This is a genomic window from Psychrobacter sp. NG254 (assembly GCF_015277735.1).
Lineage (GTDB): Bacteria > Pseudomonadota > Gammaproteobacteria > Pseudomonadales > Moraxellaceae > Psychrobacter.
Genome location: NZ_JADHDA010000006.1, coordinates 1 through 115,343, shown reverse-complemented (window position 1 = coordinate 115,343; position 115,343 = coordinate 1). Strand labels below are relative to the sequence as shown.

The window sequence follows — 115,343 nt, the reverse complement described above, 5'->3', positions numbered from 1 at the left end:
ATCAAAACTGCCGAAGAAGTTCAGCAATATCATCAGGACTATAAAACCTTGCAAGACATGAAAAAACAAGAGCGTAAGCTACAAGTTGAGCACCAGCGCCTATTGATTGAGCAGCAGACTTTTAGTGCCACCCCGCAAATCGCCAGTCGTGCGGTTTCTGAATTGGGTATGTATTCGCCAACACTCAAAGACAAGTTGATTATTCAGCCTGGTGTGGCGACCGCTTTAGTGCCCGTGGTTTCTGAGGACTCTGATGAGGATGCCTCTGAGGTCATCGGACCACGCGCCTCTACTGACATCTCTCCTGAGGAGCCTGCCACTGACACAGCGGCAGTGGAGGCAGGACAATGAGTGATAAAAAACCCAAATCCACCGCAAAAAATACCAATAAAAAACCCGCTAGTGGCAAGGTAACTAAGCCTCTGCGCCGTGCCAGTGCTGCCAAATCTGGGCAAACGAGCGATAAACCTAACAAAGCCGCTAGTGATCGCAAAGCCAAACTGTTTGGTCGTATTAAAAAAACCGATGTCCAAGGCGCTTACACCAGTGTAAAAAACCGAAAAAGTAAAATGGTTTTTTCTAGTAAGGCCTCAGGCGCTTCTACTCTTGGTGGGTTTGAGCAAGACAAAAACCGTTTTCGTATGGTTTGGGGACTGGCACTGGTTGTATTGGCGCTGTTGATTGGCCGTGCTTATTATATTCAAGTGGCCAACGCGCAGTTTTATCAAGACAAAGGTAATGAGCTCATTACCAGCGAGCGCACGCAAAAATCCTATCGCGGTATGATTACCGATCGCAATAATTTGCCACTCGCGGTCAGTGCCCCGCTTGCGACTGTATCCTTTAGTCCGCACGACTACTCGCGTGAATACTACGAGCTAAAACGCATTATCCTGACCAATCCTAGCAGTCCGCAGTTACAAGCGCGTATGCAAAAACGCTTAGATAATATGGATCTGACGACGCTTGCGGCTGCGGCTAATATCTCAGTCGATGAGTTAAAAAAAGTCACCGCCATCGATGACAGTATTGATGTGACGGATGAAAAGGCGGTTAAAGCCGCGCTACCATCTGGTGCAGGATCGCATTATCTGCCCCTGCTAAATAAAGTGACTCCCGAGATTGCTCAGAGCGTCAGCTCGCTTGATTTTCCTGGTGTCAATGAAAAAAACTTCTTTCAGCGCTACTATCCGCAGCCACAGTCCAACGCACAGTTGCTAGGGTTTATGGGTCAAAACTCCAAAGATCCTGAAGGTAACTATGAGGGACGTGCGGGCATTGAACGTCAGTATGAAAAAGAGCTGGCAGGTGAGGATGGTAAGGTACTCGTTCTAAAAGATGCCAAGCAAAACAGTCTAAAAGAAATCAAGCAGATTAAGCCTGAAATACCTGGCAAAGATGTGGCCCTAACGATTGATTCGCGCTTGCAGTATCTGCTGTATAAAGAGCTGGAAAAAGCAGGCCGCTTACAAAAAGCACGCTGGTCAACGGGTATGATCGTTGATGTACAAACGGGTGAAGTTCTTGCGCTATCGACGTGGCCGGCATTTAATTCAAACAACCTCAATGAGATGACCGGTGAAAACCAACGTAACCGTGCATTGTTGGATGTTTTTGAACCGGGTTCAGTGATGAAGCCATTTACCGTTGCTGCCGCCTTAGACTCTGGTAAGTATACGCCGACGACTCTCATTGATACCAATCCTGGCTCCATTCGTGTGCGCGGCTATACCATTCGAGATCATAATAATCTGGGTATGATTAATCTGGCCACGCTATTACAGAAATCGAGTAACGTTGCCTCTACTAAGATTGCGCTATCACTGCCAGCTGATGCTATTAGTAATATGCAAAGGCAGTTTGGTTTTGGCTCAAAAACCCCTTTGCAGTTCCCAGGTGAAGGCAGCGGCCTAATCGTCACACCAAAAGAAAAAGAAACCTCACGCCGTGCCACAGTCAGTTATGGCTATGGTCTACAAGTAACGCTCGCGCAAGTGGCTCAGGCGTATTCAGCACTAGCAGCAGGCGGTGTGATGCATCCGTTGACCTTAATTAAGGGTGACAAATCGCAGCCAAGCAAACGTATCATGGCGCACGAAAAAGCCATGTCTATCGTACAGATGCTCGAGAGCGTCACGGAGCCTGGCGGTACGGCAAAAGATGCCGCTATTGATGGTTATCGCGTGGCAGGTAAGACAGGTACATCGCGCCGTATCAACCCAAAAGGTGGCTACTATACCGATCAGTATCGCAATGTTTTTGCTGGTATGGCACCGGCGTCCAATCCGAAACTGGTAGGTGTGATGCTTATTGAAGATCCGCGTGGTCAGATTTATGCTGGTCTCACGGTCGCACCAGTATTCCATAATGTGATGAAAGAAGCATTGCGATTGTACAATGTGCCTTTGGATAAGCCATTAGAGACCAAACCGCAATAGGTGTGTGATTACTTTTGACTTCGAGTTTTGGCTCTTTGAGAGCCAAATTGTTTTAACTGTTTAGGACTTGCCCATGACCATGCCGACCTCATTGCCAGACAATACCACTGTCACTTTACAGCAGCTGATAAATCTCAGCGCTGACCGTCACAGTAGGCTAGTACAGCAACTCACAGCGATGATGGCAGAGACGGTTCAGGCAGATCCAAATCAAACAACCGCTATTGCCGATATTCCTTTTCAGCAGTTTCGATTAGACAGCCGTCAATTATCAGCCAATGATGTGTTTGTCCTTCTAAAAAGCCAAACCTCAGATGCTCAAAAAAGTCGTGATTATCTATTACAAGCGGCTAAACATGCGGCCTTTATCCTCTCAGAAGTAGCTCCTAGCTCGTTATTTAGCACAGCAATTGAGCCGTCATCACCTACGCAGGCGACCGATAATAAGTCCGTCGATCTGCCGTGTCCTGTCCTGTACGTTCCCAATGTGCGTGATTTTTTGGGCAGCTTGGTTCAAGCGCGGCTTCAGTATCAGCAGCCAGTCACCTTGCCAGCGGTCATAGCGGTGACAGGTACTAATGGCAAAACCACCATCAGTCAATTAGTCGCACAGTTGACCCAACTGACAGGCTTAAGTAGTGCGGTGATGGGTACGGCTGGTAACGGTCGGCTCGGTGCGTTAGTTCAGGCGAGTCATACCACTGGAGATGCCTTAGCTGTACAGCAGTTCTTGTATCAAATGGGTACAGAAAGTGCGGAAGTACTGGCACTAGAAGCTAGCTCGCATGGGTTAGACCAGCAGCGACTACAAGGCATGCCAGTCACCGTCGCGGTATATACCAATCTGAGCCGCGACCATTTAGACTACCATGCTGATATGGCAGAATATGCGGCTGCCAAAGCCAAGCTATTTGATAAAGCACATTTTCCAGATTTGACTCATGCCATTATCAATATCGATGATGAGCATGCTCAGGTTATGCTGGATACGGCAAATGCTAGCGGTTTAACGGTTTGGACTTATACCCTAGATCCTGCAAAACTTGCCACTTTTGGCGCAGTGAACATCATGCCAAGCTTACAAGGTGTCAAAATCACGCTACGTACTGACTTTGGTGATGGACAGACTGACACCGTTGATATTGTCAGCCCACTGTTAGGACGCTTTAACGTTGCCAATCTGCTTGCGGCTATCGCTGCGGCAGTAGCGCTTGATGCCAATACCAATGATATCGATATGGCGCAGATTATGCGCGCTGTCCCGCACCTACAAGGTGCGGTCGGGCGTATGCAGCGTGTACCATCCAATGATGGCTGTTTCATCGTTGATTATGCCCATACCCCAGATGCTCTCAGTCAAGTACTGGCGAGCCTAAAAACCCATTGTGATGGTCAGCTGTGGGCAGTGTTCGGTTGCGGTGGTGATCGCGATACAGGCAAACGCCCATTAATGGCGCAAGCAGGGCTAGCAGGTGCTGATCAAGTTATTCTAACAGCTGACAACCCACGTACTGAAGACCCCAATGTGATATTGCAAGACATGCAGGCTGGAATGAGTAAAGAGCAATATCAACGCACTCATATCGAGCCTGCCCGCCAAAAAGCGATTGAGTATGCAGTGGCTCATGCCAGTCCGAATGATATCGTCGTGATCGCAGGTAAGGGTCACGAGACCTATCAAGAGATCAATCACGTTCGTTATGATTTTGATGACAGTGTTGTTTTAGAGCAGGCATTAGCGCAAGTGGGCCGTATATAAATATCATTCGCAGGCTTTTGCTGTGCGTATAATCAAAAAAATCGTTAACTATAAAAATTAAGTCATCATATAAGGTAATCATTATGACAGCCGACAACGATAATTCTATCCAGTCGCAAGGGCTCTATGTCTGGCAAATAGACAATCTGCTTGCAGCGACCGCGTCGCTCGATGGTCATTGGCAGCTACCGCAGACAGAGACTGCATTTGCGGATGATGCGCTAAGCAGCAAACGTATTGCCACTGATACTCGCACTATTAAGCCAGGTGACATATTTTTGGCATTAACGGGTGATAATTTTGACGGTCACGATTATATCGCGACTGCTATAGATAAAGGTGCTGTCGCTGCAATCGTCTCTCGTCCTATTTCCACAGCGGAGGCAAATGATATTGCGCAGCTGGTGGTTAGTGACACTCGTCTGGCGTTAGGTCAATTGGCGTCTTATCGTCGTCAGCAGCATAAAGACTTGACTGTGATTGCCATTACTGGCTCTAGCGGCAAGACGACCTGCAAAGAAATGCTAGGTAGTATTTTTGGTAGACTGGCACCAACACTAATTACTCGTGGCAACCTAAACAACGATTTGGGTGTGCCAATGATGTTGCTTGAGTTGTCCGATCATCATCGCTATGCCATCTTAGAGTTGGGTGCCAACCATATTGGCGAGATTGCTTATACGACTGAGATTGTCCGACCTGATGTGGCCTGTATCTTAAATATCGGTACCGCGCATCTAGGTGAGTTTGGTAGTCGTGAGGGCATTTGTCAGACCAAGGCTGAGATTTATCATACTTTGACTGACGCCCAATGTGCGATCGTGCCTGATAAGGATGATTTTACCAATGAGCTACGCCGCATTGCCGAACAGCATACCTCACATGTGATTGGATTTGGTAGCACTGATGTGAGTGCCAGCCACTTAGATGTCGAGCCTGAGCGTAGCGAGTTTAAGCTGCATATTGGCAATCAGGTTCATGATATCAGCCTGCCATTAGCGGGCGAGCACAATGTCAATAATGCTCTGGCCGCTGCTGCCTGTGCATTTGCGCTAGATATTGCTGTGAGCGACATTGTCATTGGACTTGAAAACGCACGTCCAGCCAAAGGTCGTTTGAATAGCCAAATACTAGGTATGCATCGACTCATTGACGATACTTATAATGCCAACCCACATTCAGTACGCGCTGCCGCCAAAGTCTTGGCGGCGCAAACGGGTACGCAAGTCATGGTACTAGGTGATATCTTTGAGCTAGGAGAAGCGGCCGTCAGTGAGCATCAGAGCTTGGGCCGCGCTATCGCGACTACTGGTGTCAATGTACTGCTCTGTGTGGGTGAATTTGCCCCTTATACCGTGGCAGGCGCAAAAGAGATTTCTGGTATCAGCGCTCATGCCTTCGCAGATAAAGACAGCCTGTTAGCGTACTTGCAGTCATATTTGCAAGTGCAACAAGCCAAGCCTTGTACGGTATTGTTCAAAGGCTCTCGTTCCATGGAAATGGAAACACTTATTCATGCGCTAGTAAAGGAGTAGGCGGTGTTAGTTTGGTTGTTCGGCTGGCTTGGCCAGTATTACTCGCCGTTTTCTGCGGTTTCTTCGTTGACGCTACGAGCACTGCTCGCGGTTGTTACAGCCCTTGCATTTAGTATGGCTTTGGGTGGACCTGTCATTCGACATCTGCGTTCGCTCAAGTACGGTCAAGCGATTCGTAATGATGGGCCACAGTCACATTTGGCCAAAACGGGCACACCAACCATGGGCGGTGTGCTGATTCTCAGTGCCATTGGGATATCGACGCTATTGTGGGCCCGTCTGAACAATCCTTATGTCTGGATTTTACTTGTTGTCATGGTTATTTTTGGGGCAGTAGGCTGGGCTGATGATTGGCTAAAGATTAAATATAAGGACCCAAAAGGCCTGATTGCGCGCAAAAAGTATTTTTGGCTATCGATGGGTGCGTTGTTCGTTGGGGTGTCTCTGTATTACATTGCCACGTTACAGCCAGACGTCAACACCACGCGTGAGATGCAAGATCTGTTACTACCGATATTTAAAGACTGGATGATTCCGTTTTCGGCAGTACCATTTGGCATTGGGTTTATTATTTTTACATATTTTGTGATTAACGGTGCGTCTAACGCGGTCAATTTGACCGATGGTCTGGACGGTTTGGCGATACTGCCCGTGGTCTTAGTGGCCGCAGGTTTAGGTGCGATGGCTTACGTCTCAGGTGACGTACGTTTCGCAGACTATTTGCATGTGCCTTATATCGCCTATAACTCTGAAGTCATTATCGTCTGTGGCTCGATGGTCGGCGCCGGTCTTGGTTTCTTGTGGTTCAATGCGCATCCTGCTCAAGTATTTATGGGTGATGTAGGCGCCTTAGCACTGGGTGCAATGTTAGGAACGATTGCCGTGATGACACGCCAAGAGATTGCTTTTGCGATTATGGGCGGCTTGTTTGTCGCTGAAGCATTGTCGGTGATGTTGCAAGTAGGCTCATACAAATTGCGTAAAAAACGCGTTTTTCGTATGGCGCCATTACATCATCATTTCGAAGAGATTGGCTGGAAAGAAACACAAGTGGTGGCAAGATTTTGGATTATTGCCATCATTCTCGTTATTCTTGGACTGATGACTCTAAAGCTACGTTAATCGAACTCTCGGATAAATCAACACTGAATAGTTGCCTATAGTAATCAGAAATGTGATCAAAAAAGCCACCTCAATCATCATTGAGGTGGCTTTTTGTCGCTTAAGGCCTGCGAACTTTGTTAAAATGCGACTCATATTGCTATGAATTTGAGATGCCTGTGTCGTTATTTATATGTCCACTTTGCCAGTCACCACTACAGCCTGCCACTGATACATGGCGCTGTGATGGCAGCTTGCATCCTAAGCAAACCTCACACCCCTTTGATGTTGCCCGTCAAGGTTATGTCAATCTATTACCCGTCCAACAAAAAAAATCAAAAGCGCCGGGCGACAGCCAAGCGTCTATTAGCGCGCGCAAACGGTTTTTAAATAACGGTCATTATGCGCCGCTACAGCATCTCATTAGCCAAAAAATGGTGGCGTTACTGTCGCCAAGTGAGCAAGTCGCTGAGCCAATTATTAAGAAAAATATTAAGCCTGTCAATTGGCTCGATATCGGCTGCGGAGAGGGCTACTACACGCAGGCAATGGCGCAATTGGGGTCAGAGGTGATAGACACGCTCATCGCCGCTGACATCAGTAAACCTGCACTGGTGGAGCTTGCCAAAGTGAGCAAAGCGTCAGAACGCCTTTGGTATCAAAAAGATGCTACTACCAAGACCACGATGATTTATCCTTTAGTCACTAGTGCCGCCAATTTACCGCTACGCGCCCATAGTGTCACGGGTATCAGCAGTATCTTTAGTCCTATTTTGCCCAAAGCCTTTGCTGATGTACTAGCTGCTGACGGGTATTTAATCATTGCCAAGCCAGATGTGGGACATTTAGCCACCTTACGTGACGCATTGTTTGATAGCGTGCGCGAGCATGATTCTGATAAGTTTTTGCAAGAGTTATCACCCTACTTTACACTAATAGATACTCATCGTGTCAATACGAATATGACATTGGCAGCTGACGATTTGGCTGATTTGATGACGATGACGCCCTATGCTTACCGAGCGCGTAGCGAAAAAAGACAGGCACTACTAGCAGCGGTAGATAACGAGGCATTTACTACGGAGGCAAAATTTGTGGTGTATGTTTTGCAAAAAACGGCTGATAAATAAAGTATCGTTTTTGACGGAAAACCTTTGGGGTATACCACTGTAACAATAGAAACCTTTCTTCAAGTTTCATAAATCTACTTAATACTAGAATCAGTTATCATTTTCTTTGTCGATACAGCGATACTTTATCGCGATATTTTATTTGATACTTCATGAGGTATCTTTAAGCATAATTCATCAACATGAATTAAATCGGGAAAAAAATAATGAAAAAGATAATAGTAAGTTCGATTTTAGCCGCTACTGCTTGTTTTTCAATGATTGGTCAAGCCAGTGCTGCACCCAGTTATGATCAACATCACAAAGCTCAAGTACAGCACCAAAAGCATAATGCTCAAGCAGAAAGCAAGCACAAAAATGCCAAAAACAAGGCGAAAGTGTCGCATCAAAAAGCAAAAATAGTGGCTGCTAAGCACAAAGCGAAAGAAAAGCAACACGATAAATATCAGGGTAAGTATCAAGGTAAAAAGTACAGTAAAAACGATCATGAGCATCGCTCTTAGAAGCAATACTTGATTGTCTAGAAATGGTGCCTTAAATGGGCGTCATTTTTTTGCGTTATATTTTTAGATAGTACATATCCTAAAAAATATAATTTGCAGACGGCAGTAAACAACAAAGCTGTTTTTTATGCTTTACTGTTAAAAAGTGCTTAGAGTATTTTAGAGAGGGTAGAGCCAGATAGAAAAACTGAGAGGTTTTGTTGGACTTAATAAGATTGGCGGTGAAGGAGGGATTCGAACCCTCGATACGCTATTAACGCATACACACTTTCCAGGCGTGCGGTTTCAGCCACTCACCCACTTCACCGTTTTTTTGACTGGCTCAGTATAGCCGATACTATTTAAAATGTCACCACTTACACCTTATCTTTCTTTATTTGCAAGCGCCTGCTAGGATAGCAAATATATAATGACGAGAATATATGGTTGAAAGTTGCATGATAAGTTTGGGTAGTCTTAAAAGCAGTATTGTAATGACCGTGGTAACGGTTGCAGTCAGTATAACCTCAGCACACGCTGACGATTTCACCCAGTGTAGCGGATCTTTTTATGGGGGTGTTTATCCTGAATTTACCAATACTAAGCTCAGTGATAACACGCAAGCACTGTGCATGGATGGCTTTGCTGTCATGTATTCAGGGGTATCGCGGACACCGCTGTGGTCGGCAGAGTATTTAGATCGTAAACGCTTGCAACAAGCGAAAGAGATTGATCGTGAAGACAGCTTTCATGAAGAGAGTAAATTGCCAACATCCGCGCGCGCCTCACTATCTGATTATTCAGGCTCTGGTTATGATCGCGGACATTTAGCACCCAATGCAGACATGGCCAATCGCAGCCAACAGTATGACAGTTTTAGCCTAGCCAATATCGCGCCGCAGTCCCCCCGTAATAACCGTTATATTTGGCGAAATATCGAATCAGCAACTCGATATTTGACTCAGCAATACGGTGAGGTCTATACCATTACAGGGGTGGCATTTAAGGACAAAAAAACCAAACAGCTTGCTGGTCGTGTGCTGGTGCCGAGCCACTTTTTTAAGGCGGTATACATTCCTGCAACCAATCAGGCAGGGGTATATTACGCACCCAATGATGAGTCTGAGCGCATCGATATCATTAGTATTGACCAGTTAGCCGCTGAGACGGGTATTGATGTGTTACCCATGCTAGATACTCAGACTAAAAAACAAGCATTCGATTTGCCACTAAAGGCAGGCGAGCGCTTGGATACACCTGATGCACCAGTTGAAGAGCCTGCTTGGATGCTGTTTGTATGGGCTATTTTAGAATGGCTAGTGACACAATTACAGGCATAAACTGGCAGTAAAATGCAAAAAGAGCATTATTTTGAAAAATATAAAATGTCACTGATAATAAGGATAATCAAATGATTGAGCCATTCGCTAACGACCATCAAAGCATGCAAATTGGTGACATTGTGATTGAAAACCAAAAAGACAAGATTACTATCTACGGCGATATCGATTTGGCTTTAGACGCATCAGGATATGCACAAGCCCAGCAGCTGCATGAGTTGACGGGCAAAATCATAGCAGCATTTGAAGACAAGAGTCTTTATAGTAATAGTGAGGATAAGTCAAAAGAAAATGATGACCAATCCGGCAAATATATCGACAACCCTTTTATATAAGTCTTTGATATGGTTTTATTTTTTTAGAAATAATAAAGTCTAAAAAAATTACTAGGCAAAGTCTAAAAATTGCTTATAATGAGGTAAGACATCGCTTATGTCGCTCAGGTCTCTTAAGAATTACGAGTAGTTGTAGTCGTCGACTTTTCAAAAGTAGGAAACGGCAACAGTCGTGATAAAAGAGGTCAGCAAAGGATAAGCATAGGACATCAGAAACATAATGTTTCGAGCAATCATTGTATGAAGGGAGTCAATCTATGAAGTTATTTACAAGAACCGCTTTAGCAGTTGCTGGTATCAGCATGGCAACTATGGCATTTGCCGCTGATCCATTACACAATACCACTTGGCAGACCTTTGATGAAGGCCAACCAAAAGGTGTCGTAAAAATAACTGAGTCTAATGGTGTATTAACGGGTAAATTAATCAGTGCTAATACATCTGCTGGTAAACAGTATGTTGGTAATACTATTATCAGAAACCTAAAGGCAGATGGCGGTGGTAAATATAGTGGTGGTACGATTACTGATCCTGCTAAAGGCAAAGACTATCGTATGACTGCAAATCTAAGTGGCAGCACATTGAAACTAAAAGGATATATTGGTCCGTTTTCACGTAGCCAAGAATGGAAAAAGAAATAATCCGATAGGTTGTTTTAAGTATTTGCTTGATACATAAAAATCCCGCATTACCGAAAGGTTTTGCGGGATTTTTTATTAGATTGGATATCGTAGGGTCAGTCCAATATGAAAAGGACACAGTGAAACAGGAATGGCTTTTTCGCAGTCCCTGTTTGCACAGGTACAGCAAGCTAGAAAATGTTAGACCAGTTCCGCGTTATCAAATAACATAGCCGTTTTAAAACTAATAGAGGTATCAATGCGCCAATTAATGATACATCCTAGTATCAACTATATCTTTGAAGTCGTTCGATATTAATACGAGGGATCAAGTAGAGCAGTATTGCTTGCTGAGTCTTAAAAAAGAGGAGGTTGTGCGCACTTAGATTATAACCAGTAAAACGAAAAACGCTGAAACTACAGTTGGTAGTATCAGCGCCATGAACATCAATGTTTAGCTTATTTACATACAGCTTATCTAATAAACTCAGGGTAGGCTTCCATACCACACTCTGCAATATCACCACCTTCGTATTCATCTTCTTCAGAGATACGGATACCGATAACTAATTTGATGATAGACCAAACCACTAGGCTCGCAATGAATACCCAAGCAAAGATAGTCGCAGCACCCACAATCTGACCGATAAAGGTAGAGGCTGGGTTAGTGATTGGCACAATTAACAAACCAAATAGACCAACCACACCGTGAACGGAGATGGCACCAACCGGATCATCAATTTTGATTTTGTCTAGAGCTAAGATTGATAGCACTACGATGATACCTGCGATGAAACCAAAGAGAGTCGCTTGTAGCGCAGAAGGGGTTGATGGCTCTGCTGTAATGGCCACAAGGCCTGCTAGCGCACCGTTTAAAAGCATGGTTAGATCGGCTTTGCCAAAGATAATACGTGCAAGTAGCAATGCACCAATTGCACCACCAGCCGCTGCTGCGTTGGTATTCAAGAAGACCATTGCGACAGAGTTGGCACTGGCGATATCACCTAACTTGAGCACTGAGCCGCCGTTAAAGCCAAACCAGCCCATCCATAAAATTAGTGTGCCAAGCGCCGCGAGAGGTAAATTGGCACCAGGAATCGCACGTATCTCACCATTTGGTCCGTACTTGCCTTTACGTGAGCCTAAGAGTAGCACGCCAGCTAGGGCTGCAGCAGCACCTGCCATATGTACAATACCAGAGCCTGCAAAGTCAGAGAAGCCCATGTCACCTAGGTTATATAGGCCAAACACATCGTTGCCGCCCCATGTCCAACTGCCTTCTAATGGATAGATGACACCAGTCATAACCACTGCAAATAGTAAGAAAGCCCACAATTTCATACGCTCAGCAACAGCACCTGAGACAATAGACATACAGGTCGCTACAAATACCACTTGGAAGAAAAAGTCTGATGCAGCAGAATAAACAGAGTCACCGCCAAAGCCATTTTCAGCAGAAGCTGCCAATGCATCTTCGACCAAGGTATCACCGCCTGCGATGCCGCTCAAAAATAGGTCACCACCATACATAATGGCGTAGCCGCATATCATATACATAATACTAGCAGTGGCGAATAGCGCAATGTTTTTGGTTAAGATTTCGACCGTGTTTTTTGATCTGACCAGTCCAGCTTCTAACATAGTGAAGCCAGCTGCCATCCACATGACCAATGCACCACATATTAAAAAGTAAAACGTATCGAGCGCATATTGGAGCTCAAAGATTTGACTTTCCATGTAAATTCCCCCTTGAATTTATAATATAGATATCGGTATGACCGATAGATAAAATGCTGTAAGCGTCTACACCTGTAAGTCTATGCTCATAGGTGTGTTTTCAAATTTAGATAGCGTCAGGTCCTGTTTCACCTGTACGAATACGAATGACTTGCTCAAGTGCTGTCACAAATATTTTACCGTCGCCAATTTTACCAGTGCTAGCGATACGCGTAATGGCTTCGATAGCAGGTTCAACCATCTCATCAATAACAGCCACTTCGACTTTTACTTTTGGTAAAAAGTCCACCACGTACTCTGCGCCGCGATAGAGCTCTGTATGGCCTTTTTGACGACCGAAACCTTTAACTTCAGTGACCGTAACACCTTTGACGCCAATGTCAGAAAGTGCTTCGCGTACATCGTCGAGCTTAAACGGTTTTAAGATCGCAGTGATTAGCTTCATAAAAAATTCCTTATTTGTGTGATGCTGCAGCTTGATAGAAGCACTATGGTGCATCATCGTCTCTCTGCCTTGCTTACCATAAGTCATTCAAGAACTGTGCCAACCTACTCAAGGGGGAGAGGTAGAGTTGGACTTGCGAGTTCAAAAGTAACCGCAGTAATGACAGAAAATATAAGCTGTGATGACGCGATGGGAGTCATCGTTACCAACATAGTGAGAGTGCATCAATCTGTAGCGTTTGGTTATTGAAAACTTTATTATAACCAACTTTTTGAGTGCTTGGGGAGGCGATATCTTTATTTCATGTGATGATTTGCTAACCCAGTTTAGGTAACTAGTAGCAAGGCATCATAAAGGCGGAGGAGCTTGGTAAACGTGTATCGATGGAAGATATCGTGAAATTACTAAAAGGAAGCAGAGACTCAGATCGAGACTATAATTATAATCTAATCACAATATAATCATGAAACTAACTGGTACTCTGCGTTTGAGGAGATCAGGGTACTGAGCCTTTGATAGAGCTTGCTTACGCTTTGGGAAAAAGCAAATATGGTGTCTTGGTACTGACCAATAATTTTTTGGTGTCACTGCCCTGTAGTAACTCACGCAGACGAGACTGGCCAAACGCCCCTGTCATGAGCAAACCAATATCGTGCTGGTTTTGATAATAGTTCAAGGCAGCAGCGACATCACGGCAGTCCAACAATGTCTTTTTAGATTTGATACCGGCTTGTTTGAGCCTTGCGTAAGCTTCGCGCAGCGCATCACAATTATCAGAAGTTTCCTTGCCAACCATCACAATATGTACGGTTAGTGCGCGTACAAGCGACGTTTTGCACAGCCAGTTTAGTAATTTATGGCACGTTGGACTGTTGTCAAAAGCGAATAGCGCCGTTGTAGGGGGCAAAAATGGTGCATGTGTCACCAAAATGGGGCAGTGGCTGACCCTGATGAGTTGACTCAAGGTCGATTTGCACGTGACATGATGGCCAATAACAATCAATTGTGCTTCATCATCGACATAATCGATGCTTTGATTCAGGTGTTCATGCCGATGCAATGTATAGGTTTTGAGCTTGCTGCGTTGTTGTTCACAATAAGCAGTCGCTTGGTGCAATAGCAATCTACCTTGCGCTTTTAACTCACAGTTACTCAAATGCTCTTTGGTTGTGAATTGCTCAAGCAAGGCATTTTCATCGTTAACATTGAGACAGCCAGAATAATTAACAGCGGATTTTTGCTGTAAGCTTGGGGAGGCATGCAATAGTCCAACAGGTGCCTGCAAACGAGTAGAGGCCCACATGCTAGCTTCCAACACGGCCTGAACATGATCAGGACAGTCCAAGCAAGCAATCACACTATCTGGTTTTAAATTACTCATAAAACGACCACGTCATATTGATAATAAAAAGTAACCATGCCAGTTAGAGAGTGAGCATCAATGTCATACTCACTCTCTACTGGCTATGCAGCCATCTATTCATCTTTGGATTCATAAACCGTCAATTAGAGCATGCCTTGGCATCAGTTTGATACGGTAGGCACAAACAGTCTTAATCCAAGAGTCCGATATCTCGGCGATCATGGATAGAGAAGCGGTCAATCAACGTTCGGCTCGCATTATTCAGTCCTACCACTTTGACATCAATACCCTCACGTTGCAAGCGCATGACCAGTTTGTCTAATGTGTCAACGGCACTGATGTCCCAAAAATGCGCTTGGCTTACATCGATCTGAATACTATCTAAGGCTTCTTTACTGTCAAAACTGCTCAAGAATTGCGTGGTAGAAGCAAAGAACACTTGGCCTTGGACATAATAATAACGGGTATTGGTGCTGTCATCATACTCGCTAAATATGCTTAGGAATTGACCAATCTTATTGGCAAATGCTAAGGCAGATAGCAGGACACCGACACCAACGCCGTAAGCCAAATTATGTGTAAAGACGGTGGTTAAAACAGTCGCCAACATCACGATGTTAAATGACAGGGGGTGTGTTTTGAACTCCCGAATAGACTGCCAGTTGAACGTACCAATCGATACCATAATCATCACAGCGACCAGTGCGGCCATCGGAATCTGACTGACCCATTCGCTCAAGAATACCACCATAATGAGCAGCACAACGCCTGCCATCAATGTAGATAGACGTGTGCGTCCACCAGATTTGACGTTGATCATCGACTGACCAATCATCGCACAGCCCGCCATACCACCGAAAAACCCTGAAACTACGTTGGCAATACCTTGACCGCGGCATTCTTTGTTTTTATCACTTGGCGTATCGGTCAACTCATCCACGATCGTTGCTGTCATCATCGATTCGAGTAGACCCACGATGGCTAGAGCAATAGAATAAGGCGCGATAATGAGTAATGTCGTTAAGTTCAACGGTATATCAGGCAGCAAAAACATCGGTAGCGAATCTGGTAAATCACCCATGCTACCGACATTACGAATATCAAGATTCATGTACATCGCCACCGCCGTCAAGCCAACGATACAAATCAATGGCGATGGAATGATGCGACCGATTTTAGGAATCAGGGGAAACAGATAGATAATCCCCAGACCCACTGCCGTCATGATATAAACCGTCATACCGACACGCTCAGTCATGGGGTTTAGCTCTGGTAGCTGGGCCATAAATATCAAAATTGCCAGCGCATTCACAAAACCGATGACCACTGAGCGAGAGACAAAGCGCATCAAGTTGCCGAGCTTTAGGATGCCCATGACAACCTGAATAGCACCGCATAACAGAGTCGCGGCAAGCAGATATTGCAGGCCATGATCAGCGACCAAATCAACCATTACCAGTGCCATTGCCCCAGTTGCCGCCGAAATCATACCTGGACGACCACCGACAAAACTGATCACGACGGCAATACAAAACGAGGCATATAAGCCAACTTTTGGATCCACACCTGCGATAATAGAAAAGGCAATGGCCTCTGGAATAAGCGCTAGGGCGACGACCAAGCCCGACAAAACGTCACCGCGAACGTTGGAAAACCACTCGTCACGCAAGTTATCAATAAAAGATGTCATAAGTAAACTACATAGGGTTAGAGGCAAAAAAGTAATCATTACTCATTTATAAAATGATCGCGTTGCTAATAATAGCCATTCATTTTTCTTTTACAGCAACATGCACTCAGTCATGTTGTTGTGTTGGATTATTGAAGATCATCAATAAAAGTATCTACGACGTTTTTTGGTATCAAAAATACGCTCATCCATAGTCAATACGATGATGAGGGCAATAAGGCTGCCTAAAAACAGTGTTTAAAAACAAGGTTGAACAATAGGGTGCTTAAAGTAGGCTATTGGATAAATATACCTAACATAAGGCATAGAATCAGCAATCACTTGCTGTAGTAAGAACGTAATAACCAATCTGACAAACAACCACTATCGTCTGACAAACCATTATCACTGCACGAATTGTCGCCAAAGAGACGTGACAAAAGCGTGATAAATGTGACACCATGCTAAACTGATATGCTTGGGTGATTCGCCCTGCCACATACCAATTAAAGTCGCCATTATAGCACTAGCCACTCAATATAAAAACAGGCGCATAATAGCACACAGTCATAAAAAATCAGTATCGAAATCTGAACGATACCGTTATGATGCTTCTCATTTTTACAGTAGCGTTTGCTGCCTTTTTACAATCGGTTTGCTTGATGCCGCTTTGCTTATCTTATCGCTTATATAATAGCTTATCTAATAAAAGGAATAGACATGACCGCCAACCTCGCAACAGAAACTTTACTTCATAGGGGCAACGGTCTACAGGTCGTGGTCGGATTGGGACAGTCTGGTCTATCGGTCGCGCGCTACCTTGCCAAACAAGGATATCAAGTCGCCGTGACAGATGCTCAAGTGATGCCTGCATTGGCTGATCAACTGCCCGCTGATATTGAGATTCGCCAATTTGGTGGCATTGATGCAGAGCTATTGCAGCAAGCGGCACGTATCATTATCAGTCCAGGTATTTCTTTGAATACCGATGCAGTGGCGGCCGCCCGTCAAGCCAATATTCCAGTGGTCAGTGATATCCAATTATTCTGTGAAGCTTGTACTGTACCGATAGTAGCGATTACCGGCTCTAATGCCAAAAGCACAGTGACCACATTGGTTGGACAAATGGCAGTAGATGCAGGAATCAACGTCGGCGTTGGTGGCAATATTGGCGTGCCAGCGCTCACGTTACTAGAAAATACTGATATGGAGCTGGCAGTGCTGGAGTTGTCTAGCTTTCAACTAGAGACGGTCACCAACCTTAATGCAAAAATCGCGACCGTCCTTAATATGTCGCCTGATCATTTAGATCGTCATGGCGATATGCTCGGCTATCATCAAGCCAAACACCGTATCTTTCAAGGTGCCAAGTCAGTGGTGATCAATCGTGAAGATGCGCTTACTCGTCCATTAGTTGCAGACAACTTACCAAGGGTTAGCACAGGTATTCATGCGCCTGATAAAGGTCAATACGGTCTGATCATCGATACTGAAGGCCAGACTTATATTGCTCGCGGTACAGAAAGATTACTGTCGGCAGATAAACTGTTGATTAAAGGTCGTCATAATCTACTCAATGCCCAAGCAGCATTGGCACTTGGTGAGCTGGCAGGATTGCCTCTTGATAGTATGCTAGATACGTTGCAGCAGTTCACAGGTCTTGATCACCGCTGCCAGTATGTGGCAAATGTGGATGGAATCGACTATTTCAATGACTCTAAAGGCACCAATATTGGCTCGACCATGGCCGCTATTGAAGGGCTAGGGGCAGTCTATGCGCCAAAAGATGGTAAGTTGTTGTTGATCTTAGGTGGACAAGGTAAAGGGCAAGCGTTTGGTGAACTGACACCTTTTATCAATCGATACGTGAGTCAGTTGTTGTTGATTGGTGAAGACGCTCAGCAGATTGAACAGCATCTGCGCACTGCGAAGCTGAGTGGTGATGTCGCGCTGCACCAATGTCAGACATTAGAGGCAGCGTTTGATACTATTCAGCAAGTGACAGTCAGCAGTCTATCGCAAGTACAAGCGGTGCTCTTGTCACCGGCCTGTGCCAGCTTCGACCAATATAGCGGCTATGCGGCACGCGGTGAGCACTTTTCTCAGTTGGTGAACCAGCTAGGTACAATCTAGTTAGACAATATAATCAGAAAGTGTAACCAAACAGTGGATTATCAGCCTATGATTTTAACAAGCCAGACTGCCCAGTAAGCCTGCACATGAGCATTATTGGGCAGTAGACAGTATTTTGTGTATAAATGATTGTTTTGATTATATATTGCTGTTACTGTCAGTCATAATGGCTCTAATCCACTATTTGGCACAATTTAATTGATAATTTTTTAAACGGTGGCGTTTCATAGACGCCGTGTTTTTTCGTTTGTTAGTGTATATAAAATTATGGCGCTCCCTTCTTTTTTTCGTTCCTCGCCCAAAGCAAAGCAAGCCTCTGGTTCAGATGGCGTTCTTTCCATGCCGTCAGCGCGCGCAGTTTTATTATCGAGCGTCGGCTGTATGATGGTGCTCAGTTTGCTGATGGTGGCATCTGCTTCTATTCCTTTTGCACTCAGTCGCGGTATGACAGAGTTGTATTTTTTCAATAACCAATTGCTGTATATGACGATCGGCTTGATTGCGGCGATTATTCCTTACTATGGTGTCTCTCTCAAGAGACTATACAAGACAGAGACTCAGTTTGCCTTGTTAGGGGTGACAGGTCTGCTGCTTGTGGCCACACTGTTTAGTACGCCTATTAATGGATCTAAACGCTGGCTCATGCTAGGGAGTTTTAACTTTCAGGTTGCAGAATTGGCCAAGCTGGTCATGATTGTATTTGTGTCAGACTTTGTGGTGCGCCGCTCTTTTGAGGTACGCAATGGCTTAGATGGCTTTTTACGAATCATGCTAGTGGTGGCGCTCATAACGATACTATTATTGTCGCAGCCAGACTTTGGCTCTTTTGTCGTTATTTTAGGGACCCTCTTTGCTATCTTTTATATCGCAGGGGCGCCTTACAAGCATTTCTTGGCTTTGGCTGCTGCTGCCATCGGCGGGGCAGTATTGATGGTCACGACGGCCGAGTACCGGCTGATACGGGTGATGTCGTTTATGGATCCTTTTGATGATGTACAGGATACTGACTATCAGCTGGCACGCAGTTTGATCGCTTTTGGTCGTGGGCAGTTCACAGGGGTGGGTTACGGTGAGAGTGTCCAAAAACTATCGCATCTGCCTGAAGCGCACACCGATTTTTTATTGGCCATTACTGGGGAAGAGTTGGGGTTTGTGGGTGTCAGTATGGTACTGATATTAGAGGCCATGATCATTGGTAGTGCGATGCGCATTAGCTACAATGCACTCAAGCGTCGTCAGATGCGGATGAGCTATACCGCCTTTGGTATCGGTGTGGTATTTATTGCGCAAACGATTATTAATGCGGCGATGAACATGGGTGCGATTCCGACCAAGGGTTTGACCATGCCATTCTTTAGCTATGGTGGCTCATCCATGTTGATTAGCCTAGTGATGGTTGCGCTATTGTTAAAAATATATAAAGAAAGCCCTGAGATAGAAAAAAGCCAATGCCGTTATTATTAACAGATTTGATATAAGTCTCAGTATAGATAAATGAGCATTGCCTAGGGTATGTTCTAGCATTGTTTAACCAAAAGCGTCACTAGCAGTGGCGCTTTTTGCTATCTGGGTATGGCTCATTATGTTTTAATATCTATGAGTACCTGTTCTAATCTGGCAAGTTTAGCTGCTGTTTACCTTGTAGCGGCTCATTACTCCATTGAGCAATAGCTTGTTTGAGCATATTCTCTGGCGTGTCCATATCGACGACTGCTTGCTGTAGTAGCGTCAATGCCTCAGCGATGAGCTGGCTTGGGTCAGTGGTGTCAATTGGCTGTGCAAGATTCTGCTTAGAAAGCTTTTGACCGTCCGCATTATTGATGAGCGGTAGATGATACCAGTGATCGATAGTGGGTAGACCCGCGGCTTGCATAATGCTGATTTGTGCCGTTGTCATGGGCAAAATATCCAACCCACGCATAATATGAGTCACGTTTTGCAAACCGTCATCCAGACTGGCTGCCAGTATATAGTTGATCATGCCGTCTTGACGACGCACCACCATATCCCCTAGCGTCTGCTGAGGATTGTCCCATTGCATCCCTTGAATACCATCATTGAAGCCAATCTGATAATCTGGCAACTGTATGCGCAGTTTGTGCTGCTGTCTATCATGGTTGGCTGCGACACATCGGCGCGGATAACGCTGTCTGTTCGGTAGTATTTGATTGGTGCTCTGTACTGAATTGACATCTTTATGAGTACTATTTTGTGCCCAATACTGCTCTAAGTTTTTGCGTGAGCACAGACAGCCATAAGTCAGCGGATATAATGAGGATGATAAATAGTCATTGTAGATATCAAGACGTTCAGACTGATAAATGGCATCACCGTCCCAGTGCAAACCAAGCATTTCTAAGTCTATTAAAATCTGCTCAGTGAATTGTCTATCACAGCGCTCAGTATCAGTATCTTCGATACGTAGCAGCCACTTACCACCAAGCGATTTGATATGGCAAAAGCTAGCAAGTGCTGTCGTCAAAGAGCCAAGATGTAGCTCACCAGTTGGCGAAGGCGCAAAGCGGCCGACAGGAGGTAGCGCTGAGGTTTGAGTGGGCATATGAGTAGACATAGTTTTCAAAATAGGTGAGTATCGATAGGAATAATACAGACAGAATAATAAAGATACGTGTCAAAAGATATCGCTTAAATGAGATTGTTTTGTTAGTAGCGATAAACACTGGGTCATAATGTGTTTGAGTTGAATGGCACAACACAGATTAAGAAATTGACCACCTATAATGCAACAAGCGACCCATCAGAGGGTCGCTTGCTTTTTAATATAAATTTTTTCTACCGAGCAGAGAGGTAGGAGCGTGCTGAATTAAGCGCCTTGGTTTTGACGCTCTTTGATTTCAGACAAGGTTTTACAGTCGATACACTGAGTCGCTGTTGGGCGAGCCTCTAGACGACGCAAACCAATCTCTACACCGCAAGTTTCACAGAACCCATAGTCATCGTTTTCGATTTCTAACATGGATTTGTCAATTTTGCGAATGAGTTTGCGCTCGCGGTCACGCGTACGCAGTGCCAATGCAAACTCTTCTTCTTGAGTGGCACGGTCATTGATGTCTGGCATGGCGCTTGATTCATCTTGGATGTAGTTTTTGGTACGATCCGCTTCGCCAATCAATTGGCCTTTCCAGTCTAACAAAATGGCTTTAAAGTGCTCTAACTGCGCATCAGACATATATTCTTCGTCTTTGGCCGGCACATAAGGAGTGAACTTAACTTCACTCGGATTCGTGGTCGCGGTGCTCATATGGGTATCCTACTTTTCAAATTAATTCAATAAAACGACGTATCAAAAGACAAGACATTATCACTATTACAAACGCTATGATCTGTCCCTTTATCAAACGTTTTACCACTTGGTAATATAAGTAACACAGCGCATCAAATAATATGATTACCTTGATATGTCAATCTCAATACATCAAAGGTTGAGTATATTGTAATGCAAATTTTCATCTAAATGGTACTGTCCAAACGATGCCTAAAACCACTAACTGTGAAAAACTGGCTTAAAATGATAGACCGTTTTAGCCATTATGCGATTGCAGAACATCAGATATTGGGCCGTCCTCACATCATTTCACAAGTTGTATCATTGTTTCTATTAATAATGAAGTTATTTTTTATATTGGCGGTATATTTTCTTCGCTAATTATTTTGTGCCTCAATAAAAAATATCATCTAAAGCTATGATATCTAAAGGATAGATTGTAATATTTGCTATAAATACGGGCATCAAGTATCCAGTCTTTCTACCCAGCTTGCAACCTCTCCATTGTTGGCTAATTGCAACCAACGGTAACCAGGTAGTCCGCTTTCGTCGTAAGCGAATTCCTGCACATTGGGCTTGAACTGATAACAAGTAGATGGCGTACTATAAACGGTGACACCTTGGCGATAACGCACCTGTTCTTGGTGAGTATGGCCGCTGATGATAACTTGCAGATGTTCAAACGGTACCATATTCTGCCAAAAACTTTCGGTATTCTGTGCCATATGGGTGTCAATCCACGCAGAGTCTATCGATATAATATGATGATGTAGCGCAATCAGCGCAGGCTTGGAGCAGTCAGTTAGTCTCTGACGCAACCACTCAATATCGATGGCTCGTATCTCTCCTTCGACCTTGCCTGTGATAGAGGAGTCTATGAAAAGCAACTGCCAATGCTCAGACTCAATGGCATGACGGTTCAGCAAACGTCGATCAGCAGGCCGAGCAACCAACTCTCGCTGAAAAAATGGTAAGTCCATACCGTTTTCATCAGTCACATCATGATTGCCTGCGATACAGGCAAAAGGAATCTGGGTAGACTGCAACACCTCAAAGATGTGATCGTAGATATGAGTATCTACTCTATTGACCAAGTCGCCAGTCACAATAATCAAATCGCAGCGTATATCTTCATTCAGCGCTTGCTGAAGCACGTTTTCAAAGCTGTGCTGACAAAAAGCCGAAGCGTTATTATCATGACTGTCATTGACGACAGGAGTAGACAAGTGCAAATCTGTGATCTGTAAAATATTGAGCTGTGCATCTGGGGTACTTATTTGATTCGTAGGATAGCTTTGCATTGGGTCAGTCCCTTATCGAAACACAACAATGAATATTGTTAGCATGATTACGGATAAATGGGCCACTACTTTTAACGATACATTTATAAAGTATGACAGCTATTGGGATTAACTAACACAAATACATATAGTTAGTGAATGCCAATAGCGCTAAAGCACGTTTATAACATAAAGTGAATCAAAGCTCTAGTAATATTGGTGAAATAAAGTTTAATAAAAAGTTAACAAAGAACCGCTTTTGTCTAGATGGTTAAGGCAAAACTAACGGTTGGCTGACCGAAACGATATATTTGTGAGCTTTGATAATATCAACGCAACGAAAAATAAAACCGCTAATATTAAGACGATAGAAAGACCTGTTTGAATATCCAACCAAATACTGCCCCACACACCAAGTGTGACACCAAGTTGGGCGATGATTAGTGCCACAATGACCATTTGTTTGGGTGAAGTGACCCACAAGCGTGCGGTTAGTGCTGGCAATACTAATAATCCACTGATTAAAAGACTACCGACGGCTTGAAGCGCAACGGCACAAAATCCTGCCAATATCCCCATAAAAAACAACCGCTGGCGTGTTGGGTTGATGCCCTGTATACGCGCCAATGCTTCATGAGTTGCCAGTTTGATTTGCGCCGGCCATATATAGCGAAGTAGACCTAGGCCCACCAGTACACTACCGCCTAATAGTGGCAAATCACTCCAATCAAGCTCTAGTAAATTTCCGAATAAAAATCCCAGTACATTGGCTTGCTGGTCTGTCAGCTGCGTCAACGTCAATAAGCCTAAACACAATAACGACACCGCAACGACTGCCAGCACCGCATCAGCAGGTAAGCGCTCATCATCAATCAGTACCAGCCCTAATACTACCGTGATGCTGACTAACAGAACACCAATACCCATGGGCAATTGCCACCAAGCGGCTAGGGCGACACCAAGGAGTGTACCATGTGCTAAAGCATCAGCAAAAAAGGCCATGCGTCGCCATAAGACCAAGCAGCCCAAGGGAGCTGATAGTAGCGCTAAAATACTGCCAGCAATCCAAGCAGGCGCAATGATGGCTAACCAAGTGGTCATAATAGATATCCGTGAAAGTTTTATAAAAGCACAAAACGGTATTGATCAGTGTCAAAACACTGCGATCAACACCGTTGTCATGTATTTGGTGTTATAGGCTATTGTTCAAGCTCGTTTGGGGTATGGTGCTGGCAAACATGTGGCTGATGCACATATGGCTGCTCGTAATAATGACCAAATAACTTTTTAAATTCGGTGCTAATGGCAAGCTCACTGGGTTGTCCTTCACAGCAAATATGCTTATTGAGACAAATAACGCGGCGGCTGCCTTTCATTACCCAATGCAAATCATGTGATATGACCAGCATGGCACAACGCAAGAAGTCCGGTAGCTTATCAATAAACTGATAAAGCCAAACCTCAGTATCAGGGTCAAGCCCTTGCATGGGTTCATCTAAAATGAGTAAATTGGGTTTGTCCAACAATGCTCGAGCCAATAAAACTCGCTGCGTCTCACCACCTGATAAATGCAGCATTTGCCGTGATAGCAAGTGCGTCAATGATAAATTATCGAATATAAATTGGCGCTGCTCATGGGTTAAACGGTTTTTGTTGGCTTGCCCCAATAAGTCGCTGACTCGTAACGGCAATATTGGCGGTACCGAAAACCGCTGCGGCACATAACCAAGTTGCAGTGGTTGATGAGCAATAATGTTGCCTTTAGTTGGATCAATCAAACCCAAAATGAGTTTGACCAGCGTTGACTTGCCAGCACCGTTAGGCCCCACAAGACTCACTGTCTCATTGATAGCAAGGTCAATATCAATGTTTGAGAGAATACGTTGCTGGCCAACATAGTAGCTGATATTGCTTAAGCTCAGCAGCGGGCAAATATCGCTCGCAGTAGCATTGTCTGCAATAGAAGGCAGTGGCTGATTACGGGATAGAGTAGAGAGGCTCATAAGATGACAACTAATAGATAAAAGGGTAGTACGGACGAACCATCAGTAACAGTGAGCATATCTTTATCGGTGCTTAATTTACTCATGGCCGGTATATGTGTGTTACTTGCAAACTTGGCAACGCCCACTCAATTCAATAACACTGCGTGCCACCGTAAAGCCTACGTCTTGCTCAGCAAAATTCATCATCTCTTGTACAGGTAAGCTGCTGCACTCTTGCACCCGCTTGCATTGCTCACAGATTAAAAAGGCCGCCGTATGGTGCGCTCTTGGATGGCAGCAAGCGACATACGCATTGATTGAAGTCAACTGATGAATCAGGCCTTCTGCCAACAAAAACTCCAAACTGCGGTAGACCGTTGGCGGTGCGACGTTTTTTTGCACCGAGTCACTGGTGTCATTGTCTGTGGTGGTTGAGCGTGTCTGCTGCAACAAAGTAATCAAGTCATAAGCGCCAATCGGCTTATTGGCTTCTAAAACCAGTTGATATATCTGCTGACGCAAGGATGTAAAGCGTGATCCGTTTAGACGGCATTGCTCTTTGGCCTCGGCCAAACGTTCTATTACATCGTGCGGCGTAAAGTCCTGCGCATCATGTAAATGTTCACAAACTGATGAGTGGCTAGACATGGTGCAGACTCCTAAAAATAAAATGGCTGTTCTATTATATTTTTTATTGTTATAGTATAACATACTAAAACGAAAAGCAGATAAGCTGTCTTGAGCTATCTGGTATCTATTCTGTTTTTATCCAATATGATGTTTCAACACTATGATGACCATCACGCCACCACTTACTTTTCATCACCTATATAGCAAAGATACCAACTATGAACTCAGCTTTTAATCATTTACTATGTCCAGTTATGAAACTAAAACGCCTACTTATTGCTAGCGCTGTGCTAGGGGTTTTGACGCTAAACGCTCAAGCCGCAACTGTGAGTGTGAGCAATTACCCAATGTTTTTACTCAGTGAGGCTGTCACTGAGGGGACGCCCTCAGCCAATAGAATTCTGCAAGCAGGTGATGTAGGACATCATGGTAGCATCAGCCCAAGCGATATGAAGGCCATTAAAGACAGTAAATTTGTTGTTTGGTTTGGACCTTTATTAGAAAACAGCCTAGCGGGTAGTTTAGAGACGGCACCTAATGCTATCTCCCTGTTTGATTTTAAGGCCTTTAACCGCTATCCACTTCGTGATGTGAAAGGTGCAGCAATTGCAGGCACTCTTGATCCACATATTTGGTTAGATCCTGAAAACGCCAAAGCCATTACCCGTGCATTGGCGGTCATTCATAGCCACGCCAATCCGGAGTATACAAGCACTTATCAAGCCAATGTCAAAAAGTTTGCAGCACGTATGGATAAAGAAGTTGCTGACATCCAAAAGCAAGCGGCACAAAAAAATCGTCCTTATTGGGCCTATCATGATGCTTACCAGTATATTGAAAAAGCAACGAATATCACATTGGCAGGCAGTCTGAGTCCAGACCATCATATCTCGCCAAAAGCCAGTCAGTTACGGTGGTTGAATGAGCATCGTCCTTCTACACGAATGTGTATGATCAATCAGAGCGTTGCCTCTAAAGGACTGCTTGCCAAGTTGCAACCACTTGAGACAACGGTTCAAGTCGAAGACATGAGTGCCAGTAAAGACTTCGTCGATGGCTGGCGCATGATGGCTCAACAAATATCTCAATGTATCTCATAAGTCGCTGATCCAATCGCCACGCTTCTAGGATTATTCATCATCAGATTATTGCTTTGTCTTAAGGGTGTATGAAAGACCAAGTGACACAATAATCCTAGTCAGACGCTTTAGGTGACTGATAAAAGGCATATTTTACTTGCTTAATATCCGCGGTCTACTTATAATAAGTGGCGTTTTATTTTGGTTAAAAGGTAATACCTGTAGAGTAAAAAGTCATTTACGGATAAAAGCATCTTAAGTATGTTATATTATCCCAATGCTGCAAGGCTATAGGAATACCGATGACCAAGCCTGCCAAACGCACGCAAAAAGATAAAATCGCCATTTATATAAAGCGTCAAGCATGGATATTATTTATCCTTATTATTATTGCTTGGATCGTTGATAATATTTGGCTTAGTGGTGAGCTTGTTACTGCGAAAAGCGCCGCCATTGGTGCGCTACTGAGTTTTGTTACTCAAGCAGTGTTTGCCTTTTTTATCTTTTGGTATACTGGATATCGCGCGCGCCAACATATCGTTAGCCAGCTTTATCGAGGTCAAATGGCAAAATGGCTATTGACCGTGTTTGGTTTCGCACTAATTTTTATTACCGTACAACCCCTATCTGCGCCTGCGCTATTTATCGGTTTTATGGTAATGCAAATTAGTCACAGTTGGATGTTGTGGCATATACGCTAGTGTTAATAAAAATCGCTATATGATTGGTTAGATATTTTGTTAATAGCACTGGCAAGTCACCCTGCCGTCCAACTTCTCTATGACTGATTCGAAAAGTCGAAGTACAATAACTGTCTAAAAACAGTAATAGTGACTATAAAGATTGCTTAATGAGCTTTGATGTTCAGCATATACTAATCTGGTGATAGGGCATGGCAGATCTAGCCGCCTATATCATAGACAATGAATTTGTCTTCACCTAATGGTATGTGCAGAGTTAGACATCCTGATGTTGCAATGTTACTGAGCAGTTAACTTATTCATACAATGGATAAAAAAAACACAATTGACTTTACACGAATACAACGCTGCATTAGTATAGGCAGCTAAATATTTTGCTTATGGGCACCACATTGAGTGCTTGCCATCAAGAAATGGCAAATAAGCAGACACATATATAATAATTTTGCGTATAAAAATGCAAGGGCTATTACTGAATTATCATAAGCCCTTTTTTGATAGCTAAAATTTATCTTAAGCTATCAATTCTTGCATATTAGTAATAGAACTATGGGTTGGATGTTGTTGGTTACATGAGTGTTTTGACACTGTTTGATTGCTGACCTAAAAGGGAGGCCATTGAATAGATCAAACCTCATCAGATGACAACCATATTTTTGGTAGTTGATTAAATCGTTGATTAATAAGAAGCTTACATTATGGCATCCGAGCAAACATCATCAGAATATATCTCTCACCACTTAACGAATTGGACGTACGGCTATTTGCCGGGCGAAGGCTGGAAAGTCGCCTATAATGCTGAAGAAGCAGGATTGATGGGCTTTAAAGCCATTCATCTTGACTCTATGCTATGGTCAGTTGGTCTGGGTATTTTATTTTGTACCATCTTTTGGATGGTTGCAAAAAAAGTCACTTCAGGTGTGCCAGGCAAATTGCAGGCAGCGGTTGAGATGATCGTTGAGTTTGTTGATAACAACGTTCGTGATTCGTACAGTGGTACATCAAAGCTGATTGCACCATTGGCGTTAACCATTTTTGTTTGGATTTTCCTGATGAACTTGATGGATTTGATACCCGTCGACTTTATTCCAGGAATTGCTGGCCAAGTTGGCGCTGCCATGGGTCACGATCCGCATCATGTTTTCTTTAAGATTGTTCCAACCACTGATCCCAATATCACGCTTGGCATGTCTTTCTCTGTCTTTGCGTTGATTATCTTTTATAGCATTAAAGAAAAAGGTTTGGGTGGCTTTATTGGTGAACTAACCCTTCATCCATTTGGTGCCAAAAACCCAATCGTACAAGCGATTTTAATCCCCATCAATTTTGTTTTAGAAGCAGTTACTCTAATAGCGAAGCCTGTATCACTTGGCCTACGTCTATTTGGTAACATGTATGCTGGGGAATTGATTTTCATACTGATTGCTCTAATGCCGTTTTGGATTCAATGGGCGTTATCGGTACCGTGGGCTATCTTCCACATCTTAGTTATTACACTTCAAGCGTTCGTATTCATGATGCTGACGATAGTTTATATGTCGCTTGCATCATCAACTGAACATTAATTAGACATTCAATAGGTAAATGAGGATACATCAATGGATCCAGTATTAGGTGGTTACACAGTTATCGCAGTAGCGCTACTTATCGGTCTTGGCGCACTTGGCACAGGTATTGGTTTTGCTATTCTAGGTGGCAAGTTCTTAGAAGGTGTTGCACGTCAACCAGAGCTTGGTTCGCAATTGCAAACTCGTATGTTCATCGTAGCAGGTCTTCTTGATGCTATTCCGATGATCGGTGTTGGTATTGCTATGCTATTGTTGTTCGCTAACCCTCTAGCAGGTTAATCCGAAAGCTCAGTTCTAAATGTTTGGTATTCGGAGATTCTCTATCAAATATAGTCAAAATTTGACTACCAAACATGATCAATGAAACTGATTTTTCATTAACAAAGAGGTGATCACGTGAATATCAATTTTACCCTCGTCGGTCAAGCCATTGCTTTTGCAATATTTGTGATTTTTTGCATGAAATTCGTGTGGCCACCACTTATCGGTGCCATCAATGAGCGTCAGCGTAAAATCGCTGAAGGCTTAAATGCAGCAGAAAAAGCAAAAGCAGATTTGGCGACCGCGGAGCAAAATGTACAGCAGGAACTTGATCTTGCAAAGACCAAGGCTGCCGCTCTAATCGAGCAAGCGAATAAAAGTGCCAATCAGCTCGTCGAAGATGCAAAATCACAAGCCCAAGCGGAAGGTGAACGCATTCGTCAACAAGCGCAAGCGTCTATCGACCAAGAGATCAACCAAGCACGTGAATCATTGCGCGCCCAAGTTGCTGAACTGGCTGTACTTGGTGCAGAGAAGATTTTGCAAGACGAAGTCGATGTGCAAAAACATGCCAGTATGCTAGATCAACTGGCGGCGAAGCTGTAATTGTGAGGATATCATGGCTGACTTATCAACCTTAGCACGACCGTACGCTAAAGCCGCGTTTGACTATGCCAACGAAAACGGCGCAGTAACCGAGTGGGAGAACTTCCTGCTTGTTGCTAGCACTGTTGTCAATGACAAGTCGTTCAGTACTTGGTTAGACAATCCAGCTGTTTCTGCTGAGCATAAGTCAGCTGCTTTGGTCGATCTTTATGATACGCAAGTAGCTAGCGCTAATGATTCTGCTTTTAAGCAGTTATTAGGTGGGGCTCAAGAGGTAAATCTTGACAGCAACACCAGCTATCCAAAAGTATCAGTAGCACTTAGTAACTTCGTTAAACAGTTATCAGAACAAGAGCGTCTGGCGCTGCTTCCTGAAGTTTATGAGCATTATCGCCGTCACAAGGCAATAAGCTTAAAGCAGCTTGACGCATATGTGACTTCTGCTTATCCATTAACGGATGACCAACGTCAAATGATTAAAACACGTCTCGCCGCCTCGCTTAATGCCAGTGTGGTGATTCACGAATCAGTTGATCCAAGTCTATTGGCAGGCGCGACAATCAAAGTCGGTGACAAAGTTATTGATGATTCGATGCGCGGCAAGTTACAACAGTTAAAAACACAGCTAACTGCCTAATGCCATTCATCAACGCAGTCATATAAAGTCTGCGTGATAGTAAGAGCATTTAAGTCAGTAGGCGAGTTATCATAAATTAAAGGAAACAAGGCAATGCAACAATTGAATCCAGCGGAAATCAGTAACCTGATTAAGCAGCGTATTCAAGACCTTGATGCGGGTGCAACTGCAAAGAATGAAGGCACGATTGTCAAAGTATCTGACGGTATCGTGCAGATTCATGGTCTTGAAGATGCCATGTACGGCGAAATGATTGAGTTTGAAGGCGAAGTCTACGGAATGGCTCTAAACTTAGAGCGCGATTCTGTTGGCGCGGTAGTACTTGGTGATTACCTAAAGCTGCAAGAAGGCCAAAAAGCCTATTGTACTGGTCGTATCCTTGAAGTACCAGTAGGTCCTGAGCTGCTAGGCCGTGTTGTTGACGCCTTGGGTAACCCTATTGATGGCAAAGGTCCTATCAATGCCAAAATGACTGATAAAGTCGAAAAAATTGCGCCAGGCGTTATTGATCGTCAGTCAGTTGATCAGCCAGTAATGACGGGTTACAAAGCCGTTGATACTATGATTCCAATTGGTCGTGGTCAGCGTGAGCTTATCATTGGTGACCGTCAGACTGGTAAAACAGCGATGGCTATCGATGCGATCATCGCACAGAAAGCCTCTGGCATTAAGTGTGTATACGTGGCTATCGGTCAGAAACGCTCGACCATTGCTAACGTTGTACGTAAGCTTGAGCAAACTGGTGCCCTAGAATATACCACGGTTGTGGTTGCATCAGCGTCAGAGCCAGCAGCACTACAATACATCGCACCGTACTCAGGTTGTACGATGGGCGAATACTTCCGTGACCGCGGCGAAGATGCATTGATTGTATTTGATGACTTATCAAAACAGGCTGTTGCTTATCGTCAAATCTCACTATTGCTACGTCGTCCGCCAGGTCGTGAAGCATATCCTGGTGATGTATTCTATTTACATTCACGTTTACTTGAGCGTGCATCACGCGTAAACGCGGCTTATGTAGAAAAGTTCACTAATGGTGAAGTGGTTGGCAAAACAGGTTCTCTAACTGCACTGCCAATTATTGAAACCCAAGCTGGTGACGTTTCTGCATTCGTACCGACCAACGTGATTTCAATCACTGATGGTCAGATTTTCTTAGAATCTAGCCTATTCAACTCAGGTATCCGTCCAGCAGTAAACGCTGGTATCTCGGTATCTCGTGTGGGCGGCGCAGCTCAGACTAAGATCATTAAGAAATTGTCTGGTGGTATTCGTACTGCGCTAGCTCAGTACCGTGAACTGGCAGCATTTGCTCAGTTTGCATCAGATCTTGATGACGCGACTCGCGAACAGCTTGATCATGGTGAGCGCGTAACTGAATTGATGAAGCAGAAGCAGTATCAGCCGATGTCAATCTCTGAGCAAGCCGCTGTTATCTATGCATCAAACGAAGGGTTTTTGTCTGACGTTCCTGTCGAAAAAATCGGTTCTTTTGAAGAAGCATACTTGCGCTATATGCATGATGAGCAAAGTGAATTGATGCGTGAGATCGATGACACTGCGAACTATAATGATGATATCGCAGGTCGTTTAAAGTCAGCTCTTGAGACCTTTAAACAAAATCACAGTTATTAATTTAACGGGTTAAGCCGTAGTGGTTATGGCTGCTATTGATAGCCAATAAAGTGGCGCGTTGTCTGAACAGATTTTGCCAAAACAAAGCGTCACTATTTTAACCATTACCGGTATTAGATCGCGTCATGCGAAAGATATAAAATGTTATTCTACTAGATTGATGTTTATATTCACTGATTGTCGCATGCGCCAATGCTTTTTAACCCTCTTATATTGGAATCATTATGGCAAGCTTAAAAGAGATACGTGCCAAAGTCACCAGTATTAAAAGCACCCAGAAAATCACTCGTGCAATGCAGATGGTAGCGGCAAGTAAAATGCGCCGTGCCCAAGAGCGCATGGAAGTGGGTCGCCCGTATGCTGATAGTATGCGCCGGGTTATTTCACATTTGGTGCATGCTTCATCAGACTACAAGCATCCGTATATGGTATCGCGTCCAGTCAATAAGGTTGGCTATATCGTCATTACCTCTGACCGTGGCCTAGCGGGTGGTTTGAATATTAACCTATTCAAAGCCCTATCTAAAAGTATTCAAGAGTATCAAGATCAGTCTGTACAAGCCGAGTTTGCAGTTATTGGTGCCAAAGGCGTCAGTTTCTTCAAAAACTTTGGCGGTAAAGTCACATCGGCTGTGACGGATTATGGCGACAAACCGACATTCGAGCAGTTGAATGCCCCTGTTCAAGCCATGCTTGAAGATTATAGTAACGGTAATATTGACCGTATCTATGTGGTATACAACCGATTTGTCAATGCCATGACTCAGAAGCCAACCGTCACTCAGTTGGTTCCTCTACCAGAGGGATCATTTGATGATGAAGACAGTGGCATACAGACAGAACTTAGCTGGGATTATATCTACGAGCCTGATATCAAAACATTGATTGATGAGTTGCTTGGTCGTTATATCGAGTCGATTGTTTATCAAGCGGTAATGGAAAACATTGCCTCTGAGCAGTCTTCACGTATGGTTGCGATGAAAGCCGCTACAGATAATGCCGGTGACCTTATTAACGATTTACAGTTGGTTTATAACAAGCTGCGTCAAGCGGCGATTACTCGAGAAATCTCGGAAATCGTTGGCGGTGCTGCTGCTGTTTCATAATTGACTACACCTATATATAGAAGTTCAAGGAGAACGCAATGAGTAGCGGTCGTATTGTACAGATTATTGGCGCGGTTCTTGACGTTGAGTTCAACCGTAACGAAGTTCCTCAGATTTATGATGCTTTGCAAGTAGACGGTACTGAAACCACCCTAGAAGTACAGCAACAGCTAGGTGATGGCATCGTACGTACTATTGCCATGGGTTCAACCGAAGGCCTAAAGCGTAACCTACCTGTTACGAATACTGGTGCACCAATTGCTGTGCCTGTTGGTATCGGCACACTAGGTCGCATCATGGATGTTCTTGGTCGTCCTATCGATGAAGAAGGTCCTGTAGAAGCTGACGAAAAATGGTCTATCCACCGTGAAGCGCCAAGCTACGCGGATCAGTCAAACAGCACTGAGCTGTTAGAAACTGGTATTAAAGTTATCGATCTACTTTGCCCGTTTGCAAAAGGTGGTAAAGTTGGTCTGTTTGGTGGTGCTGGTGTTGGTAAAACCGTTAACATGATGGAGCTGATCAATAACATCGCTCTAAAACATGAAGGTTTGTCAGTATTTGCTGGTGTTGGTGAGCGTACGCGTGAAGGTAACGATTTCTATCACGAAATGCAAGAAGCTGGCGTTGTAAACACTGAAGACTTTAGCAAATCTAAAGTTGCGATGGTATACGGTCAGATGAATGAGCCACCGGGTAACCGTTTGCGTGTTGCACTGTCTGGTTTGACCATGGCTGAATATTTCCGTGATACCAAAGATCCTGCTACTGGCAAAGGTCGTGACGTATTGCTGTTTGTTGATAACATCTACCGCTATACACTAGCCGGTACTGAAGTATCGGCATTGCTTGGTCGTATGCCATCAGCGGTTGGTTATCAGCCAACACTTGCTGAAGAGATGGGTATGCTACAAGAGCGTATTACGTCAACTCAGTCAGGTTCTATTACTTCAGTTCAAGCTGTTTATGTACCTGCGGATGATTTAACGGATCCATCACCAGCAACAACGTTTGCTCACTTGGATGCAACTGTTGTATTGAGCCGTGATATTGCCTCACAAGGTATCTATCCTGCGGTTGATCCACTAGATTCAACGTCACGCCAGCTAGATCCACTAGTTATCGGCGAAGAGCATTATAACGTTGCTCGTGGCGTGCAAGAAATCTTGCAGCGCTATCGTGAGTTGAAAGACATCATCGCTATCTTGGGTATGGATGAGTTATCAGAAGAAGATAAACTGGTTGTTTATCGTTCGCGTAAGATTCAGCGCTTCTTATCACAGCCATTCCACGTAGCTGAAGTCTTTACTGGTGCACCTGGTAAATACGTACCACTACGCGATACCATTGCTAGCTTTAAAGCAATCATCGCTGGCGAATACGATGATCTACCAGAGCAAGCGTTCTACATGGCTGGTGGCATCGATGAAGTTGTTGCTAAAGCAGAGAAAATGAAATCTACTGCAGCGTAAGTTGTATTAGTATTTGCTAAAGGGCAAATAGCCTATAATAAGGCTGTTTGTCACTAAGTAACGCATCGCAGTTTTGATTGTGTTTTGATCGTGAGGAGTTAAGTATGGCAACGTTACAATGTCGCGTCGTAAGTGCTCGTGAAGAGTTGTATTCAGGCGAAATTAGCATGTTAATAGCGACGGGTACCGAAGGCGAGATTGGTGTATTGCCAGGTCACACACCGCTTATTACTTTGTTAAAACCGGGTGCGATGCGAGTGCAAACGCCAGACGGTGAAGAAGAAGTGATTTATGTCTCAGGTGGCGTGCTAGAAGTACAGCCTAAGATGGTTACCGTATTGGCTGATACAGCAATGCGTGCACATAACTTGGACGAAAGCAAAATCGTTGAAGCGCGTAGAAAAGCGGAGCAGATGCTGGTTAACCAGTCTGATACTTTGCAAACCAATGCAGCTTTGGCCTCACTTGCTGAGTCAGTAGCACAACTGCAAACTATCCGTAAGTACAAAAACCGCGTATAGTCTGCTATCAGTAGTCTTTGCTATAAGTCATCAAAAAAACAGCCCACTATGGGCTGTTTTTTTTTGCCTATGTTTTGCTTTATTTCAATAGATGCTATAAGAAGATATAGTTGATTCAGTTTAAAAGAGAGTCTAGGCAGCCGAGTACAGATGTACATGTAATACTTTAAGCGAGGATGACGATGTAGCGGATTTATATAGACTTGACTATAGTCAGAAGTAATCGGTGGATAACATATGATACCAGCAATTTTTTAAGGGTTTGTCATCTGTTATCTATGAGTCAACCAGTGCGATAGTATTTATCAAAAGTCACTGGTAACCATAATAATATATGGTTATATTAGACATGACGTACCACCTATATTAGACAGTTATGTAAGTACGATAACAGCACTTTAATCATTTATTTGAGTGATTTATAGGTATTTGTATATTAAGTCGTGAAAGAAAAAAGTCAGCTGGTTATCGTGACGTCAAATGACATGATTTTTGGACGTAAACTAAAGTTTTAATCGAGGTAGTTTATAGGTTTTGTTACTGGTTATCAGCTATAGTATAGGAAGCTAACGGTTTAATAGTATACTATGCTACCAAGTTTGTAACAGCTATACGAACATCAATTGTGCCACTTTATGGTGCTATTAATTTTACCGCTCTTACTTTTACTGCTTTTAAATTAGATGTATTAGAGGATATAACAATGACAACGAATGAAGAAGACAACACCCCCCGAATCTTGATTGTTGAAGATGATGAGCGCCTGGCTATGTTGACCCAAGATTACTTGGTCAAAAATGGTCTAGAAGTGGCAATTGAAACTGATGGTAATCGCGCTATTCGTCGCATCGTCAATGAACAACCAGATTTGGTTGTGCTTGATGTGATGCTTCCTGGTAGTGATGGTTTGACAGTTTGCCGTGAGGTTCGCCCGCACTATCAGAATCCTATCCTGATGTTGACTGCTCGTACTGAAGACATGGATCAGGTACTCGGTCTTGAGATGGGTGCTGATGACTATGTCGCCAAACCTGCTCAGCCACGCGTACTACTTGCTCGTATCCGTGCTCTATTGCGTCGTTCAGAGAATGCACCATCAGAAGATGTGCCACAGCGTTTAGAGTTTGGTGAGTTGGTGATTGATAACGGTGGTCGTTCAGTAAATTTGGGTGATGAACTGGTTGATTTCACCAGTGCTGAATACGATTTGCTATGGCTGCTTGCTTCGAATGCAGGTCGTATCCTCTCTCGTGAAGATATTTTTGAGCGTCTACGCGGTATTGAATATGATGGTCAAGATCGCTCAATTGACGTACGTATTTCGCGTATTCGTCCAAAAATCGGTGATGATCCAGAAAATCCAAAACGTATCAAAACCGTACGTAGTAAAGGTTATCTATTTGTGAAGGAAGGCAACTAAAACGGCCTTGTCTGTATAATGAGTGATTACTAATCGCTATTTAAGAAAAACCAGCATTATTGCTGGTTTTTTTGTGGGTATATTTTAATTTTTGAACTTAATTAAGGCGTTATGTGGTTTAATTAACTCATTATTATGGCCTGATTATACATATTGTGATTTGTCTGAATCATCAAATGATGATGGCACAACAGATAAAACGTATGAATCAGGGTTTGTCTTTATTCAACAATGCTCGATATCATTGATAGCGCATCACCCATATGCCCATGATATCAGTCGTTATTATTTATTAAGTTGGTCACGGCACGTATGTCATTAGTCTCTTCTTTAAAACACAGTATCTTTGTCCGTATTTACGCCGGACTGCTTATCGTCTGTTTGTGTGTGGCACTATTTGCTCAACTGTTGATGGATACGATCAATAAAGAGCGGGTACAGTCTTACCGGGAAAATATGGCAATGGGGGCATTTCATTTGGTGAGCGAAGGTATCTCTCATCAAGAAAATGAAGAGCAAAAAGCGTATTGGTTATCTGATGCTAGTAGTCTGTTTGGGGCGACTTTTAAAGTCGTGCCTATCGATGACGTAGAGTTTAATGCCAGCGAGTTGCGACGATTTAAAAACGACAATACGGTTGTGCGTTATACCAGCCAACCGGTATATGCCGATGTGTATTACCGCTTACCAGACAAAAAAAATGTATTAACAGCTAGGATATCGCAAGTTACTGAGCAGCAAGTGCGCGCGATTGCCGTATTTTTGCTAGATGATTTGTCTTATCATATGACATTGTCCGATAAGCGAGCACGTTTGTCTGAGCTGGAAAAGAAATTCTCTTTTCCTTTAGAGTTTAAAGCGGTCAATACATTGGATTTGGATTCAGATCAGTTATCGCGCCTGCGCCGCGACGAAGTGGTTATCTCATTGCAAGATACCAACAGTAGTACGAGTAACTCGGCCATCAGAATTGTCGTGCCATCAGAGATCAATGATATGGCGATTTTGATTGGTCCTGTGCCCTTGTTCAATTGGTTTCCACTGAACTTAATTGTTAGTATGATTTTGATCAGTATGTTTTTGATCAGCCTAGGCGTATATGCACTGATTTTCCCGCTAGAGCGTAAGCTTCAGCTGATTCAGGTCGGTGTCAGTGAGGTGAGTAAAGGCAATCTTGATATTCAAGTACAGGTAATCGGACAAGACGAGATCGCGCGGTTGTCTGCGACTTTTAATGCAATGACGTCACACATTAAGCGTTTGATTGAGTCGCAGCGAGAGTTGACACGTGCTGTATCACATGAGCTTCGTACACCCGTCGCCCGTATTCGATTTGCCGTTGATATGCTCGCAGACACAGATGATGAAGACTCACGCTTCATGCAACGCGATTATATTGATGAAGATATTGAATCGCTTAATGGGTTGATCGACGAGATGTTGACCTACGCCAAGCTCGAAGAAGGCTCACCAAAACTGGATTTAGAGCCAGTCAATCTTAAAGAGTTATTGGAGCAAATCGAGCGTGAGACCAATGCGCTTGGCAAGCCCATTAAAATTGTGGCCAATTTACCCAATGCAAAAGTAACGGCAGTTGCTGACCGTCGCTATTTACATCGAGTGATCCAAAACCTTGCGGGTAATGCATTACGCTATGCTGAAACGACGATTATCATTAGTGCTGGTATCAAAAAAGGCAATGCCTTTGTCAGCGTTGAAGATGATGGTCATGGTATCCCTGAAGCTGATCGCGAAAAAGTCTTTATACCATTTTCGCGCTTAGATGATAGCCGTACACGTGCCTCAGGTGGCTACGGTTTGGGACTGTCCATTGTATCGCGTATTGCTTTTTGGTTTAATGGTAGTATGAAAGTAGATGAAAGCCGAACACTTGGCGGTGCCAGATTCGTGATGACATGGCCGATTAAGCCGTTGACTCAGATTCTTGCTGCGGATGAATTGACGCAAGAAAAAAGCGAGCGTGATTTCGATACCAAATAACAGGCTGTATCGGTCGCACTCACTAATTTTTAGATGGATTTGAAGGATAGGAGAATAAAGGATGCCATACTTATTTGGCAGTTTGGTACTGTTAAATGCGGTTACGCTAGGATACTATCTATTTCTGCAGCAGCCTTCAACGACCCAAACAGTGAGGGCAGCCCAGCAAGAAATCACTCAGCCATTGGTGTTTACCAATAGTGCTGAGTATCTTCCGCCTATTATTGGTACTAGAGACTAGTGTATTGTTAAATGATATAGATACTGAGTTTGCTATCCAAAATATTTATAAATTCTAGGGTGTGTCTTCAATTTAAAAATGGTGATAAAAATGAGATAAATTGCCGACAAACAAGGAAAATAGCGCAGATAATATCGGGATATTAACCAGCTATTTGACGATGTTTGGCAAGATTTAGCCATTTTTAGCCCATTGAGATGACTATCGAGTGAATTGAAGACACGCCCTAGTCTTATTAGTCTTTTTATTAGCCGCCTGATCACTTATCTGTGTCAGGTGCTACAGAGTCTATGGCTACAGAGCTTATTCCGGTCGTCTCGTCTGTGTCCGCCGCCGCCGTTTCATCACCAGCTACTTTAGACAATAGAGGGATACGGACGCATACTTGTAGTCCGCCCTCAGGGTGGTTAACGGCTTCAACCGTACCATGATGTAACCGTGCAATACGGTCGACAATCGCTAGACCCAGTCCGCTACCTTGAGTGGTACGTGCAGTCTCTCCGCGCTCAAACGGTTGCATGATACGCTCCAATTGATCCTCTGCCACGCCGTCACCACAATCACGCACACAAATGACCAGCTGTTCCTGTGCTTCGCTATTTGCAGCACACTCACTGACCACGTCACTATCTTCCTCTTTAACTGTCTCTGGAAACGTTGGTATGACGGTAGCGGACAAATAAATGGGTGGTTTGCCATAACGATTGGCATTATTTATTAGATTAATGACCAGACGCTTGATAGACAGTGGGCGTACTGGTACAACTTTGCGACATTCTGACTCGTACACAAACTGCATTGGTGCAAACTGCACTATGATTTCATTAAATATCGTGTCCAAATTGGTTAGGCTTACGGGCTCATCTGAGCCATCTTTCATAAATGAGATGAACTGCTCTAAAATCGCATCCATGTCTTCAACATCATAAATCAGCCCTTCACGGAAAAAATCATCTGGCAGCATCTCAGCAGTCAAGCGCATACGAGTTAGCGGTGTCCGCAAGTCATGCGAAATACCGGCAAGCATGATAGTGCGCTCTTTTTGTGCTTGATTGAGCGTCGTAAATAACCGATTAAAAGCCATGTTAACTTGACGTATTTCAGTCGGGCCTTTTTGGGTGGGTAATGTTGTGGCATGACCCAGACGAATATAGTTGGTCGCTGCGCGCTGCAAATATCGCAATGGACGGTTTAACTGTCGCGCCAGTAAGACAATAGTCAGTAGCGATAAGATAGGCAGACCAATTAAAAACAATATCAACAATGTGGGGCTGTATTGTGAGTAGTAAACCACGGGCTCTCGAATCCAAAAACTTTTATCGCGGCTGTCTTGAACCCATAACTGCGGTGTCGGTTTGAATTTGAAATACACTTCTACAGGTCGACCAAGCTGTGCGGTAATCTGGGTCTGTAATACATCCGTAAAGACACTCACAAAGGCTTTGTCTGCAACTTCAGGAAACTCACTTGGGTTATTAACCACTACCACATGAGAATGTTGATAAATCCATTGACGCACATCAGGACGTCCTTGCCAGTCTTTATTGACGCTATTGATCAGTTGTAGCTCACTGGTCAAATAACGTGCATGGTTCTTAAGCTCCGGCAAATAGAGACTGCGCCAAAAAAATAGAATCGACAAACTCACACTGATAAAGACGATAAAAACGACCATCAATGTGGTGAGCCACGTGTTGGAGTAGGAGCGCGGTAGCCAGTTTTTACGACGTGGTTTCGGGTTTAAAGTGGTCATATGAATCCATCAAGTTAAGAGTGCTGTTGTTTCATGCAGGTTACTGCGCCAGCAGTCGTACCAAAGCAAAATAAATAGTGAGGATAGAATGCGAGATTGGCACATCATAGAATAGCATAATCTAAAGCGAGTCCTCATTTTGAGAATGGTGACAACAGTAAGATGAATCGTAGTAGGGCAAGTAAAGCAAGACGGGGAATATTGAGCTACTATCAACTGCGTCGACACAGCTTGGCAAAAATCCAACCATATCTTGGCAATTCTATGTGCTGATGAGTCGCTCTATAAGTGGAATAATGAACGATTATTAATAATGTTGTTTTACATAGCCCGACATTTAAGCTATTGTTAATAAATAATTAAATATGCACAGTTTATGTTTTCAACAAATAAAGACTGTGATATAATTATGCCCTTTTTGGTATACCTGCGAAAGAGAGAATTCACATGGTTGTTATTCGTTTAGCACGGGGCGGTGCCAAGAAACGCCCATTTTATCAAGTAGTTGTTGCTGATCAACGCCGCGCGCGTGACGGTCGCTACATTGAAAACATCGGCTTTTTTAACCCACTCGCTAAAGAGTCTGAAGAAGCAGTACGTTTGAACATGGAAGCGTACAATGCGTGGATCGCTAAAGGTGCACAACCTTCAGATCGCGTTGCTTCATTAGCAAAAACTTACAACAAGTCTGTAGCTCAAACTGAAGCAACTGCTTAAGTTTAGGTTATTACTGAGACGTTTATAGTCTAACTATGATCTCACTCAGTAGACTTTAGAATACATAGCGTAACTGGTCTGACCAGGGTGCGCCATTAACTGTTTATCGCTTTTGACACAATTGTTTTTGCAATTGCTGTTTTAATCATTGTTAGGTTAGCTGCTATGTCATCTGTTCCAAACGCTAGTGCCCTTATGAAAATTGGTCAGCTCAAAAAGCCTTACGGCATCAAAGGTTGGCTTTGGGTATTCAGTGAAACGGATGATCGCACAGCGATATTCGATATGAAGCCGTGGTGGATGAAAACTGCCACTGGCATGAAACCTTTGACTGTAAAGGCATGGCGTGAGCAAGGAACAGGAATTGTGGCTCAGTTTGAGCAGGTTCCTGATCGTAATGTTGCTGAGACCATGAACGGTGTTACCGTTTGGGTCGAGCAAAACATTCTGCCTGAAACAGCTGAAGACGAATATTATTGGTCGGATTTAATCAGTCTGCGCGTGATGAACGAGCAGGGTGAATATTTAGGCAATATCACTGAAATGTTTGAAACTGGTGCTCACGCTATCATGCGTGTAGCGGCAAATTCAGACAGTTTAGATAATGAAGAGCGCCTGATTCCATGGCACAAGCAAACTGTTGTAGAGGTCAATATGGCCGAAAAAACAGTGCTGGTTACATGGCAAAGTGATTATTAATATAATATCTGGCTTTTTTGCCAAGTGTTATTGGTAGTCATACCGATTGTTTTAGCCACAATGCAAGTAGACATCAGATGTATTTTGCCGTAATTAGTATTTTCCCTGAAATGTTTGCCACCATCCGTGAGTTTGGAATCACGGGGCGGGCAGTCACTCAGGCACAAGTTACGATTGAATGCATTAATCCACGTGATTACACCACTGATAACTATCGCCGTATTGATGAGCGCCCTTATGGTGGTGGTCCGGGCATGGTGATGATGGCTGAGCCATTATCGAAAGCCATCGAGGATGCGCGCCTAAGGGCCAGTCAGCACGGCTGCCGTGTCGACAGCGAGCACTGTCCGGTGATATATATGTCACCACAAGGACAGACGCTTAATGAGAGTGGCGTGGTCGATATGACCCATTACGATGGCATGATTTTATTGTGCGGTCGTTATGAAGGTATCGATGAGCGTTTACTGTCACAGTATGTCGATAGGGAAGTGTCGCTGGGTGATTATGTATTGACTGGTGGCGAATTACCAGCAATGGTGCTGATGGATAGTGTGATACGTCGTCTGCCTGATATTATGGGTGATGACAAGTCAGCGGAGCAAGACTCGTTTGTCGATGGCTTGCTTGACTGCCCACACTATACTAAGCCCCATGAGTTTGCAGGTATGGCGGTTCCTGACGTATTACTCTCAGGTCACCATGCCAATATCGCCAAGTGGCGTTTTAGTCAGCAAGTCAGTCGTACGCAAACGCGTCGTCCAGACTTGTGGCAAGCGTTCACACCGACGGTAGAGCAGGCGAAGTGGTTAAAGGCATTGGCAAAAGCAGAGAAAAAATAAATTATTAAATTTGATTTTTGATCAACAAGTTTGATAGACAGTTAAAAAACAGAATTTTGAGCAATAATAAAACGAGTCATCACATAGTGGCCGTTGGTTATAACCCATTTATGTTGTGTCTCACTATAAAGAGATACGATTAATTATTACAAACAGGTGATATGCGTTAAGCCTCTATTATCTAATGTGAGGAGATAACTCTCATGAGCAACAAGCACCCATTGGTTCAGGTCATCGAAAACGCTCAATTGCTTGAGCGTCCAAGCTTTGCACCCGGCGATACCGTTGTAGTTCAAGTAAAAGTACGTGAAGGTGAGCGTGAGCGTTTACAGGCTTTTGAAGGCGTTGTAATTGCTAAGCGTAACCGCGGTCTAAACTCAGCGTTTACCGTACGTAAAATTTCAAGTGGCGTTGGTGTTGAGCGTGCATTCCAGTTGCATTCTCCAATCATCGATAGCATTGAAGTGAAACGTCGTGGTGCTGTTCGCCGTGCGAAACTATACTACTTACGTGAGCGTTCTGGTAAATCAGCACGTATCCGCGAAAAACTTGCTCCGCGTGCAGCTGTTCCAAAGAAAACTGACGCTGGCGTACCTAATGCAGTTGATACTGCACCTGGTATCTAAGTACAAGTTTGCCGTCTTGAGTCAATCGTATCATTTTAGGGTTGATTCAAGATAAGGTAATAGTAGATACAAGCCCTTATTCATAGGTTTATCATATAAATAAGCGGGCCATACCAAAAAAGACAAAACCCCAATCTATGCGAATGCTGGATTGGGGTTTTTGTATGTATAGCATTAATAATTTGAGTTTTATCAGCTCTAATAGTGCCAGTTATAAGCTAAAGCTTATTGAGCATCAAAGGTATCGATGCGGTTAACTTGCTCCTTGGACTTACTGTACTTACGCAGTCTAATATATAGCGTCTTAGTGACGGTAGCGATGAGTTTCTGTTGATCGTCGACGATATCGACTTTATATTCGCGAAATACGGCTTCACCGTCTTTTGCTAACTCCTGAATAGTAATCACTTCAGCGCTAGGTATTTTCATTCGCGCTATGACTTTGCTATTTCCAGGCGCCACAAAATCAATGTGTGAGCTTTTGTCCCATACCACATAATTGCTTCCCAATTGATGCATCAACATGAGCATGTAAAAAGGGTCAACCATCGAATACAGACTCCCTCCAAATTGAGTACCAACGATATTTTTGTTGAGCGTGTTAAGTCCCATGCTCACCACGCACAAACCTTGATCGAGACTGATGTGGTCGATTTTGATGCCAGCACCGATATATGGTGCGTAAGTATTGAGCCGTAGTTTTAACAAGTGCGGTGTCAATAATGGTATCAGGCTCTGTTTGGCCCGACGTTTCAAGGTCTCAAGGTTGATAGGGAGTACGCTCATAAACTTATCCTGTTGCTTTTTCTTTATTTTCTAATGGTATCGATAGTACAGTCTTTGACTAGAAACTGTTGAAGTTAATGAATAAAAAACATTTATCATAGTTAAAAACCACTCAGCTCGCTAGCTTTAAAGCGTAACTGAAATAACATTTTAATGATGATTGGAAAGTAGCATTCGCTATTTATTACAACTATCTTCATTATTCAGCCATGTGATAGAAAATACCCAGATATCAATGACTATTAAAAAAAAGGTCATTTACGCTAATTCAAAGTCGATATTAGAGCAGTTTTTTCCTTATGGTTTTCTATTAAGTTCAAAATCGTCTCAAATAGAAACTTTAATTTATATATTATAACGATACTCACAGTATCTTTAAATGGTTTTAGATTCGCATTTCACTACCTCATGACATACAATAGTTCGCAGTTTGTGACGGCCGTCTTGGTTTTTACAGAATAGAAAAGATCAAATCAAAATTTGATCCATCAAAGACTTAACAAACACAAGGAAATGTGATGAGTAATATTCAGACCCCTTCTTCTGGGTCTACGCCGCCGCCATCCAACCTATCTGATCCTGAACAAGAATTACAAGGTAGCTATGCAGATTTGCATAAGCCCAGCGCGAGCTTTTCTAGCCGTGATGATTATCTCAATCATGAATTACAAATCATGCAGCCCAAACGCTGGCGCCCTAATTTACCGTTTCATGATTATCGTTTTGAATACGAAGACACCATTCCAGCAATGGCCGCAACCATTGGTAAAGTGGTTATGGTGGGGGCCATTGCAGCAACCTTTGCAGGGCCACTTGGTTTAGGCGATGCATTTGTTTTAGAAAACGTGCGCTATGAGCTATTGATCGTCTCCTTCTTTATTATTTTATTCTCAGGCTTTCTACTGCCGACTGCCAACCTTGCCGGTACTCATGGCCCACTAATCCCTTTGATTCCTATTGTGGTCGCTGCTGGCGGGCATCCGATGGCCTTTGGTTTGCTTATCGGTGCTTTTGGTCTAATCCTCGCGATTAGTAAAGGAGGGAGTCTGCTCGCGAACTTGACCAGTAAAGGTGTGTGCGGTGGCCTCTTGATTTACTTGGGCTTTATCGGAACCACCTCACAGGTCAAAAACCTTTTTGCTTGGGCAGAAGGGATTGGCATGTCGCACATTGCTTTCTTTATCATTCTCGCCACTATCCTGCTATATGCATTGCTTGAACACTGGCAAAAACGCTGGCTGGCTGTGCCGCTAAGCTGTTTGTTAGGTGGCGGACTTGCATTTGCATTGGGTGCTCCCTTTGAGTTCAAAACTGCACCAGGCTTGCCGAATATGAACCCGATGTATTGGTGGGGCGAAAATACCGGTTGGATGCTAGGATTACCGACGGTTGAGAGCTTCATTGTGGTACTGCCGTTTGCTATTTTGGCCGTTGCTATGTGGTCACCAGATTTCTTGGGTCATCAGGTATTCCAAAAAATCAGCTATCCCAAACGTACTGAAAAAGTGCTTATGGATATCGATGACACCATGACTAGCGCATCGTTTCGTCAGGTCGTCGGCTCTGTATTGGGCGGTGCTAACTTTGCGTCATCGTGGGGCACGTACATTGTTCCAGCAGCGATTGCCAAACGCCCGATTCCTGCCGGTGCCTTATTGACAGCACTGTTTTGTATTATCGCAGGGGTTTGGGGCTATCCAATGGATTTGGCCATCTGGCAGCCAGTGATGTGTGTGGCCTTGATCGTTGGTGTGTTTATTCCGCTGCTTGAAGCGGGCATGGAGATGACGCGAGAAGGTAAAACCACACAGTCTGCTGCGATTGTGGTGTTTGCCTCTGCATTGGTGAATCCTGCCTTTGGTTGGTCACTAACGCTATTACTGGATAATCTAGGCTTGATTGGTTCGAAAGAACGCAGTGCCAATTTGACTAAAATGAGCCGCTGGATCATACCAGGTATTATGTTTGTGGTATTGACTGGTGTGATGGCCATCGTTGGTATGCTGCCGGGTATCCCAGCTTTGATGGTTAACTTCCGTCATTAGTAGTATGTTGCTGAATAAACGATCATAGAACAAACTAAGTCAGCGAAAGCTGGCTTTTTTATGGGTGATGCTATGATAATAATTGGCTTGTAAAACAATGACTACCGCCCCATAACTAGCAGTATTATAAGACTTTTAAGAGCAATGAATTCTATGGTTAATGTCTCAGAATCGAGTCCTATCGATGATAAAAAAGCCCGTCTTAAGCATCTGATCAAACGCCTGCCTAATTTGCCGGGAGTGTATAAAATGCTGGGGAAAAATGGCGATATCTTATACGTTGGTAAGGCTAAATCACTTAAAAGTCGCGTCAATAGCTATTTTGCAAAGACGATTGATCATCCAAAGACGCGGGCATTGGTGGCGCGAATTCATGATATTGAGACCATTATCACTCGTAGTGAGACCGAAGCACTACTGCTTGAGCAGAACCTGATTAAAGAATATCGTCCGCCTTATAATGTGCTACTACGTGATGATAAGTCTTACCTTTATGTGTTTATCTCAGCCGACAAGCCTTATCCGAGATTGGCATATGGGCGCGGCAAAGGCAATCATCAAAAAGGTCGATTCTTTGGGCCATTTCCCTCTGCACATGCCGCAAAAGAGACACTGGTACTGATGCAGAAAATGTTTCAAATGCGCCAGTGTACCAATACCTTTTTTAAGCAGCGTCAGCGCCCTTGCCTTGAGTACCAGATTAAACGTTGCCGTGCGCCTTGCGTGGGTCTGGTATCTCCAGAAGAATATAGTGAGGATGTCAGTAATACCATTCGATTTTTGAAAGGCGACTCAGGTGACATTCATAGTACGCTGATTGAAAAGATGGAAAGCGCCGCTGAAGAGCTAGACTTTGAAAAAGCAGTACTCTACCGAGACCAATTGTCGATGCTGCGCGAAGTACAGGCCAAGCAAGCGGTCTATACCGTACAAGGTGAGGCCGATGTGATTGCAATTGCTAGTCAGGCTGGCATGACGTGTGTGAATGTGCTGACTGTGCGTGGCGGGCGCGTTTTGGGTGGTAAAAACTATTTCCCTGATGTGGATAGTAGTGAGCCTTTGGCTGACAATTTATCCGCTTTTATTACCTCATTTTATTTTCAAGTGACAGATGATCTGCCAGCAGAGATGATCTTGAGTCACGAGTTGCCAGATCAGCTGGCAATCAGTGAAGCGTTGGCCACACACTTTGGTAATAAAGTAGCCATCAAAACAAGCGTGCGTGAGCATCGCTCAGAATGGCTAGACTTGGCAACGCTCAATACCAGTAATGCATTGAAAACCAAGTTGGGCGATTATTTGGAGCTGCATGCACGTTTTGGCGCGTTAAAAGAAGTACTGGCGACTGTCACTGAGCGCACCATCGATCGTATCGAGTGCTTTGATATCTCGCATACGATGGGTGAGGCGACCATTGGTAGTTGTGTGGTGTTTGACCAAGGTGGCTCGCGTCGCCGTGATTATCGTCAGTATGCTATCCATGACATCGTCGGCGGTGATGACTATGCGGCGATGAAACAAGTGCTGACACGGCGTTATAAAAAGCAACCATTACCTGATTTACTATTGATTGATGGTGGTAAAGGTCAGCTTGGCATCGCCAAAGAAGTATTAACTGAGTTGGGTATTCTTGGTGATACTTTGCTTATCAGTGTGGCAAAAGGGGAGGGGCGCAAGGCTGGGCTTGAGGTATTGCACTTTATTGACCATGAGCCATTGGATCTACCGATGGACAGTAAAGCGCTGCATTTACTGATGCATATCCGTGATGAGGCGCATCGTTTTGCGATTACGGCGCACCGTAAAAAACGTGATAAGCGCCGTTCGTCGTCGGTGCTAGAAGTCATACCGGGACTGGGTGAAAAGCGTCGTCGCGATTTGCTCAATCACTTTGGTGGTATGCAGCAGCTATTAGGCGCTTCGCAGCAGGAGCTGGCAGGCGTGCAAGGAATCGGACCAGTACTCGCAAAAACGGTGTATAAAGTATTGCATGAATAGCTTTTGAGATATTAGCTTCCATCGGTCTTTATATGGCTAGTTAGCTATAGACAACGTTGTACATAAGCACAATAAAAAGTGGGCTGTTTCGGGTAAATAAAATTACCTGAAACAGCCCACTTTTTTAATAAATAAGCGTCTACTATTCAGCAGTATTTATTTTATAAGTCGTAAATTTAAAGCTTAAGTCGCTCTTCTTATCATGCATTTTCTCAGACTCATCTGTGACGACATAGCGAGCTGGTAACTCAGGATAAAAGGCATCACCATCGGTAATGTCGGTGTCTACATGGGTCAGCTCAATACGGTCGGTATACATTAAGGCATCGCTGAAGACGCGCTCGCCACCAATCACCCAAATAGTATCCAGATGTGCGCCATGCGCCAGACTGGCCGCTTGTGTGAGTGCATCATCTAAGTTATGCGTGACATAAGCATTGGTCTTACCGACCAGGCCTTTTTGTTCAGCATAATCCATCTGTGTCGTGACAATGAAGCTCACACGATTTGGCAATGGCTTGCTGCCCATCGACTCAAACGTCTTACGCCCCATAATCACGATACCTTGAATTCCGCTATCTTTTTCTTTGGTCGTCATGCTCTTAAAGTGCTGCAAATCTGCCGAGATATGCCATGGTAGCTCGTTGTTTTTGCCGATACAGCGATTGCTACTGATAGCAGCGATTTGTGCAACTTCGGTATGGGCATAGCTCATAAGATATCCTTTTTACTGTCTCTTCAGTGTGTAATTATAGAAATTTTAAACGGCAACTTTCGCTTTGATAGCAGGGTGAGACTCATAACCCTCAACGCTAATGTCTTTGTAATTGAAGGCAAAAATATCATTAACATCAGGGTTAAGCATCAACATTGGCAGTGTATATAGCGAACGCGTCAACTGTAACTCAACTTGCTCACGGTGGTTTTGATAAATGTGGCAATCACCACCTGTCCAGATGAATTCACCTACTTTTAGACCACAAATTTGCGCGACCATATGGGTAAGTAGGGCATAGCTGGCAATGTTAAATGGCACACCTAGGAATAAATCTGCTGAGCGCTGATAGAGCTGGCATGACAGTTTGTTGTCCGCGACAAAGAATTGAAACATGGTATGACAAGGCGGTAAGGCAACTTGATCTGCTTCGCCAGGGTTCCAACCAGACACGATTAAGCGGCGTGAGTTAGGATTGGTCTTTATCTGTTCGATGACTTGGGTGATTTGATCGACACCATCAGCATGGTAATTGCCGTCTTCATCTTTGGTTGCGCCATAATTACGCCATTGATGACCATAGACAGGGCCCAAATCACCAGCAGGACGATTAAAGCGCGCTGTCTGCTTTGCAGTAGCCCATTCATTCCAAATGCGTACGCCATTGGCTTGCAAATAATCGACGTGAGTACTACCACTTAAAAACCAAAATAACTCATAGGCGATGGATTTAAAATGGACTTTTTTGGTGGTCAATAGCGGAAAGCCAGACGCTAAGTCAAAACGTAGCTGCGCGCCAAAGTGGCTGAGCGTACCAGTGCCAGTACGATCGCCTTTTTCAGTACCTGTGGTTAAAACGTGTTTGAGCAAGTCTAAATAGCCCTGCTCGTTATTGCTGTTAATCATAAAAATGCTCGTCGGTATTGTTTGATATAGCGCTTAATAAGCAGCTTGCTTACCCCAGTCATAGATGCCGCGTTTATAGGCATAGATTAATAGGATAAAGCCAATAATTATCATCGGGGCGCTTAGCATTTGCCCTTTGGTCATCCAACCTAACAGAATAAATCCTTGGTCGACGTCTGGCTGACGGAAGAACTCGATGATGAAACGGCTAATGCCATAACCCAACATAAAAATACCAGTCGCTGCCATACGAGGACGTGGTTTTGATGAATACCACCATAAGAATAAGAATAGCAATAGACCTTCAGCAAGCGCTTCATACAACTGTGAAGGATGGCGAGGCAGCAGATACTGACCATTAACTTCAGTCATTAGCTCTTGAAGTTCGGGATTGGTCTGTAATTGTTGCATATCAGCAGCAGCTGCTTGCGGGAAGTACGTCAACCAATTATAACCACCGTCAGAGACACGGCCCCACAGCTCACCATTAATGTAGTTACCAATGCGGCCAAACAACAAACCTGTTGGTACACATGGCACGACAAAATCTAGTACTTGGAATGGTGTCTTTTTATACTTGCGAGCGAAATATAGCATGCCAAGCATGACGCCGATCAAGCCGCCATGGAACGACATACCGCCTTCCCAGACTTTGAAAAGATAGGCAGGGTTTTGTAGCAATTCACCGAACTGATAAAACAAGACGTAGCCAACACGGCCGCCTAAAATGACGCCAAGCGCACCAAAGAATACCAAGTCGGACACCATGTCGGTGGTCCAGTTATCACGTTTGGTGCTGCGATACCAAGCTAGGCCATAAGCGGCGGCGAATGCCAACAAATACATCAGCCCATACCAATGGACTTCAACAGGCCCAATGGCTAACGCTACAGGATCGTACTGAGGATGAATCATCATAAGGGCATCATAATATTGGTAATAAAGTGCTGACTATAATAGCAAATTTCATTCGTCGAGCATACACAATTGCTATGATGCCAATAAGTTAGCATCGAGAAGTTGAACGGTCGATACAGTGCAGAATACATAGGGTAGGAAGCAGGTAAGATGCTGAATGAAGCAGGACAAATAGCTGTAATCGTGAAAAGGTTTCGTAACGGTATGCAGTCTTGGTAGCTAGCAGCTTGAGATAAAAATGCCATTTTTAGTGATATTAAGCGGTCACTACCAAGTGCTTATAAATAAAAGCAGTTAAGTAAATGCAGCTAGATAGCGACCAGATCTTGTACTTTGTTTTCGACCATCGTATCGCCTGCGCCTTGTGATACTACTTTGCCACGTGATAGCACCGTGTAATTGTCAGCCAGCTCTTCGGCAAACTCATAGAACTGCTCAACCAGCACAATGGCCATGTCACCTTTGTCAGCCAAGTCACGTAGAACTCGGCCAATATCTTTGATGATAGAAGGCTGAATACCTTCAGTCGGTTCATCTAAAATCAACACGGTCGGCTCAGAGGCTAAGGCGCGTGCAATGGCAAGTTGCTGCTGCTGACCACCAGATAAATCACCACCACGACGATGTTTCATCTCATCGAGTACGGGAAAAATATCGTATAAATGTTTGGGTACGCGTTTTGCTTTACTACGTGAAAACTTAGCCATACCAATCAAGATATTTTCTTCTACCGTCAGTGTCGAAAAGATATCACGACCTTGTGGTACATAAGCCAAACCTGCTCGTACCCGCTGCTCGGATGACATCTTACTGATGTCTTTATCATTGAGCAGGATTTGCCCTGATTTAATCGGTAATATGCCCATCAGGCACTTAAGTAGGGTAGTCTTCCCCACGCCATTACGACCAAGTACCACACTGCATTCGCCGATGGGCGCTGTGAGCGAGACGTCTCGTAAAATATGGCTGCCACCATAGTATTGATTGATATCGTTAACTTGTAACATGGCTGTCTCCTAACATTCGAATCGTTTCCTAATTTCTAAATGGGATAGCAGTTTGTCAATATTATTATTTCAGCTATCGACCTAAATAGGACTCAATCACAGCTTCATTGGCTTGCACTTCTGCTAACGTACCTTCGGCCAAAATCGCTCCTTGTGCCAATACCGTGACTTTTTCACTAATGGCATCAATAAAGGTCATGTCGTGCTCGACCACGACCAAAGTATGGTTTTTTTTGAGCCGTAGACACAGCTCGGCGGTATGTTCAGTTTCGGCATCGGTCATACCGGCTACCGGCTCATCAAGCAAAATTAGCTTGGGACTCTGCATTAACAGCATGCCAATCTCTAACCATTGTTTTTGCCCATGTGAGAGCAAACCAGCTGGCTTGTTGATTTTATCGGTCAGGCGAATTTGCTGTAGGGTAGCGTCGAGGGTATCGCGAGTATCGGCATTGAGTTTGTTGAATAAGCTTTTGACCACACGCTTGTCTTTCGGCGCAGCAAGTAACAGATTGTCCATCACCGTAAAGTTCTCAAAGACAGTAGGTTTTTGAAATTTACGTCCGATGCCAGCTTCGGCGATTTCTTCAGTGGATAAATTAGCAAGGTTGTGGGTTTGACCAAAGAACACGCTGCCTTCGGTAGGGCGGGTTTTTCCTGTAATGACATCCATTAATGTGGTTTTGCCAGCACCATTGGGGCCAATAATACAGCGTAGCTCACCTTCCTCAATATATAGCGACAGATTGTTGAGTGCTCGAAATGAATCAAACCAAACACTTAAGTCTTCTAAATATAATGCAATGCCATGGCTAAAATCGACGCCTGATGGCTTTGGGTGACTGCGGCCAGTGCCGCCATGATTACGTCCATACTCGTTAATAATTTGCTCAGTCGTTGACGGTTTATCATTTAGCATTACTGTTTCTCCTTTTTGAAGCGATCGAACAAGCCCATAATGCCATTGGGTAAAAACAACGTCACGACGACGAACAGTCCACCTAATATCAATAGCCAAAATTCAGGGTAGGCGACGGTAAAGTAGGTTTTTACAGCATTGACCACACCAGTACCTAAGATCGCGCCAATTAAGCTTCCTCTACCACCAGTTGCTACCCAGACGGCTATCTCAATTGAGTTCACTGGGTTCATTTCACTCGGATTGATAATACCTACCTGCGGCACATATAGCGCACCTGCGATACCAGCAATGACAGCTGACAACACCCAAGCGGATAGCTTGTACCATAACGTACGGTAGCCTAAATACTGCAAGCGGTTTTCGCTGTCACGAATCGCACCGAGTACTCGACCATAAGGCTGATTCATTAAATGACGCAAACCCATATAAGAGACTAACAATGCTACGGCAGTGACAAAGCACAACATAGAGCGGGTAGAGGCAGCGGTAATGTCATAGCCTAAAAGGGTAGTAAAACCAGTAAAACCGTTGTTACCGCCAAAGCCTGTCTCATTACGGAAAAATAGCAAGGCTGCTGCATAGACCATGGCTTGAGTGATGATAGAAAAGTACACCCCTTTGATTTTTGAGCGAAAGGCAAAGAAACCAAAGATAAAAGCAACTAAGCCAGGCACTAATACAACCAGTGCGACTGCCCACCAAAAGTGCTGCGTGCCAGCCCAGTACCATGGCATCTCGGTCCAGCTCAAAAATCGCATAAAATCAGGAAGCGCGTCGCCTGCTGTCTCGCGTGTTAGGTACATGCCAAATGCATAACCACCCAAGGCAAAGTACAGGCCATGTCCTAAGCTCAAAATACCGGCATAGCCCCAGACGAGATCTAGCGCCAGAGCGACCATCGCTAGTGCCATGATCTTGCCAATCAGGGTAATCCAGTAGGCTGAAAGGTGAAAAGCTGAAGTCTCCGGCATAAGATGTAGCCAAGGCAGTATCAGTAGTACGGCAAAACATAAGCCAATTAAAACAGCACTACGCGGGGTATCAGAAAGTAATTTGGTCAGTATCATAGGATTCTCCTTATTCGACAAAGCGGCCTTTGAGTGCAAATAAACCTTGTGGCCGTTTCTGAATAAACAGAATCACAAGAACCAATAATACAATCTTAGCCAGTACCGCACCGATACCAATCTCAAGTACCGTACCACTCACACCAAGTCCTAAGGCGGCCAATACTGCGCCCCAGACTTGTCCGACGCCGCCAACGACGACGACCAAAAACGTATCAATGATATAGGTTTGACCCAGATCAGGACCTACGTTGCCGACTTGGGCAAGGGCACAGCCTGCCATACCAGCCAGCCCAGAGCCCAAACCAAACGCCATCATATCGATACGTGCAGAAGGGATGCCGACAGCACGTGCCATTTGGCGATTTTGAGTGACAGCTCGTATAAACAGTCCAAAGCGGGTCTTATTGAGTAAGTACACCAGTAGCGCTACGACGATGACCGTGAATACGATAATGGCAATACGGTTATAAGGTAGTACAAGGCTTGATGACACTTGATACGCGCCGCTGAGCCATGCCACGTTACTGACTTCAACGTTTTGCGCACCAAAAATCATCCGCACCAGTTGCATCAATATTAAGCTCACGCCAAAGGTCGCTAGTAAAGTCTCTAGCTCACGACCATATAGTGGGCGAATCACAATGCGTTCAATAATCATACCGATGACAGCGCTGACTAAAAAAGCGGCTGGAATAGCGGCAAGCAAATACCAACCTGCCATATCTGGCATATAAGCTTGAAAGAAGTTTTGCACCATATAAGTGGTATACGCGCCAATCATAATTAGCTCGCCGTGCGCCATATTAATTACGCCAAGCAGACCAAAGGTAATGGCAAGACCAAGAGCGGCCAGCAGTAAAATACTGGCCGTACTCATACCTGTGAAAATATGACCCGTCCATGTGCTGATTTCGATGCGGCGTGACACGCTAGATTCAGCATCGATAAGTGCAGCTTTGAGCGAGGCATCTAAGCCATCAGCCGCGAGAGCAGATTCAATATCGACCAATACTTGCGGATTATCACTATCAGCGAGTAGGTGTACAGCTGCAATCTGAGTGGGTAGGTCGCCGTTTTTGAAATCTATACGAGCCTGTAATGCGGTTAGTGCTTTTTTAACTTTAGCGCTGTCTTCATTTTCCGCTGCTGTTGTAATAATGGCTGGATCTACTTGGTCAATATTGTTGGCCAAAATATCGACGGCTTGTAGTCGCTGTGCAGGTTTGTCAGAAGCTAGCTTGACCTTAGCTTGTCCAAAGATGAGTGCTGAGCGTAGCGCATTGGTCAAGGTGATTTGTGATAAGTCACTAGGCCAATTTGCTGTCTCTTTTTTATCAGGATAAGTAAATAGCTGATCATCTTTATTCAGTAAATACGTTTGACCACCGTTGCCTTGATATAGCTCATCATTGGCAATGAATTCAACCAAGCTATCTAAACTTTCAACCGATCCTGGCCAATCACTTAACATGGTTTGACGCTGGCTAAAATCACCCGCCACAAATTGTTGAATGGCATCGTCTGAACTTGTAATTGTTGTTGAAGTATCTGAGATATCTGAGGTGCTGGCTTGAGGAGAAGTGGCTACGTTGACAGGTGTGACCAAAGATTGCTCACTATGAACGGTATTCGTATCGTGGTCATGTACCTGACCATCATGATCCGCATACGCTGTGGTGGTGAAAGTTGTTATGCATAATGCCATCAATGCAAGTAACCGCAGAGGCACATAAATTGAAAAATGAGCCGCCTGCTGCATGACTTCACTGACTGATGTTTTTGGACTATTACCAGGTTCGGATGATGTTCGCCCTGCAAATGGGCGTAAAGTATGGCGCTGCATGTGCGGCTCCCTGTTTTTACAGACAACAAACCCTTAGCTTCTACTACCTAGCGGACTAAGCAGTAGAAGTGTTGATAAGGTTTGGAGGTATTTAAAAGTTGAGAATAAGTGTTAAAAATAAATGTGGAGAGTAGGCGATGGGTCGTTTATTTATATCGTTTATCCAGCTGGCTACTCTCCATGCGCTTTTCAGTACCACTTTACTTAGGAGATGTTCTATTTAGGAATGTATTCGCTCCAAGGCTGCGCTTGAATGACTTCTGGCGTTTTAAAAATCGTATCAAACTGACCATCGGCACGGATTTGACCAATCATCACAGGCTTCCATAGATGATGATTTTTATCATCCATTTTCAATGTGTAGCCAGAAGGTGCATCAAACGTCTGACCAGCCATGCTGATACGTACCTTATCGACATCGGTAGTACCCGCTTTTTCAACGGCTTGTTTCCACATGTTGATACCCACATAGGTAGCTTCCATTGGATCATTGGTCACGACTTTTTCAGCATTCGGTAATTTTTGGTCTAATGCATATTGCTTATAGCGTTTGGTAAATGCGCTGTTGGTTGGGTTTTTGATCGACATAAAGTAGTTCCATGCCGCCAAATGACCTTGTAGCAGGCTGGTATCGATACCGCGTAGCTCTTCTTCGCCGACTGAGAATGCCATGACTGGAATGTCTGATGCTTTGATGCCTTGGTTGGCAAGCTCACGATAGAACGGAACGTTTGAATCACCATTGATGGTAGAAATTACGGCGGTCTTTTTGCCCGTTGAGAATTTTTTGACGTTAGATACGATGGTTTGATAATTGCTGAAACCAAATGGGGTGTACTCTTCCATGATGTCTGCATCAGCCACGCCTTTCGATTTTAAAAAAGCCTTTAAAATCTGGTTGGTGGTGCGTGGATAGACATAATCAGTACCTAGCAATACGAAGCGCTCTGCACCGCCGCCTTCTTCACTCATTAAGTACTCTACCGCCGGAATGGCTTGCTGGTTTGGTGCAGCACCCGTGTAAAAAATATTTTCTGATTGCTCTTGTCCTTCGTACTGCACTGGATAGAACATCAGTCCATTTAACTCTTCAACCACTGGCAGTACTGATTTGCGTGATACCGATGTCCAACCACCAAAGATGACATCTACTTTGTCTTGAGTGAGCAGCTGACGGGCTTTTTCGGCAAACAACGGCCAATCAGAAGCAGGGTCGACGACTACTGGTTCTAGTTGCTTACCGAGTACACCGCCATTGGCATTGATCTCATCAATGGTCATGAGTGCCGTGTCTTTTAGAGAAGTTTCAGAGATGGCCATGGTGCCAGATAGCGAATGTAAGATGCCCACTTTGATCGTGTCGCCATCAGCGGCAGGGGTAGTCGTTGTCTCTGTATTTGTTTCGGCTGTTGTCTCTGTGGCTGTCGCGGTTTCGGCAGGCTTTTGACAGCCAGCGAGACTCAAGCTACCAACGACAGCAATCGCTAATAATGAGAAGCGTGATTTGATTTTGCCGTGCAGATGAGTCTCAACAAATTGAGGATTGGCTAAAGTTGGTAACGAAAACATGGACATCTCCTAAATAAACACAAAAGATAAAATATGGCTCCTGAACACTTATTAAGAGTTCAAGTTCCGTGCCAAGTAAAAAAAGCCAATAATCGTGTAATAATTGAGCAATAATTAAGTATTGTTTAAGATATTCATTAATTTAGTGCACGATTACTAATAAATTGCACCATAACAGGGAAATGGATAAAAGTTTGGTGCAGTGTAAAATAGATGAATGATTGATAGGCAGTCCGTTATTGCTAAAATGCTATAAAACGGCTACGGTATTGTTGGGAAGAGAAGTACTATTAGCCCCTAAATAATGTTTTTAAGCAATATTGGCCTGATGCTATATATTGCCGCTTTTTTATTCACCAGCAGATTCTTGCGCTGATGCCATGATGGATTTTTATTTCTAAGGAATGATGTATGAACGCACGATTAGCACAGTGTTCTATCTCTATGGATAATGCCAGCTTACGAAAGCTGAGCAAACAGATGACTAAAACTGCGGCAATGCCACTTATTTTTTTGAGCACTGCTGCCTTTGGATTGTCTAGCGCCCAAGCTGCGGTGAGCATTGTGGAGAACGTGACTATTTATCAAGGGCTTGCCAGCGTGACACGGGCGCTGCCGATTACAGGTAGCGGTGAGCAAACCGTTGTATTTTCGTGCTTGTCACCGCAAATGGACAAAGAGAGTCTGAGCGTACAGGCGGTGGGTAACGTCAACGTCGGTGAAATCAGTATTGAGGAGCTAACAGGAGAGCAAGCAGCCCAGTGCCAATATCAAGGGGATGCCAAGGTACAAACGCAGCAAAACACCTTAGCCAATATCAATGCTGAATTAGAAGCGGCCCGCTTAGCGAAAGCCTACTTGCAGAATTTGACCAAAGCCACGCAAGTCAATACGGACAGTACGATTGCTAATAACGCGCGTGATATAGAGTCTCAAGCGACCAGTATTAACCAAAGAATTTTAGAGATTCAACAGCGGCAAGCGCGTGCGCAAGACGCACTGAATCAGCTGATGGCAGGTAGTGCGACATCAACCTTTAATAATGTGACACAGGTGAGTGTGCGCACGGCCAGTCGCACGCCAAGTACCCTTAAATTGCACTACCAAGTGCGCGGTGCAGGTTGGGAGCCTGCGTATCAAGCGCGTCTAAATACGAATAGCGAGCAGTTAAGTATCACGGCCTCTGCGATTATCGCGCAGCAAACGGGCGAGAATTGGACCAATGTACCTTTGACCCTCAGTACCGTGAACCCCAACCAGAGTACGACAGGGCAACTGCCGTATGTGCAGCGTCTGTCATTATATGAAGAGAATCAAGATGCTCAGGTTAGACGTGAGTCACCTATGATGGATGCTGCTCCTGTTATGATGGCAGAAGCGGCTTATACCAAAGGAGTAGCAGCGCCTATGGCACCGCTACCGAATTTCAGCGTTAGTAGTCAAAATAAAAATGGCATCATTGAGTATCGCTTACCGCAGCTGGTCAGTATTCCAAGTGATGGCAGACGGGTACGTACAGTGATTGGAGAGCAATCTGGTAGCAGTAAGCTATGGATTCGCAGCACACCAAGCGTCGAGACAGCCGCCTACTGGTATGCATCAGCACCATTCCTAACCCCAGAATGGGTCGATGGTTCGCTACAGCTGTACCGTGATGACAATTATGTGGGTCAGTCACGTTACAATTATCAGATGCTAAAAGAGCAAGGGATAGGTTTTGGTAGCGATTCAAATATGATGGTCAAAGAGCTGACCAATGAAGACAAGCAAGGTGAAAAAGGTGTGCTAAACCGCATGCAAACACTGACGACTACTAAGTCCTACCAGTTTACCAATCAGCATAATCGCGGTGTGCGCTTACAAGTATTGGGCAGTGAGCCTATCAGCCGTGATGACAGCTTAAAAGTTGCAGTCACTCATACGCCGCTTGTGACCGAGCGAGATTGGAATAACAATCAAGGCATAGTGGCATGGGAGTTTGACTTACCAAGTAAGCAGTCACAAGTGATACGCTCGACGTCTCAAATCAGCTATCCTGCCAATAAACTATTGAGTGGCAACTGATAAGCAATGCCTAATGAGAGTGTGTTCTCGTTTTAAAAACGATGATAAAAATGAGCACACGTCTTGGCAAATAAGGTCACGACCGTAACCTGATTTGCTAAAAGTATTGGTATAACAGAAGATTATTATAAAAGGAATGCTATGTGTATTGTCGCCATTGCTTGGCAGTTATTTGATGAGTTGCCATTGGTATTATTGTCCAATCGTGATGAGTTTTTTGAGCGTCCAACGGATCGGCTGCACCAGTGGTCTGACCAGCCTATTTATGCCGGACGTGATCAGCAAAGCGGCGGCACTTGGCTAGGGATTCATCGGCAGCCAGTAGCAATAGAAAATATGGAGCATCACGAGCAAAACGGACGCTGGGCAGCAGTTTTAAATTTTCGTGATGGTGTGCAGGCAGGGACAGATGAGCGTTCGCGCGGGGCGTTAGTGACTGATTTTTTGACAAGTACGCTTAGCCCAATGGATTTTGCTCGTCAACTTAATTTACAAGCGTATGCAGGCTTTAATCTGATTGTTGGCGATACGTCACAAGCCGTCATTGTCAATAATCGCGGTCATGCGCCAACGCCATTGTATGCAGGTTTGCATGTGCTCTCTAATGGTCAGCCAGAGGACAGTTGGTTTAAGACGGAAAAACTGCGAGGAAGACTGCGCCAAGAGGTGTTACCGCTCATTGCCGAGGACAGCAGCGACGATTACTGGCAAGAGGCCGCCTTTGACGTATTATCTGATAGTACACCCGCACCAGCAGAGGATTTGCCAAATACTGGCGTAGCAATTGATATCGAGCAAATGCTGTCTTCTATTTATATTGCTCCTGTTGCGTTTGCGGATAGGCAAGCCAACCAGCCCACTTATGGAACACGGACGCAAAGCATTCTGACGTTGCGCAAAGCCGAGAATAAAGACAGAGATATGCCTTCAACACTGGTGGCCCAAATAGTCAGTCGTGAATGCAACTCTGGGTCAAAGTAAAGGTATCACTATGAAAGAAAATAGATGTTGTTAAACTACAGCCAAAAAAATACCCAGGGTAATCACTAATTCTGCTAGCGATTATCGTGGGTATCTGTATTAATGATGGTAGGTGGTTTACATCAACAAATGATTGTCCTGTTCAGGGATAATCAGTTCTTGCTTTAAGGGAAGCTCGCGTACCAGTTCTTGCAAGGCACGGCGATAAACGCCTCGTTTAAAATGAATCACTTGTCCAAGTGGATACCAGTAGCTGACCCATTGCCAATGGTCAAATTCTGGCTTCCCTTCATCGAAGCGGATATGTTGTGTGTTTGGCTCATCTAAGCGCAGCAAAAACCATTTTTGTTTTTGCCCAATACATAAGGGTTGCTGACCGTGTCGCACGTAGCGTTTAGGCAGTCGATAACGCAACCAATCTTGCGTCACTGCCAATAATTCCACATGACGCGGATGTAAGCCGACCTCTTCCCAGAGCTCGCGATACATTGCATCCATCGGCGTCTCTCCGCGATCGATACCACCCTGCGGAAACTGCCAAGCGTTGTGACCAATACGTTTTGCCCACAGAACCTGCCCTTGTGTATTTGCCAAGATGATGCCGACGTTGGCGCGAAAGCCGTCTGCATCTATCATGACTAAACCCTTTTAATGTGTTTAAAAATAGCTTGTCTTGTACTTATGTTTTGACAGTAATCGTAGTTATTATAAGGTGATTGTTATCAATATAAGCTCAAAACGAGACTCATTACCGTCATTAAACCAAGAAACAAGCAAAATGTGTAACAGTATTTTGCTATAAAATGTTTCGTAAGTTTTACCTTTTAAAATCAAGTATTTATAAATAGACTTTTGTGGGTTTTAAACGAGTTATATGGATAAGGTATAGCCGTAGATTAAATAGTAGAGAAATGCTCTATAACGGATTCTACTTAAAATCGACACCCACATATCTGAATGTCGCTATGAATACGGCTTATGTACTACCCGTAAGAATGATAAAGACAGTACAAATGATAGTAATCGCACGGTAGTTGATTCCAAAGTGGGCCGACTACAAAACATTAGCGCCATAAAATCTTGCTTTGGCCTGTGCTACACTAGCCTATCTATATAGATTTAAACGATGATCACTCTAAAAATAACAGTAGTATAATCGCACTTAAAATGTCAGTTTATAGGCTTGAGTGTCTCTCACACATTGAATCAACGATATAATAAACACATAATATACCTATCAGAATAAGGACAAAACAACCATGTCAGAATCAAAAGCAAGTGTCGTATGGCAAGAAAACAAAGCCTTTATGGGCGTGTCACCATCAGGACATAATGTTCAGATCGATGCAGACAAAGAAAAAGGCGCCAGTCCGATGGAGCTTATTCTATTAGGGCTTGGCGGCTGTGCCAGCTATGATGTGATCTCGATTTTAGAGAAGTCTCGTCAAGAAGTGACCGATGTACGTTGTGAATTGACAGCCCAGCGTGCTGAGACAATCCCAGCGGTCTATACCGATATTCATATGCATTTTGTCGTGACAGGTCAGGATATCAAAGACAAGCAGGTTGAAAAAGCCATCCATTTATCAGCAGAAAAATACTGCTCAGCCAGTCGTATGTTAGTAGCAGGTGGCGTTAACATTACTCATGATTTTGAAATCATAGCAGGCTAAGGGCTCATATAATAATGAATGCATTTTTTGAGTTGGTGTCTAATACGTCAGCGTCCGCTATCTGGGCGATGGTGGCAGCAAGCTTACTACCATGGCTAGTATCCATCGTGGCAAAAGCATCTGGCGGTTTTAAAGTCAGAAATAATGCACATCCTCGCGATTTTTTTCAAAATGCGACAGGCGTGGCGGCACGCGCTAATGCCGCACAGCAAAACAGCTATGAAACCTTACCGATATTTTTGGCCGCCGTATTAACAGCTATGCTGTTCTTCGTACCGCAGTCAATCATCAATATATTGGCATGGCTGTACGTGCTGATTCGGATTGGTTTTTGCGTGGCTTATATCACCAACTTATCGATGTTTCGCTCTATCCTTTGGGCGTTATCGATGGCTTGCTGTTTGATGCTGTTCTATTTAGCGATTCGAGTGAGTGTATAACGCTTGAGCGTTAACTTTATACGCCCTAGATCAATCAACTATAAGCAGGTGATTATTGTTGTATGCTAGATTGTAGCGCACTGATAATCACCGCTTTATTTTTTTCTCGTTTGATACTGTCCCATAAAACTTTTGCTTCGCTATAGCCTTTGATGAGCATCGCGAGCCATTGCTTGTAACGACCCACCAATATCACCTCAGTTTTAGCCCGACCTTCCAAAAATTTTATCTGATGGCTGACCATTGCTTCCCACGATAACGTTGCCGCATTCAGCATGGCATCATCTGAACCGCAATCCACACGAGCAACCAAATCTGGACGGGTAACCGCACCGCGACCTAACATTAAATGTTCTGTACCTGCTTGCGCCATACAGTTCTGTGCATGTTCTGCGTTCCATATTTCACCATTGGCGATGACTGGAATATCGAGCGCATTGAAACTTTGAACTTTGTCCCAGTAGGCGGGTGGCTTATAGCCTTGGGTTTTGGTTCGTGCATGAATGGTCAGCCAATCAGTACCACTGTCATTAATCGCGCCACGAATATCATCCATTCTACTGGTGTCGGTATAGCCTAAACGTATCTTGGCCGAGACTGGAATGTCGGCAGGTACTGCTTGACGCACCGCGCTGATAATCTGATACATGGTTTCGGGTTCATCCAGTAATACTGAACCACCACGATGGCTGTTTACCGTTTTAGCAGGGCAACCAAAATTGATATCAATGGCAGGTGCACCAAGCTCAGCAGCATAAGCAGCATTGTCTGCCATGAGTTGCGCTTCGCTGCCTAAAAGTTGCAAATGAATCGGTGTGCCACAGGCAGTCTTGGCATCATGACGCAATTCTGGTACGTATTTATAAAATACATGCGCGGGCAAAACATGCTGGGTCACGCGAATAAACTCGCTCACCGACCAATCATAGGGACGGCCTAAGTCTGCCGCAATCTGCGTTAGAATTTGTCGCATCAATGGATCGGTCAATCCTTCCATTGGCGCAAGTAAACGGACGGGGTTGGCAAATAGCTGGCTGATGGTGTTTTGACGTGCTTGAAGTTGCTGATTATTATTCATGCTTGTTGTTCACTGCTAAAAGGTTACTATAACGAAAGATAGAATGAAACTTGAGATTGGCAGAGATGGAGGATAATTAAGTCTTACCAAAAATAACTTTCTTGCCTGTCTGCAATCCTGATATCAAGTCTTTAATATTATGAATGTCCAAATTGCTCTGGGCACGAGTGCAAGCGACATATAGTAAGCGCAACTCTTCTGGACTTATCTTGACCGCATTGGTGGTGACATCATAATAAAAGTCATCGTCCAACTGCACCTTTCCCCATTCAAGCCCTTTGGCTTTGTGAGCAGTTGAGATGACATAGTCAGCGTTTTCAATGCTGGTCAGACTATTGACCGCTTGACTCAAGACATTGGTACCGTGGTCATCGACTAGTTTGACCAGAGTTTTGAGATCGCTGCCTTCATTGGTTTCGGCGTATTCTTGCACATCGCCCCAATTATAAAAGTATGCCAGCTCAGGTACACCATAAGCAGACTTGCCATTTTTTAAATTTTCAGCTGCTTGACAGAATTTTAGCATGCGATCGGTATCGGCTTGCAGCGCCACTCTATGACCGAGTTTGAGTCCAGTCAATAATTGCGACATCGCAGCGGCATTGGTGCGACATAGAATAGCGTCTTTTTTACTGTGCACCATGCCTTTGTCAGTAGAGGACTGTTTATTAGGATTACCCTTAAGCGGCACATCTTCTTGCAATGCCTTGAGCAGTGTATTGGCAACTTCTGCAATTGGCTCACCAAAGCGAAAAGACTGCGTCAATAAGGTTTGCGGCAGTGGCAGTTTTTTCATGGCATTGACCGCACCGCGCCACTCGTAAATCTGCTGATGCGCATCGCCTACATAGATGACCTGTCTCGGTTGTTGAGTCAAAATCCCCATCATCAATGGATCTGCATCTTGCGCTTCATCAAACAAAATAAAATCCGCTGGAATGCTTGGCTTAGACAATGCCCAAAGCTTCAGATAGATATCATGCCCGATGCCAGCAGGATGACGCGCATCAATCGACTGTAACCAACGATGCTCTACGGCAGGGTAGAGCATCTCACGCAATTGCTCTGCATCTGACTCATCGAGCCAACTTGGAAACAATATATGCCTAGGTGCAGGGTAGCTGGCATGCGTACTACAAAAATTGCTCACTGCATCACTGACAAACCGCGACAATCGCGCTGGCGTAAGTGTGATGTATTTATTAACCCCATCCATTTGCCGACGTACTTGGACAGGTTGCAAGCCCAAATCGTCACCCAGACGCTTAGGTGAAAAGCGCGGTAAGGAGAGTTTTGCGGTAATGTCACGCGCGACATGACGATAGGCAAGCGAATGAAAGGTGCGACACTCTACATGTGGTGGAAACTTTGAGCGAGCATCATTGGCAATCGTTTTGTTAAAAGCTAAATATAAGCCGCGTCCACGCAGGCGCTCACCGATTAGCTTTAATGTCGTGGTTTTACCAGCACCCGCATAAGCCACCACTTTGAATGACTTGTGATCCATCGCCATATTGAGCGCATTCAATTGCTCATCAGTGGGATCGCTCATATAAGCTGGCATCGATGCGGACATAATAAAACTACCTAATACAAAAAATGATTAAAAACAAAGGGGGCAAAAAAAGCCACTGGATAAACAATGGCTTTTAAATAATAGCTTATAAAGGATGGTACTAAAACGTACTAACTAAAATATGATAATAAGCATGTGGCTTATTTGTGGGATAAGAGTCAAACAATACAAGAACCAGATTAAACCATGGACTTATGCAGGCCTAATCTTAGTAAGATACGCACCAGTCAGTGGTGCTATTTTAATACAAATCATCGTGTTAAGGGCTTTATTTTTTATCGCTCAATACGGATGCTAGAGCAGGGCTAGGTGCTTCTTTGATCAGAATCTTCGATAAAAACAAACCAAGCTCAAACAATAACCACATCGGAATGGCTAGCATCAGCATCGACACGCCATCGGGCGGTGTGACGACTGCTGCCACGGCAAAACAGCCCACAATGATATAGCGGCGTTTGTCTTCTAGACTCTGAATGGAGACAATGCCAGTCAATATCAATAGCAAAGTGACGACCGGAATCTCAAAAGTTAAGCCAAATACCATAAACAGTTTTAGCGCAAAGCTTAGATAGCTGTCGATATCTGTCATCGGTAGGACGTTTTGCGGGGCGAACATAATAAAGAATTTCAGAACACCTTTGAGCACAACAAAATACGAAAAAGCCACCCCTGCATAAAACAGAAAGATAGAGGATAGTAGTACTGGAATCGCGATTTTCTTTTCTTTTTTATATAGACCAGGCGCTACAAACGACCAGATTTGATACAAAATATAAGGCATAGCAAAGAATGCAGCGACAAAGACCGTCAGGCGTATCGGCGCCATAAAGTTAGAGGTAATATCAGTGGCAATCATCGTCGAGTTGGCAGGCAGCTGTGCGACTAAAGGATCTGATAGTAGATTATAAAGCTCGCGCGAATAACCGACTAAAGCTAAAAATATCACCAATATCGCCACACATATTTTGATCAAATGCCGACGTAACTCAATCAAATGCTCAGTGATAGGCATGTCACCCAGTGAGCTTAAGACATCAGTAGAGGCTGTCTTTTCAGTAGTTTCGGTATCGTTGATAGGCTCACCGTTTCCCAAAGTCTGCCCATTTTCGACCGTATCCGTACTAGTCAGTTTTTCTTGGCGGCTTTTTGTGCGTTTGAATAATCCCATCAGTTAGTCTCCTGATCATTGACAGAAGACGGTGTGCTTACTGGACTGTTTAATAAGGTATCGGCTTTATAATTCGGCAGATAAGGTGGCATAGGTAGCCTGCGTGCTTTGTCATAAGCACCGAGTCTAAACCACATGTTTTCCCAAGGACGTGTGACAATCGTTAGAGTGGCAGTCTTTGGAATGTCAGTGACTGGAGCGCCCGATACTTTACTATGCTCATCGATCATGTTTGCATCATCGTTGATATCGGATGCTACCGTATCAGCCTCTAGGGTTTGATGACTGTCTGACATCTGACTATTTTGCTCATCAGTCGCGTAGGCGTAGTCAAATGCTTTTGGTTTGGCTGCTTGATGTGGATGCCGGGTACCATCACTGTCATGAGACTGCGAGTCATGTGATGTCTTTAGAGAATGGCTTTGTGAGTTTTCAAAGGCTTTCATATTGCCACGCATTTCAGCCATCTCACGCTTCATGTCGGCCTCAGTTTGGCGAATTTTGGCAAGCTCTTTTTGCATCTGTTGGCGTGTCTCTGCCAAGTCGAGCTCAGCCTCTATTTCAGACTGCAAAGTAGACACCGTACGTCTAATTTTGGCATACCACTGCCCAGCAGTACGCGCGGCTTGCGGTAGCTTTTCGGGGCCTAATACAATCAAGGCAATCACCCCAAAAAGGAGTAGTTCAGAAAACCCAATATCAAACATAATGTTCCGGTATCACTGTCTAGATGCTATACATTGTGCTTATCATCAACCTTAGTGGTTGCTGGGCGCTCTTCGGTATGTGCCGTGCCATCATGGTCGAGAACCACCTGTTTTTTGGCATGCTCAGTATTTTCGTCTTTGACCGCTTCTTTAAAGCCTTTGACAGCACCGCCCAAATCTTTGCCAGCATTTCTGAGTTTTGAGGTGCCAAATACGACAACCACAACGACCAATAGTATCAGCCAATGTGTAATAGAAAAACTACCCATAATGGTATCCTTGTGACTTGGTTTTCAGTCTTTATACGAGTGACGTTGGTTCCATATAAGGATTATGAATGAAACAAACAGCATCAGCATATAATGCGAGATAAATCAGAGCTATATTATAACCTGCACTTATTACAAATTGGTGAAACCAACAACAATCAAATACGATAGGCAGTTATTTTATCTCTCAAATGCTATCTGGATGCTTTTTCATCGATGCCTGATAACCCAAACCGTCTTCCTAGCTCATTTAGGACAGCATCTGATTCGATATCAAACCATGCCAATCCAACCAAGGTATGGAACCAGACATCAGCCACTTCATAGATCAGCTCATGACGGGCAGCATCATAATGCGCTTTGTTTTGCGCCTCATCACAATTGGCCAAATCTTTGGCAGCGATGATACTCTCTGTGCTTTCTTCACCCACTTTCTCGAGTATTTTATTCAAGCCCTTCGCATATAGGCTGGCCACATAAGAGCTGTCAGCGTCAGCGTGTTTCCGTTCTGCCAATACGTTATCGAGTTGCTGAAGCACAGAACCTTTATGCGCGTGTGCTTGACGGTCATCAGCACCAGAGTTCGTCACAGTATGTTCGATATCAGACTGGGTGCTGGCAGGTTTAGGGGTGTCATAAATATCAGCAGGGTCTTTTAGTACCTTATCCACTGTGTGCCACTCAGGTGTCTCGCCAGAAAGATCCAAACTCTGATAAAAACAGGATTCACGGCCAGTATGGCAGGCAATGCCACCTGCTTGGGTCACACTCAGTACGATCACATCGGCATCACAGTCTAAGCGAATATCATGTACCGTCTGCGTATGACCTGATGACTCGCCTTTGTGCCATAGTTTGGCACGCGAGCGCGAAAAATAAACCGCGGTTTGGGTTTGTGCGGTGAGCGCTAGCGCTTCTGCATTCATCCACGCCATCATCAAAATGCGACCTGATTGGTAATCTTGTGCAATTGCAGGAATCAAACCATCAGTGTTGAAATTTACGGCAGTCAGCCAAGCAGGTAAAGTCATAATGTATCAATCATCTTATAAGTAGGAAGTAGAAAAGGGTAATGAGTGGTGCAGCAAATGGATATATGATTTTGATAAATATAGGGTATGAGCGAGACGGTTGTGTGGATAAGACAATGATAAAATCCATAGTGCTACTAGAGCTGAATGATTAGTAGAGCAAACCTTCAAACATATCAGCAAGTATTTTAAATCCTAAATAAATGCGGATACAGTGCTTCTTTGGTCGCATTATCAATGATAGTCACTTTGTTGAGATGAAAATCATAATTGACGAAGTGTTGTTTGGCTTTTGCGACCGTCTCGCCCGTGTGCATGCGAGTGACTTTCATCACTATATTGCCGCCATTATCATACAACGGCTCAACGCCGACCTCAAACAAAAGCGCTTCACGCACTCGTATGCGTGCAGTAATTTCTAACTGTAATGTATCAACGATCAGGCCTTGGTGATCTGCATTGACTTCTTTAATACCTTTGGCATATAAGAATCGCAGCCGCGCCTCAGACAGCAAAGCGGTGAGTGATTCGATAGTGACATATTGATTCATGTCCGTTTCGGTATGACGCACACGCATTACTGCTTCGAAAACAAATAGATCATCATTAAACACCAGCGCCTGTTTTGACACATTGCCTCCTAGGTTAATGGTCGGAAGACATACTCTGCTTCACATAATGTGTGCTGGTCGTATTAAACTGATTACGAGGTTGTTGCCAAACTTAATAGTCATCAAACTTAATAAAAGCTAAGCCCAATCACGGTAATTAAGCGCTTGGTTTTATCGGCACCCAAACCGTCTTATCGCTTAGTATCTACTTAATCACAGCTTAAGCATACATTCAATCTATTTGGTGGATTTTTGGCAAAAATGTCTTCATTTATGCAAAATCTGATCAGATAGGATAGGGCGGTATTGCGCGTGCTTATTTGCCTTTGTTACCTAATGGCGTTGCACCGAAACTTTCCTTGGCAAAACAGCGTACTATCTGCTAAAATACGGCCTCCCACCTCGAGGCAAATAGAGGTTTAGTGCTTGTTTTTACAGCCACTATTCGTTATGTACTATTTGACGACCAGGTTCTATCAAAGACAAAGAGGCAAATCATCATGAAAGTTAAGATGAAAACCAGAAGCGGTGCAGCTAAACGCTTCAAAAAAACAGCAAACGGCTTCAAGCGTAAGCAAGCAAACAAAAGCCATATCTTGACCAAGAAATCAGCTAAGCGTATTCGCCAGTTGCGCGGTCTTAAGATGGTGGACAAGTCTGACGAAGCAGCAGTTCGTCGTATGTGCCCATACATCTAGTAGCCTGTCGTCATATGCATTTAATCAAGCGCTATTTAATGAATAGTTACTGAGTTAAAAGTATTTGACTTTGCAATCTGATAACGATGTCTACTATTCGATGACATCGTGATTCGTTTAATAATGATTAAAAATATCTTGGAGTAATTTATGGCCCGTGTAAAACGTGGTGTACAGGCGAATCGTCGTCACAAAAAAATCCTAAAACGCGCAAAAGGCTACTACGGTGCCCGTTCACGTGTTTACCGTGTAGCGGTACAAGCAGTGACCAAAGCTGGTCAATATGCTTATCGTGACCGTCGCAACAAAAAACGTACTTTCCGTCGTCTTTGGATTGCACGTATCAATGCTGGTGCACGCTTAAACGGTTTGAGCTACAGCCGTTTTATCAATGGCATGAAATTGGCTAACATCACTGTCGATCGTCGCGTACTTGCTGACATCGCTATGCATGATGCAGCGACTTTCACAGCGTTGGTTGAAAAAGCAAAAGCGGCATTAGCATAAATATTAGCCTATCTACATGAATAGAACTAATATTGATTAATAGTACGATATTAATAAAAGCTACCGCTGGTCGGTGGCTTTTTTTATATTAAATTATTTTAGAACTGACTTTATCTGATCTATCCGCACTATCTGAATTCAGAAAAATCTTGTTTGCTGTAAAGGTAACTTTCTCATTGTCTAAATATTCAAGCCATTCATATTATTAGCCTTTATTTTAAAATCAAAGGGTAAATGGTTTGCAATATTTGGTCAAACCCCTACAATTACCAATCACTATTATTAATAGTCCGTTTAAATCAGGAATAATGCGTCTTATGACTACCCCTGCTGCTATCAACGATTTGTCGGCGCTACCGACCTTATCCTCAGAGCTCAGTGAGCTGAATGAAGCTCAACTGACTGAGTTTGCGAGTGCTGCTGAAGCATTGGTTTTACAGATTACTGATGCGCGTGAATTGCAAGATTTGCGTGTGCAATTGACAGGTAAAAAGAGCCCATTAACTGGCTGGTCAAAGCAAATGGGTAAACTCAGTGCTGATGACAAAAAGACCTACGGTGGCTGGTTACATCAAGTCCGTAGCCGTATTCAGCAAGCATTGACTGATCAGCAACAACAATTGGAAGTGGCCGCATTAAATGCCAAGCTTGAAGCAGAAAGTATCGATATTACGCTGCCTGCTCGTGGTGGTCAAAAAGGTCATTTGCATCCAGTAACGATGATTACTCAGCGCATGCAGCAGTATTTTATTCAAGCAGGCTTCAATGTCGCAACCGGCCCTGAAGTCGAGAGCGATTACTATAATTTTGAAGCACTCAATATTCCGTCGCACCATCCAGCACGTGCAATGCATGATACATTCTATTTTGATGCGCATTACTTACTGCGTACGCATACCAGTCCCGTGCAGATTCGCACGATGGAAAAGAATGAACCACCGATCCGCATTATTTGCCCAGGTCGCGTCTATCGCAATGATTCAGATCAAACCCACTCGCCGATGTTTCATCAGTTAGAGGGGCTTATGGTTACTGAGTCGAGCACTTTTGCTGAGCTAAAGGGCTTGATTAGTGAGTTTTTAGAAGCATTCTTTGCCAAAGAACTGACCGTTCGTTTCCGCCCATCATTTTTCCCGTTTACTGAGCCTTCTGCAGAAGTAGATATCTTAGATGACAATGGCAAATGGCTTGAGGTCATGGGCTGCGGTATGGTACATCCACAAGTACTAACCAACTGCGGCATTGATAGCGACAAATACACTGGCTTTGCATTTGGCATGGGTATCGAGCGCTTTGCGATGCTGTATTACGGTATTAACGATTTACGTCTATTTTTCCAAAATGACGTACGCTTCTTAAAGCAATTTGGCTAGAGTTTTCCTTATGCTTATATAGTCAGTTCAAAATAATTTAGATACAAGGAAGGTGAGTGAAAGTGCTACAAATTGTAGACTGAGCGAGCCTGATGCTGTATCTAGTTTATATAGGATTGACTATAGCAAGTGAATTCGCCAAGCGTTACTCCAACACTTTATTATAAAATTCTGATCCGAGATATTTATGAAAATTAGCGAACAGTGGCTACGTCAATGGGTGAACCCCACGAATACCAGCGAACAGTTGGCCGAACAGTTGACCATGGCAGGACTAGAGATTGATGATCGCTATGCGGTTGCTCGTGCTTTTAGTGGTGTGGTCATCGGTGAAGTCGTCAGCGTTGAGCAACATCCAGACGCGGATAAACTGCGAGTCACACAGGTAAACATCGGTGAAGCTGAGCTGCTACAAATCGTATGCGGCGCACCTAATGTCACCGTTGGTATGAGAGTACCTGTCGCCACCGTTGGGGCAGTGCTGCCAAGCGATGACAAGAAAGGCTTTAAAATTAAAAACGGTAACCTACGCGGCGTGGCCTCTAACGGTATGCTTTGCGGTGCTTCTGAGATTGACTTAGTTGACGACATCGATGGTTTGCTTGAATTACCTGAAGATGCACCGATCGGTGCAAATATCCGTGAATATCTAGGCTTAGACAATCAGATACTAGATATCTCTATCACGCCAAACCGTGGTGATTGCTTTAGTGTACGTGGTATTGCACGTGAAATATCAGTCATCAATGACTTGCCAATGCAAATGCCAACCATCGCTGAAAACATCACCATTACTGAAAATGGTGCAACGCCAGCCGTCACGGTAAGTGCCGTTGAAGCCTGTCCACGCTACTTATTACAATCGATTAGCAATATTGATCGTGGTATTGAGACACCAAAGTGGATGCAAGATGCGCTTGTTCAATCAGGATTACGCTCACATAACTTCTTGGTTGATGTGACCAACTATGTATTGATGGAGCTGGGTCAGCCGCTACATGCGTTTGATGCTGATAAGATTGAGGGCAATATCGTTGTACGTTTGGCAGAGCCTGCTGAGACTATTACTTTACTCAATGAGCAAACCATTACTCTAACGGGTGATGAGCTCGTGATTGCTGATGACAAAGGCGCACTGGCACTGGCTGGTATCATGGGCGGTCAGCGTAGTAGTGTGACTGATAGTACGACCAATATCGTTGTAGAAAGTGCTTTCTTTGGTCAACTTGCTATCGCCGCTCGTGCACGCCGCTTTGGTTTACATACTGATGCATCGCAACGTTTTGAGCGTGGAGTAGATTTTGAGTTACCAGAAATCGCATTGGCACGTGCTTGTGATTTGATCACCAGTATCACTGGTGGCCAAGCCGGACCGATAGTGTCGGCTGAGAGTGTTGAGCATCTGCCAGCACGTACGCCAATTACCTTGCCAATCGCTAAAGTACGTGATGTCATTGGTATTGAAATTGAGCCAGCAGTCATGGTGCGTATCTTAACCCAGTTGGGTTTTGACGTAGAGCAGCAGAGCGGTGCATTAGTTTGCAAGCCGCCCTCTTATCGCTTTGATATGAGTATCAAAGAGGATCTTATCGAAGAGATTGCTCGCATCTATGGCTATGACAATATTCCAAGCGTGTTGCCGCACTTGCAAGTCAGCATGGATTATGATGACACCGCAGATTTGACTCATGAGATGAAGCTAGCATTAGTCGATAACGGCTATATGGAAGCGATTAGCTTTAGCTTTAGTGATGCAAAACTAGAAGCATTGCTTGATGATGAAGCACTGGGTGAGGTCTTGGCACTGGCCAATCCTATCTCTAGCGATTTGGCAGTGATGCGCCGCACTTTGCTATCGAGCTTATTGCCATGTGTGCAATACAATCTCAATCGTCAGCAGCCACGTGTGCGTTTCTTTGAAACAGGTCTTAGCTTCGTTGGCCAGAGTATCAGCGAATTAGTACAGACTCCAAGCATTGCTTTGGTTGCTGTTGGTGACGTATGGGATGAGCAAGCTTATCAAAATCGTGCTTTAGATTTTTACGATCTAAAACACGACATCGAGCAGCTGTTACCAGCACAGATCGAGAGCACCCGTATTCGCTATGAACGTAGTGCCTTGAGTTTTTTGCATCCAGGACAAAGCGCTAAACTATACATTGATGAGGTGTATGTGGGTTGGCTCGGTCAGCTGCATCCAAAGACGGCAAAACAATTAGATTTGCCAACGACATGGGTGGCGCAGCTGTCACTTGCACCATTATTAGATGTTGCTCGTGAGCAGCACGCCATCACTACGCCAAGTAAGTTTCCGCAAGTACGCCGTGATATTGCTATCTTGGTAGACAGTGATATCAGTGCTCAAACATTAGAGTCAACGATACGAGCCGCCGCTGGTCAGCTACTCACTGACTTATGGCTGTTCGATGTCTATCAAGGCGACAAAGTACCTACCGGTCAGCGTTCATTGGCATTTGCACTTATTTGGCAAGACAAAGCACAAACGCTGTCTGATGATGCTGTAAAAATTGCGACGGATAAAGTAGTACAAGCATTAGCAGATAAGCATTTAGCACAGCTACGCGATAGCTAATACTGTACATCTGTAATACCCAATGCTCTGCAGTTTTCTTGTTTGGAGGACTGCAGAGCATTACTATTCGTAGAAATTATTATTCATAGAAATATGTTAAGTGGTTATTAATAAAGGATTTTAATGTAGATTGTGCTAAAAGACAGTCAAAAAACCTTTATAATAGCCAGTCTTAATCCTCATACCGCTAAACCATGATATTCGACCATCACGACATAGCATAGGAGTCGTACTGTGAGCACCTTAACCAAATCTGACATGATTGAGCATTTAATGAGTCACCTAAACCTAACGCGCCAAGAAGGTCGCTGTCTGGTAGAGAACTTTTTCGATGAATTGTCAGAGAGTTTGATTGACGGCAAAGAGGTCAAGCTTTCAGGCTTTGGCAACTTTGAGCTTAAAGACAAAAATAGCCGTCCTGGCCGTAACCCAAAGACGGGCGAACCAGTGGCAGTATCTGCACGTAGAGTAGTGACTTTTAAAACGGGACAGAAGTTCCGTCAAAAGGTAGATGAGCGTCTGTTCGAGGCTTAATTGATGCTGGCATAGTGATAAGATGAATGTCTTATGGGTTTTTACATACAACTCATAAGATATCTAGTACACGTCTACATATCGATATTTTCTAGCTTATGGCTGTCTGCATAAGATAACGTAAAGTTAATCTCAGCAGTTATCTCAAATGACACAAATTTTAGGCATAAAAAAAGAGAGCATAAGCTCTCTTTTTTACTATAGTAGATCTATTGTATAAACAATAGAATTACTTAGCTTCTTCAACTACAACTTCGTCAGATGCTTCAACAGCAGCTGTATCAGTTTCGCTAGCTACGTCTACGCTAGTAGTAGTACCGTCTACAGGAACTTCAGCGTCCATTTCGTCAGTAGCAGTTGCAGCTTGTGCATCAGCGATATCAGCTTCAGCGCCGGCAACAGCAGCATCAGCGTCAGCAGTCATTTCGCCTTCAGCAGCAGCATCGTCAAGTTCTGCAGATGCGTCTTGCACTTCTTCTTGTGCGTCAGATAAATCTTCAGCAGCGTTTTCTTTGTTGCTGTCACAGGCAGTTAGGCCCATAGTTGCAGTCATGATACCAGCTAGAGCAAGTAATTTAAGTTTCATAAGGTTTTCTCCGGAAAAATGAAATGAGCAGTAGCAGCAACGACAAATTGAACTTCGAGATTTCTCAAAATTCAACTAGGATTAGTCACAGCTACTCAGCTTCCACGCATTCTATAGGTTTTCTATGTAAATAGAAATAGGCTGTACAATTAAGTAACAATAATATTTAAAATAATATTTTACTTTGTCTGTTTGATAGTATTTTTAATACAAAAAACGCAATTAATCGACGTATAATCAATGACATCGGTACATATGAGATCAATTATATAGGTATCCTTACGACGTGTTATTTGGCTATTTTTGATACTCCTATAGACAGAATCAGAGGTAAGTAGTCCAATTAATGGTAAGTGAGTGAGTCAAAATATTAAGAGCTATTTTAAATATTCTAAAATAGCTTGCTTTTTCGATATTAGACCAATGTATCAAAACGAAAAGCTGCGTTAAATACTTTATTAAGAAGCGTGTTACATTAAAAAGAGCATTCAATCAAAAAAAGCTCGACACAATATGGATATCACATAAAATCAATTAGGATCAATACGAATAGCAGACTATCGTATGTTTGAGGAATACAGTTATGAAATGGCAAGGCAGACAGGGCAGCTCTAACGTCCGCTCGAGTAAAGGTGGCGGTAAAGTATTGGGTGGGGGTATTGGCGGTATTATCATCGCAGGTATTTTATGGTTGGTATTTGGGGTCAACCCAATGACGGCGTTACAGACAGGACAAGCGGTCACAGGTGGCGGTAATAGTGGGACATCTACTGAACCTGCGACCAGTACCGATCGAGACACGCAGTTTGTAAAAGTCGTATTGGCTGACACGGAGGCGGTCTGGCATCAAATATTTAATGAAGCAGGCAGCACTTATCAAGAGCCGTCATTGATTCTGTTTAATGGACAAGTCAGCTCGGCTTGTGGCAGTGCGAGTGCTGCAACAGGTCCTTTTTATTGTCCAGGGGATCAGACTGTTTATCTAGATACGTCCTTTTTTGTAGAAATGCGTCAGAAACTTGGGATTTCAGGCGATCAGCAAGGTTCTGGTGACCAAGAGAACCAAGGTAAAGCAGGTGATTTTGCGCAAGCTTATGTCATCGCGCATGAGGTTGGTCACCATGTACAGACGCTATTGGGTATCTCTCAACAGGTTAGTGAGGCCAGTAGACAAGTCTCGCGTTCAGAAGCCAATAAGCTGTCAGTATTGCAAGAATTACAGGCGGATTGTTTTGCTGGCGTATGGGCACAGCGCAATCAAGAACGTGTACAGTTCTTGGAAGCAGGTGATATCGATGAAGCCGTAAATGCAGCGGGTCAAATCGGTGATGATCGCTTAGCAAAAGCAGGCGGCGGGGCAGTCGTACCTGACAACTTTACCCATGGTACCAGCCAACAGCGTGTCGAATGGTTCACGCGTGGTTTAGAGAGTGGTAATGTGCAGTCTTGTGATACCTTTAGCGGTGCGTTATAAGTATATTGTGGTGACTTGTAATAAGAATATTTACTTTTAGCCAACGAGCCAAAACAAAAAAGCCTGCAATCAATTGCAGGCTTTTTTGTTTTGGCTAATATTTTATCAAGGTAAAAGTAAACCTTGATAAAATCAATTAGCGAGTTTGGTCAAGAATATAAGCACCAGCACCACCTACAGCAGCACCACCAAGTGCACCACGAGCGATATCTTTACTATCGCCATTACTTTTAAGAACTGCACCAGCAGCTGCGCCGACAGCAGCACCTTTAGCAGTGTTGCTCAAACCACTGTTATAGCCATTAGTTGCACAGCCGCCCATGATAAGAGCAGAACTAGTGATTGCCGTCATTGCGATTGTTTTAGCAAATTTCATATGATTACCTATAGATTCATCAAGTTTAAAATATTAGACCCTTAAAGTAAGGCATCTAGATTATTTTCAAGTGTATTCCTACCACCTATCATCATAATCGTTTACTGACTACAGGGTCGTAGTAAAAACGCTAATCTTTGCAAACAAGGTGTAAGCGATGTTGCCACACTGTGTCATCGGTAGTACTTGTGGCTTATACTGAATAATAAATTTTTTGATCATTAGACAATGAATATTTCACTCTCATCAATATAAAGACCACCTATTGGTGGTCTTTATATTGAATCAAAGCTAAATACGTCTGACAAGCTAATCGAAAATTAGTTTTGTGATTTACGCTTCATTTGTTCAAAGAATTCATCATTGGTTTTCGCTTCTTTTAAGCGATCCAACAAGAACTCAGTGGCTTGCACACCATCCATCGGCTGAAGGAGTTTGCGTAAAATCCATACTTTACGCAGTTTATCTTCATCAAGCAGACGCTCCTCGCGGCGAGTGCCAGATTTTTTGATGTTGATTGCAGGGAAGACACGTTTTTCAGCCAAATCACGCTCAAGCGTAATCTCTTGGTTACCCGTTCCCTTGAACTCTTCAAAGATAACGCTGTCCATTTTACTACCAGTATCGATAAGCGCACTGGCAATAATGGTCAAGCTACCACCTTCTTCGACGTTACGAGCAGCACCGAAGAAGCGTTTTGGACGCTCAAGCGCATTGGCATCCAAACCACCTGTTAAGACTTTGCCTGACGAGGGTATGACCGTGTTATAAGCACGTGCTAGACGAGTGATGGAGTCAAGTAAGATGACCACGTCTTGCTTGTGTTCAACCAAGCGCTTGGCTTTTTCGATGACCATCTCAGCCACTTGTACGTGACGCTGCGGCGGCTCATCAAAGGTAGAGGCAACCACTTCACCGCGTACGGTACGGACCATCTCGGTCACTTCTTCTGGGCGCTCATCGATCAATAGTACGATGAGATAACACTCAGGATTGTTACGGGTAATTGACTGGGCGATGGTCTGTAGCAGCATCGTTTTACCCGCTTTTGGCGGTGCGACGATAATAGAGCGTTGACCTTTACCAATCGGAGCAATCAGATCGATGATACGGCCGGTCAAGTCTTCGGTGGTGCCATTGCCCAGCTCAAGTTTTAAATGCTCAGTTGGGAATAGGGGGGTCAAGTTCTCAAAGATAAGCTTATGACGTGAGCGATCTGGCGTATCAAAGTTAATTTCACCGACTTTTAATAACGCAAAATAACGCTCAGAATCTTTTGGCGGACGAATCGTACCAGCGATACTGTCACCCGTTTTGAGGCTAAAGCGGCGAATTTGGCTAGGGCTGACGTAAATGTCATCAGGGCCTGCCAAATAAGAGCCTTCTGATGAACGCAAAAAGCCAAATCCATCCGGTAGAACCTCAAGAACGCCGTCACCATAGATGGCTTCACCGTTACGGGCATGGGTTTTTAGAATAGCAAAGATGATGTCTTGCTTACGGCTACGCGCCATATTATCAAGACCCATTTCTTTGGCGATAGCCAATAGCTCAGCGATTGATTTTTTCTTTAATTCAGTAAGATTCATAGATAGGTCATTAGCAATTGATCAGATGATAGATGCCATTAGCAGCACAAGTCAGGACAGTGATTAAAATAACGGTAATAGAATGATAGATGAGGTAGACAGCACTGGAGTTTATGTAGTTTTGGTCTTGCACGTTTGCTTATGTACGCGTTGCCATCATGCGAGGCAATGTCATAAGAAATAGAGATAAAAAAGGCTACATAAGGGTCTGCGTCAAAAACTCAATATCAGTAATTGCGTTCAGTCATTTTGTTCAGCAATGGTGTTTATAATGACGGTTGTGTTTTTGTTGATAAACACGAGGAGAATAGCGACAAGATACTTAGAAAAACAGTTGGTTTTCTCTTGTCAGCAGACTATACGGTCTTCACAATAGCGTTGTCAATAAATTTTGCCAAAAAAGTCATAGAATCAAGCTTTTTGCACAAAAAACAAGCAAAAAAGCCACTATCTTCATTAGATAATGGCTTTTTGATGGATGCTACTTTACACGCAGAATAGTCTGTCGCGAAAAGAAGACTTATACATGCTTGTCCAATACTTTGGCCAATTCAGCTTTTGGCTGAAGACCCATGACTGAGTCAACTTTTTCGCCATCTTTAAAGACAAATAGCGTTGGGATGTTACGGATACCAAAACGGCTGGCCGCTTGTGGGTTGCTATCCACATCAACTTTGACAATTTTAACTTTGCCTTGGTACTCAGAGGCAAGATCTTCTAAAATAGGAGCAATGGCTTTACAAGGGCCACACCATGCTGCCCAAAAATCTACCAATACAGGCACATCTGACTCTAGTACGTCTTTGTCAAAGTCGGCATCGGTGGTATGTAAAATAAGGTCTGACATAATGTTATCTCTCTTGTTTTATTATTTCTATCACCGCATAGCAACCTAAATATTGGTCTAATAATAAGCTGATATGTGATTAAAGAATTATTTGGAAGTGGTGAAAATGTGCCATTATATTAACATGTTTGTTCAATCTTGACAGATGCAGGCTGGTTAAATTGTTTAACAATTGCCATGAGTACAATAAATCAAAGCACTATATAGTCGATTCAATTTAAAAGTAGTACAAGGCAACCGAGTGTAGATGTATATTTGATACTTCAAGCGAGGTTAACGCTGTAATACTTTTATAGTGGAATGGTTATAATACCGCGGTCAAAACCCTCACATCACACCCAATTTATATAAGTAGTTAATGTTATGTCTTTCACTGATGAAGCAGTCAATGCTCTGAATACCCAAGAAAATGCTTACCCCATTGAGTTTTTTAGGGAGTTTGCCCAAGCGATCACGGTCTACGAAGATGACGACATTTGGGTGGTTGATAAGCCTGCGGGACTATTGAGTGTCGATGGAAAAACGCTAAAGGTGAGTTTGCTTTCGCGCCTTGAGCGCGCCAATCCAGCCGTCAAACTGATTCATCGCCTAGATATGGATACCTCAGGACTGCTTATTTTTGCAAAAAATGCCGCCGCACAGACTCATATTAGTAAGCAGTTCATTGAGCGTTTACCGCAAAAAAAATATCAAGCGCGTGTCTTTGGCCAGTGGGAGCAGGTTGGTGCAACTGGCAAAATATCAGTGCCAGTGCGCTATGAACCTGCGACCAAGCCTCGTCACATCGTCGATCACGATTGGTCAAAGCATGCACTGACGCTGTATGAAGTACTGGCCCATGAAACCTGTGAGGGTCATACAGTCACAAGAGTGATGCTAAAACCCGTCACAGGCCGTAGCCATCAGCTGCGTGTCCATATGGTACATGTCGATCATGTGATGATTGGTGATCCGATCTATGCTGAAGGTGCGGCATTAGAGATAGCATCAAGGCTCAATCTACATGCACAGCAATTACGTCTCAAGCATCCGGTACTGGGTGCTTGGATGGACTGGGAAAGCCCGTGTCCGTTCTAATACCTTGCCAGTTTTAAAACGTGGCATCCCTGATGTATGCAATGTTGACTCAAGGGTTGTAAATAGTAGTGGCAAAGTGATGACCAATTACTGACTATAAGCATTGGATAAAGCGTGTAATGGATAGCAACTATCCGCCGCACATTTTACGAAAAACATGTTCGCTATGTAGCACCAGTCATGCAAACACAAGGATGAAAGTATGCTTGATATCACAACCACCAAACAGGCCATGAGAAATCGTTTTAGACGTAAAAGCCAAAAGTCGACCGCGCCAGCTGATTATGAAGTAATGATTATCGGTGCGGGCATCGCGGGTATTGGCATGGCGTGCCGTTTACAGCAGCAACAGCATAAAGACTTATTCGGTCATAAAAGCTCAAAACATCAAAAAAAGAAAAAATTGACCCATCAGCAAAAGAATCCTCAGCGCTTTGCCATATTCGAAAAACGTGCTGATTTGGGCGGAACCTGGGATTTATTCACATACCCTGGTATTCGATCTGACTCTGATGCTTTGACTTTTGGCTACAATTTTCGACCGTGGTTAGATTACAGAATGTTGGCAAAAGGCAGTGATATCAAACGCTATATTGCAGACACGGCACGTGAATTCAAAGTGACTGAGCACATTCGCTACCAGCATGAGGTGCAGCAGCTCTCATGGTCGAGTGACGATCAGCAGTGGTCAGCGACCATCAAAGACCATGCTAGCGGTGACATATTTATTAAAACCGCTAAGTTTGTGGTAGGTGCGACCGGCTATTATGACTATGAACAAGGGTATCGACCAACGTTTGATGCAGAAGAGGATTTTAAAGGTCGTATCGTCCATCCGCAGCATTGGGATAATCTAGAGTACCAAGACAAAAAAGTTGTCATCATTGGCAGCGGTGCCACTGCGATGACGTTGCTACCTGCGCTAGTAGATGAAGACGCAGAACAATGCGCGCGGCATGTCACCATGCTCCAGCGTACGCCCACTTATGTAGCGAGCGTGCCGGGCGATGACTATGCGATTGACTGGTTATCAGGTAAGTTTTCCCCTTTATCAAAAGCGCAGGCTTATACCGTACTGCGTACACGCAACGTCTTAATACAACAAGGGCTGTATAAAGTTGCCATTTATGCCCCAAAAGTGATGAAAGCCGTACTAAAGGGAGGGGTGAAAAAAGAGCTGAAAGGTAGCGGGATTGATATTAAGCACTTTTTGCCAGATTATAATCCGTGGGATCAACGCGTCTGCGCAGTACCAGACAGTGATATGTTTAAAGCCTTTCAGGGAAAACGTGCAGCGGTGGTGACAGATCAGATCAATCACTTTACTAAGACGGGTATCCTACTAAAATCTGGCCAGCATCTTGATGCAGATATCATTGTGACGGCGACAGGGCTAAAACTACAGATGTTAGGCGGCGCTGCTGTCTATATCGATGGTCAAGCGGTCGATATCGGGACTCGTATGACGTATAAAGCCGTCATGGTTGAAAATGTGCCCAACATGGCAGTGCTGTTCGGTTATACCAATGCCTCATGGACGCTAAAAATCGATTTGGCGTGCCAGTATGTGCTCAGGCTACTTAGCTACATGCACCAGCATCGCTACCAAGTAGTACTACCACAAGCACAAACGGCGAACGATAAAGCACATGCACAGGAAGATACTGTCATGGGCTCGCTGTCATCAGGATATGTCAATCGTGCCAAAGATGCGCTGCCAAAGCAAGGCGATCGCTACCCTTGGCACGTGACCAATAACTACCTAAGTGACCGTATCATGCTGAAATATCGCAAAATAAAAGACGATTGGCTACATTTTAGTCGTTAGTAGCTTGTTGATTATTAAAAGCCACTATCAATGGTGATTGTCAATAAAGTCAGCAACTTGCTTGCTTAGCATCACCCACAGAGTCTCTTGCGCGCTTTTGCTGCCCCAAGCGTTGTGCGGACTAAAGATGACGCGAGGGTGATTAGACATCGTCAATAAAGGGTCGTCGGCTGCGATGGGCTCTTGTTCAAACACATCGCTGGCATAGCCTATGATTTGCTCATTATTAATCGCGTCAGTTAATGCCTGGCTATCGACGATACCGCCGCGCGCGACGTTGACGATGAGTGGTTGTTTCGTCATTTTTGCCAAGGTGTCTTTATTAATCAAATGCTCGGTTTGTTCGGTCAAAGGACAATGCAGACTGAGCACATCAGCTTGTGCCAGCACGTCATCAAACGCAGTATAGTCATCGCTGCGCGGCGCACGACCTTGATGCTCTGCCCATAATACTGTCATGCCAAAGGCGCGGGCGATTTCGGTCACGCGTTTGCCAATCGTGCCGATACCAATGATGCCCAGTGTTTTGTCTTCCAAATCTATCAGCGGAATATCAAGCAGACAAAAATTACCGTTTGCCAGCCATGAGCCATCAGCAACTTTTTGATGGTAATGGATGCCTGCACGCATTGAGTTTAGCATGAGCATAAAGGTATGTTCGGGCACGCTTTTGACCGCATAGCCTGCGACATTGTAGAGCGCAACACCGTGCTCATGACAAGCATCTTGATCGACATTGTTCATGCCAGTAGCCGTCAGTTGGATAAGCTTGAGCTTGGGTAGTTGGCTAATCACATCTGCACTGATTTGAACTTTATTAGTAATGATGATATCCGCGTCACGGCAGCGCTTAATAATGACAGCGGTGTCTTTAGGGGTATCGTTATAAGTAATGTAATTGCTCACACCCTCTGGTGCTGGCAAGTCAATACCCTCAGAGAATGTACCTTTATCTAAAAAAACAGCCTGCATGATTGCTCCTTATTTATTGTTGTCATATCGATGATGGTCTGACGAATAGTTGTCTTATGAATGAGTATCGGCTTAATGTAGCACGTTGGTCTTTTTAAGCAAAAAGTAATCCACTGAATGTGTGAAAGGGTGATGCCAGCCACAGACCTATCTCAACACATTGATCCTAGCTTGAACTTGAATAGATTATATTCACCCGCAGCACCTCTCTAAAATACAGTGCCAAGTAAATACTGCCTAAATTCATATCACAAGCCTCCCAATCTATCAAAATTGACCACTTGAAAAGTCAACTTAACGCACTCATCTAGCCGCTAACGTTATATAATGGCTGCGCGTGGCGATTGGTTTTTCTAAGAGTGCTTTTAAGTTCGTTGATAATCTGCATTCATAGTCCCCTAATCGCTATCATAAGCCACTATTGGTATCTAATTTTTTATTATCTGAGTACAAAAGACATCGCCTTATGACTATCTCTATTGCTTCATTGCACAGTACTGAATTCGCCGTTGGCCAACGTTATTTATCTGATACGGAGTCTGAGCTTGGCTTGGGTGTGGTCATCGATGTCGATGATCGATGTGTGCATATTTTATTTCCGCAAAGTGAAGAGACGCGCGTCTATGCCAAGAACTCTGCGCCGCTATCGCGCGTGGTGTTCAAGGTGGGTGACAGCATTTATGATCAAGATGGCAAAAGCTATGTCGTCAATGCCGTCGATGAAGTGATGGGTGTGCTCAAATATGGCGTCGATGAGCACGAGCGCGGTATCATGGAGACACGCCTTGCCGCTAATATCACGCTTGCCAAGCCGCTTGAGCGCCTGCTGGCTGGTCGTATTGAGCGCGGTGATTGGTATGAGCTGCGTCAAGATATCTTGCGTATGCAGGCTGCGCTAGCAGGTCATCCACTAAAAGGCATGATGGGTGCGCGTGTCGATATCATCGAGCATCAGCTATATATCGCACATGAAGTCGGCAAACGTATCGCGCCGCGCGTATTACTCGCTGACGAAGTGGGGTTGGGTAAAACCATCGAAGCGGGCATGATTATCCATCAGCAGCTATTGACCGGTAAAGCTGAGCGCGTTCTCATTCTGGTGCCAGATAGTTTGCAATACCAGTGGATGATTGAGCTGCGTCGTCGTTTTAACCTGAACTTTGCGCTGTTTGATTTGGTGCGTACGGCTGCTATCAAAGAACATGATCCTGAGCAAAATGTCTTTGCCACTGAGCAATGTATCATCGCTGGTATGGATTTATTAATTGATCATCCAGATTTGTACGATCAAGCGATGGATGCAGGGTTTGATCTATTGGTCGTTGATGAAGCGCATCATCTGCATTGGGATGAGGCACAAGGTGGCAACGACAAATATGACCTAATCGCAGATTTCGCTGAAGAAACCCCTGGCGTGATGCTATTGACGGCGACACCTGAACAATTGGGCGCTCAAAGTCACTTTGCGCGTTTGCGCTTGCTTGATCCAGATCGTTTTGATGATTTAGATGAGTTTATCGACGGACAAGCAGCATTTGCTGAAACCGCTGCTGTCGCTGGTGTGCTGATAGAAGACAAGCCAGTCAGTGAAGGGAAAATCGCTGCTTTGAGTAGCTTGCTAGATATCAGTATTGATGAGTTAGCAGCCATTAACGATGACGAAAAACTGCGAACGCATGCACTCAATGAACTATTAGACCGTCATGGTACGGGCCGTATTTTGTTCCGTAACACGCGTGAGAGTGTCAAAGGCTTCCATGGTCGTAGCAGTCAGCCGTATCCATTGCCATTACCTGAGGCATGGGTAGGCAGCTATCAGACCACTGGTAAACTGCGTGAGCAGCTATGGGGCGAAGAGAATCAACCTGATGGCGGCTGGTTAGAAGATGATCCTCGTGTCTCTTGGTTGATTGATATCTTACGCGGTGAGCTCAAGCATAAAAAAGTACTACTGATTGCCCGTAGTGGTGCGACGGTTGAGAGCTTAGAAGCCGTATTGCGTCTGCATGCTGGTATCAAGACGGCTATCTTTACTGAGCAAATGACTTTGCTTGAGCGTGACCAAGCAGCGGCATTCTTTGCTGATAGCGAAGGCGCGCAGATATTGTTATGCTCAGAGATTGGTTCAGAAGGTCGTAACTTCCAGTTTGCAAGCCAGTTGATATTGTGGGATCTGCCTGCCAACCCAGATACGCTAGAGCAGCGTATTGGTCGTCTAGATCGTATCGGTCAGACGCAGCAGATCATGCTGCATGTGCCTTATGTACAAGGCACGGCGCAAGAGCGTCTGTATCAGTGGTATCACAATGCGCTGAATATGTTCAATCAGATTTCTCCAACAGCGCAGAGCGTACAAGAGCAGTATATTCAAGACCTAAAGCCAATGCTAGAAGGTGCGGACACAGCGGACAATCGCAGTATCTTGCAAGGTATCATCGATGAAGCACTACAAACGCGATTGGGACTAGAGGCTCAGCTACAAGCGGGCCGTGATCGTCTGCTAGAGTACAACTCATGCCGTCCGCGTGTCGCTGGCCGTATCGCTGATGCTATGCGTGACTTTGATGGCAATAATTTACTGCCGCATTTCATTGAGCGCTTCTTTGCTTCTGCCAATATCGATCACAATATCCAGCGCGATGGCTCGTGGGTTATCGCACCGATTGACAGCACTGAAATTAGTGATTATATCGATGGCTTGCCACTGGGTGACGAAGATGGCATGACGTTGACCTTTGAGCGTGACCAAGCGCTACAACGTGAAGACATTGAATTTATCACGCACGAGCATCCATTGATGCGTGCTATCTACGAGCTGGCAAGTACCAGCACCTTTGGTAATACCACAGTTGCTATGCTTAAGAGTGCTGCCGTCCCGCAAGGCATGGTACTGCTAGAGGTGAACTTCCGCGTAGAGGCGATCGCACCAAGATTGCTCAACCTGCCAGCGACATTGACCACACAAAACATTCGGGTGTTTATCAGTGAGCAGGGCAGTGATTTGTCTGCTCGTATCAGCGCTGAGATGATCATGCCGCACATTGAGCGCTTGGACAAAAACAGAGCTCGCCAAGTGATTAAAGTGCGCGGCGATGTGATTGAGCAGCGTTATTATGAAGCTGAAAACATCGCACGTCAGCAGATCGCTGAGATTGGTGAGCAAGCAAGCGCACGTTTTAGTCAGCAGTGGTCACGCGAAATCAAACGCCTAAAACATCTACAAACCATCAATCCAAACGTACGCCCCGAAGAGATTGAGCGCTTAGAGCAATTAAAAGCGCAAGGCGAGCAAGCGCTTGGCAACTTATCACTCGTACCGGACTCTATCCGTGTACTGGTAGCAGTCAAGCCTTAAGCATCATGCTATAGTCAGAGAACGACTAAACTGCTACGGTGTTAGTCTTCCTATTTGTACAATCTGCAGTCGACTGCCTTATAGCAATTTTAAATTTCTTTGACTATATAAGTATTCAGATGAATATAGAAACGAGATGTTATTAGACATCTCGTTTTTTTGTGATTGAGACCACGTTTGCCCACTGATTGCTCATCGCTTGTTGAGCGGAAATTGCAAAGCAATACTTATGAGTAGGTGTGCAGTAGCTAGTCAAAGCCATCGATATTGGGTAAGATGTTTACCTTTTATATTGATAATAAATATTTCTAGTCAGAGAACTACTAAACGGCTACGGCGTTAGCCTCCCTAGATGTACTGTTTGTACAATCTGCAGTCGGCGGCCTTGTACCCGTTTTAGACTTCTTTGACCATAGCGCGATAGCGCTGCTCTCTAGAGGGCTTGTCATCGCTTAGGTGATGCGGCTTACAAACAGTCTCTCTTGTATATTTTAGCAAGTGATCTCACATTATTTTAGATTCAAACACATCAGCTATCTGGCATTGATAATTATAGGTGCCAAGCGTTTTTGATAAAAATAAGGAAACATATCGTCATGTCCAATAATTCGCAACTGATCGATGAGCTGCTGGCTACTATCGCACTTATTGAGGTTACCCCCGATGTCTTTGAGGGTAAAAGCCATGACTATGTGGGCAGTCGGATATTTGGTGGGCAAGTGCTGGCACAAGCGATTATGGCAGCGGCGCATACATTAGATAAAGACAAGCCTTGTCACTCACTGCATGGGTATTTTTTGCGCGGCGGCGATATCAACCAGCCTGTCATATACCAAGTGCGTCGATTGCGCGATGGTCGTAGTCTGTCTGCACGTGAAGTGACCGCGATTCAGTACAAAGAAGTGCGTGGTAAGCCACCTGTTGAGCAAGTGATATTTTCGATGATTGCCTCATTTTCACCGATGGAGGAGGGGCTTGAGTATCAAGAAGACATGCCGGTCTATCCACCACCAGAGGATCTACTGACTGAACAAGATTTAAAAGAAGAAAATGTGGGCAAAGTACCAGAAGCATTAAAGTCAAGGTTTATGCGTCGCCGTCATGTGGAGATCAAACCGGTCAAACCGCGTAACCCTATCAGCCCAGAACCTATGAAACCCAAGCAGGCAAACTGGCTACGTATCCGCGAGTTGGGCAATCAACCGGTGGCGATTCAGCAGGCACTGCTAGCGTTCTCTTCTGATTTTTACTTAGTAGGTACAGGACTGATGTCACATGGTGTTAGCTTTATGACCAGTGGTCTACAAGCGGCGAGCATCGATCACTCAATGCACTTTCACCGTGATTTTGATTTGAACGAATGGATGTTGTACGACATGTGGAGTGACACGACATCCAATGCGAAAGGGCTAAACCACGGACAGTTTTGGCAAGATGGTAAGCTGGTCGCCACGGTACAACAAGAAGGCCTGATGCGCTTGCGTGTGCCAAAGTCTTAGCCTGCTATATCTGAGTTATAATCATAAAAAGCGACTCACTATTGATAGTGAGTCGCTTTTTTTATGGCAGACGAGGTTAGCTTTAAGCAATTGGTCTGACCATGATTGGTGTGGAGGCATCGATTGTATGATTATTCTAAAATTTTAACCATCGCTCGTGGCAATCCAAGTTTTGCTTGAGCATCGTCAGCATTTAACCAGTTAATATTAATATCGGCAGCCTGCAGTGCTTTGGTGATTTCGGCAGTTTGCTTGGTATTTAACGTCACTGATTGCGGGGTCAAATACCAATGAAAATGCGTCAGAGAGTGCTTAATAGGTGCTTCATCGAGCAAAGTCTTGCTGATAGGCGCTGTTACTAATTTATTTTTTGTCAGCCACTCATTGATGATTTGCTCAGCGGTGGTAAATTCTGCCTCATATACTTTTTCATTACTACGTACGTCATTTGTCATATCTGACGGTCTATCATCGTTAGCGTCTGTTTTTTTCGCAGTGCTGCCAACAGCTTTACCCTCAATTTTCTCTACGAACTGCAATGGTAAGCTCCATAGTCCACCCCAAATACCATTATCAGGACGCTGTAGCCATAGAATGTTGCCACTAGCATCTTTAACCAATAACGCATTACTAAACTTACTGGGTTTGGGCTGCTTTTTTGCTTTGACTGGATAATCAGTCTCGCGTCCTTGCGCATGCGCTAGGCAATCTTCTTTCAATGGGCATAATAGGCAGGCAGGTTTGCTACGGGTACATAAAGTTGCGCCCATATCCATCATGGCTTGCGCAAATAGTCCTGAGTTTTCTGTCGGTGTTAATCGTTCCGCCAGTGCCCACAGATCTTTAGTCGTAGCAGACTTGGTAATGTCACCGTCAATTGCCGCCCAACGGGTGATAACTCGTTTGACGTTACCATCGCAGATGACGCCATAATGGTGCAAGCCCATTGCCATAATAGCGCCAGCGGTCGATGGCCCGACCCCTGAAATCGCTTCCCATCCTGCGAGTGTCTGCGGAAACTCGCCCGTTTCATCGATGACTTCAACCAACTGCTTGGCACCTTTATGCAGATTACGCGCGCGTGCATAATAGCCCAGTCCTGCCCAATGCTCCGCTACAGTATCCCAATCTGCTGCTGCCAAATCCTGCACTGTCGGAAACGATGCCATAAACCGTGCAAAGTAGGGCAGCACAGTGGTCACTTGCGTTTGCTGTAGCATGACTTCGGACAACCAAACGATATAAGGATTGGGTGTGTCGGTCTGGTGCTGTTGCCATGGCAAATCATGGCGACCGTTTTCAGCAAACCAATCGAGAAGGCGTGGGGCGAAGGAGTCAAGAGCAGTAGGTGATTGAGAAAATTGAGTAGGCAAGTGTATTCCTTGTAAATTAAACAGGGATATAAAGTTTGAAGTTATGGTTATTTATGGGGTGTAATGTGATTGATACAAGATGCAGATAGGTGAGCTTTGTTGTAGATATTATTGGATAAAATGGCAATTGACTCTGTTGTTTGCCAAGTAAATCTAAGCATGTTTTTAGGTGTGTGAGAGGTGTTTAAGAAAAATACAACAGGTGCGCTAGGCGCACCCTACGAAATATCTTAGTGAACGTTTTACTTACGATTCTTCCGCGTTTTCAAACGACGTAAGCGTTTCTCTTCTTCTTTGGCCTTTTTCTTTTCTTCAGCTGTGACACGCTGTTTGGCGACCACGATTTCTTCAGCTTCCGTCATGGCTGGTGTCTCAAGCGTAATACGTCCGATTTTAGCGCTACGCAGCTCATTAACTAGAATCTCAGACATGCGGTATGTATCGACTTGATTGCCCGAACGTACACAGCCGCGATTACGTCCAGCCACTTCAAAAAACTGCCAATCGGTCTTTGGTAATTCTTCAATTTTATAACGGTTTTTTAGCAGCTCAGGATAAGCATGCATTAAGTACTCAGCGGTGTAACTGGCTACATCCGCGAAGTCAAAAGCCGTATCACGAATACCGCCAGTCGCTGCGAGACGATAGCCAGAGTTTTCGTTTTCAACTTTTGGCCATAGCATACCAGGCGTGTCATAGAGCATGATGTCATCGTCCAGCTTGATCAGCTGCTGCGATTTGGTCACGGCAGGTTCATCACCTGTTCTTGCGACAGCGCGCCCTGCTAAGGTGTTAATCAATGTTGATTTACCAACGTTTGGAATACCCATAATCATGGCTTTGATTTGACGACCCGTACCGACTTTATTAGGAACGAGTTGTTTGCAGATGGCGATGATGCGTTTTACATCGTTGGCCTTCTCAGTATCGCAAGCAATGGCTCTGACACCGCTTTGTTGCTCGAGATAATCCATCCATATTTGGGTCAACTCTGGATCGGCAAGATCAGCTTTGTTCAGGATTTTGATGACAGGTTTTTCGCCACGCAATGCCGCGACCATTGGGTTTTCACTACTATAAGGAATGCGCGCATCGATGACCTCGATGACCAAATCCATCTGTGGCATGATTTCTTTGATTTCGTTACGGGCTTTGTTCATATGCCCAGGGAACCACTGAATACTTGCTCTCTTATCCATCTGCTTTCATAACCTTTTATAAAAAATGCTAAAAGTAAAACAATCAACGTTTACTTTCTAATGGTGCTCAGTTTACTACAGAACCACATTGCTCACGCCACAATTTCACTTAACCATCATGTGAGGTCGTGGTCAGGTCATGATTAGGTCTTATCCGTTATTTCATCGTGCGAGGGTGGTAGTGGTGCCAAATAACCAATGAGCAGAATCAAACTACCTGCGCCAAGGAAAGATATGACTCGCCAAATCGCTTCAGTCTGTGACAAATCGACTAACACCAGTTTAAGGACGACGACGCCTAACAGCCCAATACCCATAAACCAAAGAGCGCGCTGCCAGTAGCGGCTAGCGATGATAGTGGCGACCAAGGCAAGGAGCGTCCACAACATGGTCAGTCCAGTCTGCACTTGCTCGCTTTGCCATGCGCCGCCCTGAGCACTGTTCCATAATGGTGTGTCAATAAAGGCATGGAGCGTTCTGATAAGTATGCTGGATATCAGCCAAAAGCTAATAAGACCTAAAATAATCAATAAATTATTAGTAGTGAAAATTTTCTGGATATTCTTTTTAATTACTGTGCTTTCTTGGCTTGGCTGCTCGTTATGATACTGCTGATTCAGGTAATAAATACTAAAGCCAACCAATAGCGCTAACCCTGAGGTCATGTCATATAAATTCAGTATTGGGAAATATGACATGTCCCAAATTACACCATCGTAAGACCAATTAGTAAGAACAACCCACACTAAAGCAATCGGTGCAAAGATAGTGGTGCAGCTTAATAATGCCTGTTGCCAATCAAACCAGTACAGCAATCCATGCGCTGAAGTTTCACTGATTGATGTGTCTGTCTGACGATAGTTGCCATAACGATAACCACACCACAATCCTGCTAGTATTAAAATGGTTGGACTCAAAATAGCCATCACGCCAGCAGAGGCGGGCAGACCATAATGTGCCACCGCCGCAATGACTAAAATGCCAGCGCCCAGCCAACTCGTACCATCATAGCGCGATAGATTGGCATCGTCGTGCCAGACCTTTAACCACAGTTGTCCAACCGTGAGCCAACCAATGAGTAAACTGGCAAACACCAGCCATTCTGCTGATGACCATAATAGATTCAGCTCAAACTTCTGTGGTAATTGTAGTACTAGCATCAGATAAAACAATAATAGCAACCCATGACTTAGCTGTTTGGTTTCTGCCCATGGCTGATAGCGGTTGATACTCCAATAGATAGCAAGACTCACCAGTGCAGCCAATGCAATCGTCATCGTATCGAGCTGCCAAATCTCAAACCAGTGACTCAAATCAAGTACTAGGACTTGCAGCATCCATACCACAGCCGTCAAGGTCAGACACCATATCAATCTAGGGCTGCGCCAAACGAGGCCAAACACTTTGCTTTGGCTATTGACCGAAGTCAGCCACTGCTGCGCGGCTTGGTCACTGATACCCAATGCACTGGCGTATGTCGTGATTGAGTCTGATGTGGTGTTTTTTTCTTTAGCATGTGCTAAATGACTGTCTGAGTTTGCATTTAAGTCGGCATCCAATTGGTCGTTCAACATCGCTGGCGAGTTGCTAGCGCGCAAGATAAATACGGTGGCTAGATAAGCAATGGCTGAAATACTCAAGGCTAAAATTGGATAGTCATTGCTAGAGAATACGATGGTAGCCATCAACATGACGACACTGATGAGCTGCAATAACACACCGAAAAATACCGACCACGCGCGCAGTGAGCGTCGTCCAAACCATGCTAAGGCCAATCCTTGTACCGACCAGCCAAAGGCAATCCACTCTGCATCGAGTGCCAACGGAATCACTAAAGCCAAAAATCCAAACCCTAACGCCAACATGCCCTCATTGATTAAGGCATATCGCTGGCTACGTTGGATAAATAGCCAGCCTAGCCCAAGATAAATCGCGCCTAAAACCGCACTAACGATAGTCAAGGCATGAGGAATATCCTCTAATAGAGCAGAAAATAAGCCGAAAGCCAGTAGGGGTACTGAAAATAGTAAGCCAGTATCAATGGGAAATAGATACGTGCTATTGCCCACATGGACTTCGTTTAAATGCTCTATGTCATTTGCGCTATCGGTATGGCTGAGGTCTTTTTCATTGAGCGTGTTATAGGCAATGATTTGTTGTGCATAGCGAATCACGACAAAGAGATACAACATTAAATGTAAAGCAACGAGCAACACCAATGACCAACGCTGTGTCTCAATGATGGCGGTTAAATTCTCACTGATGCCCCAGTAGTAGGCCAAGCCAAAGGTTACCGTCACACCGAATAAATTCAATATTTTCCATGGGCGGTAATGACCAATAATGGCAATGGTGACGTTTAGTAATAGATAATAGCTGAACAAAGCGACCAAGCTGCCAGTGTCTTCACTGGTCAAGATCGGCGCAAAGAAACCGCCGGATAATGACAGTAAGGCTAAAGGGAAAGCGTTCTGACGGACGGCGAGCGCAATGGTAATAGCGGACAATAACCCAAGCCCGATAAAGCTCGGTAAACTCGGAATGATTTCATAAATGCTGTATGCAAAAAAGGTGCTCAAGTACGCAATAGCTAGACCTGCGCCTTGTAAAGTAATCCCATAGGAGAAACGTTTTGCGGTCAGCTTTAATCCAAGCGCTGCCAATGCTAACCCTGTGATACCGACCGCTATGAGTTTTGATGCAATCGAAATCTCGATATATTCACTGAGTAAGCGCAGCAGTAATACCACGCCGACTAGCAGTACCAACACGCCGACTCGCACCACTAAATTTCCACCGAAAAACCAGTTTTTAACAGAGTGGAATAGCGAGGTGACGATAGGTAGCGAGCGCTCATCCGGTTGAATAGATGTGATGGGCGTTTTATTTTTGATTAAATTTGAATTGTCTAAAGTTTTATTATCTAAAGATGTGTTATCAGCAGTGTTGGATACAGGCGTTTCTGTCAAGTTTGCTGTTAGGTCTGAGGTAGAAGGAACCGTTGGCGGTAATGGTGGCCACGTAGCGGTTGCTGACTCTTCTGTATTGAAAGCTGCATTATTAGTGATACGCTTTTCAGTAGCCTCATCACTAGTATCAAGGCTCTTGTTAGCCAAGTGACGGTTACTATCTTTTTGCTGCTCAAGTTTGGTCTGTAGGTCGGTCACATCGCGGCGCAGTTGCCAAATTTTCCGATTGATCCGAGTGTATAGTCCGACTACAACGATTAACAAAATCGTAAAAGCCAGCCAACCCAATTGGGTTACCAATAGATATAACATCACCGTTACTCAATCCAGCATATAATAAAATGATAATGACGCGATTTACTCAGAAGTACAAGACTATCCTTGCGACTCTTATAAAAAGCCATTGATACTTATCTTGTAGCACAGAAAAGCCAGACAAAATAAAAGGGCCGCTTAAATACTAAGCAGCCCTTTTATTTTCTTTCATTTATTATCTTGCTTTGAGTCCGTACAGAAAGTCTTCGAGATTCTCTGTTATGGTAACTTATGCCAAGTTTACTTTCATAAACTCAAGCATGTTTTCCCAGCTTTGTTTGGCAGCGGCTTCATTGTAGCCAAGATCGACTTCATTTTTGGCAGCACGCTCATCAGCATGTGGGTTGGTAAAGCCATGTTTGGCGTGGTCATAGACATCGATAGTGTAATCCACATCGGCGGCATCTAGCTCTGATTTTAGACCTTCGATAGCATCCATTGAGACCATCGAGTCATCACGACCATGGGCGACCAATACTTTGGCCGTGAAGTTTTTGTCTGCTGGTTGTTTTGGTGATGGATTACCATGGAACGTAGCAACTGCTTTTAATGGCATGCCTTCACGTGCCATATCTAGGACGATTTTACCGCCGAAGCAATAACCAATCGCTGCTAAATTGTCACCATCCACAGCTAGTTGATCACTGAAGTCATTGAGAATCAAACGGCAACGTGCCATCAGCATATCTTGATCAGCAAGCACTTGCTCCATCCACATGTTGGCTTGCGCGGCATCGGTGGTCAATTTACCTTCACCATAGACATCCATCGCAACGGCAGCATAACCTGCTTCTGCCAAACGCTCAACGACTGATTTTGGATGATCGACCACGCCCCACCATTCTGGAGCCACTAAAATGCCTGGCACTGGCGTCTCATCTGATGCATTTTCTGGTAGCGCTACGTAGCTGATAAGCTGAACGTTATTTTCGGTAGTACTGATTAATTCAAAAGTCTTAATTGACATATTATTGTCCTTTTTTATGTTGTAAGTTTTATTTATTCATCGTTGTGAGGGTTCGTTTTTCTGACTGTTACTACCTTAACGCCCATATCAAGCAAAAACAGCTATAATACTGTAACGCTCTTTATCAAAATGCTACTGTGACGCTATGACTATAAATTTGTTAAACAAAAGTGATGATCAATCAGGCTTGTATTCGGCTCATGATTCTGATGCGAAGTCGTCGTCATCACTATCAGCATCAGTATCTTTGTTTCCTGACAGTACTGATGCCAGTGCTAGTGCTAGTGCCAGCAACAGCACGGCTGATGTCGAGACACTACGCCCGCAGTTTTGGTCGCGATTTGCATTGGCAGAATTGAATCATAATGAATGGGAAGCGTTGTGCGATGGCTGCGGTAGTTGCTGCTTGATTAAATACATCGACGAAGATGAGAATGGCGATGTGGATGAAGAGCTGGTCGAATATACGGATGTGACTTGCCAGCTAATGGACTGTGCGACAGGATATTGTAGCCAATATGCAACGCGCCAAGAGCACGTGCCAGATTGTATTCAACTGACGATGGACAACTTGCCCAACATGATGTGGCTACCATCGCACTGCGCTTATAAGCGTTTGTATAAAGGACAAAACTTGCCAAGTTGGCATCTGTTGCTAACTCAAGATACAGTGGTCACGCAGCAACAAATGCGTGCGGTCAATGTAGGCGTCGCAGGGCGCTGCGTTTCTGAAATTGGCATGTCTGATGAAGCGATGGAAGATCGTGTGGTTAATTGGGTTAAGCCTTAGCCAACCTGCATCAATTCTGTGTAGCCGATAGATGATTCTCAGTAGTTGCTAAATGATGCTTAGTCAGAGGTCAGAGGTCAGAGGCATGAGCCATAGACTTAGCATTAGCTTCCGCGCTATCTTGAGAGTCAGCCAATAGCGGTATCGGAATGCCTTGACGAATCTGCTGCGAGAATTCACGGCTATTGAGAGTGGCAGATTGATGTGCTTGATTGTCAAAACCTTTGGATTTTGGATTGATATGAGTGCGCTCGTACCATGTATCCATCGACCAAGGCTGATGGTCTTTTTCTGGCGCGGCATCCAACATACCGACATCGTATAGATAGTTTGGTAGCCAACCAGAGACCCAGATTCGATAATCCCACGGCAACCGATCGCCACTGACGATACGTGCCATATAAAAGATGATATTGGTACAGTTGCTCGTTAACGTATTGTACCAAGCAGGTTTGTCATTTAGATCATCGGCTGCAGTCAGGTAAGATTCAAACAACGTTCTCACTTCATTCTGCTGTAAATTACTGATTGGGAAGAGATAAACTTGCTCGCCGCGCGCGTTGCTACGAGTATAAATAATATCGCGCTCTTCTGCGGCAATCAGGCTCAGCTCATAACGTCTAAAGAATCCAGCAAGCGCTGAGAACGATTCGCCATTTTCTTTACGAATCTCAAATGAGAAGGCAAGTGGTCTGTCATCTTCAAATCGAAAACTGACCAACGTATGAGCAATCAATGGCCCCATCCAATAAGAATTGGTCACATCGATGCCTGAAAGTTTGGACAAATCAATCGTACGCGTATTCCAGTGCTCGGTTGCCTCTTCGTCGGTCTGCCAATCAAAATCACGGACATTGGTCAAGGTAATCAAATCAGGGTTGGTCGCATCGCGTTCATAAGAGACTCGCTGATCGACCTCAGGCATCCAATCACGCTGTTGTTTGGGTTCGATAGAAAAGAACGACCCCACACCCAACAGCCAAATAGCTGCATATAAGCCAATGAGCCGTTTGGTTGCGACCTCCTTATGAGCAATCTGTTTGTTAGATGTCGATTGAGTAAGCAGTATTTTTTTGAGCGCGTTCCAACACCGCGTACTCACCAGCGCCGCCAATATCCCAATAATTGCGATGGTGGCCAGCCAAGTTACCGCCGAACGTATGCCATACTGGTACCAAATGGCCAACAGCAACCATATTGCTGATAGCACTAGCGTGACGGCGATAAAGAGTTGCAAAAGATGATGTCGCCACGTGGGTTCTGGCTGTTTGCTATCTGATGTTGTGTTCTCTACGTCATGGCTTGGTAGACTGCTATTTGGGACACGGCTGTGTTCAAGACGGCTGCGTGAGCGCGACGATAGTAAGCGAGAAAACAGAGAACGTAGCGACATAAGATTTGTTTTGATAAATAAAGGCTTTGACCATAGCAAAGTTTATAACACACTGACAATACAATTTGAGTGAATTTATCGTTGAATGTCGGGGAGCCTTGCGATAAAGTGAAGCTAATTTATACTGGCTTGTTGATTGCTTATTGACTATGTGACAGTCCCTGAATGAGGTTTTTCCTGTTTTATTTGGTATGTTTATCCCCATCTATATGCCAGTCGTTTGTTTAAACGTTATTTTAATTGCCATTCACTAAAGAGGTTAAATCACACCACATGTCTGACGACACTCCCAGCCCGAGTAGTTGGTCGATGCGCGGCTTAAAACGCTGGCTATCGACCGCCCCCGAAACCCGTGACGAATTGATTCGTCTGGTACAAGACTCGCGCCAGTTCCTAGAGCCTGATACGGTTGATATGCTAGAAGGCGTACTCGATCTACCAGCAACCCAAGTGCGCGAAATCATGACGCCACGCCCGCAAGTGATTGGTATCCATGAAAGTACTAGCCTTGCTGAAGTGATGGACATCATTCTTGAGACCACGCACTCACGCTACCCTGTTTTTGACAGTCAAGATGATGATGCCGTTATTGGCATATTATTGGCCAAAGACCTGATTCCTATCTTGGTTCATATGGTGCGTAACCAAGAAGACAGAATCGACAGTCAACGTCTAAAAGACTTGGTGCGTCAGCCACTCTATATCAGTGAGACTGCACGCTCTGATACCTTGCTGCGTTCATTACAGCGGACGCAAGTGCACATGGCCATTGTTGTTGATGAATTTGGTAATTTCGGCGGTGTGGTCACCATGGAAGATTTGTTAGAAGAAATCGTCGGTGACATCGTCGATGAGCATGATGATTTTGATGAAGACAGTGACATCAATAATATCGTTGCGGATCCTGATAAGCCCAATACATGGCGTGTTCAAGCCTCTACTGTGATTGAAGACTGTAATGACGAGCTTGGCAGTCGTTTCGACGACACCGATGTCGATACGATGGGCGGTTTGGTCATGCAAGCGCTCGGCTACGTAGGCGATCTAGAAGGCGAGAGCGTTTTAATAGACGACTGGCAAATCACTATCACTGATGTCGAAGGTCGATTCATTCAGAACCTAGAGCTGACCAAGACCAATGCTGATAAACAGATATTGATAGGCAGTCATTGAGTTGCTTATAGCAATGCACGCGTCTTTTGGTCAATAAGCAGACCCTATATTAAGCAAACATACTCGTAAGCTTTACAAAAAAACGCGACACTCAGTCGTGTTTTTTGCGCTTTATGGTCTGCTATTTTGTATGAGGTTTTGGCAACGCAAATTTACCCACTGATAAGCTTTGACTGGTATCATGGGTTGGTTTTGTTTGCGGTGCTGCATACAGCGTTGTGCAGTCAGGTTTCGTTTGAGTGTTGCCTCAATGCGAATCCGTGAACATATAAAACTATAAACCTATGAAATTTTAAAAAATATCGTTTTGGATTATTGCTATGCGTCTGTCTACTGTGGATTTACAAAAACGTCTGAACCCCGAAAAGCCTAAGGGTTTGCCCATGGGATTGACGGTACTGATTGCGTTGCTGGCAGGAGCTGCCTTTATATGGGCGCTCGCGCCCTATGGGTTTTGGCCCGTTGCCCTGATTTCTCCTGCTATTTTATATGCGTTGTTGATGCCTGATATGACAGGTCGGCGCGCTTTTATCATTGGACAGGCTTATGGTACAGGGCTTTGGTGCGTCGGTGCATTTTGGTTGTATACCTCCATCCATGTCTATGGCGATACGCCTGTATGGCTGGCGCTGCTTATGATTGCGTTGATGGGCCTTGGCATGGGTTTGTTCCATGGGTTTTTGGCTTTGATTTTTAATCGCATGGTTGGCCGTCAGCCGTTGTCTTTTGCTGCCCTATGGATACTCCAAGAGTGGATGAAAACGTGGCTATTCACGGGCTTTCCTTGGTTGTTCGTCGGTTATGCTTTTACTGAGCAGTATTGGCTGTCATCATTGGCACCGGTGGCGGGCGTTTTTGCAGTTTCCTTTGTGGCGGTATTATTAGCAGCAAGCGTGGTCGAGCTACTGCGTCGTCGCGGTGGTTACATGATTCCAGCAATGGCCTTTCTCGTTATCAGTAGTGCATTGTGGCTGATCAATCCGCAATGGACTAAGCCAAAAGGCACGCCTGATCTGTCGGTGTCTTTGATTCAAGGCAATATCCCACAAGATCTAAAATGGCTCACTGAGTATCAGATAGAGACTTTGAAAATTTATGCCACGCTAACCCGTACTGAGTGGGGGCGCGATATTGTGCTGTGGCCTGAGTCATCGATTCCTATGTTTCAGACAGAAGCGGTCGGCTTTATCAATGAAATGGTAAAAATGGCCAAAGAGACTGACACGACATGGGTGACAGGTATTCCCTATAAGGACGAGGCGGCTTTTGATGCCAGTACGGATAAGTATGCACCATTTTATAATAGTGTGGTGGCACTAGGCGCACAGGCGGATGGCTTGTACAAAAAGCAGCGTCTGGTACCCTTTGGCGAGTATATCCCGTTTGAGGGCATGCTCGATATTTTGCCTAACCTAGCAGGTAGCCAAGATATCATGAGCTATAGCCGCGGCAGTGATCAGCAGTCACCACTGCGTGTCCGCGGACACAATTTGGGTGCCGCTATTTGTTATGAGGTCGCCTATCCAGACACCACGCGCAAAAATGCGATTGGGACGGACTTTTTATTGACTATCTCAAACGATGCTTGGTTTGGCACCTCAGCAGGCCCATTACAACACTTGCAAATGGTACAGATGCGCGCGTTAGAGAATGGTCGCTGGTTTATGCGTGCGACCAATACGGGTGTGACGGCTATCATTGACCATAAAGGTCATATCGTAGCGCGGGCGCCGCAGTTCGAGCGTACGGTATTGCGCGGTAATATACAGGCACGTGTCGGCAACACGCCATTCATGCGCTTTGGTAATTATCCTATCCTATTTATTATGGCGCTGCTGCTGGTATTAAGTTATCTGGGCAAGCGTCCAACCCCTCTGGTACGCAGTGGCAAATAATACGAATATTCTGCAGATATACAGAGCCAGTAAATGCAGATAGCCCATGATAGCGAGGTGATTTTAAAAACCATCGCCATCCAGACTAAAAGTAGTTGGTAAAGTTTGTCGATAATAAACCCTTTAAATACTTAAGGGTTTTCACAAATCAGTACAAATTACGATATAATAGTTCGATATTTCAAATATTTTGCGCAAGGTGGATAAGGTATGTCAGAAGGTATCGTCAATAATAATCCAAAAAAAGAGCTGTTGTTTACTTTAGGTGGCATTGCCTTGTTTTTAGGTATTGTCTTACTTATTGGTGTTTCTGCATTTTTACGTCCAGCAGGACAGCATATTGTGGTTCAGACTCCCGAAGAATTAGCCGCTGCTGATGAAGCAGCAGTCGCAGCAGCAGAAACTGCTCCAGCTGATGCAGAAGTGGCAACGGCAGAGACGGATGCTGCTGCACCTGATACAGCTGCCGATGCAACCGTCACACCAGCGGCAGATGCGGACAGTGCAGTCGTTACTGCAGAAGCCGGCACAGCCACCGCTTCTGGTACAGTGAGCCAAGCGGCCGTTGCTGATGCTGATTTGACCGTTGAGCAAGCAGATGGTGATTTGGACGCTGGCACTGCTGCTGATGACACAGCTGCCGCACAGTAATCTATCATGTAGCCATTTAGACAGTCATGCAGTAGCGCGTTATTATTAGATCATGACTATTATAAAGTCTCTATCAACAGTGCTATAAGTAAAGCAGTAGTGCTGCTGAGACGAAAAAGAAAAGCCCATTCTCAACTTTTGAGAATGGGCTTTTTTGTGGGTATTTGTGTAATTTTTGACCAATTTTTTCTTTACTTGATTATACCCAAGTGAAACAATGTTCCGCCTATATGACCGCCCGTCTGAATAAATGAGGGCTTGGTCATTACCAAAATAATCTTTAAAGGAATAAAGCTGTGAGTACACAATCAAAATCAGAAGCTAGTGCAGCTGAACTGCAAGCACTAGACAATGGCTTTATGGGACATCCTGCGCCATTACGCTCTTTGTTTTTCACCGAGATGTGGGAGCGATTTTCTTATTACAGTATCCGCCCGCTACTGGTGCTATTTATGGTGGCGACAGTAAGCAGTGGCGGTTTTGGGTTTGATGAAGTCACAGCATCTGCTATCTATGGTATCTTTGCTGGTTCGTTGTATTTAGCAGCAGTACCAGGAGGCTGGCTGGCAGATAACTGGCTAGGTCAAGAGCGTGCACTGTGGTGGGGCAGTATAATCATTGCGCTTGGTCACTTATGTATCGCGCTCTCTGCTATGTTTGGCATGACGCTGTTCTTTGTTGGTTTGATCTGTATTGTCTTGGGTTCAGGGTTGTTCAAAACCTGTATCTCAGTGATGGTCGGTGCGTTGTATCCTAAAGGCGACTCTCGCCGTGATGGTGGCTTTACCTTGTTCTATATGGGTATCAATATCGGCGCGCTATTGGCAGCACTGATCGTGGGTATATTCAAAGAAAAAGGCATGTGGCACGTGGGCTTTGGCGTTGGCGGCTTGGGCATGCTGGTGTCGCTACTTATCTATCGCTTTGTGGCACAAAAGAATTTGACAAAATATGCGCGTGCTAAGGGCATCGTCGCGGATTGGGAAAATGCCAACGATCGCTACAAAAACATCGGTCGCTGGGTCATTGCATTTGTTGCTACTTTGGTCGCTATAGTCATTTTAGTAGCGACAGGCATTGTGCCATTTGCACCTGAGATGGTTGCAGAGTATATGACATATCTGATTGCCGCTGTGGTCATACTATATTTTGCCGTGATGTTTATTTCACCGAGCCTAGATAAGACCGATAAATTGCGTCTATTAATCTGCTTTATCCTAATTATTGGCTCGACACTGTTTTGGTCAAGTTTTGAGCAGCAACCAACGTCTTTTAACTTATTTGCTGATCGTTATACTGATCTGAATGTTTTAGGCTTTGATGTACCAAGTATTTGGTTCCAGTCATTGAACCCTTTATTCATTTTGATATTAGCGCCTATCATTAGTATCGTTTGGGTCAAGCTTGGTAACCGAGGACTTGAGCCGAGCAGTATGGCGAAGTTTGCACTGGGTATGTTACTAGCTGCTGCAGGCTTTGCATTGATGATTTTTGCCTCAAAGAGCATTCTAGCGCCTGGTGCTGGCTTGGCATCGCCACTATGGTTGGTGGGCAGTTTATTATTATTAACCTTGGGTGAATTGGCACTTAGCCCAGTCGGTTTATCTGCTATGACCAAGCTTGCACCAGAGGGTATGCAAGGCCAAATGATGGGGCTTTTCTTTGCCTCTATCGCCATGGGTAACTTGGTTGCCGCCTTCTTTGGTGGTCATGTATCTGCCGACAAAATCGAAGGGTTACCGGGTCTGTTTACCACTATGACCATCTTCTTGGTGGTGACCGCCGTATTATTATTGATACTGGCAAAACCCATCAACAAAATGCTAAAAGACAGCGAGCGCGAAAAACAATTGGCCAAGTCGTAAGAGAGGCTGGTGTAAATTTGTGAATAACAACAGCACAAGTGACGTATGACGAGACGTGTTACCATCATCGGTAGCACGTCTTATTGTTTTACTTAGTGAGATATTTGGCACAAGCCATTGAAAGCTTACTATCTGCCCAAACATCTAATAATAGCTGACTGTCAACATAAGCAGTCGATGTGTGTTGACGGTAACGTTGCGTTCAATGACATCAGTCACGTAATGCTAATGCTAATTTTCCACTGTCAATAAGCAGAAGCTATTCTCCAAAGTGAGACAGCCTGCTTAAATAGTTGATAATAATACATGTCTAAATCGCTCGAATAAGACGACTATCCATAGTCGCCGCACAGTAATAATTTTCTAGATCTAACTTCTCTAAAATTAATTGCTCTACCTCTAATAAGGACACTTTTAATGAATAAACAAATCATCCATGATCGTATCGATAACTTGCGTAAAGCGTTGGTTGAGCAAGATTTGACCGCGATTATCGTACCCTCTGCCGATCCGCATCTGTCTGAGTATCTTCCTGAATATTGGCAAGCCCGTCAGTGGCTATCTGGATTTACAGGCTCTGTCGGCACGCTGGTTGTGACAGCTGACTTTGCAGGCCTGTGGACAGATAGCCGTTATTGGGTACATGCTGCCGAACAGTTAGAGGGCACGGGTATTACGTTAGAAAAGCTAGCGCCAGGTCAGCCAAACCACCTCGACTGGCTAGCCGATCATCTGCAAGAAGGGGATAGCGTGGCAGTCAATGGCAATGTATTGTCTATCGCTGAGCAAGATCGCCTATTAAATGCGTTTGATGCCAACGACATTACTCTGATCACTGAGCGTGATGTACTGACAGCCGTTTGGAGAGATCGTCCAGCATTACCCGCTGCTAAACTATACGTACACGATGAGCAATTCCTTGCCCAGTCTGCTGATTCAAAGTTGGCTGCCGTACGCGAAGGTATGGCAGCGGCAGGTGCAACACACCATCTACTCTCTAGCCTAGATGATATCGCGTGGTTGACCAACTTGCGCGGTGCTGATGTTGACTATAATCCTGTGTTCTTATCACACCTGCTGATTGATGCTGATAAGGCGACACTGTTTATTGACAACGATAAAATCAGCGAAGATATCGCAAAGAGTCTAAAAGACAGCGGATTTAGTGTGGCTGACTATGATGCGGTACAAGAGGCACTGAGTGCGCTGGCGCCAGAAGATTTATTATTACTAGATCCAAGTAAAGTGGCAGTCGGTACGCTCTCAAAAATGGCAGATGATGTGGGCTTTATTGAGCAAATGGCGCCTAGTACGCTACTCAAATCAGTGAAGGCTGACTCAGATATCGGACATGTGCGTGAAGCCATGCGTCAAGATGGCGCTGCTTTGGCTGAGTTTTTTGCCACATTTGAGCAGCGTATAGCAGCAGGCGAGCGTCTAAGTGAGCTAGATGTTGATAGCATGTTGATAGAAGTGCGTAGTCGTCAGCCACATTATGTCTCGCCAAGTTTCCCGACCATCGCAGGCTTTAATGAAAACGGTGCGTTGCCACATTACCGCGCTACGCCAGAAAAATTCAGCTACCTTGATGTGTCCGAGGGCGAAGGTGGGCTACTGTTGATTGACTCAGGAGCTCAGTACCAAAATGGCACAACGGATATCACACGCGTGGTGGGCATCGGACAAATAACTGCTGAGCACAAGCGTGACTTTACTATTGTGCTCAAAGCGCATATTGCACTTGCTCGTGCTCACTTCCCTGATGGCATTGCCTCACCATTGATTGATGCTATTTGCCGTGCGCCATTATGGCAAGCGCAAATGGATTATGGTCATGGTACAGGTCACGGCGTTGGTTATTTCTTAAACGTACATGAAGGCCCGCAAGTCATCGCTTATAGCGCGAGCACGCCAAAAGAGCGTGCGATGAAAGTCGGTATGATTTCGAGCAATGAACCAGGTCTATACCGCGAAGGCAAATGGGGCATTCGTATCGAGAACCTGGTGGTCAATACAGCAGTGGCTAAGCCTACCGAGACTGAGTTTGGTGATTTCTTAAACTTTGAGACCATCACTTACTGCCCAATCGACACCCGTTTGATTGAACCATCGTTGTTGGATCAAACCGAGACAGATTGGTTAAATAACTATCATAGCCAAGTCTACACCGAGCTAAAAGATCGCGTAGAAGGGGCAGCGCTTGAGTGGTTGACTGAGCGTACCAAAGCTATCTAGCACCAAGCTCAAAGCATTAAAAAGCCCCGTCAATGATTGACGGGGCTTTTTAATGCTTACTACTGAGCGGCTGCTTCTAAATATACGTCTAATATTGAAAAACAATCGCTGTTAGTGGTTATTTTTCTTAACAGCTTCGTTATTAGTAGTTGAGTCACTCTGTTCGCTAAAATGCTGGGTCACCTCGGCACATAGCCAAGACTTTAGATTTTCAGACATCAGCATCATTTGCTCACTTAAATAATCATCTACCTGTGTTTCTAGTTCACGAATAAGCTGTTCATGCGTTGCATCGAGCTGAGTGTCTTTTAATGCCAATTTAATCGCTGTACCAGCTTTATTATTGATATCTTTGATAGGCTCATCGCTGAGGACATGGATTTTTTCGCTGATGGTCTTGCTGTCAGCGTTTTCATTTTTAACACTGCTGAGGCTAACGTTACTCTCGCTACTTGTTGTATTAGAAGCTGTCTTTTCGATATTTGTATCAGAGTTACGAGTAATGGTGATATTGGCAATGCCCTTATGCGAGCTGGCTTTATCTGCCTCAGTGGCGACGCTGTCTTTATCCGCACTATTTTTTTCGCTCGCTCGCTGCTCATTCTCTTCTTTTTCTTTTTGGACCGCTTCGTCTTTGCGTTGGGCTGCTTCGGCCTCTTTCTGTTGCGCTTCTTCTAATCGTTGTTTTTCAGCTTCAACTTGTTCTTGCTTGTCCGTAATGGCTTTGGCAATCGCTTGCTCTGCATGATAGTTGTCATACAGCTCATCTATATGAGTGTCTAGATCATGAGTATTAAATTCAAAGCTTTCAAATGCGGTGTCTGATTTGAGTAAAGTAGTGATGTCCTTTAACTCTTGAGTAATGGCTGCGCGTACTGGCTCAGGCGCACACGTCCAGCGCTGATAAAACTGATGGGAAAATGAGTAGCTTGACATGGTATCTTCCATAAATGTTCCAAAAATTACCCCTTATCATACGCAAGTACGATAAGGGGCTGCAAGTGGACAAACGTAGCAAATCTGACAACAACGTTACAACGCATTCATTGCAATGCGCTGCGATGTAGATGGGTGGCTGTTATGGATTGACCGGCCAGCGCGCAAATACCAAGGAACCATTGGTACCGCCAAAGCCAAAGCTGTTGGACACCGCGTACTGCAAGTTTTCGACTTTACGTGATTGGTTGGCCACATAGTCGAGATTACAGTTGTCTTCGACATCGTCCAAATTGATTGTCGGCGGCACATGCTGATGCTGTAGAGCAAGTACGGTAAAGATAGCTTCAACCCCGCCCGCTGCACCCAGTAAATGCCCTGTCATCGATTTGGTCGAGCTGACCAAAATGCTGTCTTTGACTGGCGAAAACACTGTTTCGATCGCAATCGACTCAGCCACATCGCCCGCAGGGGTACTAGTACCATGGGCGTTGACATAACCGACGCTTGATGGCTCGATCCCAGCATCATTTAGGGCATTGCGCATGGCTTTTGCAGCGCCGCTACCGTCTTCCGGTGGCGCAGTGATATGGCTAGCATCATCGCTCATGCCAAATCCGACCAACTCGGCCAGTATGGTTGCACCGCGTGCTTTGGCATGGGCAAGGCTCTCGAGTACCACCATCCCAGCACCATCACCGAGCACAAAACCGTCACGGCCTTTATCGAACGGACGCGAGGCTTTGGTCGGCTCATCATTGCGCGTCGAGAGTGCATGCATAGCACTAAACCCTGCAATGCCAAGTGGGCTAGAGCCTTTTTCGCTACCGCCGGCTAGCATGACATCGGCATCACCGTATGCGATCAAACGCGCTGCAAGACCCATAGCGTGAGTGGCCGTGGTACAAGCCGTAGAAGTCGCAAGGTTTGGACCTTTTAACGTGTGCTTAATGGCCACTAGTCCTGCGGCCATATTGACGATAGAGCCTGGGATAATAAAAGGTGAGACTTTGCTCGCGCCTTTTTCGTGTAGGGTATCGCGGCTATTTTCGATGGTTTGGATACCACCAATACCTGAACCCAAAATAATGCCAAAGCGATCTTGGTCGACGCCTTGTACAGGGGCATCTGCGGCACTAACTTCATCAATGAGTCCGGCGTTTTTTAATGCCATTGCGGAGGCTGCGATACCATAATGAATGAACTCATCATAGCGTCGCGCGTCTTTGGCATTCATATATTGTTTGGCATCGAAGTCTTTGACCACACCTGCAATTTGTGCGCGGTAACCTGTAGCATCAAAGTGGGAAATCGATGTGATTCCACTGTCACCATTGAGCAATTTAGACCATGAGCTCTCGACATCTAGGCCCAGCGGTGTGATGGCACCCATGCCTGTGACCACTACACGTGTCTCATCAGAGCGGTCATAATGTGGTGGCTTTTGACGGGGTTTGTGCGTAGATGCGGCAGCCGTAGGATTGATCGCCTCATCGGTCGCTTGGTCAGTCGGTGAACTGCTGTTTTGGCTCATAAAATATATCCTGTACTTACGGGTCCTAAGAGGATGACGTTTTAAAAGTATTATAAAGCACGTAGGTGGACGTATGTAAACTAAAATCTAACTGGTCAGACAAAGCAAACTTGCCCCAATACCACGCCTTTACTCGCACCAGTAACCGCTGGCAAGTTACCTGTCTCACCCATCAACGTCTGTCTAGCCAGCCAAGCAAATGCCACTGCCTCCACCCATGTCGGTGCCAGTCCTAAAGTTTCTGTGGTCTCAACGGTGCAGTAGGGCAGGTGTGCTTGCAGTTGTGTCATCAGATAGTCATTCAATGCCCCGCCCCCGCAGACATAGACCGAGCTATTGCTATCTGTATTGGTAAACATATTGATCTGTGTACTGGCACTGATAGCTGTCAGCTCAGTCAACGTCGTTTGTACATCAACGGCTGAATAACTGATATTAGGATTGGCTTGTTCAAAAGCTTTTAATTCATCTTGCAACCAAGTTAAGTTAAAGTCCTCACGGCCTGTGCTTTTTGGATGAGACTGAGCAAAAAATGGATGCGCTAATAGTTGAGTTAGTAGTGGCTCAATAATGGTACCAGACTGTGCCCAAGCGCCACCTGCGTCATAAGTATGATCAGTATGCAACGAGGTCCACGCATCTAATAATAAGTTGGCAGGTCCAGTATCGTAACCGACGACATTCTGCACTTTATCTTCTGACTTATTCTCTGCGCTATCAGCTGCCGCTGGCAAGACAGTTATATTCGCGATACCACCCAAGTTCAGTAGCACACGGGTGCGGTTAGGCGTTGCAAATAATGCTTGATGAAACGCCGGTACCAGTGGTGCGCCTTGACCACCAACCGCCATATCACGACGACGGAAATCACTGACCACGCTGATGCCGGTGCGCTCAGCGATGATGTTGGCATCGACCAATTGCAACGTGAATCCCATCTGCGGACGATGACGCACGGTTTGTCCATGACAGCCAATCGCCAGTACTGACTCAGCATCAGTATTTGATTGCTGCAAAAGGGTATTCACCACGCTACTGGCAAACTCGCTATATTCGCGGCTTGCCCAGCCGAACCAGTCTAGCTCACTACTTGATTCGCAGTTTGGCTCATTTGTTAGGCCATCCGTTGCAGGTGTTAATGCTTGGATACCGTTGGGTTGACACAGTGCAAGTAATACCTCGCGCAGACGTGGCGGAAAATCTTGACTGTACGTCGCCAGAAGTTGCATCGGCGGTTGGGTGTTTTCTTCGTTACTCGTTTCAGGATTAAACTGACAAAGAACAGCATCCATACCATCCAAACTGGTACCTGACATCATGCCGATATATAAGCCATCATCAAAGCTCTCAAACACTGTTTGCTCAAGGGCATCGGTCAGAGTGGCATAGTTCGAATTATCATAGGTCAAGTCATCAATATCGTCTGAACTGTTATTCAAACCATTATTCATAAGCAAGTCTGCAAGAGCATTATGGTCAGTATCAGCAATCGATGCGGGGTTGGTCATGGCAATTTACCTTAAAAAACGCTAGTATATCCGTCAAATTCTATCATTTTTTCTGACCTTTTGAGCCTCTAAACGTTATCAGACGTCGAGCTTGTAACCGTCATTCATAAAAATCCCAATAAAAGCGATATATAGAGAACACCATGACCGAAAAAACCTACACTCTAGAAGAACAATTGGCCCTTATCCAGCGCGGCACACAAGAGATACTCTCTGAAGACGACTTAGTGGCTAAGCTAAAACTGAATCGTCCACTGCGTATCAAGGCAGGCTTTGATCCTACCGCGCCTGATTTGCATTTGGGGCACACAGTACTGATTAATAAGCTCAAGCACTTTCAAGATTTGGGTCATGAGATTTATTTTTTAATCGGTGACTATACCGCCAAGATTGGTGATCCTTCTGGTAAAAACAGCACCCGCCCACCATTGACCGATGAGCAAATCAAAGCCAATGCCACGACTTATGCTGAGCAAGTATTTAAGATCTTGGACAAAGAAAAGACTCGCGTGGTCTTTAACTCTGAATGGTTCAAGGACATGAGCGCCGCTGATATGATCCAGCTTGCCAGTCAGCAAACGGTTTCGCGCATGCTAGAGCGTGATGACTTTTCAAAACGCTATGCCTCGCAAACGCCTATCTCAATCCATGAGTTCCTCTACCCATTGGTACAAGGTTATGATTCTATCGCGCTAAAAGCTGATGTCGAGCTTGGCGGTACCGACCAAACTTTTAACTTATTAATGGGTCGTACCTTGCAAGGCCGTTATGGTCAAGAGCAGCAAGTGTGTATCACGGTGCCGATTTTAGAAGGGTTAGACGGCGTCAATAAAATGTCTAAGTCATTGAATAATTATGTCGCTATCTATGATGCGCCAGGCACCATGTATCAAAAAATCCTATCGATGCCAGACACCTTGATTCATCGCTATTTTGAATTTTTAAGCTTTAAACCAATGGACGAAGTCGAAGGTTTATTGGCGGAGATGAAAGAGGGTCGTAACCCACAAGAAATCAAACGTATCTTAGCCGAAGAATTGATTGAGCGTTTCCATGATGCCGATGCGGCTGCTAATGCGCATAAGTCAGCCGGTAACGTATTAGCCGATGGCGAGCTGCCAATCGATTTGCCAGAAGTCACGGTAGACCTAGAAGGTCAAGATGCACTGTTTATCACTCAGGTACTGAACCAATCTGGGCTTGCGAAAAACAGCTCATCGGCCAAAGACATGGTAAAACGCGGCGCGGTAAAAGTAGATGGCGACGTGGTGGATGCCGGTTTTAGCTTAACCTCAGGTCAGACGGTCGTTATCCAAGCAGGCAAAAAGGCTTATGCAAAAGTAACGGTTGGTTAGATAATCTATAAAAATGATTAAGAGCGAGGTCGGCAGTCATTGTCGACCTTTTTTATGAAGCGACAATTAGCAGCCATTTTTTAATAGCAGGAGTTTGCTATGACTAAAACCATCCCCCAAGGCATCTACCGCCACTATAAAGGCAGCCTGTATCAGGTATTGCATACCGCGCAGCATTCTGAGACCGAAGAATCATTGGTCGTGTACCGCTGCTTGTATGGTGAATACGGCGTGTGGGTTCGCCCATTAGCCATGTTCGCTGAGACGGTCACCATTGATGGTAGAGAAATACCACGCTTTGAATTGATTAAAGACTTAGCTGACTAGTATTAGTTTTTAGATAATATGAACGGCTCAATAAACAAATAAAAAGCGACTTTCAAAGTCGCTTTTTTTATGTCTGCTAAAACGAGTCTTTTAAAGACTAACTATGCAGAAATCGCTTTAAAACATTATAAAAGGCCACAGGTGCATCCATCGGTACAGCATGACCTGACTTTGGCAAAATAATGCTGTGCGCATTGGGCAACATAGTGGTCAAACGCTGTTGCCACTCTGCACTATATAACTGCGAGCACCCACCAATCAGTAAGATAGTCGGAATGTTTACCATTGGCAAAACCTCGCGGTAATCGTAAGGCAACGCAACATAAGCAGATAGGCAGCGCAGTTTGTGTTGCCAAGTCGCGTGCTGCATTAAGGAGATTTTGTGCGGTGCCCGATAACTGAGGGCTTTTACCAATAATTGCGAAGGTTTGCTACTGACAGACAGTAGAGAAAAAGAGCACTCCATGTCTAATAAATTTACTTTCAATCGATAAGGCAGCTGACGAAAATCATCCACTTGCTCGGATTGCATATAAGGGGCCACGTCGGTAATCAACCGTGTAAATTCTGCAAATAATTCGGTTTGTCGGGTACCAAACACACCGCCACCTTGCCAGTCTGGCTGATTATGAATGATCGGTGCTTGGTCAATATTCAGATAACGACTCACGCGCTGAGTGCCAAAGCGCTGAAAATACGCCCACATGACCAATGCGCCCATCGATATCGCGGCAACAGGAAAAGCCTCAATGCCGGTTTCTTCGCTCACGTATTCAAATACATCTTGGGTATCTTGTGCATATTGCTCAATAAAATCAAACGTTGGCAACGCTAGATGACTGGCCAAACCAAACCCTCTAAAATGCGGCAAGTAAAAGCAGTAGTGCTGAATCAGCGGTAAAATAAATGGCAAAAATTGCCGCGCATCCATACCAAAAGCGTGCAGCATCAGAACAGGTTTTCCTTTACCAATGACAGAGACGGGCAGCATCGTCCCATCAGCTGTTTGGATAGTAAGGGTCTTTAGTTGGTAGGGAGTTGGCAGGGGTATGAGGTCTTTTTTCATAAAGTGATATCGCTTTTATCGTCAAGGTATTGGGGTATCAGGTTGTCAAGATATCAGGGTTGATTGGTCGAGATGTATCGTTGCAAAATTCGCTATACCGCTAAGAAAAGACTGCTATATTAAAGCAGTCATTTGACCATAGCACAGAATTTAACTCAGGGTAAAAGCCGTCGCAGTGACAGGTGACAACCGATGATAATGGACGATAGCTGATAAGGATATACGCACATGAGCAGATCGACATTGCCATTACTCGATAGCAGCCTATATCCACAGCTGTGGCAGCAGCAGATATTGCTCAGTCCGCAAGCACTTTTGCTATCGATGTTGATGCTTAGTACTGACATCACAGCAGATGCCAATGCTTTTGCTAAGCAGATCGTAACGAATGAGGTCTATCAAGAGTGGATCAATACCACTGTATTTGGGCGTTATCTTCACCGTAACTTTATTGCATTTTATCAGCAGACAGAAGACAGCTTTAACACAGATATGCCTGCATTGTTCCGTCAAGAGTTGGTGCGTCATGCGCAATATTTGCCACTCAATCAGGTATTGTTTTTTGCAGGAGATATGCCCGAAAGTGTACGGCAGACCAAAATACTGACCACTACGGTGAATCCAGCAACTGCGATCATAAATGCTCAGATAATGTCCCAGAAGCTGACCGTGAATAATTCAAAGTTAATCGTTAATCAGATAGCCATCACTGGTAAGCAAGTTTTAGGATTTGCGATACGTCATAATAAACGTACTAGCGAACGTCTGCGTAATGAAGTGCTGATTTTGGACTTTCAGGATTTGCGTTTGGTCAATGAGCAAGCTATTGAAGACATAAAAAAAAGCAATATAGAGAATTCTATATTGCTTCGGTCGTATGAGATACGCTGACAAGTTCGGTGTTGATAAGTGATATATCACTAACCAATATTGATACCATAACTAACAATTCAGTTAGTATTAATCTTGCTTGGCAATGGTCAAACCATTATAAGTCTGAGCAACAGGCATCACTTCTAGACGATTTACATTGATATGAGCAGGCGACTCAATCAACCACAACAAAATATCGCCGATATCTTCACCTGTCATGGTTTTAAAACCATCATAAACCTTAGCAGCTTTGTCATCATCGCCATGGTAGCGCACATTTGAAAACTCAGTGCCCGCGACATTACCAGGCTCAAGATTGGTGACGCGTACTTGGGTGCCAATCAGATCCGCTCGCAAGTTTAAGCTGAACTGTTTTACAAATGCTTTAGTTGCGCCGTAAACGTTACCACCGAAATAAGGCCAGCTACCAGCAATCGAGCCGACATTGATGACATAACCACTATCGCGCGCGACCATCGCTGGCAAGACCGCATGGGTCAATGCCATCAAGCCTTTAACGTTAGTATCAGTCATACGCATCCAGTCATCAAGATTGCTACGTTGCGCAGGCTCTGTACCGAGTGCCAGTCCGGCATTATTGACCAAGACATCGATTTGATTAAAACCGTCAGGTAATTCAGCAATAATTTGCGGAATAGAAGCCGTATCACTCACATCCATAACGACGGGTAAAAAAGCCTCACCTAAAGTCTCTGCCAAGGCATTCAGTTTATCAAGGCGTCTGGCACAGCCGATTACTTGATGACCATTAGCGATCAAACGCTCTGCTAATGCTTTACCAAAACCTGCGCTTGCGCCAGTAATCAATACGTTCATTGTGTGTCCTTATCAGTGATGTTGTCTGCTTTTGCCATAATCTTGATGACGGCTTTATTTACCCTAGTGCGACTTATCTATTTGATAACTGCTTACCAAAAATCTTATCACCAGCATCACCCAAACCTGGAATGATATAACCATGTTCATCCAAGTGGCTGTCTAGTGCAGCGGTATAAATGGTCACGTCAGGATGCGCCTCATTTACCAAGCGTACGCCTTCAGGGGCAGCCACCAATACCAATGCTTTAATATTAGTACAGCCGTTTTTCTTTAGCATTTCGATGGTCGCAACCATTGAGCCGCCTGTGGCTAGCATTGGATCAATGATAAGAGCAGGACGTTTGTCCATATGGCTCACGAATTTCTCAAAAAACGGTACTGGCTGCAACGTTTCTTCATCACGTTGTAGACCGACCACAGAAATCTTAGCAGTAGGAATTAAGTCGAGCACGCCATCTAGCATGCCAATACCTGCGCGCAAAATCGGTACGATCGTCGCCGTCTTACCGATGATTTGCTCACCAGTGATTTCACCACACCAGCCTTCCATTGGGAAAGTTTCAATTTCAAAATCGCGGCTTGCTTCATAAGCCATTAAGCGCGCAAGCTCTTTGGTCAGTGTACGAAATTTATAAGTACTACAGTCTTTTTCGCGCATTAAGCTGAGTTTGTGACGGACTAGTGGATGATCGATTACCGTAATGTTTAAACCGCTATTTAAGTCACTCATAAGTATTCTCTTGGGTTCTAGTCTGATGCTTGCGCAGTCACTGCGCTTGCTATTAGTAAAAAAGATACAAACACTTACTGCATATCCACCCTATATTTAGCGCATCAATAGTAAAGTTAATGCTCAATGTAGCCAAATGCTTCTATCACACTTTGGACATGATAGAAGTGAGTACCGTACGGCTTAATAGGCGCGATTCAGAAGCTATTAAAAATACATCTAAAGTCGCATTACCTTTTGAGCCGACTATATTTGACTATATAGAGTGATTATAAATGTAGTAGTGTTTAGACCTGCTATGATACCAAAAAAACGACTTTTCTGATGAAGAATATCATGACTATAGAACAATCCCCTGCCCAAAAACCTCTTGAAACCAATCCATTATTCCCTAATGACAGCACATCAGAGATTGAAACGCATCCTTTCGAGCCTGTATTGCCACCAGATGCCACTATTATGATGATGGGTACTTTTCCACCGACTGCTGATAAATGGGCAATGAGTTTTCACTATCCCAATTTTTATAATGATATGTGGCGCATATATGGTCGCGTGTTTTTTGACGATGCAGATTATTTTAGAGTAGGGGATGAGAAGCGTTTTGATCCTGAGCGTATTCGTGACTTTATGTTTGAGCGCGGTATCGCATCTTGTCCTACGGTCAAGCAGGCTATCCGCGAGACTGGCAATGCCTCTGATAAAAACCTAACCGTCGTGACGCCTGTTGATCTAGACAATATCTTGCTACAAGTACCAAAAGTGCAGACATTGTTTACCACAGGAGGCAAAGCGACCGAAGTACTGCTCGGATTATTAGACGCGCCAATTGCCAAATCAAAGTACCCAAAAACCAATGATAGTATGAACTATCCATATCAGTGGCAAAGCGCAAGTGATAAAGAAGCAGATGTGAACGACTTAACTTTATATAGATTGCCTTCAACCTCACGTGCATATCCTTTATCGTTGGATAAGAAGGTTGTAGCCTATAAAGCATTCTTTAAAAAAATGGGTAAGTTATAAGCAGTTATATAGAAAAAATTGGTGTAGCAGTATTAGTATATTAGGAAATTTCAATCATATATCATTGCTAAAGTAGAAGCGGCTTTCTAAAAAAGTAGGAAGTCACAAGGATTTTAGTAGCAACGTTTAAAATCCTAAATAGATGAATTTATCCTAACCCACTGAAAAATATACACTATTAGAACCATCATCAAATAAACCTAAAAACCTTTGATCAAGCTGTTGACACAGTTATTAAACTCTATATAATACGCCCCACAGCAAAGGAAGCTAGGCATTAAGTTAACAAACTTATTACTTAGATTACCGAGTTGAGACAAATTATAAAACAGCTTGACAAACCTAATCGTTATGATAAGATAGTCGGCTCGCTAGATAGCTTGAACCGTAAGGGATTGAGACTAGACAGCAAGAGAGTTACCCTATATATCAGTTACTGGACGACAGTGATTGAGCACTATTTAAAAGCATAACTAAAGAAC

General features: G+C 44.4%; 99 protein-coding genes and 1 tRNA gene (1 of these 100 running past the window's edge). 55 read left to right on the top strand and 45 right to left on the bottom strand.

Annotation, left to right across the window (positions count from 1 at the left end; genetic code table 11):
* The 7 genes from IP510_RS11765 to IP510_RS11735 form a co-directional block, all read left to right on the top strand.
* Nucleotides 1-351 carry the 3' portion of a cell division protein FtsL gene (locus IP510_RS11765; RefSeq protein WP_194365042.1) on the top strand. Its footprint begins 147 nt before the window's first position, so 351 of the gene's 498 nt are visible here — the last part of the coding sequence; its start codon lies off the left edge, out of view; its stop codon occupies nucleotides 349-351.
* The gene (locus IP510_RS11760; protein WP_194365041.1) at nucleotides 348-2,438 is read left to right on the top strand and encodes a peptidoglycan D,D-transpeptidase FtsI family protein; all 2,091 of its coding nucleotides are present in this window, start codon (nucleotides 348-350) and stop codon (nucleotides 2,436-2,438) included. Before IP510_RS11765 ends, IP510_RS11760 begins: the two co-directional genes overlap by 4 nt.
* 73 nt (nucleotides 2,439-2,511) lie before the next feature.
* Complete coding sequence (locus IP510_RS11755; RefSeq protein ID WP_194365040.1) at nucleotides 2,512-4,197, top strand: UDP-N-acetylmuramoyl-L-alanyl-D-glutamate--2,6-diaminopimelate ligase; 1,686 nt, start codon at nucleotides 2,512-2,514, stop codon at nucleotides 4,195-4,197.
* Nucleotides 4,198-4,280: 83 nt separating this feature from the next.
* The gene (locus tag IP510_RS11750; RefSeq protein ID WP_194365039.1) at nucleotides 4,281-5,732 is read left to right on the top strand and encodes a UDP-N-acetylmuramoyl-tripeptide--D-alanyl-D-alanine ligase; all 1,452 of its coding nucleotides are present in this window, start codon (nucleotides 4,281-4,283) and stop codon (nucleotides 5,730-5,732) included.
* A 3-nt stretch (nucleotides 5,733-5,735) separates the two neighbouring features.
* A complete protein-coding gene (mraY, locus tag IP510_RS11745) occupies nucleotides 5,736-6,854 on the top strand; it encodes a phospho-N-acetylmuramoyl-pentapeptide-transferase (protein WP_194365038.1) in 1,119 nt (372 codons plus the stop codon).
* A 152-nt stretch (nucleotides 6,855-7,006) separates the two neighbouring features.
* Nucleotides 7,007-7,963, top strand: coding sequence for a putative RNA methyltransferase (locus IP510_RS11740; protein ID WP_194365037.1), 957 nt, complete (start codon nucleotides 7,007-7,009; stop codon nucleotides 7,961-7,963).
* A 206-nt stretch (nucleotides 7,964-8,169) separates the two neighbouring features.
* The gene (locus IP510_RS11735) at nucleotides 8,170-8,466 is read left to right on the top strand and encodes a hypothetical protein (RefSeq protein WP_194365036.1); all 297 of its coding nucleotides are present in this window, start codon (nucleotides 8,170-8,172) and stop codon (nucleotides 8,464-8,466) included.
* 216 nt (nucleotides 8,467-8,682) lie between these two features.
* Here IP510_RS11735 and IP510_RS11730 read toward each other — a convergent pair.
* Nucleotides 8,683-8,773 (bottom strand) — tRNA-Ser (locus IP510_RS11730).
* A 166-nt stretch (nucleotides 8,774-8,939) separates the two neighbouring features.
* Here IP510_RS11730 and IP510_RS11725 point away from each other — a divergent pair.
* The 3 genes from IP510_RS11725 to IP510_RS11715 all read left to right on the top strand — a co-directional run bounded on the left by IP510_RS11725 (nucleotide 8,940) and on the right by IP510_RS11715 (nucleotide 10,761).
* Nucleotides 8,940-9,785: a DNA/RNA non-specific endonuclease gene (locus tag IP510_RS11725; protein WP_227669713.1), complete on the top strand. Its 846-nt coding sequence runs from the start codon at nucleotides 8,940-8,942 to the stop codon at nucleotides 9,783-9,785.
* A 71-nt stretch (nucleotides 9,786-9,856) separates the two neighbouring features.
* Entirely contained in the window at nucleotides 9,857-10,120 is a 264-nt protein-coding gene (locus IP510_RS11720; RefSeq protein WP_194365034.1) for a hypothetical protein, read from the top strand.
* A gap of 257 nt (nucleotides 10,121-10,377) precedes the next feature.
* A complete protein-coding gene (locus tag IP510_RS11715) occupies nucleotides 10,378-10,761 on the top strand; it encodes a DUF2147 domain-containing protein (RefSeq protein WP_194365033.1) in 384 nt (127 codons plus the stop codon).
* 453 nt (nucleotides 10,762-11,214) lie between these two features.
* Here the strand turns inward: IP510_RS11715 and IP510_RS11710 are convergent, their stop codons facing one another.
* From IP510_RS11710 to IP510_RS11695, 4 genes are all read right to left on the bottom strand, one after another.
* On the bottom strand, nucleotides 11,215-12,477 hold the full coding sequence (locus IP510_RS11710; protein ID WP_194365032.1) for an ammonium transporter: 1,263 nt from the start codon (nucleotides 12,475-12,477) through the stop codon (nucleotides 11,215-11,217).
* Nucleotides 12,478-12,583: 106 nt separating this feature from the next.
* On the bottom strand, nucleotides 12,584-12,922 hold the full coding sequence (locus tag IP510_RS11705; protein WP_010197981.1) for a P-II family nitrogen regulator: 339 nt from the start codon (nucleotides 12,920-12,922) through the stop codon (nucleotides 12,584-12,586).
* Between the two features lie 526 nt (nucleotides 12,923-13,448).
* The gene (locus tag IP510_RS11700; RefSeq protein WP_194365031.1) at nucleotides 13,449-14,303 is read right to left on the bottom strand and encodes a universal stress protein; all 855 of its coding nucleotides are present in this window, start codon (nucleotides 14,301-14,303) and stop codon (nucleotides 13,449-13,451) included.
* 172 nt (nucleotides 14,304-14,475) lie between these two features.
* Nucleotides 14,476-15,975, bottom strand: a complete 1,500-nt coding sequence (locus IP510_RS11695; protein ID WP_194365030.1) for a SulP family inorganic anion transporter — start codon at nucleotides 15,973-15,975, stop codon at nucleotides 14,476-14,478.
* 699 nt (nucleotides 15,976-16,674) lie between these two features.
* Between IP510_RS11695 and murD the strand changes: the two genes are divergently transcribed.
* Both murD and IP510_RS11685 read left to right on the top strand, forming a co-directional pair.
* Nucleotides 16,675-18,087, top strand: a complete 1,413-nt coding sequence (gene murD / locus IP510_RS11690; RefSeq protein ID WP_194365029.1) for a UDP-N-acetylmuramoyl-L-alanine--D-glutamate ligase — start codon at nucleotides 16,675-16,677, stop codon at nucleotides 18,085-18,087.
* A gap of 267 nt (nucleotides 18,088-18,354) precedes the next feature.
* Complete coding sequence (locus IP510_RS11685) at nucleotides 18,355-19,551, top strand: putative peptidoglycan glycosyltransferase FtsW (protein ID WP_194365028.1); 1,197 nt, start codon at nucleotides 18,355-18,357, stop codon at nucleotides 19,549-19,551.
* A gap of 145 nt (nucleotides 19,552-19,696) precedes the next feature.
* Here the strand turns inward: IP510_RS11685 and gluQRS are convergent, their stop codons facing one another.
* The 6 genes from gluQRS to IP510_RS11655 form a co-directional block, all read right to left on the bottom strand.
* Complete coding sequence (gluQRS, locus tag IP510_RS11680; RefSeq protein WP_227669712.1) at nucleotides 19,697-20,647, bottom strand: tRNA glutamyl-Q(34) synthetase GluQRS; 951 nt, start codon at nucleotides 20,645-20,647, stop codon at nucleotides 19,697-19,699.
* A 264-nt stretch (nucleotides 20,648-20,911) separates the two neighbouring features.
* Complete coding sequence (gene dksA, locus IP510_RS11675; protein WP_194365026.1) at nucleotides 20,912-21,349, bottom strand: RNA polymerase-binding protein DksA; 438 nt, start codon at nucleotides 21,347-21,349, stop codon at nucleotides 20,912-20,914.
* 488 nt (nucleotides 21,350-21,837) lie between these two features.
* A complete protein-coding gene (locus tag IP510_RS11670) occupies nucleotides 21,838-22,674 on the bottom strand; it encodes a metallophosphoesterase (RefSeq protein ID WP_194365025.1) in 837 nt (278 codons plus the stop codon).
* Between the two features lie 261 nt (nucleotides 22,675-22,935).
* Nucleotides 22,936-23,754, bottom strand: a complete 819-nt coding sequence (locus IP510_RS11665) for a metal ABC transporter permease (protein WP_194365024.1) — start codon at nucleotides 23,752-23,754, stop codon at nucleotides 22,936-22,938.
* Between the two features lie 98 nt (nucleotides 23,755-23,852).
* Complete coding sequence (locus tag IP510_RS11660) at nucleotides 23,853-24,656, bottom strand: metal ABC transporter ATP-binding protein (RefSeq protein WP_194365023.1); 804 nt, start codon at nucleotides 24,654-24,656, stop codon at nucleotides 23,853-23,855.
* Between the two features lie 102 nt (nucleotides 24,657-24,758).
* A complete protein-coding gene (locus IP510_RS11655; RefSeq protein ID WP_194365022.1) occupies nucleotides 24,759-25,286 on the bottom strand; it encodes a Fur family transcriptional regulator in 528 nt (175 codons plus the stop codon).
* A 236-nt stretch (nucleotides 25,287-25,522) separates the two neighbouring features.
* On the opposite strand from IP510_RS11655, the gene IP510_RS11650 reads away from it, so the two are divergent.
* The 13 genes from IP510_RS11650 (at nucleotide 25,523) to IP510_RS11590 (ending at nucleotide 38,519) form a co-directional block, all read left to right on the top strand.
* Entirely contained in the window at nucleotides 25,523-26,368 is an 846-nt protein-coding gene (locus IP510_RS11650; RefSeq protein WP_227669711.1) for a metal ABC transporter solute-binding protein, Zn/Mn family, read from the top strand.
* A gap of 281 nt (nucleotides 26,369-26,649) precedes the next feature.
* Complete coding sequence (locus IP510_RS11645; RefSeq protein ID WP_194365020.1) at nucleotides 26,650-27,048, top strand: ATP synthase subunit I; 399 nt, start codon at nucleotides 26,650-26,652, stop codon at nucleotides 27,046-27,048.
* A 698-nt stretch (nucleotides 27,049-27,746) separates the two neighbouring features.
* Entirely contained in the window at nucleotides 27,747-28,613 is an 867-nt protein-coding gene (gene atpB / locus IP510_RS11640) for a F0F1 ATP synthase subunit A (protein ID WP_194365019.1), read from the top strand.
* 33 nt (nucleotides 28,614-28,646) lie between these two features.
* Entirely contained in the window at nucleotides 28,647-28,895 is a 249-nt protein-coding gene (atpE, locus tag IP510_RS11635) for a F0F1 ATP synthase subunit C (protein WP_010197960.1), read from the top strand.
* Nucleotides 28,896-29,012: 117 nt separating this feature from the next.
* On the top strand, nucleotides 29,013-29,483 hold the full coding sequence (locus IP510_RS11630; RefSeq protein ID WP_194365018.1) for a F0F1 ATP synthase subunit B: 471 nt from the start codon (nucleotides 29,013-29,015) through the stop codon (nucleotides 29,481-29,483).
* Between the two features lie 13 nt (nucleotides 29,484-29,496).
* On the top strand, nucleotides 29,497-30,120 hold the full coding sequence (locus tag IP510_RS11625) for a F0F1 ATP synthase subunit delta (RefSeq protein ID WP_194365017.1): 624 nt from the start codon (nucleotides 29,497-29,499) through the stop codon (nucleotides 30,118-30,120).
* Between the two features lie 93 nt (nucleotides 30,121-30,213).
* The gene (gene atpA, locus IP510_RS11620; protein WP_194365016.1) at nucleotides 30,214-31,758 is read left to right on the top strand and encodes a F0F1 ATP synthase subunit alpha; all 1,545 of its coding nucleotides are present in this window, start codon (nucleotides 30,214-30,216) and stop codon (nucleotides 31,756-31,758) included.
* A 224-nt stretch (nucleotides 31,759-31,982) separates the two neighbouring features.
* Nucleotides 31,983-32,864 carry a F0F1 ATP synthase subunit gamma gene (atpG, locus tag IP510_RS11615; RefSeq protein WP_194365015.1) on the top strand — a complete coding sequence of 294 codons (882 nt, stop codon included), beginning with the start codon at nucleotides 31,983-31,985 and terminating at the stop codon, nucleotides 32,862-32,864.
* A 38-nt stretch (nucleotides 32,865-32,902) separates the two neighbouring features.
* A complete protein-coding gene (atpD, locus tag IP510_RS11610) occupies nucleotides 32,903-34,336 on the top strand; it encodes a F0F1 ATP synthase subunit beta (protein ID WP_194365014.1) in 1,434 nt (477 codons plus the stop codon).
* A gap of 104 nt (nucleotides 34,337-34,440) precedes the next feature.
* Nucleotides 34,441-34,857, top strand: coding sequence for a F0F1 ATP synthase subunit epsilon (locus IP510_RS11605; protein ID WP_194365013.1), 417 nt, complete (start codon nucleotides 34,441-34,443; stop codon nucleotides 34,855-34,857).
* Between the two features lie 703 nt (nucleotides 34,858-35,560).
* Nucleotides 35,561-36,277 carry a response regulator gene (locus IP510_RS11600; RefSeq protein WP_021812806.1) on the top strand — a complete coding sequence of 239 codons (717 nt, stop codon included), beginning with the start codon at nucleotides 35,561-35,563 and terminating at the stop codon, nucleotides 36,275-36,277.
* Nucleotides 36,278-36,589: 312 nt separating this feature from the next.
* A complete protein-coding gene (locus tag IP510_RS11595) occupies nucleotides 36,590-38,278 on the top strand; it encodes an ATP-binding protein (protein ID WP_194365012.1) in 1,689 nt (562 codons plus the stop codon).
* Between the two features lie 61 nt (nucleotides 38,279-38,339).
* Nucleotides 38,340-38,519 (top strand): hypothetical protein, encoded by a 180-nt coding sequence (locus IP510_RS11590; RefSeq protein WP_194365011.1) that lies wholly within the window; start codon nucleotides 38,340-38,342, stop codon nucleotides 38,517-38,519.
* Between the two features lie 259 nt (nucleotides 38,520-38,778).
* Here the strand turns inward: IP510_RS11590 and IP510_RS11585 are convergent, their stop codons facing one another.
* Nucleotides 38,779-40,272, bottom strand: coding sequence for an ATP-binding protein (locus tag IP510_RS11585; RefSeq protein ID WP_194365010.1), 1,494 nt, complete (start codon nucleotides 40,270-40,272; stop codon nucleotides 38,779-38,781).
* Nucleotides 40,273-40,719: 447 nt separating this feature from the next.
* On the opposite strand from IP510_RS11585, the gene rpsP reads away from it, so the two are divergent.
* The 4 genes from rpsP (at nucleotide 40,720) to rplS (ending at nucleotide 43,156) form a co-directional block, all read left to right on the top strand.
* On the top strand, nucleotides 40,720-40,989 hold the full coding sequence (gene rpsP / locus IP510_RS11580) for a 30S ribosomal protein S16 (protein WP_194365009.1): 270 nt from the start codon (nucleotides 40,720-40,722) through the stop codon (nucleotides 40,987-40,989).
* Between the two features lie 165 nt (nucleotides 40,990-41,154).
* Nucleotides 41,155-41,688, top strand: a complete 534-nt coding sequence (gene rimM, locus IP510_RS11575; protein WP_194365008.1) for a ribosome maturation factor RimM — start codon at nucleotides 41,155-41,157, stop codon at nucleotides 41,686-41,688.
* A gap of 77 nt (nucleotides 41,689-41,765) precedes the next feature.
* Nucleotides 41,766-42,530 (top strand): tRNA (guanosine(37)-N1)-methyltransferase TrmD, encoded by a 765-nt coding sequence (trmD, locus tag IP510_RS11570; protein WP_194365007.1) that lies wholly within the window; start codon nucleotides 41,766-41,768, stop codon nucleotides 42,528-42,530.
* A 203-nt stretch (nucleotides 42,531-42,733) separates the two neighbouring features.
* Nucleotides 42,734-43,156 carry a 50S ribosomal protein L19 gene (rplS, locus tag IP510_RS11565; RefSeq protein WP_194365006.1) on the top strand — a complete coding sequence of 141 codons (423 nt, stop codon included), beginning with the start codon at nucleotides 42,734-42,736 and terminating at the stop codon, nucleotides 43,154-43,156.
* Nucleotides 43,157-43,381: 225 nt separating this feature from the next.
* On the opposite strand, the gene IP510_RS11560 is transcribed toward rplS, so the two are convergent.
* Complete coding sequence (locus IP510_RS11560) at nucleotides 43,382-43,942, bottom strand: DUF4442 domain-containing protein (protein ID WP_194365005.1); 561 nt, start codon at nucleotides 43,940-43,942, stop codon at nucleotides 43,382-43,384.
* Between the two features lie 518 nt (nucleotides 43,943-44,460).
* On the opposite strand from IP510_RS11560, the gene IP510_RS11555 reads away from it, so the two are divergent.
* On the top strand, nucleotides 44,461-45,987 hold the full coding sequence (locus tag IP510_RS11555; RefSeq protein ID WP_194365004.1) for a DUF3360 family protein: 1,527 nt from the start codon (nucleotides 44,461-44,463) through the stop codon (nucleotides 45,985-45,987).
* Between the two features lie 153 nt (nucleotides 45,988-46,140).
* Nucleotides 46,141-47,985: an excinuclease ABC subunit UvrC gene (gene uvrC / locus IP510_RS11550; protein ID WP_194365003.1), complete on the top strand. Its 1,845-nt coding sequence runs from the start codon at nucleotides 46,141-46,143 to the stop codon at nucleotides 47,983-47,985.
* Nucleotides 47,986-48,127: 142 nt separating this feature from the next.
* Here the strand turns inward: uvrC and IP510_RS11545 are convergent, their stop codons facing one another.
* The 8 genes from IP510_RS11545 to urtA all read right to left on the bottom strand — a co-directional run bounded on the left by IP510_RS11545 (nucleotide 48,128) and on the right by urtA (nucleotide 56,935).
* Nucleotides 48,128-48,700 carry a dihydrofolate reductase gene (locus IP510_RS11545; protein ID WP_194365002.1) on the bottom strand — a complete coding sequence of 191 codons (573 nt, stop codon included), beginning with the start codon at nucleotides 48,698-48,700 and terminating at the stop codon, nucleotides 48,128-48,130.
* A 45-nt stretch (nucleotides 48,701-48,745) separates the two neighbouring features.
* A complete protein-coding gene (locus tag IP510_RS11540) occupies nucleotides 48,746-49,606 on the bottom strand; it encodes a thymidylate synthase (protein WP_194365001.1) in 861 nt (286 codons plus the stop codon).
* Between the two features lie 33 nt (nucleotides 49,607-49,639).
* A complete protein-coding gene (gene lgt, locus IP510_RS11535; protein ID WP_194365000.1) occupies nucleotides 49,640-50,524 on the bottom strand; it encodes a prolipoprotein diacylglyceryl transferase in 885 nt (294 codons plus the stop codon).
* A gap of 308 nt (nucleotides 50,525-50,832) precedes the next feature.
* Complete coding sequence (gene urtE, locus IP510_RS11530; RefSeq protein WP_194364999.1) at nucleotides 50,833-51,531, bottom strand: urea ABC transporter ATP-binding subunit UrtE; 699 nt, start codon at nucleotides 51,529-51,531, stop codon at nucleotides 50,833-50,835.
* A gap of 73 nt (nucleotides 51,532-51,604) precedes the next feature.
* Nucleotides 51,605-52,417, bottom strand: a complete 813-nt coding sequence (urtD, locus tag IP510_RS11525; protein WP_413786490.1) for an urea ABC transporter ATP-binding protein UrtD — start codon at nucleotides 52,415-52,417, stop codon at nucleotides 51,605-51,607.
* Between the two features lie 32 nt (nucleotides 52,418-52,449).
* Nucleotides 52,450-53,520 (bottom strand): urea ABC transporter permease subunit UrtC, encoded by a 1,071-nt coding sequence (gene urtC / locus IP510_RS11520; protein WP_194364997.1) that lies wholly within the window; start codon nucleotides 53,518-53,520, stop codon nucleotides 52,450-52,452.
* A 10-nt stretch (nucleotides 53,521-53,530) separates the two neighbouring features.
* Nucleotides 53,531-55,366 (bottom strand): urea ABC transporter permease subunit UrtB, encoded by a 1,836-nt coding sequence (urtB, locus tag IP510_RS11515; RefSeq protein ID WP_413786486.1) that lies wholly within the window; start codon nucleotides 55,364-55,366, stop codon nucleotides 53,531-53,533.
* Nucleotides 55,367-55,582: 216 nt separating this feature from the next.
* Nucleotides 55,583-56,935, bottom strand: a complete 1,353-nt coding sequence (gene urtA / locus IP510_RS11510) for an urea ABC transporter substrate-binding protein (protein ID WP_413786485.1) — start codon at nucleotides 56,933-56,935, stop codon at nucleotides 55,583-55,585.
* A 411-nt stretch (nucleotides 56,936-57,346) separates the two neighbouring features.
* On the opposite strand from urtA, the gene IP510_RS11505 reads away from it, so the two are divergent.
* Both IP510_RS11505 and IP510_RS11500 read left to right on the top strand, forming a co-directional pair.
* Entirely contained in the window at nucleotides 57,347-58,999 is a 1,653-nt protein-coding gene (locus IP510_RS11505) for a DUF4139 domain-containing protein (RefSeq protein ID WP_194364996.1), read from the top strand.
* Between the two features lie 141 nt (nucleotides 59,000-59,140).
* The gene (locus IP510_RS11500; RefSeq protein ID WP_194364995.1) at nucleotides 59,141-59,980 is read left to right on the top strand and encodes an NRDE family protein; all 840 of its coding nucleotides are present in this window, start codon (nucleotides 59,141-59,143) and stop codon (nucleotides 59,978-59,980) included.
* A 117-nt stretch (nucleotides 59,981-60,097) separates the two neighbouring features.
* Here IP510_RS11500 and IP510_RS11495 read toward each other — a convergent pair whose 3' ends face one another.
* On the bottom strand, nucleotides 60,098-60,616 hold the full coding sequence (locus tag IP510_RS11495) for an RNA pyrophosphohydrolase (protein WP_194364994.1): 519 nt from the start codon (nucleotides 60,614-60,616) through the stop codon (nucleotides 60,098-60,100).
* 623 nt (nucleotides 60,617-61,239) lie between these two features.
* On the opposite strand from IP510_RS11495, the gene IP510_RS11490 reads away from it, so the two are divergent.
* Together IP510_RS11490 and IP510_RS11485 are read left to right on the top strand one after the other, a co-directional pair.
* Complete coding sequence (locus IP510_RS11490; RefSeq protein WP_194364993.1) at nucleotides 61,240-61,653, top strand: OsmC family protein; 414 nt, start codon at nucleotides 61,240-61,242, stop codon at nucleotides 61,651-61,653.
* Nucleotides 61,654-61,667: 14 nt separating this feature from the next.
* A complete protein-coding gene (locus tag IP510_RS11485) occupies nucleotides 61,668-62,093 on the top strand; it encodes an MAPEG family protein (RefSeq protein ID WP_194364992.1) in 426 nt (141 codons plus the stop codon).
* Nucleotides 62,094-62,145: 52 nt separating this feature from the next.
* Here the strand turns inward: IP510_RS11485 and IP510_RS11480 are convergent, their stop codons facing one another.
* The 7 genes from IP510_RS11480 to IP510_RS11450 all read right to left on the bottom strand — a co-directional run bounded on the left by IP510_RS11480 (nucleotide 62,146) and on the right by IP510_RS11450 (nucleotide 68,554).
* A complete protein-coding gene (locus IP510_RS11480) occupies nucleotides 62,146-63,171 on the bottom strand; it encodes a tRNA dihydrouridine synthase (RefSeq protein ID WP_194364991.1) in 1,026 nt (341 codons plus the stop codon).
* Between the two features lie 76 nt (nucleotides 63,172-63,247).
* Nucleotides 63,248-64,747 carry a UvrD-helicase domain-containing protein gene (locus IP510_RS11475; protein WP_194364990.1) on the bottom strand — a complete coding sequence of 500 codons (1,500 nt, stop codon included), beginning with the start codon at nucleotides 64,745-64,747 and terminating at the stop codon, nucleotides 63,248-63,250.
* A 268-nt stretch (nucleotides 64,748-65,015) separates the two neighbouring features.
* Nucleotides 65,016-65,759: a twin-arginine translocase subunit TatC gene (gene tatC / locus IP510_RS11470; protein WP_413786489.1), complete on the bottom strand. Its 744-nt coding sequence runs from the start codon at nucleotides 65,757-65,759 to the stop codon at nucleotides 65,016-65,018.
* A gap of 155 nt (nucleotides 65,760-65,914) precedes the next feature.
* Complete coding sequence (tatB, locus tag IP510_RS11465) at nucleotides 65,915-66,622, bottom strand: Sec-independent protein translocase protein TatB (RefSeq protein WP_194364988.1); 708 nt, start codon at nucleotides 66,620-66,622, stop codon at nucleotides 65,915-65,917.
* Between the two features lie 26 nt (nucleotides 66,623-66,648).
* On the bottom strand, nucleotides 66,649-66,891 hold the full coding sequence (gene tatA / locus IP510_RS11460; protein WP_194364987.1) for a Sec-independent protein translocase subunit TatA: 243 nt from the start codon (nucleotides 66,889-66,891) through the stop codon (nucleotides 66,649-66,651).
* A gap of 194 nt (nucleotides 66,892-67,085) precedes the next feature.
* Complete coding sequence (gene hisIE, locus IP510_RS11455; RefSeq protein WP_194364986.1) at nucleotides 67,086-67,922, bottom strand: bifunctional phosphoribosyl-AMP cyclohydrolase/phosphoribosyl-ATP diphosphatase HisIE; 837 nt, start codon at nucleotides 67,920-67,922, stop codon at nucleotides 67,086-67,088.
* Nucleotides 67,923-68,110: 188 nt separating this feature from the next.
* The gene (locus IP510_RS11450) at nucleotides 68,111-68,554 is read right to left on the bottom strand and encodes a thioesterase family protein (protein ID WP_194364985.1); all 444 of its coding nucleotides are present in this window, start codon (nucleotides 68,552-68,554) and stop codon (nucleotides 68,111-68,113) included.
* 479 nt (nucleotides 68,555-69,033) lie between these two features.
* Here IP510_RS11450 and rpmI point away from each other — a divergent pair, with 479 nt between their 5' ends.
* The 5 genes from rpmI (at nucleotide 69,034) to IP510_RS11425 (ending at nucleotide 74,238) form a co-directional block, all read left to right on the top strand.
* Complete coding sequence (rpmI, locus tag IP510_RS11445; RefSeq protein WP_010197866.1) at nucleotides 69,034-69,231, top strand: 50S ribosomal protein L35; 198 nt, start codon at nucleotides 69,034-69,036, stop codon at nucleotides 69,229-69,231.
* A gap of 150 nt (nucleotides 69,232-69,381) precedes the next feature.
* Entirely contained in the window at nucleotides 69,382-69,738 is a 357-nt protein-coding gene (gene rplT, locus IP510_RS11440; RefSeq protein ID WP_025651520.1) for a 50S ribosomal protein L20, read from the top strand.
* A gap of 317 nt (nucleotides 69,739-70,055) precedes the next feature.
* Complete coding sequence (gene pheS / locus IP510_RS11435; protein WP_194364984.1) at nucleotides 70,056-71,111, top strand: phenylalanine--tRNA ligase subunit alpha; 1,056 nt, start codon at nucleotides 70,056-70,058, stop codon at nucleotides 71,109-71,111.
* A 187-nt stretch (nucleotides 71,112-71,298) separates the two neighbouring features.
* Complete coding sequence (gene pheT, locus IP510_RS11430; RefSeq protein ID WP_194364983.1) at nucleotides 71,299-73,704, top strand: phenylalanine--tRNA ligase subunit beta; 2,406 nt, start codon at nucleotides 71,299-71,301, stop codon at nucleotides 73,702-73,704.
* A 234-nt stretch (nucleotides 73,705-73,938) separates the two neighbouring features.
* Nucleotides 73,939-74,238 carry an integration host factor subunit alpha gene (locus IP510_RS11425; RefSeq protein WP_194364982.1) on the top strand — a complete coding sequence of 100 codons (300 nt, stop codon included), beginning with the start codon at nucleotides 73,939-73,941 and terminating at the stop codon, nucleotides 74,236-74,238.
* A 229-nt stretch (nucleotides 74,239-74,467) separates the two neighbouring features.
* Here IP510_RS11425 and IP510_RS11420 read toward each other — a convergent pair whose 3' ends face one another.
* Nucleotides 74,468-74,824 carry a hypothetical protein gene (locus tag IP510_RS11420; protein ID WP_194364981.1) on the bottom strand — a complete coding sequence of 119 codons (357 nt, stop codon included), beginning with the start codon at nucleotides 74,822-74,824 and terminating at the stop codon, nucleotides 74,468-74,470.
* A gap of 583 nt (nucleotides 74,825-75,407) precedes the next feature.
* Between IP510_RS11420 and IP510_RS11415 the strand changes: the two genes are divergently transcribed.
* Complete coding sequence (locus IP510_RS11415) at nucleotides 75,408-76,298, top strand: neutral zinc metallopeptidase (protein WP_194364980.1); 891 nt, start codon at nucleotides 75,408-75,410, stop codon at nucleotides 76,296-76,298.
* Nucleotides 76,299-76,434: 136 nt separating this feature from the next.
* Here IP510_RS11415 and IP510_RS11410 read toward each other — a convergent pair whose 3' ends face one another.
* The 3 genes from IP510_RS11410 to trxA form a co-directional block, all read right to left on the bottom strand.
* The gene (locus tag IP510_RS11410; protein ID WP_194364979.1) at nucleotides 76,435-76,674 is read right to left on the bottom strand and encodes a hypothetical protein; all 240 of its coding nucleotides are present in this window, start codon (nucleotides 76,672-76,674) and stop codon (nucleotides 76,435-76,437) included.
* Between the two features lie 320 nt (nucleotides 76,675-76,994).
* The gene (gene rho, locus IP510_RS11405) at nucleotides 76,995-78,263 is read right to left on the bottom strand and encodes a transcription termination factor Rho (RefSeq protein WP_055125334.1); all 1,269 of its coding nucleotides are present in this window, start codon (nucleotides 78,261-78,263) and stop codon (nucleotides 76,995-76,997) included.
* Between the two features lie 520 nt (nucleotides 78,264-78,783).
* Nucleotides 78,784-79,110: a thioredoxin gene (gene trxA, locus IP510_RS11400; RefSeq protein WP_194364978.1), complete on the bottom strand. Its 327-nt coding sequence runs from the start codon at nucleotides 79,108-79,110 to the stop codon at nucleotides 78,784-78,786.
* Nucleotides 79,111-79,473: 363 nt separating this feature from the next.
* Between trxA and IP510_RS11395 the strand changes: the two genes are divergently transcribed.
* Together IP510_RS11395 and IP510_RS11390 are read left to right on the top strand one after the other, a co-directional pair.
* Nucleotides 79,474-80,187, top strand: coding sequence for an RluA family pseudouridine synthase (locus tag IP510_RS11395; protein ID WP_194364977.1), 714 nt, complete (start codon nucleotides 79,474-79,476; stop codon nucleotides 80,185-80,187).
* A gap of 232 nt (nucleotides 80,188-80,419) precedes the next feature.
* On the top strand, nucleotides 80,420-82,015 hold the full coding sequence (locus IP510_RS11390; protein ID WP_413786488.1) for a flavin-containing monooxygenase: 1,596 nt from the start codon (nucleotides 80,420-80,422) through the stop codon (nucleotides 82,013-82,015).
* Between the two features lie 27 nt (nucleotides 82,016-82,042).
* On the opposite strand, the gene IP510_RS11385 is transcribed toward IP510_RS11390, so the two are convergent.
* Nucleotides 82,043-82,987, bottom strand: a complete 945-nt coding sequence (locus tag IP510_RS11385; RefSeq protein WP_194364975.1) for an NAD(P)-dependent oxidoreductase — start codon at nucleotides 82,985-82,987, stop codon at nucleotides 82,043-82,045.
* Between the two features lie 466 nt (nucleotides 82,988-83,453).
* On the opposite strand from IP510_RS11385, the gene rapA reads away from it, so the two are divergent.
* On the top strand, nucleotides 83,454-86,342 hold the full coding sequence (rapA, locus tag IP510_RS11380) for an RNA polymerase-associated protein RapA (protein WP_194364974.1): 2,889 nt from the start codon (nucleotides 83,454-83,456) through the stop codon (nucleotides 86,340-86,342).
* Between the two features lie 596 nt (nucleotides 86,343-86,938).
* The gene (locus IP510_RS11375; protein ID WP_194364973.1) at nucleotides 86,939-87,841 is read left to right on the top strand and encodes an acyl-CoA thioesterase; all 903 of its coding nucleotides are present in this window, start codon (nucleotides 86,939-86,941) and stop codon (nucleotides 87,839-87,841) included.
* 131 nt (nucleotides 87,842-87,972) lie between these two features.
* Here the strand turns inward: IP510_RS11375 and mutY are convergent, their stop codons facing one another.
* From mutY to IP510_RS11355, 4 genes are all read right to left on the bottom strand, one after another.
* On the bottom strand, nucleotides 87,973-89,214 hold the full coding sequence (gene mutY / locus IP510_RS11370) for an A/G-specific adenine glycosylase (protein WP_194364972.1): 1,242 nt from the start codon (nucleotides 89,212-89,214) through the stop codon (nucleotides 87,973-87,975).
* Nucleotides 89,215-89,456: 242 nt separating this feature from the next.
* Nucleotides 89,457-90,413, bottom strand: a complete 957-nt coding sequence (gene ylqF / locus IP510_RS11365) for a ribosome biogenesis GTPase YlqF (protein WP_194364971.1) — start codon at nucleotides 90,411-90,413, stop codon at nucleotides 89,457-89,459.
* A gap of 143 nt (nucleotides 90,414-90,556) precedes the next feature.
* Entirely contained in the window at nucleotides 90,557-93,694 is a 3,138-nt protein-coding gene (locus IP510_RS11360) for a DUF2339 domain-containing protein (RefSeq protein ID WP_194365087.1), read from the bottom strand.
* A gap of 232 nt (nucleotides 93,695-93,926) precedes the next feature.
* Nucleotides 93,927-94,664, bottom strand: coding sequence for a dienelactone hydrolase family protein (locus tag IP510_RS11355; RefSeq protein ID WP_194364970.1), 738 nt, complete (start codon nucleotides 94,662-94,664; stop codon nucleotides 93,927-93,929).
* A gap of 247 nt (nucleotides 94,665-94,911) precedes the next feature.
* Between IP510_RS11355 and IP510_RS11350 the strand changes: the two genes are divergently transcribed.
* Entirely contained in the window at nucleotides 94,912-95,454 is a 543-nt protein-coding gene (locus IP510_RS11350; RefSeq protein WP_227669720.1) for a YcgN family cysteine cluster protein, read from the top strand.
* A gap of 70 nt (nucleotides 95,455-95,524) precedes the next feature.
* Here the strand turns inward: IP510_RS11350 and IP510_RS11345 are convergent, their stop codons facing one another.
* Entirely contained in the window at nucleotides 95,525-96,847 is a 1,323-nt protein-coding gene (locus IP510_RS11345) for a DUF4105 domain-containing protein (protein ID WP_194364968.1), read from the bottom strand.
* Between the two features lie 273 nt (nucleotides 96,848-97,120).
* Between IP510_RS11345 and IP510_RS11340 the strand changes: the two genes are divergently transcribed.
* The 5 genes from IP510_RS11340 (at nucleotide 97,121) to IP510_RS11320 (ending at nucleotide 104,666) form a co-directional block, all read left to right on the top strand.
* Nucleotides 97,121-98,020 carry a CBS domain-containing protein gene (locus IP510_RS11340; protein ID WP_194364967.1) on the top strand — a complete coding sequence of 300 codons (900 nt, stop codon included), beginning with the start codon at nucleotides 97,121-97,123 and terminating at the stop codon, nucleotides 98,018-98,020.
* A gap of 320 nt (nucleotides 98,021-98,340) precedes the next feature.
* Entirely contained in the window at nucleotides 98,341-99,915 is a 1,575-nt protein-coding gene (gene lnt / locus IP510_RS11335) for an apolipoprotein N-acyltransferase (protein WP_194364966.1), read from the top strand.
* A gap of 210 nt (nucleotides 99,916-100,125) precedes the next feature.
* Nucleotides 100,126-100,566 (top strand): hypothetical protein, encoded by a 441-nt coding sequence (locus IP510_RS11330; protein WP_194364965.1) that lies wholly within the window; start codon nucleotides 100,126-100,128, stop codon nucleotides 100,564-100,566.
* 359 nt (nucleotides 100,567-100,925) lie between these two features.
* Nucleotides 100,926-102,431, top strand: coding sequence for a peptide MFS transporter (locus IP510_RS11325; protein ID WP_227669718.1), 1,506 nt, complete (start codon nucleotides 100,926-100,928; stop codon nucleotides 102,429-102,431).
* A gap of 417 nt (nucleotides 102,432-102,848) precedes the next feature.
* A complete protein-coding gene (locus tag IP510_RS11320; protein ID WP_194364963.1) occupies nucleotides 102,849-104,666 on the top strand; it encodes an aminopeptidase P family protein in 1,818 nt (605 codons plus the stop codon).
* A gap of 111 nt (nucleotides 104,667-104,777) precedes the next feature.
* Here the strand turns inward: IP510_RS11320 and IP510_RS11315 are convergent, their stop codons facing one another.
* The 3 genes from IP510_RS11315 to IP510_RS11305 all read right to left on the bottom strand — a co-directional run bounded on the left by IP510_RS11315 (nucleotide 104,778) and on the right by IP510_RS11305 (nucleotide 108,644).
* Nucleotides 104,778-105,614, bottom strand: a complete 837-nt coding sequence (locus IP510_RS11315; protein ID WP_194364962.1) for a hypothetical protein — start codon at nucleotides 105,612-105,614, stop codon at nucleotides 104,778-104,780.
* 130 nt (nucleotides 105,615-105,744) lie between these two features.
* Nucleotides 105,745-107,136, bottom strand: coding sequence for a beta-ketoacyl-ACP synthase II (gene fabF / locus IP510_RS11310; RefSeq protein ID WP_227669708.1), 1,392 nt, complete (start codon nucleotides 107,134-107,136; stop codon nucleotides 105,745-105,747).
* Nucleotides 107,137-107,231: 95 nt separating this feature from the next.
* Nucleotides 107,232-108,644 carry an anhydro-N-acetylmuramic acid kinase gene (locus IP510_RS11305; protein WP_194364961.1) on the bottom strand — a complete coding sequence of 471 codons (1,413 nt, stop codon included), beginning with the start codon at nucleotides 108,642-108,644 and terminating at the stop codon, nucleotides 107,232-107,234.
* A 143-nt stretch (nucleotides 108,645-108,787) separates the two neighbouring features.
* On the opposite strand from IP510_RS11305, the gene tyrS reads away from it, so the two are divergent.
* Both tyrS and IP510_RS11295 read left to right on the top strand, forming a co-directional pair.
* Nucleotides 108,788-109,999, top strand: a complete 1,212-nt coding sequence (gene tyrS / locus IP510_RS11300) for a tyrosine--tRNA ligase (protein WP_194364960.1) — start codon at nucleotides 108,788-108,790, stop codon at nucleotides 109,997-109,999.
* 99 nt (nucleotides 110,000-110,098) lie between these two features.
* Entirely contained in the window at nucleotides 110,099-110,326 is a 228-nt protein-coding gene (locus IP510_RS11295; RefSeq protein ID WP_194364959.1) for a DUF1653 domain-containing protein, read from the top strand.
* Nucleotides 110,327-110,423: 97 nt separating this feature from the next.
* Here IP510_RS11295 and IP510_RS11290 read toward each other — a convergent pair whose 3' ends face one another.
* Complete coding sequence (locus tag IP510_RS11290) at nucleotides 110,424-111,392, bottom strand: alpha/beta fold hydrolase (RefSeq protein ID WP_194364958.1); 969 nt, start codon at nucleotides 111,390-111,392, stop codon at nucleotides 110,424-110,426.
* A gap of 228 nt (nucleotides 111,393-111,620) precedes the next feature.
* On the opposite strand from IP510_RS11290, the gene IP510_RS11285 reads away from it, so the two are divergent.
* A complete protein-coding gene (locus IP510_RS11285) occupies nucleotides 111,621-112,283 on the top strand; it encodes a hypothetical protein (RefSeq protein WP_194364957.1) in 663 nt (220 codons plus the stop codon).
* A gap of 69 nt (nucleotides 112,284-112,352) precedes the next feature.
* Here IP510_RS11285 and IP510_RS11280 read toward each other — a convergent pair whose 3' ends face one another.
* Both IP510_RS11280 and upp read right to left on the bottom strand, forming a co-directional pair.
* The gene (locus IP510_RS11280) at nucleotides 112,353-113,102 is read right to left on the bottom strand and encodes an SDR family NAD(P)-dependent oxidoreductase (protein WP_194364956.1); all 750 of its coding nucleotides are present in this window, start codon (nucleotides 113,100-113,102) and stop codon (nucleotides 112,353-112,355) included.
* 73 nt (nucleotides 113,103-113,175) lie between these two features.
* A complete protein-coding gene (gene upp / locus IP510_RS11275) occupies nucleotides 113,176-113,835 on the bottom strand; it encodes a uracil phosphoribosyltransferase (RefSeq protein WP_194364955.1) in 660 nt (219 codons plus the stop codon).
* Between the two features lie 459 nt (nucleotides 113,836-114,294).
* On the opposite strand from upp, the gene IP510_RS11270 reads away from it, so the two are divergent.
* Entirely contained in the window at nucleotides 114,295-114,861 is a 567-nt protein-coding gene (locus tag IP510_RS11270; RefSeq protein WP_413786487.1) for a DNA glycosylase, read from the top strand.
* Nucleotides 114,862-115,343 lie beyond the last annotated feature (482 nt).

Coding starts and splice junctions, on each gene's coding strand:
- IP510_RS11760 (WP_194365041.1), top strand. CDS start 348: ATGAGTGATAAAAAACCCAAATCCACCGCAAAAAATACCAATAAAAAA.
- IP510_RS11755 (WP_194365040.1), top strand. CDS start 2,512: ATGACCATGCCGACCTCATTGCCAGACAATACCACTGTCACTTTACAG.
- IP510_RS11750 (WP_194365039.1), top strand. CDS start 4,281: ATGACAGCCGACAACGATAATTCTATCCAGTCGCAAGGGCTCTATGTC.
- IP510_RS11740 (WP_194365037.1), top strand. CDS start 7,007: ATGCCTGTGTCGTTATTTATATGTCCACTTTGCCAGTCACCACTACAG.
- IP510_RS11735 (WP_194365036.1), top strand. CDS start 8,170: ATGAAAAAGATAATAGTAAGTTCGATTTTAGCCGCTACTGCTTGTTTT.
- IP510_RS11725 (WP_227669713.1), top strand. CDS start 8,940: ATGACCGTGGTAACGGTTGCAGTCAGTATAACCTCAGCACACGCTGAC.
- IP510_RS11720 (WP_194365034.1), top strand. CDS start 9,857: ATGATTGAGCCATTCGCTAACGACCATCAAAGCATGCAAATTGGTGAC.
- IP510_RS11715 (WP_194365033.1), top strand. CDS start 10,378: ATGAAGTTATTTACAAGAACCGCTTTAGCAGTTGCTGGTATCAGCATG.
- IP510_RS11710 (WP_194365032.1), bottom strand. CDS start 12,477: ATGGAAAGTCAAATCTTTGAGCTCCAATATGCGCTCGATACGTTTTAC.
- IP510_RS11705 (WP_010197981.1), bottom strand. CDS start 12,922: ATGAAGCTAATCACTGCGATCTTAAAACCGTTTAAGCTCGACGATGTA.
- IP510_RS11700 (WP_194365031.1), bottom strand. CDS start 14,303: ATGAGTAATTTAAAACCAGATAGTGTGATTGCTTGCTTGGACTGTCCT.
- IP510_RS11695 (WP_194365030.1), bottom strand. CDS start 15,975: ATGACATCTTTTATTGATAACTTGCGTGACGAGTGGTTTTCCAACGTT.
- murD (WP_194365029.1), top strand. CDS start 16,675: ATGACCGCCAACCTCGCAACAGAAACTTTACTTCATAGGGGCAACGGT.
- IP510_RS11685 (WP_194365028.1), top strand. CDS start 18,355: ATGGCGCTCCCTTCTTTTTTTCGTTCCTCGCCCAAAGCAAAGCAAGCC.
- gluQRS (WP_227669712.1), bottom strand. CDS start 20,647: ATGCCCACTCAAACCTCAGCGCTACCTCCTGTCGGCCGCTTTGCGCCT.
- dksA (WP_194365026.1), bottom strand. CDS start 21,349: ATGAGCACCGCGACCACGAATCCGAGTGAAGTTAAGTTCACTCCTTAT.
- IP510_RS11670 (WP_194365025.1), bottom strand. CDS start 22,674: ATGCAAAGCTATCCTACGAATCAAATAAGTACCCCAGATGCACAGCTC.
- IP510_RS11665 (WP_194365024.1), bottom strand. CDS start 23,754: ATGACCACTTGGTTAGCCATCATTGCGCCTGCTTGGATTGCTGGCAGT.
- IP510_RS11660 (WP_194365023.1), bottom strand. CDS start 24,656: ATGAGCCTCTCTACTCTATCCCGTAATCAGCCACTGCCTTCTATTGCA.
- IP510_RS11655 (WP_194365022.1), bottom strand. CDS start 25,286: ATGTCTAGCCACTCATCAGTTTGTGAACATTTACATGATGCGCAGGAC.
- IP510_RS11650 (WP_227669711.1), top strand. CDS start 25,523: ATGAAACTAAAACGCCTACTTATTGCTAGCGCTGTGCTAGGGGTTTTG.
- IP510_RS11645 (WP_194365020.1), top strand. CDS start 26,650: ATGACCAAGCCTGCCAAACGCACGCAAAAAGATAAAATCGCCATTTAT.
- atpB (WP_194365019.1), top strand. CDS start 27,747: ATGGCATCCGAGCAAACATCATCAGAATATATCTCTCACCACTTAACG.
- atpE (WP_010197960.1), top strand. CDS start 28,647: ATGGATCCAGTATTAGGTGGTTACACAGTTATCGCAGTAGCGCTACTT.
- IP510_RS11625 (WP_194365017.1), top strand. CDS start 29,497: ATGGCTGACTTATCAACCTTAGCACGACCGTACGCTAAAGCCGCGTTT.
- atpA (WP_194365016.1), top strand. CDS start 30,214: ATGCAACAATTGAATCCAGCGGAAATCAGTAACCTGATTAAGCAGCGT.
- atpG (WP_194365015.1), top strand. CDS start 31,983: ATGGCAAGCTTAAAAGAGATACGTGCCAAAGTCACCAGTATTAAAAGC.
- atpD (WP_194365014.1), top strand. CDS start 32,903: ATGAGTAGCGGTCGTATTGTACAGATTATTGGCGCGGTTCTTGACGTT.
- IP510_RS11605 (WP_194365013.1), top strand. CDS start 34,441: ATGGCAACGTTACAATGTCGCGTCGTAAGTGCTCGTGAAGAGTTGTAT.
- IP510_RS11600 (WP_021812806.1), top strand. CDS start 35,561: ATGACAACGAATGAAGAAGACAACACCCCCCGAATCTTGATTGTTGAA.
- IP510_RS11595 (WP_194365012.1), top strand. CDS start 36,590: ATGTCATTAGTCTCTTCTTTAAAACACAGTATCTTTGTCCGTATTTAC.
- IP510_RS11590 (WP_194365011.1), top strand. CDS start 38,340: ATGCCATACTTATTTGGCAGTTTGGTACTGTTAAATGCGGTTACGCTA.
- IP510_RS11585 (WP_194365010.1), bottom strand. CDS start 40,272: ATGACCACTTTAAACCCGAAACCACGTCGTAAAAACTGGCTACCGCGC.
- rpsP (WP_194365009.1), top strand. CDS start 40,720: ATGGTTGTTATTCGTTTAGCACGGGGCGGTGCCAAGAAACGCCCATTT.
- rimM (WP_194365008.1), top strand. CDS start 41,155: ATGTCATCTGTTCCAAACGCTAGTGCCCTTATGAAAATTGGTCAGCTC.
- trmD (WP_194365007.1), top strand. CDS start 41,766: ATGTATTTTGCCGTAATTAGTATTTTCCCTGAAATGTTTGCCACCATC.
- rplS (WP_194365006.1), top strand. CDS start 42,734: ATGAGCAACAAGCACCCATTGGTTCAGGTCATCGAAAACGCTCAATTG.
- IP510_RS11560 (WP_194365005.1), bottom strand. CDS start 43,942: ATGAGCGTACTCCCTATCAACCTTGAGACCTTGAAACGTCGGGCCAAA.
- IP510_RS11555 (WP_194365004.1), top strand. CDS start 44,461: ATGAGTAATATTCAGACCCCTTCTTCTGGGTCTACGCCGCCGCCATCC.
- uvrC (WP_194365003.1), top strand. CDS start 46,141: ATGGTTAATGTCTCAGAATCGAGTCCTATCGATGATAAAAAAGCCCGT.
- IP510_RS11545 (WP_194365002.1), bottom strand. CDS start 48,700: ATGAGCTATGCCCATACCGAAGTTGCACAAATCGCTGCTATCAGTAGC.
- IP510_RS11540 (WP_194365001.1), bottom strand. CDS start 49,606: ATGATTAACAGCAATAACGAGCAGGGCTATTTAGACTTGCTCAAACAC.
- lgt (WP_194365000.1), bottom strand. CDS start 50,524: ATGATGATTCATCCTCAGTACGATCCTGTAGCGTTAGCCATTGGGCCT.
- urtE (WP_194364999.1), bottom strand. CDS start 51,531: ATGTTACAAGTTAACGATATCAATCAATACTATGGTGGCAGCCATATT.
- urtC (WP_194364997.1), bottom strand. CDS start 53,520: ATGATACTGACCAAATTACTTTCTGATACCCCGCGTAGTGCTGTTTTA.
- urtB (WP_413786486.1), bottom strand. CDS start 55,366: ATGCAGCGCCATACTTTACGCCCATTTGCAGGGCGAACATCATCCGAA.
- urtA (WP_413786485.1), bottom strand. CDS start 56,935: ATGTTTTCGTTACCAACTTTAGCCAATCCTCAATTTGTTGAGACTCAT.
- IP510_RS11505 (WP_194364996.1), top strand. CDS start 57,347: ATGAACGCACGATTAGCACAGTGTTCTATCTCTATGGATAATGCCAGC.
- IP510_RS11500 (WP_194364995.1), top strand. CDS start 59,141: ATGTGTATTGTCGCCATTGCTTGGCAGTTATTTGATGAGTTGCCATTG.
- IP510_RS11495 (WP_194364994.1), bottom strand. CDS start 60,616: ATGATAGATGCAGACGGCTTTCGCGCCAACGTCGGCATCATCTTGGCA.
- IP510_RS11490 (WP_194364993.1), top strand. CDS start 61,240: ATGTCAGAATCAAAAGCAAGTGTCGTATGGCAAGAAAACAAAGCCTTT.
- IP510_RS11485 (WP_194364992.1), top strand. CDS start 61,668: ATGAATGCATTTTTTGAGTTGGTGTCTAATACGTCAGCGTCCGCTATC.
- IP510_RS11480 (WP_194364991.1), bottom strand. CDS start 63,171: ATGAATAATAATCAGCAACTTCAAGCACGTCAAAACACCATCAGCCAG.
- IP510_RS11475 (WP_194364990.1), bottom strand. CDS start 64,747: ATGTCCGCATCGATGCCAGCTTATATGAGCGATCCCACTGATGAGCAA.
- tatC (WP_413786489.1), bottom strand. CDS start 65,759: ATGCCTATCACTGAGCATTTGATTGAGTTACGTCGGCATTTGATCAAA.
- tatB (WP_194364988.1), bottom strand. CDS start 66,622: ATGTTTGATATTGGGTTTTCTGAACTACTCCTTTTTGGGGTGATTGCC.
- tatA (WP_194364987.1), bottom strand. CDS start 66,891: ATGGGTAGTTTTTCTATTACACATTGGCTGATACTATTGGTCGTTGTG.
- hisIE (WP_194364986.1), bottom strand. CDS start 67,922: ATGACTTTACCTGCTTGGCTGACTGCCGTAAATTTCAACACTGATGGT.
- rpmI (WP_010197866.1), top strand. CDS start 69,034: ATGAAAGTTAAGATGAAAACCAGAAGCGGTGCAGCTAAACGCTTCAAA.
- rplT (WP_025651520.1), top strand. CDS start 69,382: ATGGCCCGTGTAAAACGTGGTGTACAGGCGAATCGTCGTCACAAAAAA.
- pheS (WP_194364984.1), top strand. CDS start 70,056: ATGACTACCCCTGCTGCTATCAACGATTTGTCGGCGCTACCGACCTTA.
- pheT (WP_194364983.1), top strand. CDS start 71,299: ATGAAAATTAGCGAACAGTGGCTACGTCAATGGGTGAACCCCACGAAT.
- IP510_RS11420 (WP_194364981.1), bottom strand. CDS start 74,824: ATGAAACTTAAATTACTTGCTCTAGCTGGTATCATGACTGCAACTATG.
- IP510_RS11415 (WP_194364980.1), top strand. CDS start 75,408: ATGAAATGGCAAGGCAGACAGGGCAGCTCTAACGTCCGCTCGAGTAAA.
- IP510_RS11410 (WP_194364979.1), bottom strand. CDS start 76,674: ATGAAATTTGCTAAAACAATCGCAATGACGGCAATCACTAGTTCTGCT.
- rho (WP_055125334.1), bottom strand. CDS start 78,263: ATGAATCTTACTGAATTAAAGAAAAAATCAATCGCTGAGCTATTGGCT.
- trxA (WP_194364978.1), bottom strand. CDS start 79,110: ATGTCAGACCTTATTTTACATACCACCGATGCCGACTTTGACAAAGAC.
- IP510_RS11395 (WP_194364977.1), top strand. CDS start 79,474: ATGTCTTTCACTGATGAAGCAGTCAATGCTCTGAATACCCAAGAAAAT.
- IP510_RS11390 (WP_413786488.1), top strand. CDS start 80,420: ATGAGAAATCGTTTTAGACGTAAAAGCCAAAAGTCGACCGCGCCAGCT.
- IP510_RS11385 (WP_194364975.1), bottom strand. CDS start 82,987: ATGCAGGCTGTTTTTTTAGATAAAGGTACATTCTCTGAGGGTATTGAC.
- rapA (WP_194364974.1), top strand. CDS start 83,454: ATGACTATCTCTATTGCTTCATTGCACAGTACTGAATTCGCCGTTGGC.
- IP510_RS11375 (WP_194364973.1), top strand. CDS start 86,939: ATGTCCAATAATTCGCAACTGATCGATGAGCTGCTGGCTACTATCGCA.
- ylqF (WP_194364971.1), bottom strand. CDS start 90,413: ATGGATAAGAGAGCAAGTATTCAGTGGTTCCCTGGGCATATGAACAAA.
- IP510_RS11360 (WP_194365087.1), bottom strand. CDS start 93,694: ATGTTATATCTATTGGTAACCCAATTGGGTTGGCTGGCTTTTACGATT.
- IP510_RS11355 (WP_194364970.1), bottom strand. CDS start 94,664: ATGTCAATTAAGACTTTTGAATTAATCAGTACTACCGAAAATAACGTT.
- IP510_RS11345 (WP_194364968.1), bottom strand. CDS start 96,847: ATGTCGCTACGTTCTCTGTTTTCTCGCTTACTATCGTCGCGCTCACGC.
- IP510_RS11340 (WP_194364967.1), top strand. CDS start 97,121: ATGTCTGACGACACTCCCAGCCCGAGTAGTTGGTCGATGCGCGGCTTA.
- lnt (WP_194364966.1), top strand. CDS start 98,341: ATGCGTCTGTCTACTGTGGATTTACAAAAACGTCTGAACCCCGAAAAG.
- IP510_RS11330 (WP_194364965.1), top strand. CDS start 100,126: ATGTCAGAAGGTATCGTCAATAATAATCCAAAAAAAGAGCTGTTGTTT.
- IP510_RS11325 (WP_227669718.1), top strand. CDS start 100,926: ATGGGACATCCTGCGCCATTACGCTCTTTGTTTTTCACCGAGATGTGG.
- IP510_RS11320 (WP_194364963.1), top strand. CDS start 102,849: ATGAATAAACAAATCATCCATGATCGTATCGATAACTTGCGTAAAGCG.
- IP510_RS11315 (WP_194364962.1), bottom strand. CDS start 105,614: ATGGAAGATACCATGTCAAGCTACTCATTTTCCCATCAGTTTTATCAG.
- fabF (WP_227669708.1), bottom strand. CDS start 107,136: ATGAGCCAAAACAGCAGTTCACCGACTGACCAAGCGACCGATGAGGCG.
- IP510_RS11305 (WP_194364961.1), bottom strand. CDS start 108,644: ATGACCAACCCCGCATCGATTGCTGATACTGACCATAATGCTCTTGCA.
- tyrS (WP_194364960.1), top strand. CDS start 108,788: ATGACCGAAAAAACCTACACTCTAGAAGAACAATTGGCCCTTATCCAG.
- IP510_RS11295 (WP_194364959.1), top strand. CDS start 110,099: ATGACTAAAACCATCCCCCAAGGCATCTACCGCCACTATAAAGGCAGC.
- IP510_RS11290 (WP_194364958.1), bottom strand. CDS start 111,392: ATGAAAAAAGACCTCATACCCCTGCCAACTCCCTACCAACTAAAGACC.
- IP510_RS11285 (WP_194364957.1), top strand. CDS start 111,621: ATGAGCAGATCGACATTGCCATTACTCGATAGCAGCCTATATCCACAG.
- IP510_RS11280 (WP_194364956.1), bottom strand. CDS start 113,102: ATGAACGTATTGATTACTGGCGCAAGCGCAGGTTTTGGTAAAGCATTA.
- upp (WP_194364955.1), bottom strand. CDS start 113,835: ATGAGTGACTTAAATAGCGGTTTAAACATTACGGTAATCGATCATCCA.
- IP510_RS11270 (WP_413786487.1), top strand. CDS start 114,295: ATGATGATGGGTACTTTTCCACCGACTGCTGATAAATGGGCAATGAGT.